Origin of the sequence: Streptomyces sp. NPDC088707, from assembly GCF_044752725.1 — a bacterium.
In the GTDB taxonomy this organism is placed as follows: Bacteria; Actinomycetota; Actinomycetes; order Streptomycetales; family Streptomycetaceae; genus Streptomyces.
In genome coordinates this window covers 113175-228517 of sequence record NZ_JBIVLV010000013.1, presented here as the reverse complement: position 1 = coordinate 228517, position 115343 = coordinate 113175, and the positions used below count along the sequence as shown (strand labels likewise).

Annotated in this window: 91 protein-coding genes and 1 pseudogene (2 of these 92 cut by a window edge); 55 read left to right on the top strand and 37 right to left on the bottom strand. The window is 73.0% G+C overall.

What is annotated here, in order from left to right:
- The 7 genes from ACIP84_RS32890 to ACIP84_RS32860 form a co-directional block, all read right to left on the bottom strand.
- Nucleotides 1-521 carry the 5' portion of a methyltransferase gene (locus ACIP84_RS32890; RefSeq protein WP_355965130.1) on the bottom strand. Its footprint begins 229 nt before the window's first position, so the window shows 521 of its 750 coding nt (coding positions 1-521); the start codon lies at nt 519-521; the stop codon falls past the left edge of the window.
- 87 nt (nt 522-608) lie between these two features.
- The gene (locus ACIP84_RS32885) at nt 609-1892 is read right to left on the bottom strand and encodes a Cmx/CmrA family chloramphenicol efflux MFS transporter (protein ID WP_401802919.1); all 1284 of its coding nucleotides are present in this window, start codon (nt 1890-1892) and stop codon (nt 609-611) included.
- A gap of 316 nt (nt 1893-2208) precedes the next feature.
- On the bottom strand, nt 2209-2727 hold the full coding sequence (locus ACIP84_RS32880) for a group II truncated hemoglobin (protein WP_401802917.1): 519 nt from the start codon (nt 2725-2727) through the stop codon (nt 2209-2211).
- Between the two features lie 115 nt (nt 2728-2842).
- Nucleotides 2843-3790 (bottom strand): BTAD domain-containing putative transcriptional regulator, encoded by a 948-nt coding sequence (locus ACIP84_RS32875; protein WP_401802915.1) that lies wholly within the window; start codon nt 3788-3790, stop codon nt 2843-2845.
- A gap of 355 nt (nt 3791-4145) precedes the next feature.
- Nucleotides 4146-5120 (bottom strand): class I SAM-dependent methyltransferase, encoded by a 975-nt coding sequence (locus tag ACIP84_RS32870; protein WP_401802912.1) that lies wholly within the window; start codon nt 5118-5120, stop codon nt 4146-4148.
- Entirely contained in the window at nt 5117-5974 is an 858-nt protein-coding gene (locus ACIP84_RS32865; RefSeq protein ID WP_401802909.1) for a thioesterase II family protein, read from the bottom strand. The genes ACIP84_RS32870 and ACIP84_RS32865 overlap by 4 nt, the downstream gene beginning before the upstream one ends.
- Nucleotides 5971-6594 (bottom strand): hypothetical protein, encoded by a 624-nt coding sequence (locus ACIP84_RS32860; RefSeq protein WP_401802906.1) that lies wholly within the window; start codon nt 6592-6594, stop codon nt 5971-5973. The genes ACIP84_RS32865 and ACIP84_RS32860 overlap by 4 nt, the downstream gene beginning before the upstream one ends.
- 469 nt (nt 6595-7063) lie before the next feature.
- Between ACIP84_RS32860 and ACIP84_RS32855 the strand changes: the two genes are divergently transcribed.
- Complete coding sequence (locus ACIP84_RS32855; RefSeq protein ID WP_401802903.1) at nt 7064-10210, top strand: BREX system ATP-binding domain-containing protein; 3147 nt, start codon at nt 7064-7066, stop codon at nt 10208-10210.
- Here the strand turns inward: ACIP84_RS32855 and ACIP84_RS32850 are convergent.
- Nucleotides 10203-10378: pseudogene (locus tag ACIP84_RS32850) on the bottom strand (helix-turn-helix domain-containing protein); the annotation flags it as partial. The gene ACIP84_RS32855 and the pseudogene ACIP84_RS32850 sit on opposite strands and share 8 nt — an antisense overlap.
- A gap of 190 nt (nt 10379-10568) precedes the next feature.
- On the opposite strand from ACIP84_RS32850, the gene ACIP84_RS32845 reads away from it, so the two are divergent.
- Complete coding sequence (locus ACIP84_RS32845) at nt 10569-11579, top strand: quinone oxidoreductase family protein (protein ID WP_401802902.1); 1011 nt, start codon at nt 10569-10571, stop codon at nt 11577-11579.
- Nucleotides 11580-11800: 221 nt separating this feature from the next.
- On the opposite strand, the gene ACIP84_RS32840 is transcribed toward ACIP84_RS32845, so the two are convergent.
- Nucleotides 11801-12487, bottom strand: a complete 687-nt coding sequence (locus tag ACIP84_RS32840) for a response regulator (protein WP_401802900.1) — start codon at nt 12485-12487, stop codon at nt 11801-11803.
- Nucleotides 12484-13434 carry a HAMP domain-containing sensor histidine kinase gene (locus tag ACIP84_RS32835; RefSeq protein ID WP_401802897.1) on the bottom strand — a complete coding sequence of 317 codons (951 nt, stop codon included), beginning with the start codon at nt 13432-13434 and terminating at the stop codon, nt 12484-12486. Before ACIP84_RS32835 ends, ACIP84_RS32840 begins: the two co-directional genes overlap by 4 nt.
- 213 nt (nt 13435-13647) lie before the next feature.
- Between ACIP84_RS32835 and ACIP84_RS32830 the strand changes: the two genes are divergently transcribed.
- Together ACIP84_RS32830 and ACIP84_RS32825 are read left to right on the top strand one after the other, a co-directional pair.
- Nucleotides 13648-14118, top strand: a complete 471-nt coding sequence (locus ACIP84_RS32830; RefSeq protein WP_355965151.1) for a TrkA C-terminal domain-containing protein — start codon at nt 13648-13650, stop codon at nt 14116-14118.
- Between the two features lie 7 nt (nt 14119-14125).
- Nucleotides 14126-15391, top strand: coding sequence for a cation:proton antiporter (locus ACIP84_RS32825; RefSeq protein WP_401802895.1), 1266 nt, complete (start codon nt 14126-14128; stop codon nt 15389-15391).
- Nucleotides 15392-15486: 95 nt separating this feature from the next.
- On the opposite strand, the gene ACIP84_RS32820 is transcribed toward ACIP84_RS32825, so the two are convergent.
- Nucleotides 15487-16917, bottom strand: coding sequence for a flotillin family protein (locus ACIP84_RS32820; protein ID WP_401802892.1), 1431 nt, complete (start codon nt 16915-16917; stop codon nt 15487-15489).
- A 138-nt stretch (nt 16918-17055) separates the two neighbouring features.
- Nucleotides 17056-17550 carry a hypothetical protein gene (locus ACIP84_RS32815; protein WP_401802890.1) on the bottom strand — a complete coding sequence of 165 codons (495 nt, stop codon included), beginning with the start codon at nt 17548-17550 and terminating at the stop codon, nt 17056-17058.
- A 198-nt stretch (nt 17551-17748) separates the two neighbouring features.
- Between ACIP84_RS32815 and ACIP84_RS32810 the strand changes: the two genes are divergently transcribed.
- Together ACIP84_RS32810 and ACIP84_RS32805 are read left to right on the top strand one after the other, a co-directional pair.
- Nucleotides 17749-18153, top strand: a complete 405-nt coding sequence (locus tag ACIP84_RS32810) for a BlaI/MecI/CopY family transcriptional regulator (protein WP_401802888.1) — start codon at nt 17749-17751, stop codon at nt 18151-18153.
- 5 nt (nt 18154-18158) lie between these two features.
- Nucleotides 18159-19190, top strand: a complete 1032-nt coding sequence (locus ACIP84_RS32805; protein WP_401802886.1) for a M48 family metalloprotease — start codon at nt 18159-18161, stop codon at nt 19188-19190.
- 15 nt (nt 19191-19205) lie between these two features.
- Here ACIP84_RS32805 and ACIP84_RS32800 read toward each other — a convergent pair whose 3' ends face one another.
- Nucleotides 19206-19661: a tellurite resistance TerB family protein gene (locus ACIP84_RS32800; RefSeq protein ID WP_030322780.1), complete on the bottom strand. Its 456-nt coding sequence runs from the start codon at nt 19659-19661 to the stop codon at nt 19206-19208.
- Nucleotides 19662-19734: 73 nt separating this feature from the next.
- Complete coding sequence (locus ACIP84_RS32795) at nt 19735-20982, bottom strand: SLC13 family permease (protein ID WP_401802883.1); 1248 nt, start codon at nt 20980-20982, stop codon at nt 19735-19737.
- A gap of 247 nt (nt 20983-21229) precedes the next feature.
- On the opposite strand from ACIP84_RS32795, the gene ACIP84_RS32790 reads away from it, so the two are divergent.
- Together ACIP84_RS32790 and ACIP84_RS32785 are read left to right on the top strand one after the other, a co-directional pair.
- Nucleotides 21230-21919: a GntR family transcriptional regulator gene (locus tag ACIP84_RS32790; protein ID WP_401802880.1), complete on the top strand. Its 690-nt coding sequence runs from the start codon at nt 21230-21232 to the stop codon at nt 21917-21919.
- Between the two features lie 106 nt (nt 21920-22025).
- Complete coding sequence (locus tag ACIP84_RS32785; RefSeq protein WP_401802877.1) at nt 22026-23270, top strand: PLP-dependent aminotransferase family protein; 1245 nt, start codon at nt 22026-22028, stop codon at nt 23268-23270.
- Between the two features lie 115 nt (nt 23271-23385).
- On the opposite strand, the gene ACIP84_RS32780 is transcribed toward ACIP84_RS32785, so the two are convergent.
- Nucleotides 23386-24048 (bottom strand): maleylpyruvate isomerase family mycothiol-dependent enzyme, encoded by a 663-nt coding sequence (locus ACIP84_RS32780; RefSeq protein WP_401802874.1) that lies wholly within the window; start codon nt 24046-24048, stop codon nt 23386-23388.
- A gap of 71 nt (nt 24049-24119) precedes the next feature.
- Between ACIP84_RS32780 and ACIP84_RS32775 the strand changes: the two genes are divergently transcribed.
- A complete protein-coding gene (locus ACIP84_RS32775; protein WP_401802872.1) occupies nt 24120-25058 on the top strand; it encodes a LysR family transcriptional regulator in 939 nt (312 codons plus the stop codon).
- 167 nt (nt 25059-25225) lie between these two features.
- Here the strand turns inward: ACIP84_RS32775 and ACIP84_RS32770 are convergent, their stop codons facing one another.
- The gene (locus ACIP84_RS32770) at nt 25226-25711 is read right to left on the bottom strand and encodes a VOC family protein (protein WP_401802870.1); all 486 of its coding nucleotides are present in this window, start codon (nt 25709-25711) and stop codon (nt 25226-25228) included.
- A gap of 175 nt (nt 25712-25886) precedes the next feature.
- Here ACIP84_RS32770 and ACIP84_RS32765 point away from each other — a divergent pair, with 175 nt between their 5' ends.
- From ACIP84_RS32765 to ACIP84_RS32750, 4 genes are all read left to right on the top strand, one after another.
- Complete coding sequence (locus ACIP84_RS32765) at nt 25887-26318, top strand: cell division protein SepF (RefSeq protein WP_030322791.1); 432 nt, start codon at nt 25887-25889, stop codon at nt 26316-26318.
- A 55-nt stretch (nt 26319-26373) separates the two neighbouring features.
- Nucleotides 26374-27789 (top strand): ATP-binding protein, encoded by a 1416-nt coding sequence (locus tag ACIP84_RS32760; protein ID WP_401802868.1) that lies wholly within the window; start codon nt 26374-26376, stop codon nt 27787-27789.
- 131 nt (nt 27790-27920) lie between these two features.
- Nucleotides 27921-28313: a nucleotide pyrophosphohydrolase gene (locus tag ACIP84_RS32755; RefSeq protein WP_401802865.1), complete on the top strand. Its 393-nt coding sequence runs from the start codon at nt 27921-27923 to the stop codon at nt 28311-28313.
- Nucleotides 28314-28440: 127 nt separating this feature from the next.
- Complete coding sequence (locus ACIP84_RS32750; RefSeq protein ID WP_355965177.1) at nt 28441-28923, top strand: DUF6099 family protein; 483 nt, start codon at nt 28441-28443, stop codon at nt 28921-28923.
- 194 nt (nt 28924-29117) lie between these two features.
- Here ACIP84_RS32750 and ACIP84_RS32745 read toward each other — a convergent pair whose 3' ends face one another.
- Entirely contained in the window at nt 29118-29384 is a 267-nt protein-coding gene (locus tag ACIP84_RS32745; RefSeq protein WP_401802863.1) for a hypothetical protein, read from the bottom strand.
- Nucleotides 29385-29633: 249 nt separating this feature from the next.
- Between ACIP84_RS32745 and ACIP84_RS32740 the strand changes: the two genes are divergently transcribed.
- The 17 genes from ACIP84_RS32740 to ACIP84_RS32660 all read left to right on the top strand — a co-directional run bounded on the left by ACIP84_RS32740 (nt 29634) and on the right by ACIP84_RS32660 (nt 60918).
- Complete coding sequence (locus tag ACIP84_RS32740; RefSeq protein WP_401802860.1) at nt 29634-30557, top strand: LLM class F420-dependent oxidoreductase; 924 nt, start codon at nt 29634-29636, stop codon at nt 30555-30557.
- Between the two features lie 13 nt (nt 30558-30570).
- Nucleotides 30571-31503, top strand: a complete 933-nt coding sequence (mmuM, locus tag ACIP84_RS32735; RefSeq protein ID WP_401802857.1) for a homocysteine S-methyltransferase — start codon at nt 30571-30573, stop codon at nt 31501-31503.
- Between the two features lie 112 nt (nt 31504-31615).
- On the top strand, nt 31616-33196 hold the full coding sequence (locus ACIP84_RS32730; RefSeq protein ID WP_401802855.1) for a 3' terminal RNA ribose 2'-O-methyltransferase Hen1: 1581 nt from the start codon (nt 31616-31618) through the stop codon (nt 33194-33196).
- Nucleotides 33193-35763 (top strand): polynucleotide kinase-phosphatase, encoded by a 2571-nt coding sequence (locus ACIP84_RS32725; protein ID WP_401802852.1) that lies wholly within the window; start codon nt 33193-33195, stop codon nt 35761-35763. The genes ACIP84_RS32730 and ACIP84_RS32725 overlap by 4 nt, the downstream gene beginning before the upstream one ends.
- A gap of 380 nt (nt 35764-36143) precedes the next feature.
- A complete protein-coding gene (locus ACIP84_RS32720) occupies nt 36144-36869 on the top strand; it encodes a Crp/Fnr family transcriptional regulator (protein ID WP_355965188.1) in 726 nt (241 codons plus the stop codon).
- Between the two features lie 92 nt (nt 36870-36961).
- Nucleotides 36962-37936, top strand: coding sequence for a hypothetical protein (locus ACIP84_RS32715; RefSeq protein WP_401802849.1), 975 nt, complete (start codon nt 36962-36964; stop codon nt 37934-37936).
- On the top strand, nt 37933-40407 hold the full coding sequence (locus ACIP84_RS32710; protein ID WP_401802848.1) for a hypothetical protein: 2475 nt from the start codon (nt 37933-37935) through the stop codon (nt 40405-40407). The genes ACIP84_RS32715 and ACIP84_RS32710 overlap by 4 nt, the downstream gene beginning before the upstream one ends.
- Nucleotides 40404-42167, top strand: coding sequence for a hypothetical protein (locus tag ACIP84_RS32705; protein WP_401802846.1), 1764 nt, complete (start codon nt 40404-40406; stop codon nt 42165-42167). Before ACIP84_RS32710 ends, ACIP84_RS32705 begins: the two co-directional genes overlap by 4 nt.
- A gap of 257 nt (nt 42168-42424) precedes the next feature.
- A complete protein-coding gene (locus ACIP84_RS32700) occupies nt 42425-42871 on the top strand; it encodes a Pycsar system effector family protein (RefSeq protein ID WP_355959782.1) in 447 nt (148 codons plus the stop codon).
- A gap of 6 nt (nt 42872-42877) precedes the next feature.
- Nucleotides 42878-45328 (top strand): VWA domain-containing protein, encoded by a 2451-nt coding sequence (locus ACIP84_RS32695; protein WP_401802843.1) that lies wholly within the window; start codon nt 42878-42880, stop codon nt 45326-45328.
- Nucleotides 45329-45349: 21 nt separating this feature from the next.
- Nucleotides 45350-49075, top strand: a complete 3726-nt coding sequence (locus tag ACIP84_RS32690) for a tubulin-like doman-containing protein (protein WP_401802841.1) — start codon at nt 45350-45352, stop codon at nt 49073-49075.
- Nucleotides 49072-51759, top strand: a complete 2688-nt coding sequence (locus tag ACIP84_RS32685; protein ID WP_401802838.1) for a hypothetical protein — start codon at nt 49072-49074, stop codon at nt 51757-51759. The genes ACIP84_RS32690 and ACIP84_RS32685 overlap by 4 nt, the downstream gene beginning before the upstream one ends.
- Nucleotides 51756-54089, top strand: coding sequence for a hypothetical protein (locus ACIP84_RS32680; protein WP_401802835.1), 2334 nt, complete (start codon nt 51756-51758; stop codon nt 54087-54089). Before ACIP84_RS32685 ends, ACIP84_RS32680 begins: the two co-directional genes overlap by 4 nt.
- Nucleotides 54086-56752, top strand: coding sequence for a hypothetical protein (locus tag ACIP84_RS32675; RefSeq protein ID WP_401802833.1), 2667 nt, complete (start codon nt 54086-54088; stop codon nt 56750-56752). Before ACIP84_RS32680 ends, ACIP84_RS32675 begins: the two co-directional genes overlap by 4 nt.
- 140 nt (nt 56753-56892) lie before the next feature.
- The gene (locus tag ACIP84_RS32670; RefSeq protein ID WP_355959794.1) at nt 56893-58125 is read left to right on the top strand and encodes an arginine deiminase; all 1233 of its coding nucleotides are present in this window, start codon (nt 56893-56895) and stop codon (nt 58123-58125) included.
- A 179-nt stretch (nt 58126-58304) separates the two neighbouring features.
- Nucleotides 58305-59360 (top strand): ornithine carbamoyltransferase, encoded by a 1056-nt coding sequence (argF, locus tag ACIP84_RS32665; protein ID WP_401802831.1) that lies wholly within the window; start codon nt 58305-58307, stop codon nt 59358-59360.
- Between the two features lie 118 nt (nt 59361-59478).
- Nucleotides 59479-60918: an amino acid permease gene (locus tag ACIP84_RS32660; RefSeq protein WP_401802830.1), complete on the top strand. Its 1440-nt coding sequence runs from the start codon at nt 59479-59481 to the stop codon at nt 60916-60918.
- Here ACIP84_RS32660 and ACIP84_RS32655 read toward each other — a convergent pair.
- Nucleotides 60872-61399 (bottom strand): ATP-binding protein, encoded by a 528-nt coding sequence (locus ACIP84_RS32655; RefSeq protein WP_401802828.1) that lies wholly within the window; start codon nt 61397-61399, stop codon nt 60872-60874. The two genes, ACIP84_RS32660 and ACIP84_RS32655, sit on opposite strands and share 47 nt — an antisense overlap.
- A 245-nt stretch (nt 61400-61644) precedes the next feature.
- On the opposite strand from ACIP84_RS32655, the gene ACIP84_RS32650 reads away from it, so the two are divergent.
- The 3 genes from ACIP84_RS32650 to ACIP84_RS32640 all read left to right on the top strand — a co-directional run bounded on the left by ACIP84_RS32650 (nt 61645) and on the right by ACIP84_RS32640 (nt 65470).
- Nucleotides 61645-62472 carry an enoyl-CoA hydratase family protein gene (locus tag ACIP84_RS32650; protein ID WP_266970163.1) on the top strand — a complete coding sequence of 276 codons (828 nt, stop codon included), beginning with the start codon at nt 61645-61647 and terminating at the stop codon, nt 62470-62472.
- The gene (locus ACIP84_RS32645; RefSeq protein ID WP_401802825.1) at nt 62457-64886 is read left to right on the top strand and encodes a bifunctional salicylyl-CoA 5-hydroxylase/oxidoreductase; all 2430 of its coding nucleotides are present in this window, start codon (nt 62457-62459) and stop codon (nt 64884-64886) included. Before ACIP84_RS32650 ends, ACIP84_RS32645 begins: the two co-directional genes overlap by 16 nt.
- A gap of 95 nt (nt 64887-64981) precedes the next feature.
- The gene (locus ACIP84_RS32640) at nt 64982-65470 is read left to right on the top strand and encodes a DUF1772 domain-containing protein (protein ID WP_401802823.1); all 489 of its coding nucleotides are present in this window, start codon (nt 64982-64984) and stop codon (nt 65468-65470) included.
- A gap of 51 nt (nt 65471-65521) precedes the next feature.
- On the opposite strand, the gene ACIP84_RS32635 is transcribed toward ACIP84_RS32640, so the two are convergent.
- Both ACIP84_RS32635 and ACIP84_RS32630 read right to left on the bottom strand, forming a co-directional pair.
- Nucleotides 65522-66397: a PaaX family transcriptional regulator C-terminal domain-containing protein gene (locus tag ACIP84_RS32635; protein WP_401802822.1), complete on the bottom strand. Its 876-nt coding sequence runs from the start codon at nt 66395-66397 to the stop codon at nt 65522-65524.
- 45 nt (nt 66398-66442) lie between these two features.
- Nucleotides 66443-68065, bottom strand: a complete 1623-nt coding sequence (locus ACIP84_RS32630) for an AMP-binding protein (protein WP_355959811.1) — start codon at nt 68063-68065, stop codon at nt 66443-66445.
- 222 nt (nt 68066-68287) lie between these two features.
- On the opposite strand from ACIP84_RS32630, the gene ACIP84_RS32625 reads away from it, so the two are divergent.
- From ACIP84_RS32625 to ACIP84_RS32615, 3 genes are all read left to right on the top strand, one after another.
- Nucleotides 68288-69442, top strand: coding sequence for an acyl-CoA dehydrogenase family protein (locus tag ACIP84_RS32625; protein WP_401802820.1), 1155 nt, complete (start codon nt 68288-68290; stop codon nt 69440-69442).
- The gene (locus ACIP84_RS32620; protein WP_355959815.1) at nt 69439-69852 is read left to right on the top strand and encodes a RidA family protein; all 414 of its coding nucleotides are present in this window, start codon (nt 69439-69441) and stop codon (nt 69850-69852) included. The genes ACIP84_RS32625 and ACIP84_RS32620 overlap by 4 nt, the downstream gene beginning before the upstream one ends.
- A 97-nt stretch (nt 69853-69949) precedes the next feature.
- A complete protein-coding gene (locus ACIP84_RS32615) occupies nt 69950-71503 on the top strand; it encodes an MFS transporter (protein WP_355959817.1) in 1554 nt (517 codons plus the stop codon).
- 70 nt (nt 71504-71573) lie between these two features.
- Here the strand turns inward: ACIP84_RS32615 and ACIP84_RS32610 are convergent, their stop codons facing one another.
- The 3 genes from ACIP84_RS32610 to ACIP84_RS32600 all read right to left on the bottom strand — a co-directional run bounded on the left by ACIP84_RS32610 (nt 71574) and on the right by ACIP84_RS32600 (nt 75461).
- Nucleotides 71574-73103: a UDP-N-acetylglucosamine 1-carboxyvinyltransferase gene (locus ACIP84_RS32610; RefSeq protein ID WP_355959819.1), complete on the bottom strand. Its 1530-nt coding sequence runs from the start codon at nt 73101-73103 to the stop codon at nt 71574-71576.
- Between the two features lie 51 nt (nt 73104-73154).
- Complete coding sequence (locus ACIP84_RS32605; protein WP_073906589.1) at nt 73155-73511, bottom strand: VOC family protein; 357 nt, start codon at nt 73509-73511, stop codon at nt 73155-73157.
- Nucleotides 73512-73583: 72 nt separating this feature from the next.
- Entirely contained in the window at nt 73584-75461 is a 1878-nt protein-coding gene (locus ACIP84_RS32600) for an amidohydrolase (protein WP_401802816.1), read from the bottom strand.
- Between the two features lie 93 nt (nt 75462-75554).
- On the opposite strand from ACIP84_RS32600, the gene ACIP84_RS32595 reads away from it, so the two are divergent.
- Nucleotides 75555-76553 (top strand): LacI family DNA-binding transcriptional regulator, encoded by a 999-nt coding sequence (locus ACIP84_RS32595; protein WP_401802813.1) that lies wholly within the window; start codon nt 75555-75557, stop codon nt 76551-76553.
- A 267-nt stretch (nt 76554-76820) separates the two neighbouring features.
- On the top strand, nt 76821-79538 hold the full coding sequence (gene acnA / locus ACIP84_RS32590; protein WP_355959829.1) for an aconitate hydratase AcnA: 2718 nt from the start codon (nt 76821-76823) through the stop codon (nt 79536-79538).
- 82 nt (nt 79539-79620) lie between these two features.
- Here acnA and ACIP84_RS32585 read toward each other — a convergent pair whose 3' ends face one another.
- Entirely contained in the window at nt 79621-80586 is a 966-nt protein-coding gene (locus ACIP84_RS32585) for a VCBS repeat-containing protein (RefSeq protein WP_355959832.1), read from the bottom strand.
- 528 nt (nt 80587-81114) lie between these two features.
- On the opposite strand from ACIP84_RS32585, the gene ngcE reads away from it, so the two are divergent.
- The 10 genes from ngcE (at nt 81115) to ACIP84_RS32535 (ending at nt 94540) form a co-directional block, all read left to right on the top strand.
- On the top strand, nt 81115-82560 hold the full coding sequence (gene ngcE / locus ACIP84_RS32580; protein ID WP_401802809.1) for an N-acetylglucosamine/diacetylchitobiose ABC transporter substrate-binding protein: 1446 nt from the start codon (nt 81115-81117) through the stop codon (nt 82558-82560).
- Between the two features lie 100 nt (nt 82561-82660).
- A complete protein-coding gene (locus ACIP84_RS32575; RefSeq protein ID WP_209497352.1) occupies nt 82661-83590 on the top strand; it encodes a carbohydrate ABC transporter permease in 930 nt (309 codons plus the stop codon).
- The gene (locus tag ACIP84_RS32570; protein WP_401802806.1) at nt 83590-84528 is read left to right on the top strand and encodes a carbohydrate ABC transporter permease; all 939 of its coding nucleotides are present in this window, start codon (nt 83590-83592) and stop codon (nt 84526-84528) included. Before ACIP84_RS32575 ends, ACIP84_RS32570 begins: the two co-directional genes overlap by 1 nt.
- A gap of 162 nt (nt 84529-84690) precedes the next feature.
- Nucleotides 84691-85902 carry an ROK family transcriptional regulator gene (locus ACIP84_RS32565; RefSeq protein ID WP_355959842.1) on the top strand — a complete coding sequence of 404 codons (1212 nt, stop codon included), beginning with the start codon at nt 84691-84693 and terminating at the stop codon, nt 85900-85902.
- 121 nt (nt 85903-86023) lie between these two features.
- Entirely contained in the window at nt 86024-87088 is a 1065-nt protein-coding gene (locus tag ACIP84_RS32560) for a substrate-binding domain-containing protein (RefSeq protein ID WP_355959844.1), read from the top strand.
- A gap of 325 nt (nt 87089-87413) precedes the next feature.
- Nucleotides 87414-88208 carry an ATP-binding cassette domain-containing protein gene (locus ACIP84_RS32555; RefSeq protein WP_030322939.1) on the top strand — a complete coding sequence of 265 codons (795 nt, stop codon included), beginning with the start codon at nt 87414-87416 and terminating at the stop codon, nt 88206-88208.
- A complete protein-coding gene (locus tag ACIP84_RS32550; protein WP_401802803.1) occupies nt 88205-89524 on the top strand; it encodes a sugar ABC transporter permease in 1320 nt (439 codons plus the stop codon). The genes ACIP84_RS32555 and ACIP84_RS32550 overlap by 4 nt, the downstream gene beginning before the upstream one ends.
- A 254-nt stretch (nt 89525-89778) precedes the next feature.
- Nucleotides 89779-91698 (top strand): 1-deoxy-D-xylulose-5-phosphate synthase, encoded by a 1920-nt coding sequence (dxs, locus tag ACIP84_RS32545; protein WP_355959850.1) that lies wholly within the window; start codon nt 89779-89781, stop codon nt 91696-91698.
- Between the two features lie 122 nt (nt 91699-91820).
- Nucleotides 91821-93335: an amino acid permease gene (locus ACIP84_RS32540; protein WP_355959852.1), complete on the top strand. Its 1515-nt coding sequence runs from the start codon at nt 91821-91823 to the stop codon at nt 93333-93335.
- Between the two features lie 110 nt (nt 93336-93445).
- Nucleotides 93446-94540 carry a hypothetical protein gene (locus ACIP84_RS32535; protein WP_355959854.1) on the top strand — a complete coding sequence of 365 codons (1095 nt, stop codon included), beginning with the start codon at nt 93446-93448 and terminating at the stop codon, nt 94538-94540.
- A gap of 140 nt (nt 94541-94680) precedes the next feature.
- Here ACIP84_RS32535 and ACIP84_RS32530 read toward each other — a convergent pair whose 3' ends face one another.
- From ACIP84_RS32530 to ACIP84_RS32510, 5 genes are all read right to left on the bottom strand, one after another.
- The gene (locus ACIP84_RS32530) at nt 94681-96819 is read right to left on the bottom strand and encodes a 3-hydroxyacyl-CoA dehydrogenase NAD-binding domain-containing protein (protein ID WP_401802799.1); all 2139 of its coding nucleotides are present in this window, start codon (nt 96817-96819) and stop codon (nt 94681-94683) included.
- Nucleotides 96816-98030: an acetyl-CoA C-acyltransferase gene (locus tag ACIP84_RS32525; protein ID WP_355959860.1), complete on the bottom strand. Its 1215-nt coding sequence runs from the start codon at nt 98028-98030 to the stop codon at nt 96816-96818. Before ACIP84_RS32525 ends, ACIP84_RS32530 begins: the two co-directional genes overlap by 4 nt.
- Nucleotides 98031-98237: 207 nt before the next feature.
- Nucleotides 98238-99521, bottom strand: coding sequence for a ribonuclease D (locus ACIP84_RS32520; protein ID WP_355959862.1), 1284 nt, complete (start codon nt 99519-99521; stop codon nt 98238-98240).
- Between the two features lie 82 nt (nt 99522-99603).
- On the bottom strand, nt 99604-100269 hold the full coding sequence (locus ACIP84_RS32515) for a response regulator transcription factor (RefSeq protein ID WP_015037008.1): 666 nt from the start codon (nt 100267-100269) through the stop codon (nt 99604-99606).
- Nucleotides 100270-100531: 262 nt separating this feature from the next.
- Nucleotides 100532-101233: a DUF3000 domain-containing protein gene (locus ACIP84_RS32510; RefSeq protein WP_355959865.1), complete on the bottom strand. Its 702-nt coding sequence runs from the start codon at nt 101231-101233 to the stop codon at nt 100532-100534.
- A 90-nt stretch (nt 101234-101323) separates the two neighbouring features.
- Here ACIP84_RS32510 and hemE point away from each other — a divergent pair, with 90 nt between their 5' ends.
- Nucleotides 101324-102400, top strand: coding sequence for a uroporphyrinogen decarboxylase (gene hemE, locus ACIP84_RS32505; protein WP_401802794.1), 1077 nt, complete (start codon nt 101324-101326; stop codon nt 102398-102400).
- 88 nt (nt 102401-102488) lie between these two features.
- On the opposite strand, the gene ACIP84_RS32500 is transcribed toward hemE, so the two are convergent.
- Nucleotides 102489-103862 (bottom strand): FAD-dependent oxidoreductase, encoded by a 1374-nt coding sequence (locus ACIP84_RS32500; RefSeq protein WP_401802792.1) that lies wholly within the window; start codon nt 103860-103862, stop codon nt 102489-102491.
- Nucleotides 103863-103885: 23 nt separating this feature from the next.
- Nucleotides 103886-104899, bottom strand: coding sequence for a DUF4349 domain-containing protein (locus tag ACIP84_RS32495; protein WP_401802789.1), 1014 nt, complete (start codon nt 104897-104899; stop codon nt 103886-103888).
- Nucleotides 104900-105066: 167 nt separating this feature from the next.
- Between ACIP84_RS32495 and hemG the strand changes: the two genes are divergently transcribed.
- Both hemG and hemQ read left to right on the top strand, forming a co-directional pair.
- Nucleotides 105067-106530: a protoporphyrinogen oxidase gene (hemG, locus tag ACIP84_RS32490; RefSeq protein WP_401802786.1), complete on the top strand. Its 1464-nt coding sequence runs from the start codon at nt 105067-105069 to the stop codon at nt 106528-106530.
- Between the two features lie 17 nt (nt 106531-106547).
- Nucleotides 106548-107261 (top strand): hydrogen peroxide-dependent heme synthase, encoded by a 714-nt coding sequence (gene hemQ, locus ACIP84_RS32485; RefSeq protein ID WP_229313113.1) that lies wholly within the window; start codon nt 106548-106550, stop codon nt 107259-107261.
- Nucleotides 107262-107439: 178 nt separating this feature from the next.
- Here the strand turns inward: hemQ and ACIP84_RS32480 are convergent, their stop codons facing one another.
- The 4 genes from ACIP84_RS32480 to ACIP84_RS32465 all read right to left on the bottom strand — a co-directional run bounded on the left by ACIP84_RS32480 (nt 107440) and on the right by ACIP84_RS32465 (nt 111588).
- Nucleotides 107440-108195 carry a TIGR04222 domain-containing membrane protein gene (locus tag ACIP84_RS32480; protein ID WP_355959878.1) on the bottom strand — a complete coding sequence of 252 codons (756 nt, stop codon included), beginning with the start codon at nt 108193-108195 and terminating at the stop codon, nt 107440-107442.
- A 48-nt stretch (nt 108196-108243) separates the two neighbouring features.
- Nucleotides 108244-109311: a TIGR04222 domain-containing membrane protein gene (locus ACIP84_RS32475; protein ID WP_401802782.1), complete on the bottom strand. Its 1068-nt coding sequence runs from the start codon at nt 109309-109311 to the stop codon at nt 108244-108246.
- Between the two features lies 1 nt (nt 109312).
- Nucleotides 109313-110743 carry a DUF692 domain-containing protein gene (locus ACIP84_RS32470; protein WP_401802781.1) on the bottom strand — a complete coding sequence of 477 codons (1431 nt, stop codon included), beginning with the start codon at nt 110741-110743 and terminating at the stop codon, nt 109313-109315.
- 137 nt (nt 110744-110880) lie between these two features.
- On the bottom strand, nt 110881-111588 hold the full coding sequence (locus tag ACIP84_RS32465) for a peptidyl-tRNA hydrolase (RefSeq protein WP_401802779.1): 708 nt from the start codon (nt 111586-111588) through the stop codon (nt 110881-110883).
- 71 nt (nt 111589-111659) lie between these two features.
- On the opposite strand from ACIP84_RS32465, the gene ACIP84_RS32460 reads away from it, so the two are divergent.
- From ACIP84_RS32460 to ACIP84_RS32445, 4 genes are read left to right on the top strand one after another with little or no spacing between them, the layout of a single operon-like run.
- Nucleotides 111660-112334 carry an AIM24 family protein gene (locus ACIP84_RS32460; protein WP_355959888.1) on the top strand — a complete coding sequence of 225 codons (675 nt, stop codon included), beginning with the start codon at nt 111660-111662 and terminating at the stop codon, nt 112332-112334.
- Nucleotides 112331-113254, top strand: coding sequence for an ATP-binding cassette domain-containing protein (locus ACIP84_RS32455; RefSeq protein WP_401802777.1), 924 nt, complete (start codon nt 112331-112333; stop codon nt 113252-113254). Before ACIP84_RS32460 ends, ACIP84_RS32455 begins: the two co-directional genes overlap by 4 nt.
- Nucleotides 113251-113901, top strand: a complete 651-nt coding sequence (locus ACIP84_RS32450; RefSeq protein WP_401802775.1) for an ABC transporter — start codon at nt 113251-113253, stop codon at nt 113899-113901. Before ACIP84_RS32455 ends, ACIP84_RS32450 begins: the two co-directional genes overlap by 4 nt.
- A 14-nt stretch (nt 113902-113915) precedes the next feature.
- Complete coding sequence (locus ACIP84_RS32445; RefSeq protein WP_355959895.1) at nt 113916-114116, top strand: hypothetical protein; 201 nt, start codon at nt 113916-113918, stop codon at nt 114114-114116.
- Here ACIP84_RS32445 and ACIP84_RS32440 read toward each other — a convergent pair.
- Nucleotides 114113-115009 carry a polysaccharide deacetylase family protein gene (locus ACIP84_RS32440; protein WP_401802773.1) on the bottom strand — a complete coding sequence of 299 codons (897 nt, stop codon included), beginning with the start codon at nt 115007-115009 and terminating at the stop codon, nt 114113-114115. The genes ACIP84_RS32445 and ACIP84_RS32440 overlap by 4 nt on opposite strands.
- A 130-nt stretch (nt 115010-115139) precedes the next feature.
- Nucleotides 115140-115343, bottom strand: the end of a protein-coding gene (locus tag ACIP84_RS32435) for a PPK2 family polyphosphate kinase (protein WP_401802771.1). Its footprint extends 705 nt past the window's final position; 204 of the gene's 909 nt are visible here — the last part of the coding sequence; the start codon falls outside the window, past its right edge — the gene reads right to left on this strand; its stop codon occupies nt 115140-115142.

Here is a 115343-nt window from a genome sequence, read left to right as displayed (position 1 = left end):
TGACGCACCACGTCGCGGAAGAAGCGGTTCACCAGGCCGTACCCGGGGTCGAACACCGCGCGCTCGATGTGCCCGGCGTACGGGCGGTCGGCGGGCGCCTCGATGAACGGGGTGTTCCAGAAGACCGTGTCGAGCTGTTCCTCGGGGTCGAGGGCGTCGAAGAGGTCGCTGGTCAGGGCGGTGAACCGGTCCGCGACTCCGTGCCGCTCGGCGTTGCGCCGGGCGTTCTGCACGGCGGCCGGGTTGATGTCGGTGGCGAGCACCCGCGCCGCCCCGTGCTGCGCGGCGAGCACGGCGGCGACACCGGCGCCGCAGCCCAGCTCAAGGAAGCGGTCGCCCCGCTCGTAGGGCACCCAGGAGGCGAACAGACCGGGTCCGGGATCGGTGTAGGGCGGGAACACCTCGGGCAGCAGGTCCCATTCCCTGCCGAGCAGCGAGAAGGTCGACTGCGTGGGGCGGTCGGGGCTCTGGATCTGTGACACGACCCAGGTGCCGAGTTCGTAGCCCAGCTCGTTGTCCATGAGGTCCTCCCTGCAGGGGGAGCCGGCGGAGAGTCCCGGGGGAGGAGCTCTCCGCGGCTACCGGTGATGGTGTGTCATGACGGTGGATCAGTTGTCCGCGACCGCCTGTGCGTTCGTGCCGGCGTTCGCGCTCGCGTCCGCCGTGGCGCTCGCGGACCCGGCGTCGCGGGCGGCCCGGTTGCGGGCCATCGCGCGCTCGACCAGGACGACCGGGATGGTGAGGACGGCGAGCCCCGCACCCAGCCACGGGATCGAGGTGAGACCGGCACCGGCGCCGAGTGCCACGCCCGCCAGGACGGGGACCACGCTGATGCCGAGCTGGAACATGGAGACGGCCGTGGCACCGGCGAGGGTCGGCGCTCCCGACGCCACGGTGAACACCCGCCCGTAGATCGCCGGGTTGAGGACGAAGCCGGCGACGCCCAGGAGCAGGACCAGGGGGACGACGGCCACGGCGTGGTCGGCGAGGAGCGCGAGCAGCACGGAGCAGACGAGGATCCCGCCGGCCCCGATGAGCAGGGCGTGGTGGGGGCGCCCGTCGGCGATCCGGCCGCCGATCGAGAGGCCGATGAAGGCCCCGATGCCGAAGAGGACGAGGATGCCGGGCACCCACACGGAGTCGACACCGGTGACGTCCGTGAGGAAGGCGGCGAGGTAGTTGTACGAGATCATGTAAGCGGCGGTGCTGAGCAGGGTCGCGGCGTACACCACCCACAGCTGCGGCTGCCGCATCGTCTGCAACTCGCGCTTCACGCTGGGCTCCTGCGCCGCCTTGGTGGCGGGCACGGCGACGATCGTGGCGACAGCGCTCAGCACGGTCAGCGCGACCACCGCCCAGAAGCCGCCCTGCCAGCCGGTGAAGTGGCTGAGGAAGGCGCCGGCCGGGCCGCCCGCGACCATCGCGATGCTGAGACCGCTGACCACCACACCGGAGGCCCGGGCGGTGCGGTCGGGGGTGACGAGGGAGATCGCGGTGACCGCGGCGACCGCCCAGAACCCGGCGTACGCCAGGCCGATCAGGAACCGGGTGACGAGCAGCACGGTGAAGTCGTCGGTCAGCAGACCGACGGCCACCCCGGCGGCGAACACGGCCTGCGAGATCACCAGGGTCGTACGGCGCGGCCAGCGCAGGGTCAGCACCGCCAGCGGCGGGCCGCCGATCACCACGCCGATGGCGAAGGCCGAGATGAGCGCACCGGCGGACGACAGCGAGATGTCGAGGTCGTCGGCGATGTCCGGGAGGACACCGGCGAGCAGGAACTCGGCGCTGCCCATCGCGAACAGGCTGAACGCGAGCAGGTAGACGGCGAGCGGCAGCCTGCCGTTGGCCTTCGGGGCGGCGGCTTCCTGCGGTTCGGTCTGGACGCTCATCGGTAACCACCTCCCGGCTGCGTGGCGGCGAGGCGCGGGGTCCGGGCGACGTGCGGGACGGTGGTGGGGCGCGGGGTGGCGGCGGGGCGCGGGGGGACGCGTCGCACAGCCCCGGGGATGGCCAAACGCATGAGCGGACTCCTCGTTCTGACGGTTCGGGCATACGGATCAGGGCGGGTGCGCGCCGGTCTGCCGGCCTCGGCGGTCCGCCGGATCGGGGTGATCACCAGTGACGCCCATGCTGGAACCGGGCTCCGCGGACGGACAACATTTGTTGCCGATACCGGGACGCGGAGGGGGCCCGTCGGCCGGTGGATCACTCCTCACCGGGTACGCCCTCGCCCCAGCCCCACTTCTTGATGGTGGTGCGACGGGTGGGGCCGACGTCCGGCTGGGAGTTGGCCATCGCGCGGCGCGAGCCGAACTCGATGTAGCCGACGAAGGCGGAGCGGAACTCGGCGTCCTCGGGCAGCCCGACCTCGTCCATCGCCGTCAGCATCAGCTCCACCCAGCGGGCCCGCTGCTCGGGCTTGATGGCCCGGCCCCGGTGGCGGGAGACCATGTGGGGGTAGCCGCCGTGCTGCTCGGTGTAGCGCGTCGGCCCGCCGAGCACCTCGCCGAGGAAGGTCGCGACGTGCTGGGGGTGGTCGTCGTCCATGTGCGCGAAGAGCGGGGCGAGGACCTCGTCCTTGCGGACGCGGGCGTAGAACGCCTCGGTGAGCCGCTCCAGCGCCTCGGTGCCGCCGATCCATTCGTAGAGGGTGGGTACCTGGTTCTGGTGCTGGGCCTCGTCCTGCGCCGGGGCCTGCGCCGGGTTGTGGTGCTGGTCCGTCACTGTGTCGCCTCTCTCGGGTGTCTCGTGCGGTGGGGGTCGAGGTGGGGCCGGGGGGTGGGGCGGGCTCGGGAACCGAGGTGGGCCCGGAAGCCGAGAAGGGGCCGGAGGCGGGGTGTCAGGCCGCGTAGAGGTCGAAGGTCGGTGTCGGCCGGCCGCCGTGGGCCGGGGTGTCCAGGCGCGGATCGACCGAGAGCATCGCCTGGTGCAGTCGCTGGAGTTGCGGGGCGGGTTCGAGACCCAGCTCCTCGACGAGCCGGCGTCGGAGGCCGCGGTAGAGCTGGAGGGCCTCGGACTGCCGGCCGGCGCGGTAGAACGCCACCATCGCCTGGGCGTGCAGTCGTTCGTTGGCGGGGTGGAGGCGGGTCAGCTCGACGAGTTCGGCGAGGAGTTCGCCGTGCAGACCGAGACGCAGTTCGGCGTCGAGCCGGCGTTCGGTCGCGAGCAGCCGGCTCTCCTCCAGGCGCGCCGCGTGGATCCGCAGCGTCGCCCCGGCCCGTACGTCCACCAGGGCCGGTCCCTTCCACAGGGCGAGGGCCTCACGGAGCAACCGGGCGGCACGGGCGCTGTCGCCGTCGGCGAAGGCGGTGTGTCCGGCCTGCGCGGCGCGCTGGAAGGCGAAGGCGTCGACGTTCTCGTCGGCGATCCGCAGGAGATAGCCGTCGTGACCGGTGGCCAGCAGATCCCGGGCCCGGGCAGGACCGGTGGCACCGGTCCCTTTGACCGCGGCCCCAGCCATCCCAGCCATCCCAGCCATCCCAGCCGTCCCGCTCACAGCAGCCGCTTCAGCCCCTTCAGCCACCTCAGCAGTCCCTCCCGACCCGTACGGACCGCCGAGGGCGGCCGCCAGTGCCCGGCGCAGCCGCAGGATGTAGGTCTGGAGGGTGCCGTGCGCACTGCACGGGGGCAGCGGGCCCCACAGCTCCTCCTTGAGGGTGGCCACCGGCACGGGCCGGCCGGGGTGGATCGCGAGGAGCGCGAGAACCTGCCGTGTCTTCGCCGCACTCGGGACGACCGGAACTCCGTCCGTCTCGGCGTGCAGCGGGCCGAGAATCCGTATCTTCACGCGTCCTCCTTCCATCGCCGAGCGCCGTCCGGATCGGTCCCTTTCCGAAGCGGCTGTTCTGGGAAGGAACGTAGGAGTGCGGGGGTGAGGGCCTCAATACGGTGGGACCGTAGGGCTGACCGAAGAATCTGCGGAGGGGGAGTCCCTACGGGGGACGGGGACGGATCACAGGTGCCTTGTAGCGGGTGACGGGCAGGGGTGCGGATTCAGCCGCATGCCGAAGCCCCCGAGGGCGACCTGGGGCGCGCTTCGGGGGCATTACGGAACCGCGGGACTGCTAATCTCCTTAGTTAATTCGTTCGTCTTTCCTTTCCGGGTCCGCTTTTCGCCAAGGTGACAAATTCACCGGCCGGATTCAGGCGGATTCGCGCGGCCGGCACAACCGCGCGGTATGCACGGTGACGGCGGTCAGATAGAAGGCGTCGGGGCGCCAGAGGACACCGGTGCAGGCGTCCCCGTCGAGGAGCTGCTCCAGGGTGAGCCGGTCCACCAGGTCGAGGCGCTCACCGACGTCGGCGAGCAGCCCGTGCAGCCGGGTGTGGAGGTGCCGGCGCACCGGCACGTCGAGCGGGGCCGGGAACTCGATGAGGAACGTACGGGTCCCGGCGGGCACGAGCCCCGCCGAGGCCAGCAGACAGGGCCAGTCCTCGACGACGGAGGTGGCGCCGGGGAGCCGGGACCGCCGGGCGGTGACCTGCTCCTCGACGGCGGCGTCCAGGCGCGCCTGGAGCCCGGGCCGGCCGATGCCGATGTCCCGGGGCAGGAAGCGTGGCGGCAGGCCCCGCTCGGCGACGGCGAGCAGCCCGCCGGGCCGCAGCGCGGAGGCCAGGCTCCGCAGGGCGGCCTGCTGGTCGCCGAGATGCCGGCAGACGTTGCCGGTCCAGATCAGGTCGACGGGGCCCGACCGGGCGAACTCCTCGGGGTGTTCGGCCCGTTGCGTGGTGATCCGGTCGGCCAGCCCGTGCTCGGCGGCGCGGGCCTCGGCCCGGGCGAGCAGGGCGGCCGACCGGTCCACAGCGAGGACCCGGGCCTCCGGGAAGGCGGCGGCGAGGGCGTGGGAGGCCACGCCCGGGCCGCTGCCGACGTCGAGGATGCGGCGGACGGCCGCCGTGCCCCGGTCCGCGGGCCCGAACAGTCCGTGCAGCCAGCCGGCCGCCTCGGCCAGGAAGCCGGCGTGCAGCTCGGCCTCCTGCTCGGCCGGGTGCCCGGTGGGCCCCTCCGCGTCGTACGCGACCCGGGGACCGCCCGCGGGTCCGCCTCTGCGTTCGCCTTCGTCCGCGGCGCCGACGGCGTCACCGGCGAGGCCTCCGGTGCCATGCGTGGGTGTCATACGGTCACCTCCGCCGGCCAGGATGGGGACGTCGGGAACACCGGACAACTCTTGTTGCCGGTTCCGGGACCGACCGCCGGATCGTACGGAGGGGAACCGGCCGGTACGCGGGGAAGGCCGCCGCCGGCGGCGCGCGACGCACGGACCCGGGGGCGCATCAGGTCCCGGCTGAAGGTGTCGAGCAGCTCCCAGCGGGCGGTGAGCGGGAAGTAGTGGTCGCCGGGGATCGTGTCCACCCGCAGGGACCGCCGGGTGCACCGGCGCCAGCCGGCCAGGTCGGCCCCGCCGACACTCCGGTCCTCGCTGCCGCCCATGGCGGTGACCGGGCAGTGCACGACATGGCGGGGGTCGCGCCGGTACGACTCCAGGACGGCGAGGTCGGCACGGAGCGCGGGCAGCACCCGGGGCGCCCGCGACGGGTCGAGCGCGCCCGGGGGGATCCGGCCCCGCCGTCCGAGCCGGCGCAGCAGCTCGGCGTCCGGCAGCTGGGAGACGGCGTGCTCCGGGGCCGGCCGGTACGGGACGCCCGCCCCGGAGACGTACAGCCGCTCGGCCACCGCGTCGTACTCCCACTCCAGGCGGGCGGCGATCTCGTACGCGAGGAGGGCGCCGAAACCGTGCCCGTAGAGCGCGAACGGGCGGTCGCGCATGCGGGCCACGTACGGGATGATCTCGGCGAGCAGCGGTTCGAGCCGGCCGCAGGGGCGGCCGCGCGGATGGCGGCCGCGGCCCGGCAGTTCGACGGGGGTGACGACCACCGAGGTCCCGAGGGCCTCGGCCCAGGGCAGGTAGACGCCCGCCGAGGCGCCCTCGAAGGGGAGGCAGAACAGCCGGACCGACGTGTCGCCGTTCATCGGGCCACCGGTCCCCGGGACCGTACGCCGGCGGCCGGGCCGCTCGGCGAAGCCGGGCCCGGTGAGGCCGCGCGCGATGGCGCCGCAGCCGGTGGCGCCGCAGCCGGTGGCGCCGTGACCGGCAGCCCCCTGCCCTGCGAGGCCGCGCCCGGCAGTGCCGCGACCGCCGTGCCCCGCGGGACGCCGCCGCGCAGCAGTACCGCGTACGCGTCCGCCGCCTCCTCGAGGATCCGGAGCCCCGCCCGCCGGTCCATCAGCTCGCGGGCGTACCGCCAGGCGAAGGTCCAGCAGCGGTCGGAGCGCCGGATGAGGGTGGCGCACATCAATGGGGCCCGGTCGAGGGGGAGTCCGGCGGCGGACTCCCCGGCCAGACGTTCGGCGAGCCGGGTGTCCTGCACCTCGGCCCGGGTGGCCCGCCAGTCCACGATCTGCAGCCGGAAGCGGGCCTCGGGCCGCAGTGTGCGGCGCAGCATGCCGTCCGGCCCGCGGTGGAGCGCGGTGCGGGACAGGGGAGTGCCGTCCAGGACGGACTGCCACGCCTGCTCGTACACGTACGGCACGACTCCGCGCAGGGACATGACGAACTGTTCGGTGCGGAGCTCCTCGCTGATCGCGGACACGCGGTACCGCTCCCTCCATCAGATTCACGCCAATTGGCCGGTGGTGAACTCACGGTTCGGGGCAACCGCTTTCCGGGCTGTTCACTGGTCACCGCCGCACATCGGTGCCGACCGTACCCGTGCGGTCCCCATTCACCTCAATACGGGGGCACCGAAGCAATGGCCGAAGGAATACGTTCGGAATCCGTGCGGCGAGCTCCGCTGTACAAATATCGCGGCCCCCGTGTTAGCGTCGGGATCCTCGGAGGTGTGGGCCGTTCACCGGTGTTCGGGGGATCGGCGTGGAGGACTTCGACCGGTCTCCACGTCGTCTGAAGAAGGCATTTCCAGCATGACGGCGACGGTTCGGGCCATGACCTGAAAAGGGCCTTGACGCCGCCGGCTCCACAGCTTTTCCGCAAGGCCTCCCCCTGCCGAAGTGGCGACCTCGTCCGAGTCATTCCACTGTTCGGCAGGGAGGTGTGGGGCGGTGCCCAAGGAGCTGTTCGGCAGGAGCGAGGAATCGAAGACCATCACCGAGATACTGGACGCCGCGAGAGCGGGTGCGGGCGCCGTCGCCCTCGTGGAGGGCATCATCGGCACCGGCAAGACCTCGCTGCTGCGCTGGGCCGAGGAGACGGCCCGCGACCGGGGCATGATCGTCCTCTCCGCCACCGCCTCCCCGGCCGAGCAGCGCTTCCCCCTCGGGGTCGTGCACCAGTTGCTCGGGACGCTGCCGGAGACCGCGGACGGCTGGGACCGCACCTTCGCCGCCTACGGCGCCCCGCACGGCGGCCCGACCGAGCCCGACTACCCGCTCCTCGCGGAGCTGTGCGCGAGCGTCGGCCGGGCCGCGCGGCGCACCCCGATCCTGCTGACCGTCGACAGCGTCCAGCACGTCGACTGCCCGTCGCTGCTGTGGCTGGGCTTTCTGAGCCGCCGTCTGGAGAACCTCCCGGTCGTCCTGCTGGCCACCAAGCGCTGCGGCGAACCGGCCAGCGACCAGCACCTTCTGGTCGAGTTCATGGAGGGGCTGCGCCCCGACCGCCACATCCATCTGAGCGACCTCAGCCCGAGCGCGGCGCTCGATCTGGCCACGTCGCTGTGCGGCCACGGTCACGAGGCCGTGGACGCCCTGGTCGCCGGGACCGGCGGGAACCCGTACCTGCTGACCGAGCAGATACGGACGGGCCCGACGGGCCGCTCAGGCCCCCTCGTCCCCGCCGGCACGGGCCACCTCGGGGGGCCGCCGGGGCTCCCCGGCCTGCCCGGCCTGCCCGGTCTTCCGGATCTTCCGGGGCGCTCCGGTCGGGACTCCGCCGAGGCGCGCGCCGGCCGGGCGCCGGGCGACCCGGCGGACGAGCGACTGGGGCTCCAGGCCGTCAAGGAGCGCATCCTGTGCATGCTCCGGCGGATCGACCCGTACGGCCTCGAGATCGCCCGCGCCGCGAGCATCCTCTGCGGTCCGGTGGACGCCGCCCTCCTCGCGGACCTCTGCGGCCTCCCCACCGAGGACGCGTGTCGATGTATCAGCAGACTCACGGAATCCGGACTGCTCTGTCCCCATGACATGAAGTTCCGCCACCCCCTCCTCGCGGGGCTGCTCTACCAGGACATCCCGTGCGCCGAGCGGGCCGAACTGCACCGGCTCGCCGCCCGCAGGATGCGGCACCGCGGCGACCCGAACGAGGACGTCGCCGCCCATCTGCTGCGCTCCCACCGCCTGGACGAACCCTGGATGGCGCAACTCCTCATGGAGGTCGCCCAGGGCGTGGTCGAGCACGACCCGGCGGGTGCCCGCCGGCTGGTCGAGAAGGCCGTCCTGCACGGGGTGCCCGAGGGCCACGAGGACCGGGCGGAAGCCCTCCGGATCCAGGCCCTCAGCGGCCTCGACCTGCCCGCCGCGGCACGCGCCCTGACCGCGCACACCTCCACCGTCACGGCACCCGCCGAAAGGTTCCGGCACGCGCTCCGGCTCTCCGATCTCCGGCTGCGCCTCGACGACACCGCGGGCGCGCTGGAGATTCTCGAGGAAGCCCGGCGGGAGACGGCGGGCACCCTCGACCCGGCCGCCGCGGCACGACTGCGCGAGGCGATGGCGCAGGTACGGTTCCACGGCGGAGGCCGCCCCGAGAGCGGCGGCCACGGGGCCGGGGGCCATGACGACCGAGACCACGGCTACGGACCCCATGGCGACGGCGGTCATGGAGACGGACTCCACGGCGACGACGGTCATGGAGACGGACCCCATGGCGACGGAGGTCATGGAGACGGACTCCACGGCGACGGCGGTCATGGCGAAGGCGGTCCCGACGCCGGTACGCGCGGCGACGCGGGTCACCCCCCACACCACGGGCGTCACCCCGGCGACGAGGACCGTCTGCTGCGGGTCCTGCTCCTGCGTACGGCCGCCGGCGACTCCGCGGCCGCGGCGCGGCGGATCGCCGACCGCCTGCTGTCCGTCCCGCGCGCCCCGTACGGCTCCGCCCGCTGGTACCAGGCGCTGCTCGCCCAACTGTGGTCCGGTGACGTGGAGGAGGCCCGGCGGCACATCGACACCGAGGTCGGCCTCGCCCGCACCGACGGCAGCACGACCCGGATCGCCGAGGCGCTGGCCGTACGCGGACTGGTGCAGCTGCACCGCGGGCAGCTGGTCCGGGCCGAGGACGACGCGAGCGAGGCGCTCGACCTGCTCACCCGGATCCGCGCCGGCCGCTTCCACGTGGGGCCGCTCGCCCGCAGCGTGCTCATCGACGTCGCCATGGAACGGGACGACATCGCCGCGGCCGGGGCCCTCCTCGACGACGCCCCGCCGCTGCCCGGCGACCGACCGGTCACCTGGTGGCGGCTGCACCTGCTGCACAGCGCAGGGCGGGCCCTCGGCCGGCTCGGCGAGGCGCGGCGCGGTCTGGTGCTGCTCGCCCACTGCGAGGAGGAACTGGCCCGGCGAGGAATCGTCAACCCGGCGATCCTGCCCTGGCGTTCCACCCGCGCCGGGCTCCAGCTGGCCCGGCGCAACGTGGCCGCGGCCCGCCGTGCCGCCCAGGAGGAGACCGCGCTCGCCCTGCGCTGGGGCGCCCCCTTCGCACTGGGCCGGGCCCTGGTCGCCGAGTCGGCGGCGACCTCGGGCCGGGAGGCCCTGCGGCTCGCGGACCGGGCCGTGGAGCTCCTCGAACCCACTCCGGCGCCCCTGCTGTTCGCCCACGCCCTGTACGCGGCGGGGCGCGCCCACCGGCAGAGCGGCACGCCCCGCCGGTCCCGCGAACTGCTCCACCGTGCCAACGAGGTCGGCATCTCCCTGGGCGCCGACGGCCTGGTGGAGGCGGTGCAGCGGGAGCTGCGGGACGCGGGCGGCCGCCCCGACCCGCGCAAGGACTCGACGGAGTCGCTGCTCACCCCCACGGAGCGGCAGGTCTCCGAACTCGCCGCGCGCGGCCTGAGCAACCGTGACATCGCGCGGCTGCTCCAGGTGAGCCTGCGGAACGTCGAGTCCCATCTCACCCACTCGTACCGGAAGCTGCGCATCAGCGGCCGGCACGAGCTGGCCCGCTTCTTCCCCGCCGACGAACCCCCGGAGCCGGCACAGGTCCTCCTCTACCAGCACCGCGCCGCCCTCACCCCGACCGCCAATCCCTAGCCGCCGCTTCGCCCAGGGCGCGGTAGCGGTCGACCCATCGCCGGGCGGTGGTCGGTGAGACCTGGAAGCGTGCGGCGGCCCGGCGCAGGGGCCGGCCGTCCTGGACACACAGCGGGCCAGACGCAGTCGACCGGTCTCCGTCGGGGGGGGTGCATGACGGTGCCGCACGAGGGCCCCTCGGCCAGGTGGAGACGTCGTATCCCAGACCCGGGTGCACAGCAGGCGTCTCAGCTCTCGGCGGGGGCGGCGGGCTGGTCCGCCGGCCGGGAATCGGATCGCCGTCCACGGGGTTGGTGGCGGATGAGCCGTTGATCGCCATCAACGGTGTGGGTGGGGAACGAGCCGTTATCGGAGGGTCATGCGAGCGATTCAGGTGTACGAAGTGGGCGGTCCCGAGGTGCTGCGGGAGGCCGAGGTGGACCAGCCGCGGCCGGGTCCGGGCGAGGCGGTCGTGGAGGTCGCCGCATCGGGCGTCAACTTCCTCGACGTCTACCACCGCGAAGGCCGGTACAGTCTCCCGCTGCCCTTCACCCCGGGCGCTGAGGGCGCCGGCACGGTCGTCGAGGTCGGACCCGGCGTCGCTGACGTCGCCGTCGGGGACCGGGTCGGTTGGGTGGAGATTCCCGGCACGTATGCCGAGCGGGCCGTCGTGGACTCCTCCCGGCTGGTGCCGCTGCCCGACGACATCGGCTTCGAGACAGCCGCCGCCGTGCTCCTCCAGGGCATGACCGCGCACTATCTCGTCAAGGACGCCTACCCGGTTCAGGGGGGCGACACGGTGCTCGTGCATGCGGCTGCCGGCGGCATGGGGCTGCTTCTGACCCAGCTCATCACCCATCTCGGCGGCAGGGTGATCGGCACGACGTCGACCACGGCGAAGGCCGAGCTGGCGAAGCGTGCCGGGGCCGCCGAGGTGATCCTCTCCTCCGCGGTCGACGATCTCGCCGCCGAGGTGAGGCGGCTCAACGGCGGTCAGGGACTGCCGGCCGTCTTCGACGGCGTCGGCGCGGCCACCTTCGACGCGAGCCTCGCCAGCCTGCGAACCCGCGGCCATCTCGTGCTCTTCGGCGCGGCAAGTGGTGCCGTGCCGCCGTTTGATCCGATTCGGCTCGCCCACGGTGGTTCGCTGACCCTGATCCGGCCCAGCCTCGGGGACTTCATCGCCGATCGGTCCGAACTGCTCCGACGGGCCGCCGAGGTGTTCGAGTGGGTGCGCTCCAAGGCGCTCGAGGTCACCGTGACGGGCCGCTACGCGTTGTCCGAGGCCGCCCAGGCCCACAGCGATCTGGAGGCTCGGCGTACCACCGGCAAGCTGCTCGTCGTACCCGATGCGGCCGCTGTCGGACGCCGCGAGGAGACGCAGAGCTGATCGCGGGTGACGAGGTGGGGGATCTGGAGCCCGAGAGCTCAAGGGCGATGACGATCGGCCTCGCCCTTGAGATCTCGGGCTCCCCGATCCCCGACGCCGTCAGGCACCCGGCAGGCCAAGATCAAGTTCTGGCGGGGTGCCGGCGTATCCGGGTCACACCCGTCCAAGATCCCTGAGCCGAAACCCGGCTCACCCGTCCACGACCTCCCGGGACAGAGCACCTAGGGCTCGATCAGGCCCACCCGGATCGCGTACCGGGTCAGCTCCAGGCGGTCCCGCATGCCGAGCTTCTGGAGGAGGTTGGCGCGGTGGCGTTCCACCGTCTTCGGGCTGATGACGAGGAGGTCGCCGATCTCCTTGGAGCTGTGGCCCTCCGCGACCAGCTTCAGGATCTCCTCCTCGCGCTCCGTGACGGCCTTGTCCGGCAGGGGCCTGCCCTGTTCGGCGCGGTCGAGGTAGGTGCGGATCAGGGCCGTCTCCGCGCCGGGGTAGATGAAGGGCTCGTCGCGGACCGCCGCCCGGCAGGCCTCCACCAGGTCGCGGTCCGCCACCGACTTCAGGACGTAGCCGCTCGCGCCGGCCTTCAGGGCCTCGAAGAAGTACTGCTCGTTGTCGTACATCGTGAGGATCAGGATCCTCAGCTCCGGCTGGAGGCGGCTGAGTTCGCGGGCCGCCTGAAGACCGGTCATGCGGGGCATCGAGATGTCCAGGACGGCCAGGTCGACGGCCTCGGAGCGGGCCAGGGCCACCGCCTCCGCGCCGTCCGCCGCCTCCGCGACGACCGTCAGATCCGGCTCCGCGTCCAGGATCAGGCGCACTCCGCCGCGGACCAGCGCGTGGTCGTCCGCGAGGAGGATCCGGGTGGGGGACGGGGGTGCCGGGGCCGGGGGAGGTGTGGGGGCCGTCATGGCGTCGCCTTACCGCTCGGAGTGCTCAAGTGGACTTCCGTACCGCCGTCTCCGCCTTCGCGGATCGTCAGCTCCGCGCCGATCAGCAGGGCCCGCTCCCGCATGCCGCTGAGGCCCGCGCCGTCCGGTGCCCGGCCGATTCCCCGGCCGTCGTCCTTGACCAGGAGGCCGACCCCGCCGTGGGGGAGCCGGCGCAGACGCAGATCCACCCGGGCCGCGCCCGCGTGCCGCGCCGTGTTGGTGAGGCCCTCCTGCGCCACGCGGTAGAGCACCAGCTCCGTCGCGTGGTCGAGCTTCGGGAGGCCGGACTCGATGTGGGCCCGTACCGTCAGGCCCGGCGTCGAGAACTCCGAGGCCAGCGATCTCAGCGCGCTGTGCAGCCCCAGCTCCTCCAGCACCCCGGGGCGCAGCCGGCGCGCGATGCGGCGGATCTCGTCCAGGCTCGTCCGGGTCGTCTCCTGCGCCTGGTGGAGTTCGGTGCGCAGCTCCACCGGAGCGTGGTTCGCGGCGTGCTTCAGCTGGAGCAACACCGCCGTGAGGGTCTGCCCCACCTCGTCGTGCAGCTCCTGCGCGATCCGCCGCCGCTCCTCCTCCTGCGCCGAGAGGACCCGGGCGGTGCTCACGGCCCGCTCCGCCTCGAGCCGGTCGAGCATCGTGTTGAACGTACGCGTCAGGTCGGCGAGCTCACCGCGCCCCGCCACCGCCGCCCGCCGCCCCGGCCTCAGCAGGTCCGCGGTCCGCATCGCACGGGTCAGACGCTGGAGCGGCGCCAGGCCGAGCCGCAGCAGGAACGCGTTCGCGAGGAGCATCACGACGAGGCCCGCCACGAGCACGACCGCCTCACCCAGGAGGACGGGTGTGGAGACGGTGACCGGGCCCAGCAGCAGCAGTACGGCGACGACCAGCACCGAGGCGTCGAGAAGGAAGATGCGCCAGTACAGCGACACTTTCGCCACTCTCTCCCTTGGCCTGCTCCGAGCCTCTGACCTGCGGCGGGATCCATGTCCCCGCCTCATCCTGACCAGTTTCCCGTGCCTTGTCCATCCGTGCCGACACCCATGTTCCGGGCCTCCCGGCGGGTGGCACGATGGCTCCCGACCACCGACCTGATCACCCTTTGACATGACAATGGAAGGGACGGGCCCTTGCCTGCTCCGCGGATGAGAACGACACCCCTGCCCGGCATAGGCGTGCAGTACGACCTCACCACCCGGGAGCACCGCCAGCTGTCGGTCATCGCGCACCGCGACGGAACCCGGACCGTGAACGTCTACCGGGGCGACGACCCCGACGCCTGCGCGCAGTCGCTCCACCTCACCGAGGCCGAGACCGCCTCGCTGATCGACGCGCTGCTTCCCGCGCACCACAACCCCAACGTCCTGCACACCACCGACCTGGGGCTCGTCGCCGAACGCATCGAGCTGTCCGCCCACTCGTACTGGAACGGGCGCCTGCTCGGCGAGACGCGGATGCGCACCGACGCCGGCGCCTCCATCGTCGCCGTACTGCGCCGCTCCGGGGCCGTACCGTCCCCGACGCCCGCCTTCCGGTTCGCCGGCGGCGACACCCTCATCGTCATCGGCACCCGCGAGGGCGTCGACGCGGCCGCCGCGATCCTCGGTCGGGAGTGAGGGCGGCGTGCACTCCGCGGTCTTCCTGATCGAATTCGGCGCCATCATCCTCGGTCTCGGCCTGCTCGGGCGGCTCGCCGGCCGGTTCAGCTTCTCCCCGATACCCCTCTACCTCCTCGCCGGGCTCGCCTTCGGCAAGGGCGGCCTGCTGCCGCTCGGCACCAGTGAGGAGTTCGTCGCCATCGGCGCCGAGATCGGGGTGATCCTCCTGCTCCTGATGCTCGGCCTGGAGTACACGGCGAGCGACCTCGTCTCCAACCTCAAGACCCAGTACCCGGCCGGGCTCGTCGACTTCGCCCTCAACGCCCTGCCCGGCGCCGCCGCCGCGCTGCTCCTCGGCTGGGGACCGGTCGCCGCCGTCGTCCTGGCGGGCGTCACCTGGATCTCGTCGTCCGGCGTCATCGCGAAGGTCCTCGGGGACCTCGGACGCCTCGGCAACCGCGAGACACCGGTCATCCTCAGCATCCTGGTCCTCGAAGACCTCGCGATGGCCGTCTACCTGCCCATCATCACGGCCCTGCTCGCCGGGGTGGGGCTTGCGGCGGGCAGCGCCACGCTCGCCATCGCGCTGGGGGTGGCCGGCGCCGTGCTGTTCGTCGCCGTCCGCTACGGACGGCTGATCTCGCGGTTCGTGTCCAGCGACGACCCGGAGAAACTGCTGCTCGTCGTCCTCGGCCTGACGCTGCTCGTCGCCGGCGTCGCCCAGCAGCTCCAGGTCTCCGCGGCCGTCGGCGCGTTCCTCGTCGGCATCGCCCTCTCCGGGGAGGTCGCCGACGGAGCCCACGCCCTGCTGAGCCCCCTGCGCGATCTCTTCGCCGCGGTCTTCTTCGTGTTCTTCGGGCTGCACACCGACCCCGCCAGCATCCCGCCGGTGCTCCTCCCGGCGTTCGCCCTGGCCGTCGTCACCGCGCTGACCAAGATCGCCACCGGTCACTGGGCCGCGCGCCGCGCCGGCATCGGGGTCAAGGGGCGCTGGCGGGCGGGCGGCACGCTGGTGGCGCGCGGGGAGTTCTCCATCGTCATCGCGGGCCTCGCCGTCACCGCCGGGGTGCAGCCCCAGCTCGGGCCCTTCGCCACGGCGTATGTGCTGATCCTCGTGGTGATCGGGCCGCTGACCGCCCGTTACACGGAGCCGATCGCCGCGTACCTCCTCCGAGGGAGGCGACGGAAGCCGTCGGCCTCGGAGGGTGTGCCCGTACGGGAGCCGGAGACGGGACCCGAGCCCGAGCGCGTGCGTGTACCCGAGCCCGGGTCCGCCTCCGACCGGGTGTGAACGCGGGAGGCCCGACTCGGCCGGAGGCCGGACCATTCGGCTGCGACCGCTGCGACCGCTGCGACCGCTGCGGCGGCTGAGTCCGCCCGGACCGCTCAGCCCGCGATCTCGATCGATTCGCCCTGGGGCGCGGTCCGCTCCACCGGCTGGTTCCCCGGCCGCTTCCGGGTGATGCCCTGGAGCAGCTGCGCGAGGTCCACCCCGGTCGTGGAGGACAGGAGCTCCATGCCCTGGGCGACGTTGTCCGCGACCGTACGGGACAACTGGCCCGCCCCGTCCGTGGAGATGACCGTCATCTTCTCGACGGCCGACAGCGGCTCGGACGCCTTGGCCACGACCTGGGGCAACACCTCGACGAGCATCTGGAGGACGGCCGCGTCCCCGTACCGGGCGTAGGCGTCGGCCTTCTTCTGCATGGCCTCGGCCTCGGCGGAGCCCTTCGCGGCGATCGCCGCGGCCTGGGCCTCGCCCTCGATGCGTACGGCGTCGGCGAGGGCCGCCCGGTGGGCCTTCTCGCCCTCACCGGTGAGCCTGGCGCGCTGGGCGTCCGCCTCGGCCTCCTTGACCAGGGCGATACGGCGGGCCTCGGCCTCCTGCTCGGCCTGGTAGCGGGCGGCGTCGGCGGGCTTGCGGACCTGGGTGTCGAGCTGGCGGTCCGTCAGCTCGGCCTGGCGCGCGGCGACCTTCTCCTGCTCGGTCAGGATGTCCTGCTGGCGGGCGGCCTCCGCGAGCGGGCCGGCGGCGTTCGCCTGGGCGGCGGCCTCGTCCGTCTGGGCCTTGATCTCGGCCTGCTTCAGGTAGAGGGTCCGCTGCGCGACGGCGATCTCCTCCTCCGCCTTCAGCCTCGCCTGCTCGGCGGCGCGCCGCGCGACCGCCTCGGCGATGTCCGCCTCCTGCTTGGCGCGGGCGGCCTCGGGGCGGCCGAGGTCCTCCAGGTACGAGCCCTCCGTGGTGATGTCCTGGATCTGGAAGGCGTCGAGGACCAGGCCCTGGCCGGAGAGGCTGGCCTCCGCCTCCTCGGCGACCTGACCGGCGAAGGCGGCCCGGTCGCGGATGATGTCCTCGACCGACATCCGGCCCACGATGGATCGCAGGGCGCCCGACAGCACCTCCTGGGTGAATCCGACGATGCCGTCCTGCTGCATCAGGAACCGCTGCGCGGCCGCGCGGATCGAGTCCTCGGTGCCGCCGACCTTGACGATCGCGACGCCTTCGAGGTTGGCCTTCACACCGCGCAGGGTGACCGCGCCGCGCACCGCGACCGGGATGTGCCGGCTGGACAGGTCGAGCGTGAACTTCTGCTGGACGAACGGGACGACGAACACACCGCCACCGACCACGACCTTCTGGCCGCTGTTGTCGGTGAACACCCGCCCCGTGGCCGGGTCGGTGGCCTTCTTGCCGCGCCGGCCGGTGATGATGAACGCCTCGCTGGGGCCCGCCACCTTGTAGCGCGTGACGACGACGAGGCCGAGCAGGACGACGAGGACGACTATTCCCACGACAGCGGTCAGGACAGGGCTCATGCGGAAATCCTTCGAATGAGGTGAGCGAAACCGAGCGGATCGGTCGAAGTGAATGAGAGGAACGGGATGAACGGGATGAACGAGGGGGAGAACTCAAGGAAAGGAGCAGCGGATCCGGTGGCGGCGCAGCGGCCGAGGTCAGCGCTCCACTGCGCGGACCGTGACCGACGTCGCCGACGACACCGACTCCACCCACACCTCGGCGCCCCGCTCGACCGGCGCGGCCGCCTTCGCCGCGTACTTCACGGGCTGGCCCGCCAGATACAGCAGCACCTCGCCGTAGCCCCCGGCCGGAATCGCCGTGACGACCGCCCCCGACGTGCCCGTCAGGTCCTCGCCCCGCGGCGCCGGAGCGTCGCCGTCCCGGAGCAGCGCCCGGCTGAACCACCAGGTCGCCCAGCCCACCAGGGCGCCCGCGGCGATGCCCGTGAGGGTCGCGACGACCGCTCCGGCACCGGCCGCGCTGATCGCGATCGCGCCGGTGAATCCGAGCGCCGACACGAATCCGGCGATCACGGGGAGCGAGAGGAATCCGTCGAGGCCGCCGCCGATGCTTTCCAGGACGCCGTCGAGGACGAGGGAGAGCACCAGGACGATCAGCCCCGCGATACCGAATCCCAGAAACCATTCCACGCGCCGATCCCCCTTTGACTCCCCGCGATGATTCCGCGCGGTGATTCCCCGCGATCCTCCGCTATTCCTGAATTGTTCCATGTAAGGAGCGCGTAGGACATGGGTGCCGGCACCCATTGATTCCCGGGAGCGGCCCGGCCGTTCAGTACGATGGGCTGCTGTTCTTCGGTGGAGGAGTCCTAGGTGGAGGAGGGTGTCGTGGCGGACCGGAGCGAGGGCGGCGCGGAGCCCTCCGCGCGCAGGCGCGGGCAGGGCGAACTGGAGTCCCAGGTGCTCGCCGCGCTGCGCGAGGCGTCCGAGCCCGTGCCCGTGGCATGGGTACGGGAGCGGCTCGGCGGCGGTCTCGCCTACACCACCGTCATCACCATCCTCACCCGCCTCCGGACGAAGGGCGCCGTCGAGCGCGAGCGCGCCGGCCGCTCCTTCCGGTGGACGGCGGTCGCAGACGAGGCCGGGCTCGCCGCCCTGCGGATGCGGAAGGTGCTGGACGCGGAGGCGGACCGGCAGGCGGTCCTCGCCAGTTTCGTCACCGGCCTCTCACCGAACGAAGAGCGACTCCTTCGTGAACTGCTCTCCAAGGCCGCAGAGGAGGAGGAAGGCTAGCTGTCATGGGAGTCTTCGTCTTCCTTCCCCTGGTCCTTCCGCTCACCGCCTGGCCGGTCGCCCGCCTCGCCGAGCAGCGGCTCCACCCCCGCACCGCGACGCGACTGCTGGCCGTCGTCGCCGGTGTCTCCGCGGTGTGCAGCACCCTCTGCCTCGGCCTGCTCATGATCGTGGGCACCGCCCAACTCCCCGGCAACCCCCTCCCCGACAGCTGGTCGGACCCCGACGTGCGCGCCGCCCTCCCGTACGACGAGATCGCCGGCCGCGCGGCCATCCCGGCGCTGCTCGCCGTGCTCGTCTCGTGCGGTGCGGCGGCCTGGCGTCAGGTGCGGGTACGGCGCCGGGTCGAGGCGGCACTGGCCGGGCTGCCACCGACGCCCGTCGCGGTGCTGCCGGACCGCACGCCGTACGCGTACGCCGTGCCCGGCGGCCCGGTACGGGGCGGGGCCCGGGGGCCCGGCCGCCACAAGGTGCGGGGCAGGGGCAGGGGCAGGAGCAGGGACCGGGGCGGGGGCAGCGGCACGGGCGGCCGTGTCGTGGTGAGCACCGGGATGCTCGCGGGCCTCGCCCCCGCCGAACGGCGGGCGCTCTTCGCCCACGAGCGGGCCCATCTGGCCGGGCGGCACCACCGCCACCTCCTGACGGTCCATCTCGCGGCGCGTGCCAACCCCTTCCTGCTGCCACTGCGTACCGCCGTCTCCTACACCGCCGAGCGCTGGGCCGACGAGGAGGCGGCCGCCGAGGTCGGCAGCCGCCGCTCCGTCGCCCGCGCGATCGGCAAGGCGGCCCTCCTCGCGCCCCGTGCTCCCGCCGCAGCCCTCCCCGCCCTGACGGGCGGGGACGCCGGCCCGGTGCCCCGACGGGTCGCGGCCCTGATGCGCCCGGCTCCGGCGGGCCGCGCGTGGCCGCCGGTCGGCACGGCCGTGGGTCTCGCCGCCTGGTGCGCCGCCTTCGGCGCGACCGTGTCCGCCCTGTCCTCGGCGAACTCGGCGGTCACGCTCTACCTGGTGCTGCGCGGGGCCGCCTCGCCGATGTAGCCGCGGGAGCCCCCGTCAGAGGTCGAACTCGTGCGGCGGCAGGTCCAAGGTGAAGCAGGCCTCGCGGACCACCGCCTGCTCCGTCTTGTCGAAGTCGCCGTCGGCGCCGCCGATGACGATGCCGATCTGGATGACGGCGCGCGCCTCGGCCGGCTTCTTCTTCGCCTTGGCGATCTCCTGGAGCACGCTCACCTTGCCGAAGTCGAAGTCGGCCGTCAGCTTGTTCAGGTTGTCGTCGAAGCGGCGCTGAAGGTCGAGCGCGTCGAAGTTCTGCAGCACCTCGTTGGTCGAGATCAGCTGCGCGACCCGGCGGCGCTCGGCGGGGTCGATCGTCCCGTCGGCGGCGGCGACCAGCGCGCACATGGCCATGCTCGCGTCCCGGAACGCGCCGCTCTTCAGGTCGTTCTTCTTCGCCACCAGCTGGGTCTGCATCGTCGATGCGGATTCCTTGATGCGGTCCCACAGGGCCATGAGCACTCCAGACGTCGATTGCTTCTACGGACTTGTAGAACGCAGCGGTGGGACGTGGAGTTCCCGCGGACCGTCAGACGCCGAGGAGCTGGAGCGAGGCCCACAGCGCCACCGTCGAGGCGGAGAGGGTGGCCGGGACCGTCAGGAGGCCGAGGCGGGTGAACTCGCCGAGGGCGACGGGGTGGTCGTGCTCGTGGGCGATGCGGCGCCAGAGCAGGGTGGCGAGGGAGCCGGCGTACGTGAGGTTGGGGCCGATGTTCACCCCCAGCAGGACGGCGAGCACCGCGCCGGGTCCCGAGGACGCCGCGAGCGGGACCAGGGCGAGCGTCGCCGGGAGGTTGTTGATGAGATTGGCCAGGATCGCGGCCACGGCGGCGAAGCCGAGCAGGGCCGGCAGCGAGGAGCCGTCGGGGAGGACATGGGCGAGGGCGGTGCCGAGCCCGTTCTCGACGACGGCCCGCACGACGATCCCCAGCGCCAGGACGAACGCCAGGAACGGCAGCGCCGCCGAGCCCACGAGTGCGCGTGGAGTGGTGCTGCGGCGGGCCAGCGCCCGTATCCCGAGCACGGTGGCGCCCGCCGCGGCCGCCCACGCCGGGTCCACGCCGGTCGCCGAGGCGAGGGCGAAACCGCCCAGGGTTCCGGCCACGGTCAGCAGGGCGAAGAGGGGGACGGCCACCCGGCCCGGCGGGTCGGTGGGGGTGGCCGCGGCGGCCAGGTCGCGCGCGAAGAAGCGGCGGAAGACGCCGTACTCGACGGCGATCGCGGTGAGCCAGGGGAGCAGCATCAGCAGCGCGAACCGGGTGAAGCCGAGCCCGGTGGCCGTGAACGCGAGCAGGTTCGTGAGGTTCGAGACCGGCAGGAGCAGCGAGGCCGTGTTGGACAGATGGGCGCTCGCGTAGGAGTGGGGCCCGGGCCGGACTCCCATCCGGCCGGCTGTCGCGAAGACCACCGGGGTGAGCAGGACGACCGTCGCGTCGAGGCTCAGGACCGCGGTGATCAGCGAGGCGAGGGCGAAGACGGCGCCGAGCAGCCGCTGCGGACGCCGGCGGGACCAGCGGGCCATCCAGGTTCCGCAGGCCTGGAAGAGTCCCTCGTCGTCGCAGAGCTTGGCCAGGACGAGGACGGCCGCCAGGAAGCCGATCACGGGACCGAGACGCTCCGCCTCCTCGCGTACGGCCTCGGGGGTGACCGCGCCCACGGCGAGCACGGCGCCGGCGGCGGGTACGGCGAAGACCGCCTCGGGCAGGCGGAACGGGCGGACGACGGCACAGACCAGCACCACGGCGAGGGCGAGCACGGAAACGGACGGAGCGAGCATGCGTTCGATCATCCGGGTCGGCCGGAGCGGATCTTCAGGGGGGTGCTCGGCGGGGCTCTCCGCCGCGCTTCCGCGACGTACTCCCGCCCCGTGCTTCCGCCTCCTGCTTCCGCGACGCCCGTCCTCGACGTACTTCCGCGACGCCCGTCCCCGACGCCCCTCCTCGACGTACTTCTTCGGCCGGTCCTGACCCCGGAGAAACGTGACATTGTACGATGCACCCCCCTGACTTCTCGGAGGACGCGCGATGGGTGACCTGAAACAGTACGGCCTCGTCAGGGCCCAGGAGCGGCTCCGCGACCAGGTCGGGCACGCCCTCCGCGCGGCCCTCATCGCCGGCGAGCTGCGCCCCGGTCAGGTCTACTCGGCCCCCGGACTCGCGAGCGACCTCGGTGTCTCCGCGACACCGGTCCGCGAGGCCATGCTCGACCTGGCCCGGGAAGGCCTGGTCGAACCCGTCCGCAACAAGGGTTTCCGTATCACCGAGGTCAGCGAGCGGGACCTCGACCAGTACACCGAACTGCGCACCCTCATCGAGGTGCCCACCATCGGGCGCATCACGAGGAAGGCCGACCGGGAGCAGCTGGAGGCGCTGCGTCCGGTCGCCGAGGAGATCGTCTCCTGTGCCCGGGAGCACGACCTCATCGGCTATCTGGAGGCGGACCGCCGCTTCCACCTCGCGCTGCTCGCGCTCTCCGGCAACGACCGGCTGGTCGAGACGGTGGGGGACCTGCGCAAGCGCTCCCGGCTCTACGGTCTGACCGGTCTGGACGAGGCGGGCAAGCTCGTCTCCTCCGCCGAGGAGCACATCGAACTCCTCGACCTGATGATCGCCGGAGACGCGCGCGGAGCCGAGGCCTGCATGCGACGTCACCTCGGGCACGTACGGTCGCTGTGGGCCGAGGGCCGCGACGAACCGGTCGGGCGACGGGGATAGCCGGCGGCGGGTCCTCCTCTCCGGTCCTCAACTGGTCATGTGGTGACCGGAGTTCGTACGGTCCAGACGACCTGGACAGTCCGGGCGGCCTCTCTATGCTGACAGCATGCTCTCCGCCGCCGAGTCCGCACCCGCCGTCGCTTCCGCCGCCGCCCCCGAAGCCGCCTCCGTCGCTCCCCCGCCGCCCACCGCCTCCCGGCTGGCCGGCGTCGGCGCCTCGCCGGTACGGGAGATCCTGGCGCTGACCGCACGGCCCGAGGTGATCTCCTTCGCCGGCGGCCTGCCCGCCCCCGAGCTGTTCGACGTCGCGGGCATACGGGCGGCGTACGACCGCGTCCTCGCGGAGAACCCGCAGCACGCGCTCCAGTACTCGACGACCGAGGGCGACCCGGAGCTGCGGACCGCCGTCGCGGCCCGGCTGGCCGCGCGCGGACTCCCCACCGGCCCCGACGACCTGCTCGTCACGACGGGCTCGCAGCAGGCACTCACGCTCCTCACCACCGCGCTCGTCGAGCCGGGCGCCGTCGTGCTCGTCGAGGACCCCTGCTACCTCGCCGCCCTCCAGACCTTCGGCTTCGCCGGTGCGCGGGTGGTTCCCGTACCCACCGACGACGACGGCATCATCCCGGAGGCCCTGGAGGAGATCGCGGTCCGCGAGAAGCCGACCCTCCTCTATCTCGTGCCCACCTTCCAGAACCCCACGGGCCGCACCCTCCCCGCCGAGCGCCGTACCGCCGTCGCCGGGGCCGCCGCGCGGATCGGATTCTGGATCGTCGAGGACGATCCGTACGGCGAGCTGAGGTACGAGGGCGAGCGCGTCCCCTGGATCGCCGCCGACCCCGCGGCCGCCGACCGTACCGTGCTGCTCGGCTCCTTCTCCAAGGTGATGGCCCCCGGCCTCCGGCTCGGTTACCTGCGCGCCCCCGCCGGTCTCCGGCGCTCCTGTGTGATCGCCAAGCAGGCCGCCGACCTGCACACCTCGACCATCGACCAGGCCGCCGCCGCGCGTTATCTGCGCGACAGCGATCTCGACGCGCACGTCGCGGTGATACGGGCCGCGTACCACGAGCGCAGGGACGCCATGCTCGAAGGCCTGCCGGCCGCGCTCCCCGAGGGCAGCCGGTGGAACCGGCCGGAGGGCGGCATGTTCATCTGGGTGCGCCTGCCCGCAGGTCACGACGCGACGGGGCTTCTGAAGACGGCCGTCGGCCACGAGGTGGCGTACGTACCGGGGGCACCTTTCTTCTGCGGTGAGCCGGACCCGGGCGCGATGCGACTCTCGTTCACCACGCACTCGGCCGACGAGATCAGAGAGGGCCTGCACAGGCTGGCCAAGAGCTTCGGCATGTAGCGCGGCCGCCCGGATGGCGCTCCCGACCCGATCGCACTCACGACCTCGTCGCGTTCCCGACCCCCTCGCGCTCCCGCTCCGATCGCCGCCCTCGCTCGGATCGCGCCTCGCCGACTCATGCCTCGTCGGCGGACCGGGTGAAGCGGCCGCTCGGCTCCCCTCGGAGCCGGCCGGCCGGAAGCCTGCGGCCGTAGGCCACGAGCAGGAGGTCCTGGGCGCTGCCGAAGACGGGGCTGCCGGAGCCGTACGACCAGTCGAGGTCCTCGGCGCACAACCGCACCGCGTCGAGATCGGCGCCGAAGAACCTCAGACCGCTGGGCCGAATCCCGTCCAGCAGGATGCGCAGCCGGTCCTCGGGGACGCGTCGGTCGAGACCGAGAGCGACGGTGACGTCCAGACCGTGCACCACGTCGTGGCCGAGTGCCGCCGCGAACCCGCCGACGGGTGGCGTCCACGGGTGATCGGCGTTCTCCCGCAGGAACGCGGCGAGCGCGGTGGTGGAATGGGCGGCCGCGTCCCTGCGGGCGACCCGGTCGGTCATGCGGTGGAGGTTCCCGCGCGCCCTGACCAACGCGCCGAGCGTCGCGGGCAGGGAGAGCCGGAACCCCGTCGACATGTGCGCCGCGACCTCACGGACCCGCCAACCCGCGCACAGGCTCGGCTCGTTCCACCGCTCGGTCGACAGGCCGTCGAACAGGTCCGCCAGCTCCCGGCGTTCGGCCGCGATCGCGGCCCTGACCTCGGTGCTGTTCCCCTTGCGGGCTGTGTCTCTCTCCATGTGACCAACCCTGCGGCCCGCCGGGCGATAACGCCAATAGATGGTTCTGCTGCGACCTAGAATCAACACTTATGGAGCTTCGTCAGCTGCGCTACTTCGTCTCCGTCGTCGAGGAGGGCGGTTTCACCCGGGCCGCGGCCCGGCTGCATCTGGCCCAGCCCGGTCTCAGCGCCCAGATCCGGCAGCTGGAGAAGGAGTTGGGGCAGCCGCTGCTCGACCGCTCCGGCCGTTCGGTGACACCGACCGAGGTCGGCCGGGCCGTCCTGCCCTACGCCCGCGCCGCGCTGGCCGCCGCGGACGCCGTGCGGCAGACGGTGGACGCGTACACGGGACTGCTGCGCGGCCGGGTCACACTGGGCCTGGTGTCCGGCGCCTCCGGACACGCCTTCGACATCGCCGGCTTCCTCGCGGACTTCCACGCGGACCATCCGTCGGTGGAGGTGGCACTCACCGAGGACACCACGGAGCGCATGCAGGCCGCGCTCCTCGCCGGCGAGCTCGACATCGCCTTCCTCGGGACGGCGGTGGAGGAGCCGCCGCCGGGAGCGGCCTTCCAGATGGTGATCGACGTCCCTCTGGTCGCCGTCGTCGCGCCCGGCGATCCGCTGCTCGGACGCGTCGACGGCACGACCGTCCCGCTCGCCGAACTGCGTGACCGGCCGCTGATCTGCCTGCCACGCGGCACCGGGGTGCGCGCGGCGCTCGAACGGGGATGTGCGCAGGCGGGATTCCGGCCCCGGGTCACCTTCGAGGCGGCGGCACCGGACGTCCCGGCGCGGCTCGCCGCGCGGGGCCTCGGCGTCGCCGTACTGCCCGCCGGAGAGGACGGCGCATCCCTCGCCGGGCGGCTTCGCACCCTGCGGATCGTCGAGCCCGAGATGCGCGGCCGCCTCGCGCTCGCCTGGCAGGCCACCGGCCCTTCGAGCCCCGCGGCCCGGGTGCTCCTCGACCGCCTGCGGGAAGCCCTCCCGAAGCCGCGTCACAGCGAGGGAGCGCCTCGTCGGCCCTGACCCGCGGAACCGGCGCGAGCCGGGCTCCGCCTGCAGCGGGAGCGGCGGCCTGCGCGGCGACGCTTCGGGCGGTCAGTCCCGGCCCGGGAGGAAACGTCGGTCCGGGCCCGGTAAGAAGTGTCAGTCCCGGCCCGGGAGGAACGTCAGTCCGGCCCCGGGAAGAAGTGTCAGTCCCGGCCGGGGAAGAAGTCGGCGCTCTGGACGTACTCCATGGCCTTGGTGAACTCCGGGTCGCCGAGGCGGCGTTCCATCTCCTCCGGGCTCACGTCCTCCACACGGGTCTGGATCCAGTACAGGTTGCCCAGCGGGTCGCGCACGCGTCCGACCCGGTCGCCGAAGAACAGATGGGTGACCTCGGTGACCGAGGTGCCGCCGGCCGCGACGGCCTGGCGGTGCACGGCGTCGGCGTCGTCCACGTACAGGCGGAGGAAGCCGGGGGTCGCCGGCCACTCCGGTCGCGCGTCGAACATCATCACCACCGAGTCGCCGATCCGGACCTCGGCGTGCTGGACGCTCCCGTCCTCGCCGGTCAGGCACGAGAGCTCCTCCGCGCCGAACGCCCGCCTCAGGAACTCGATGAGCCGCACGGTGTCGCGCGAGATGATCCACGGCGTCACCGTGTGGTAGCCCTGGGGGACGGAGTTGACGGACATCTGGCTGCCTCCTGGGATGCGAGTACCTCCGTGTGGTGACGACGCTAGACCCGATATAGGCCGCATCATGACCTAGAAGACCCCGCTCGCCGGGTGACGGGGCCCGGCACCCCCGCGTGGCCATCACCTCGTGTCGTTGTTGGGCCGAACGGGTGAGGAGCGGGAGGATGTGCCCATGAGTAGGTACGAGAGGTACGACGTCACCGACGAGCAGTGGGAGGGCCTTGCCCAGGTCGTGCCCCTGCGCGGCCGTGACGAATGGCCGTCCAGGGTCGACCACCGCACGATCCCCGAGCAGTACGAATCCGCCGAGCAGCGCCGTATGGTCGTGCTCCGCGTGCAGGTGTTCGCCGACGCCCGTGAGGTCGCCGAGTACCTCATCGCCCAGATCCCGGTGCTCCTCGACCTGACGAGCGCCGACACCGAGGTCGCCAAGCGCATCCTCGACTTCAGCAGTGGTGTGGTCTTCGGTCTCGGCAGCGGGATGCACCGCGTCGACCGGAACGTGTTTCTCCTCGCCCCGGCCGGTACGGAGGTCGAGGGCGCGGAAGGCGAGGACGAGGAGGGTGTCGTGGGCGGCCGGACCGCCGGCGTCCCCCGATCGTAGGAAGGTCATCTAGCCGTAACGGTTCGTCAGGGAATGGACTGCGTACGGTCCGGGCATGGACCTCACCGGTGGCTTCACGCTCGACCACTCCTCCTCCACGGCTGCCCCTTCCCGCCGTGCTCCTTCCCAGGGCGCACCGTCCACCGGCGCTTCCCCCGTCGGCGCTTTCCCCGTCGGATCTCCATCCACCGGCGCTTTCGCCGTCGGACCACCGTCCACCGGCGCTCCCTCGACCGGCGCCACGTCCGTCGGCGCTTCCTCCGCGGGGGCCGCGCCGCGGCTGCCGCCGCAGGGCGGGGCCGGGCGGAGGGCCGAGAAGGGGGCCGCCGGTGGGGGAGGCGGCGGGGGACTCCGGGCGCGGCCCGCCGTCACCGAGCTGCGGTTGTCCGCGTTCGCAGGCCACCGCTCCGCCGTGCACGCCCTGGGACCCGTCACCCTTTTCACCGGGCCCAGCGGCAGCGGGAAGTCCACCACCCTGCGGGCGTACGAGGCCCTGGCCCGGCTCAGCGCGGGTGACACCCTCGACGAGGTGTTCCCCGACGCCGCCGACTGCGTCCCCGAGCGGGCCCGGCCGGACGCCCAGGGCCGCCGCGGCTTCCGCGTCGGGTGCACCGTCGACGGGCCCGAGGGCCCGGTCCACCTGGACCTCGCCGTCCAGGCCGAACCCCGGCTCCGTATCGTCGGCGAGCGGCTCACCGGCCGCGGCCGCACCCTCCTCGCCACCGCGCTGCGCGACCCGGGCCGGCCCACCGTCCAGGCCGAGTGGCACACGGCCGGCGCCACCCCCGTCACCCGGGCACCCTTCCCCGACGACCTCCTCGGTACGGCCCTGCTGCCGCTGCGGGTCGCGGGCAAGACCCCCGGGCAGCTGGAGGTCCTGGCCGCGGCCGAGCAGGTGGTGGTCGGGCTGCGGTCCGCGTTCGCCTGCGACCCCAGGCCCGAGCGGATGCGTGCTCCCGTACCGCCGGGCGAGGGGCGGCTGCGGCGCGGCTGCGGCAACCTCGCCGAGGTCCTGCACCGCACCCACACGGACTGCCCGCGCCGGCACCACCGCCTCGCGGCCGTGGCGGCGGCGGGCTGCGCGGGACCCGTCACCGGGCTCGGGGTGCAGGAGCTCCCGGAGGGCACCGTCCGGGCCGTACTCGAACGGGGCGGCCGGCCCGCGACCCCGCTCGCCCGGCTCGGCGACGGGGAACTGCGCTACCTCGCGCTCGCGCTGACCCTGCTCACGGGCCCCGGCGTCCTGGCGATGGACCGGATCGCCGAGGTGCCCGAGGCCATGCAGTCCCTGACGCTGCTCGCCGACGGCCTCGACCGCGGGCTCGACGAGCGCCAGGTCGGCGAACTGCTCGGTCTCGCCACGGGCATCGCCGCCGACGGACACATCCGGGTCGCCGGCACGGTGGGGGCGCGGGCCGCGGCACAGGCGCGCCGGACGCCCGGGGTGACGGTGGTGGAACTCGGCGGGTGACGGGCACGGTGGCAGACCCGGGGTGACGGGCCTGGTGGCAGACCTGGGGTGACGGGCCTGGTGGCAGGCCTCGTGGGGACGGGACGGGTGGCAGGCCCCGTGGGGACGGGCCTGGTGGTAGACCTGGGCGGGTGACGGACAACGACGTAGCGGGACTGCAGCGCAGGCTGGCCGAGTTCGCGGCCGCCCGGGACTGGCAGCCCTACCACACGCCCAAGAACCTGGCGGCGGCGCTCAGCGTGGAGGCGGCCGAACTCCTGGAGATCTTCCAGTGGTCGACCCCCGAGCAGGCGGAGCGGGTGATGGAGGATCCGGAGGCGGCGCACCGGGTCGCCGACGAGGTGGCGGACGTGCTCGCCTACCTCCTCCAGTTCTGTGAGGTGCTCGGGGTCGATCCGCTGGCCGCGCTCGCGGCCAAGATCGATCGGAACGAGGTCCGATTTCCCGCGCGGAGGCGGGGCGGAGGGCGGGGGCAAGAGGGTGCGGAAGGGGATGCGAGCGGAGATCGTCACTCTTCGGAGTGATCGACTTTTCCCCGTCGAGCCTCCTGTCCACAGATTTCCGAATTCCCCTGGTGTTGGGGCTCAGGCCGCCTCACTCTGGGTAATGGAGTGAGTGGGCAGATAAGTCGTACGAACGGGGGCGGCGTTGATGGAAGCGGAACGACTCGTCGCGCTTGGCCGGCACGCGCTGGCGGAGAGCGGGTCGGCACAGGACATCGTGGCGGAGGCCTGGCAGGCGCAGGCGCTCGCCCAGGCGATAGGGAACCAACTCGCGCTCTGCGGACCGCAGGAACTGCGCGGCGAAGCAAGGGGGTTGGGCGAGATCGGGGAGTACCCGGCGTGGGGTGCCGGTGGGCCGCGCGCGGCCCGGTTGGCGGAGGTGGCGGATCCTCGCGGGGCGTTGACCGCGCTCGGTGAGCTGCTCGGCGAGGTGGGCATCGCGCTGGTCGGCGTGGCCTGCGCCACCGACGACGAAGGGCTCTACTGGCAGTGCATCGAGGCCATCGACGCGGCCGACGAGTCGAGCGACCGGGTCCGCGGGATGCTGCGGCGCCTCGCCGTGCGGGACGGGGAGCGGGCCCGCCCGCCCGACGCCGCCCGGGGCCGCGCGGGCCCCGGACGGGGCCGGTGATGAACGGCGTGCGGCGCGGTCCGCTCGGACCCGGGTGTCCGGGGCTCGGAACGCTGGGTCCGCTGGGTCTGCTGGGTCTGTTCGGGGCGGGGCCGGTGGGGCTCGTCCTGCTCGGGTCCGTGATCCTGGTGCTCGGCCTGTTCGAGGCGGGGCCGGTGGGAGTGGGGTCCCGGCTGCTGGGGCTGATGCCGGTGCTAGCTCTGGGGCTGGTGGTGATCGGGCTGGTCCTGGGCGGCCCGGCCCGGGGCGGGGCGGTCGGACGCGGACTGCTCCGGGGTGAGGCGGTCGGACGTGGACTGGAGGTCGGCGTCCAGCTGGTTGAGGTCGGCCGAGAGCGCCGCCATCAGTTCCTCCATCTGCTGCAGCAGGCCCTTGGGGGCGCCGCCGCCCTTCTGCTCGGGCACGGACCGCGGCGCCGGGTGTTCGGGCACGGCCTGCTCCGGCGCGGCTTCCTGGGACATGGGGGCCTCCTCGGCCCGGACCCCGCCGCCGAGGACGGGGCCACGAGAGAGAGCGGCGCACCGGCAGCGGCCGCCGGCACGCGGGCCGGGCGGTCCGGCTCCGCCCGAGCCAACGACGGGTGCCGGGCCCCGGTCACTGGCCGGAGCGGACGCGGCCCGCCGGAGGGCCGGATATTCACCCGACCGAGCCGGGGCGCGCATGGAGCTGACGGAGAGGTTGACACGCACCCGACGGTGCAGGATGGAGGCATGGATCTCCGTATCTTCACCGAACCCCAGCAGGGGGCCGACTACGACACCCTCCTCACGGTGGCACGGGCCACCGAGGAGCTCGGATTCGACGCCTTCTTCCGTTCCGACCACTACCTCAGCATGGGCTCCGCCGACGGGCTGCCCGGACCGACCGACGCCTGGATCACGCTGGCCGGGCTCGCCCGGGAGACCAAGCGGATCCGCCTCGGCACCCTGATGACGGCCGGGACCTTCCGGCTCCCCGGCGTCCTCGCCATCCAGGTCGCCCAGGTGGACCGGATGTCCGGCGGACGGGTCGAACTCGGCCTCGGCGCGGGCTGGTTCGAGGAGGAGCACAAGGCCTACGGCATTCCGTTCCCGAAGGAGAAGTTCGGCCGGCTCGAGGAGCAGCTGGCGATCGTCACCGGTCTGTGGGAGACCGAGATCGGCAAGACCTTCAGCTACGAGGGGGAGTTCTACCGGCTCAGCGACTCCCCGGCGCTGCCCAAGCCCGCGCAGGACAGGATCCCGGTCCTGATCGGCGGCCACGGCGCGAGCCGCACGCCGCGGCTGGCCGCGCGGTACGCGGACGAGTTCAACATCCCGTTCGCGTCGATCGGGGACAGCGAGCGGCAGTTCGGCCGGGTCAGGGCCGCGGCCGAGGACGCCGGGCGGGCACCCGACGACCTGTTGTACTCCAACGCCCTGGTCGTCTGTGTCGGCAAGGACGACGCCGAGGTGGCCCGTCGGGCCGCCGCCATCGGGCGGGACGTGGACGAGCTGAAGGCGAACGGTCTGGCGGGCTCGCCCGCCGAGGTCGTCGACAAGATCGGGCGGTACGCGGCGATCGGATCCTCCCGGATCTACCTCCAGGTCCTGGACCTGGACGACCTTGACCACCTGGAGCTGATCTCGGCGCGGGTCCAGTCGCAGCTGGGATGAGTGGGGTGATTCGATGAAGCCGGTCCGTACGCTCGCCGAAGCCCTCGGGGCCGAAGCCCTCGGGGCGGGAGCCCTCGTCCTCGACGGCGGGCTGTCCAACCAGCTGGAGGCGCAGGGCTGCGACCTCTCGGACGCGCTCTGGTCCGCGCGGCTCCTGGCCGACGGGCCCGAGCAGATCGAGGCGGCCCACGCGGCGTACGTACGGGCCGGTGCGCGGGTGCTCATCACCTCCAGCTACCAGGCCACCTTCGAGGGCTTCGCCCGGTGGGGCGTGGACCGGGAGGAGGCGGCGCGGCTGCTCGCGCGCAGCGTGGAGCTCGCCCGTGCCGCGGGGGCCGGAGTGGCGGAGGAGGTGTGGGTCGCCGGGTCCGTGGGGCCGTACGGCGCGATGCTGGCGGACGGCAGCGAGTACCGGGGACGGTACGGGCTGTCCGTACGGGAACTGGAGGCGTTCCACCGGCCCCGGATCGAGGCGTTGGCGGCGGCGGGGCCGGACGTGCTGGCGCTGGAGACGGTTCCGGACATGACCGAGGCGGAGGCGCTGCTGCGGGCGGTCGAGGGGTGCGGGGTGCCGGTGTGGCTCTCGTACACGGTCGAGGGCGGGCGGACCCGGGCCGGGCAGGACCTGGCGGAGGCCTTCGCGGTCGCCGCGGGGAACGACCGGGTCGTCGCCGTCGGGGTCAACTGCTGCGACCCGGCGGAGGCCGGACCCGCCGTGGAGCTCGCCGTCGCCGTGACCGGGAAGCCGGCCGTGGTCTACCCCAACAGCGGGGAGCGGTGGGACGCCCACGCGCGGGGCTGGCGCGGCGGCGTCGCCTTCGACCCGGACCGGGCCACCGACTGGGCCGCGGTCGGCGCCCGGCTCATCGGCGGCTGCTGCCGGGTCGGCCCGGCGACGATCTCCGCCCTGGGCTCGTCCCTGGTCGCCGACGGGGGCGCGGGCTGAGGCCGCCCCGCGCGTCGCCGTCGGCCCGGTCCCCGGCACCGGCGGCCCCCGCAGGGTCCGGCCGCGGGAAAATGCCTGGTCGGGAGGGGAGCGGCGAACCATACTCGGAAGTGTGTTCCTGACGATCAGTACGACCGGCAACCCGGAGCGTCCCGCGACCGATCTCGGCTTTCTGCTGCACAAGCATCCCGAGCGGGCGCAGACGTTCTCGACTTCGCACGGCACGGCGCACGTCCTCTACCCCGAGGCGAGCGCCGAGCGGTGCACGGCGGCACTTCTCCTGGAGGTGGACCCCGTGGCGCTGGTGCGCCGCGGCAAGGGCAAGGGCCGGGGCGGCGCCCCGGACTCCGCGCTCGCCCAGTACGTGAACGACCGGCCCTACGCGGCGTCCTCGCTGCTCGCCGTCGCGCTCGCGAAGGTCTTCAAGACGGCGCTGCACGGCGTCTGCCAGGCGATGCCCGAGCGGGCGGCCGCGGCGTTGCCGCTGCGTGTCGAGGTGCCCGCGCTGCCCGCGAAGGGCGGCGCCGAGCTGGTGCGCAAGCTGTTCGGGCCGCTGGGCTGGGACACCGTGGACGCCGAGCCGGTGGCTCTGGACGGGCAGTTCCCCGAGTGGGGCGCCTCCCGCTATGTGCGCCTGGTGCTGGAGGGCGAGCTGCGGCTCGCGGACGCCCTCAACCACCTCTACGTCCTGCTGCCCGTGCTCGACGACGCCAAGCACTACTGGGTCGCGCCCGACGAGGTCGACAAGCTGCTGCGCGCCGGTGACGGCTGGCTCGCAGGTCACCCCGAGCGGACGCTGATCACGGCACGCTATCTGTCCCGCCGCCGGGGCCTGACGCGTGAGGCGGACGAGCGGCTCGAACTCGTGCGGCTCGCCGAGGCCGACGGCCTGGACGTCGACGACGTCGACAACGCGGTCGACGAGTCGACCGACACCGAGGAGCGGCCCGTGCCGCTCGCCGAGCAGCGCCGGGCGGCGATCGTCGCCGCCCTGGAGCGGGCCGAGGCGAGCCGGGTGCTCGATCTCGGTTGCGGACAGGGCCAGTTGGTGCAGGCCCTGCTCAAGGACACCCGTTTCACGGAGGTCGTCGGTGTCGACGTGTCCGTCCGTGCCCTGACCGTCGCCGCGCGGCGGCTGCGGCTGGAGCGGATGGGGGAGCGGCAGGCGGCCCGCGTGAAGCTGATGCAGGGCTCGCTCGCGTACACCGACAAGCGGCTGACCGGCTACGACGCGGCGGTGCTCAGCGAGGTCATCGAGCACCTGGACCTGCCGAGGCTGCCGGCCCTGGAGTACGCGGTGTTCGGCTCGGCACGGCCGCGCACGGTCCTCGTGACCACGCCGAACGTCGAGTACAACGTGCGCTGGGAGTCGCTGCCGGCCGGACACGTCCGGCACAGTGACCACCGCTTCGAATGGACCCGGGAGGAGTTCCGGAGCTGGGCGTCCTCGGTCGCCGAGCGGTACGGGTACGGCGTCGGGTTCACCCCCGTCGGCCCGGACGACCCCGAGGTCGGACCGCCCACCCAGATGGCCGTCTTCACCCGGCACCAGGACCAGGACCAGACCCGGAAGCAGACCCGGAACCAGGACCAGGACCAGACCCGGAAGCAGGATCAGAAGAAGCCCCCGGCCCCGACCGCCGGGAAGACCCGCAATCCCGGCCCGACCGCCGCGAAGGAGGAACAGGCATGACCACCGAGACCGTGAACCCGGCCGACACCACCCCGGCCCGCACCCTGCCCGTCACCGACCTGTCCCTCGTGGTCCTCGTCGGTGCCACCGGCTCCGGCAAGTCCACCTTCGCCCGGCGCCACTTCAAGCCGACCGAGATCGTGTCCTCCGACTTCTGCCGGGGCCTCGTCGCCGACGACGAGAACGACCAGTCCGCGAGCAAGGACGCCTTCGACCTCCTGCACTACATCGTGGGCAAACGCCTCGCGGCCGGGCGGCTCGCCGTCGTCGACGCGACCAACGTGCAGCAGGAGGCGCGGCGTCAGCTCGTCCAGCTGGCCCGCTCGTACGACGTGCTGCCCATCGCGATCGTCCTCGATCTGCCCGAGGAGGTGTGCCGCGGCCGGAACGCCGCGCGTCCCGACCGCGCGGACATGCCGGCACACGTCATCCAGCGCCACCGCCGCGAGCTGCGCCGCTCGCTGCGCGGTCTGGAGCGCGAGGGCTTCCGCAAGGTGCACGTGCTGAAGTCCGTCGAGGAGGTCGACGCGGCCCAGGTCGTCCTGGAGCGCCGCTTCAACGACCTGCGTCACCTCACCGGCCCCTTCGACATCATCGGTGACATCCACGGCTGCCGTTCCGAGCTGGAGACCCTGCTCGCCAAGCTCGGTTACGTCGACGGGCACCACCCCGAGGGCCGCACGGCGGTGTTCGTCGGAGACCTCGTCGACCGGGGCCCCGACTCGCCGGGCGTCCTGCGCCGGGTGATGGCGATGGTCGCCGCGGGCGACGCCCTGTGCGTCCCCGGAAACCACGAGAACAAGCTGGGCCGCTGGCTGAAGGGCCGGAAGGTCCAGGAGACCCACGGACTCGCCGAGACCATCGAGCAGCTGGGGCACGAGAGCGAGGAGTTCCGGGCCGAGGTCGGGCGGTTCATCGAGGGGCTCGTCAGCCACTACGTCCTCGACGGCGGCAACCTCGTCGTCTGCCACGCGGGTCTGCCGGAGAAGTACCACGGCCGGACCTCGGGGCGGGTGCGCTCGCACGCGCTGTACGGGGACACCACCGGCGAGACCGACGAGTTCGGGCTGCCGGTGCGCTACCCGTGGGCCGAGGAGTACCGGGGGCGGGCCACCGTCGTGTACGGCCACACCCCCGTGCCGAACACCTCCTGGATCAACAACACCCTCTGCCTCGACACCGGGGCGGTCTTCGGCGGAAAGATGACCGCGCTGCGCTGGCCCGAGCGCGAGCTCGTCGACGTACCGGCGGAGCGCGTCTGGTACGAGCCGGCCAAGCCGCTCGCGGCCGAGGCGCCCGGCGGGCACCAGGGGCGCCCCCTGGACCTGGCGGACGTGCACGGCCGGCGGATCGTGGAGACCCGGCACCTGGGCAACGTCGCCGTCCGCGAGGAGAACGCGGCGGCCGCCCTGGAGGTGATGAGCCGGTTCGCGGTCGACCCCCGGCTGCTCACCTATCTGCCGCCGACGATGGCGCCCACGGCCACGTCGAGGGAGGAGGGCTACCTGGAGCACCCGGCCGAGGCCTTCGCCCAGTACCGGGCGGACGGCGTCGAGCGGGTCGTGTGCGAGGAGAAGCACATGGGCTCCCGGGCGGTGGCCCTGGTCTGCCGGGACGCCGGCGCGGCCCGCGAGCGCTTCGGCGTGGACGCCGAAGGGGTCACCGGCGCGCTGCACACCCGTACCGGACGACCGTTCTTCGACGATCCCGCCGTCACCGAGCAGGTGCTCGACCGGCTGCGGACGGCGATCGGCGCCGCCGGGCTCTGGGACGAGCTCGACACGGACTGGCTGCTGCTCGACGGCGAACTGATGCCGTGGTCGCTGAAGTCGGCCGGGCTGCTCCGCGCGCAGTACGCGGCGGTCGGCGCGGCTTCGGGCGCGGTGTTCCCCGGTGCGATCTCGGCGCTCGAACAGGCGGTGGCGCGCGGGGTCGAGGGAATCGACGTGCTGCTCGCGAAGCAGCGGGAGCGGGCGGTGGACGCGGAGGCGTTCACCGAGGCGTACCGCAGGTACTGCTGGCCGACGGAGGGCCTTGAGGGGGTGCGGTTCGCGCCCTTCCAGCTCCTGGGGGCGCGGGGGCGCTCGCTCGCGGCCGTCCCGCACGACGAGCAGCTCGCCTGGCTCGACCGGCTCGTGGAGCACGACCCGATGGGGCTGCTCCAGATCACCCGGCGGCTCGTCGTCGACACGGGCGACGAGGCCTCGGTCCGGGCCGGGGTCGGCTGGTGGCTGGAGATGACGGGAGCCGGTGGCGAGGGCATGGTCGTCAAGCCGCTGGCCGCGCTCGTCCGCGACGGCAAGGGGCGGCTCGGCCAGCCGGGCGTCAAGGTGCGCGGTCGGGAGTACCTGCGGATCATCTACGGCCCCGAGTACACCCGCCCGGAGAACCTGGAGCGGCTGCGGCAGCGCTTCCTCGGCCACAAGCGGTCGCTGGCCCTGCGCGAGTACGCGCTCGGCCTGGAAGCCCTCGACCGCCTCGCCGAGGGGGAGCCGCTGTGGCGGGTCCACGAGGCCGTGTTCGCGGTCCTGGCCCTGGAATCGGAGCCGGTGGACCCGAGGCTGTGAGGCCCTGACGGATCGGCCCCCTGAGTCCCGGAAGCCCTCGTGGAGATCGCCCACCCCTCGGACGGGTGGGGCTCCGCGAGGGCTTCGGTGTGTGTTCGTCCCGCCTCCGCAGGGCCTTCGCACGGTCTTCGCCAGGTCTTCGCCCGACTCCGAAGGGGGGCGCAGGGGTGCCGGGTGCGGCGCTCCCCTGCGCCCCCCGTGCCCGTTGACGCATTTCTTCCGCACCCTCTAGCGTTCTTCACCCCATGACGTGACACAGCGTCAACAGTGTGACGAGACACGTCACTTGAGGTGGGAACACGCACACGAATGCGCCGGTCGACCATCGGCGGATCGGTCTTCCCCGGAGGGCCCGAGGACGGTACGGGGGTGAGCGCGCGGTGAGTCTCTTCGGCCAGGACCGCTCCTTCCTCCACGCCCTCCCGGCGGCCGACCGGCGGTCCCTGATCGCCGAGGGCGCCCGGCGCGTCTACGAACCCGGGGAGGTGATGATCCGCGAACGCGACACCACCGCCTTCGTCCTCGCGCTCCTCTCCGGCTGGTCCGTCGTCTCCGTGGGCACCGAGCGCGGCTCGCGGCTGATCCTCGCCCTCCGGGGTGCCGGCGAGGTGGTGGGCGACCTCGCCGCCGTCGACCGGCGCCCGCGCAGCGCCAGCGTCACCGCGCTCGGCAGGGTCGAGGCGGTGGCGATCTCCGGCGACCGGTTCCGGCGCTTCCTCGCCGCCCGGCCGCACGCCACCTCGCTGATCATGCGCCAGCTCGCGACCCGGCTGCGGAGCGCCGACGTCGAGCGCCGCGCGCTCGCCTCCGAGACGGTCCTCCAGCGCCTCGCGGCCCGCCTCGTGGAGCTGGCCGAGCGCGCCGGGCGGCGGGCCGAGGCCGGGACCGTACTCGAACTTCCGCTGCCGCAGCACGACCTGGCGGCGGCCATCGGAGCGACCCGGGAGGCGGTGGCCAAGGCCCTGCGCCTGCTGCGGGAGCAGGACGTGGTCCGCACCGCGAACCGCACCGTCATCGTCCTCGACATGCGGGTCCTGGTGCTGCTCGCGGAGGGGCGCGCGCGCCCCGGCGGAGAACCGGCGGACGAATCTCCGCCGGGTGTGTAAACGGCTACATCGCCGGTCGCGGAACGCGGCCAGTCTGGACACGCACCACCACGGCACCAACGGCACCGGGGCAGCACACAGGGAGTCCGAGAGTGAGCAGTGCGGGAGTGAACGGGGAAGTGGGCGGAGACGTGGGCGGAGAAGCGTGCGGCATCCACCGGTTCGTCGTCTTCGGCGACATCTGTGGCTCCGGGACGCTCGACCTGGCCGAGAAGAAACACCAGCGGGCGGCGATGTACGCGGCCTTCGACGACGCCTACAGCTCCGTCGGCGTCGAGCCCGGGACCTTCCACCAGGAGGACCGGGGGGACGGCATCCTGGTCGCCCTGCGCCCCGACGTGCCGCCGACCCTCATGGTCGGCCGGTGGATCGACACGCTGTACGAGAGTCTGCGCGCCCACAACCAGGGCCGCGTCCGGCCGCTGCGGCTGCGGATCGGGATGAACGCGGGGCTCGTGACCCGGGACCGGCACGGGCTCGTCGGACGGGCGGTGGACCTCGCCGCAAGGCTGTGCGACAGCCCACCGGCCAAGCGGATCATGAACGAGACCCCGGAGATCGACCTCGTGGTCGTCGTCTCCGACTGGCTGTACGGGAACGTGGTCGCCGACGGCGGGCGGTACGTCGAGCCGGACCACTACCGGTCGGCCCGCATCCGGTCCAAGGAGACCGACGAGGCCGCCTGGTTCCACGTACCGCGCAGGCCCGCGCCGCCGCTGATCGGGCGGGACGGGGAGCTGCCACCGGAGGGGGAGGCGGCGCCCGAGGGGGAGCCGGCGGCCGCGGGGGAGCGGCCGCCGGCGGGGGCGGCACGGACCGGCGTTGGGCCGTCGCGGGGGGACGGCCCAACGCCCCGGCCCGTGGGCGGGAACCGTGAGTACCACGTCGGGGGCGACCTCCTCGACATCCACGGCAACACGATCCACGGCGGGTTCACCGGAATCCGCAAGGACGGGGGCAGGGACGCGGACCAGGCCCCGGGCCCCCGGTCCGGCTCCGGTTCGCGCTCCGGTTCGGGTGCCGGCGCGGGTTCCGGTACGGCCTCCGGGGCGGGTGACCAGGAGTGAGCGACGAGGACGACGCGCCGCAGGGCGACTCCGCGGACGCCGGGCACGGCCACGGCGACCGGGCCGACGGGCCGGACCGGGGCGGCGATCGCGGCGGCGACCGGAGCTCGGACCGCGGCGGTGGCCGGGGTTCCGACCGGGGCTCGGACCGCGGTGGTGCCCGGGGTTCCGACCGGGGCTCGGACCGCGGCGGGGACCGGGGGGACCGCGACCGGGACCGCGATGGCGGGGCCGAGCGGGGCGACGGTACCGAACAGCCCCGAGAGCCGAGCGTCTTCGCCGCCGCCGACCGGGGCCCCCTCGGCGGCGAGAGCGAGACCGGCGGGGCCGCCACGGCACGCCGGGCCGTCCGCACCTGGGCGGGCGGCGCCGCCGACCGCCTCACCACCATCCACGGCGACGGCACCGTCTTCGAGGGCAACCAGATCTTCGCCCTGTACGGTTCCGAACGCACCGCCCACTTCGTCCAGGGGCCCGTCCCGCCCGAGACGCTCGACCACCTGGGCCGGGTCTACTGCGCCACCTCCGGCTACCGGCGGATGCGGGACCGGCTCCGCGACCACCGGGTCCTCGTCCTCTGCGGCGAACCCGGCAGCGGCCGCAAAGCCACCGCGCTCGCCCTCCTCGACGAACTGACCGGCGGCAAGGTCTTCCGGCTCGACCCGCGCCACGGCGTCGACGAGATCACCGAGGAGGTCCTCCAGGAGAGCGGGGGCCACCTCCTGGAACTGCTCACCGAGGACGTGCGCGAGGCCGAGGGCGAACCGCGCGCCGCGCGATCCGTCCGGGGCGAACACACCGCCGTCGCCCGCCGCCCCGTCACCCGGCTCTCCGAACTCCACCTGGACCGCTTCGGCGACCTGCTGCGCGGCCGGGACGCGTACGGGGTCGTCCTCGTCGAGAACGGGGAGCTCGCCGACCGGCTGCTGCGCGGCCGGTACGGCATGTACTGCGCGCCGCCGCCGGCCGACGAGGTCCTCCACCGCCACCTCTGGAACCAGCTGCGCGCCGAGTCCGACCAGGCCCTCGGTGCCGCCCGGGCGCGCGGCGCCCGCCGGGACGTCGTCGAGGCCCTCGGCCTGGAGGAGCTGCGGCCCCGCGAGGCGGCGCGGCTCGCCGACCACCTCGCCCGGCACTGGCGCGGCGAGGTGACGGACGAGGAACTCCTGGCCGAATGCGCCTCCTTCGTACGCTCCCAGGCGCGCGAGTGGTTCGCGGGCGCCGACCGCCCGGGCGCCGTCCCCGAGGCCCTCCCGGCCCTGAACGCCGGGGCGTTCCGTATCGCCGTCGCCGTCTTCAACGGCTCCGCGTACAGCCTCGCCGCCGAGGCCGCCGAACTCCTCGCCTGGGAACTCGCGGTCACCCTCGACCCCGAACACCCCCCGGGCCGCCGTCTCTTCGGCACGCACGCCGAGCACCGGCCGGTACAGGCGCGGGCCGTCCTGGAGGACGGCGAACTGGACCTCGGCCCGGCCAAGGTGCCCGTGCGGGCCGTCCGCTTCCAGGGCGAGGCGCTCGCCGGAGCCGTGCTCGGCGAGATCTGGCACGGCTACCACAACGTCCGCGGCCCGGTGGCCCGCTGGCTGCGCTCGCTGTGCGACGACCCGCGCCCCGAGGTGTGGGTACGGGCCTCCATCGCGGCCGGGGTCCTCTGCTCCTGGGACTGGATCCACGGCTTCCGCGAGCTGGTGGTGCCGCTCGCCGTGACCGACGATCCGGTCGCCCGCATGGCGGCCGCGACCGCGCTCGCCGAGTCCGCGCGCGACCCGCGCGTCCGGCCCGCCGTCGCCGACGTCCTCAAGAACTGGGCCGCGTCCGACGACGAGATGCTCGTCTGGACCGCGCTGCTCGCCCACGGCTACGTACTGGCCGCCGGTGGCGTCTCCGGTTCGCTCGACGCGATCGCCCGGGTCGTCAGGGCCCGCGAGGCCTCCGACATCGAGATCCTCGTGCCCGCCGCGTTCAGCGTGGCACGGCTGCTCGCCTGCGGCGAGCCCGCGCCCGTGCTCCGACGGCTCCGGCAGTGGCTCGAGGACGGCCGGCTCAACCTCGCCAACCTCGTCCACCTCGCCGTCATCCGCGCCCTGAGCACCCGGACCACCCATCTGTGGGGGCTGCGGGAGGTCCCGGAGCTGGACGGGCACGCGGCCCGCCCGCTGATGGTGGCGCTGCTCGCGACCCGGCCCGAGCTCGCCCCCGAACTGGCCGCGCTGCTGCGGTCCACGCTCACCACCGCCCGCTCGGGGGAGTCGGCGCTCGAAGCGCTCGGCGGGATGCTCCGGCGGGCGGCGAAGGACCCCGAGTCGCTCGGGCTCGTCTGCGCCTTCCTGCCGCGCCTCGCGGTGGACCGGCGCGACCGGGACCGGCTGAGGGGCCTGCTGAACGAGCTGGTCCGGGACCGTGACCGGCCCCTGGACAGAGGCGCGGCGCGCCGGATGTGGGACGCCGTGACGGAAGGAGCGAACCGATGACCGGGCCCGAGCAGGACAGGAACCCCCGGCCCGACGAGCGGACGCGCTGGGTCGACCGGGACCGCGACGGCCGCGGCCGCGAGGGCGGGGGACGGGACGAGCGGGCGCGCGACGACCGGGGCAGGGCCGGGGAGGCCCGTGACGAGCGGGCACGGGACGGCCGCGACCGGGACGACCGGGAGCGGCAGGGTCACGCGGGGCAGTCCGGCGACGGGCAGCGGGACGGTGGGCGGCAGTACGGCGGACGGCGGTACGACGGGCAGCGGTACGAGGGACAGAACGGCGGCGGCCGGCACGCCGGTGGCCGGGACGAGGACGAGGACCTGGACATGGACCCGGACGAGGAGCTGGACCGAGAGCAGCGGCAGGGCGGGGGGCGCGTCCGGGGCCGTGGCGGGCGCCGGAGCGGGGACGACGGCGGCGGGTCCGGCACGGGGTCCCACTCCGGCGAGCGGCCGCGCGGGCCGCTGATCGCCGAGTACGCACCCCCGTACCGCCGCCGGAGCGGCAAGGTCGCGGCGGTGCTCCTCTACCGCAACGGCGGCCACCGGGTGGTCTGGCCGGACCGCGTGGAGGACGTCAACAAGCCGATGCTCGGCTCCGCGTACACCGTCTTCGAGGTGCGGCTCGGGCGCAATGTGACCGAGTTCAGACTCCAGTTGCCGGCCGCCGGGGACGGCGTCTTCTTCGAGGCCGTCGCCAGGGTCCAGTGGGTGGTGACCGACCCCCACCTCGTCGTCCGCGAACAGGTCGAGGACGTGGCCGAGCTGCTGCACGACGAGCTGCTCGACGGGCTGCGCAGGATCTCCCGGCGGTTCCGCATCACCGAGGCGCAGCGCGCCGACGAGGCCGTACGCGAGGAACTGAGCACCGGCCGCCTCAGGTTCGGCGCGGACATCGGGCTGCGGACCCGCGTCCATGTCTTCGTCGACCTCGACGACTCCGTCAAGGCCGAGGTCTCGCGCCGGGACCGGGTCGGCGTCACCATGGAGGCCGACGAGCGCGTCGCCGAGGCCGAGCGGCGCAGGGAGGCCGCCGACCGGGCCCTCGTCGCCGACCGCGCCCGCGAGATCGAGGCCCTCTTCCGGCGCGGCGACCTCGCCCAGATCGCCCACCACATGGCGATGCACCCCGACAAGCAGTGGGAGATCCGCAGCCAGCTCCAGCGCGAGCGGCGCGAGGGCCAGGAGGACTACCTGGCCGTCTTCAACCGGCTCCTCGACACCGGCGTCCTGGAACGGCACGACATCGGCGAGCAGATGTACCAGGTGCTCATGTACCTGCGGACGCAGACCGGCACCGTCCTCGACGGCATCACCAACCGGGTGCTCAACCCCTCGGGCCACCCCCCGCCGCACCGCCTCGCCCTGGAGGACGCGGCGCCGGAGCCGAACCGCCCCGACTGGTACGAGGAGCAGGACCGCGGTGACGCCCCGGCCCCCGGCGGGCCGCGCGTCTACGAGCCGACCCGCGTCGAGTCCGGCTCCGAGCGGGAACGGGAGCGGGGCAGGGCGCGGGAGAGGGGTGGCGACGGCGACGACCGCGAGCGCGCCCGCTCGCGGGACCGGCACGACGACGGCTACGACGACGGACACGACCGGTACGAGGACGGTGACCCGTACCGGCGGAGCGACGCCTACGAGCGGAACGACCGCTACGACCGCGACGACCCCTACGACAGGGAGGGGCGCGACCGCACCCGGCGGCCGGCCCGTCCGGCCCGGCCCAGCGCGGAGTTCAACGACTGGGACGACGAATGACCACCGCCCCGGGGCGCGGGCAGGACCCGACAGGGGCGGCGCCCACAACGCCGGACCCTGCGCCGGACCCCGTGCGGGCCTCCGCGCCGGACCCCGGGCAGGTCTCCGCGCCGGACCCCGTGCAGGTCTCCGGGCAGGCCCCCGTGCGGGACCGGGCCCAGGGCCCGGCGCGGAGCGCGGTGCCAGGGCCCGCGACGGGGCCCGCTCCCGCTCCCGTACCCGCGCCCGTCCCCGTACCCGCCGAGGAGCTCAGGTTCATGGCCGAACGGCTGCTCGCCACCGTCCGGGAGGACATCGGCCGGGCCGACACCAAGGCCGCGATCCTGCTCTCCGGCGCTCTCGCCTTCCTCGCGGTCGTCTTCTCCGGGGACCGCGCCCTCCTGCCCGAATCCGGACCCGGGATCGTCCTCCTGCTCCTCGCGGGCGCGCTCTGGACGGCCGGTGTCCTGATGCTCGTCTCGGTGGTGCTGCCCCGCACCCGGATCGGGGCCGACCGCACGTTCCTGCGCGAGCTGACGGGCGGACCGTCGGTGACCGCCCTGCGCGAGCGGCTCGCCGCGCCCGGCGCGGACGCCACCGGCTGGCTCCTCGAACAGGCCAGCGTGCACGGCCTCGTGCTCGCGGCGAAGTACCGGTGGCTGCGCCTGGGCGTGTCCGCGCTCGCGCTCGGTGCCCTTCTGGCCCTCTTCAGCGAACTGTGGTGAGAGAACATGCAGTGGACCCACAAGGGGAGCGCCCTGCTCCTCGCCGGAGCGCTCCTCGCGCTCGGCGGCCCGCTCGCGGCGACCACCGCCGCGGGCGCGCCCGGCGTCTCCGGGGCGCGGGCGGTCCCCCGTACCGCTCCCGCAGCCCCCGCCGCGCCCGCCGACCCTTCGGAGGGGCCCGATCCCCTCGACTTCGCCGTCGTCGTCGACCAGTCGGCGAGCCTCGCCGACGAGGATCTGGCACGCGAGACCGAGGCGGCGGCGCTGCTCGTCCAGGGCGAGATATCGGAGCAGTCCCGGGCGGCCGTCATCGGCTTCGGCAGCTCGGAGAAGCGCGGCCAGTCGCCCGTACGCGATCTGTGCCAGCTCACCGTCGCCGACGCGGCGGGCCGCGAGCGGCTCAGCGACTGCGTCCAGGAGCTGGGGCGCCGCGACACCGCCCGGATGGGCCCCGGCACCGACTTCCCGGCAGCCGTCCGGCAGGCCGTCACCCGCCTCACGCAGGCCGGAACCGGAACCGGCGCCAACACCGGCACCGGCACCGGTGGAGCCAAGAAGCCCGGCCCCCCGAAGGTCGTCTTCCTGCTCACCGACGGCAAGCTCGACGTCGCCGACAGCCCCGAGTACGGCACCGACCGGGAGAGCCGCCAGTCCAACGGCGCGAAGCGGCTCGTCGAGGAACTCGCCCGCGCCCGGGCGGCCGGCGTCCAGATCTGGCCCCTCGGCTTCGGCGGCGAGCTCGACCGCGCCAGCCTCACCGCGATGGCCGAGGGCGGCTACCGCGGTGCCTGCTCCGAGATCCCCGGCTCCACCCCGCGCATGCGGGTCGTCGACACCTCCGCCGAGATCGACAAGGCACTCCAGGAGACCTTCGCCGCCGCCCGCTGCGCCCGGATCGCCCACGGCACCGTCGGCAAGCCGCCCGCCGATCTGACCGTCACCATCCCGCCGATCGCCACCGACGGCTCCCTCACGGTCGCCAAGCACGACCCCAAGGTGCAGGTCACCTACTTCGACCCGGCCGGCCGCAAGGTCCCCGTCCGGGGCGAGTTCGACGGCTCCTCCTTCGAGGTCAGCGGACAGAACGGCCCGGTCGAGGCACTGCGGGTGAAGAACCCGCTGCCCGGCTCCTGGCGGGTGCACATCGAGGCGCCGCCCGGCCACGGCGACCGCGAGGTCGCCGTCCGGGCCATCTGGCAGGGCCGGCTGCGCTCCGCCGTCGTCCTCGACCCGGCCTCTCCGCGCGCCGGCGAGCGGGTCAAGGTCGAGGTGCAGATGCAGACCCGGCGCGGGGTCGTCATCACCGACCCGCGCCAGCTGGCCGACCTCTCGGTCGCGGCCGACCTGAGCGGCGAGGGCTTCGCCCCCGTCACCTTCCGGCTCGCCGACGACGGCAAGGCCCCCGACGCCAAGGCCGGCGACGTCCGGTTCACCGGCACGCTCACCGTCCCCGCGGGCGCCACCGGCGCCCTGGAGCTCGTCACCCGCATGGAGGCGCCCGGGATCACCTCCGACCGGCGCCCGCTGCACGCGGTCGTCGCCAAGGGCGCGCCGCTCGTGACCGCCGCCCTCACCGTCGACGGTGACACCGTGCACCCCGGCGCCATCGTCCGCGGCACCCTCGACGTCACCAACAACGACTCCGCGCCCCACACCCTGCGACTGGGACTCGCGGACCAGACCCCGGGCGCCGAACTCACCGTCGCCCCGGCGACCGTCACGGCCCCGCCGAACGCCGGCACCCGGATCCCCTTCACCGTCACCGTCGGCAAGAACACGCCCTACGGCACGCTCGGCGGCCAGGTCACCGTGGTGGACACCGCGGACGACGACCGCACCCTGCGCGGCGCCCTCCTCGACGTCCGGGTGGTGGAGCCGCCGACCTGGTGGGAACTCTGGTGGAAGGCCGTGGTCGGCGGGTCCGTCCTCGTCCTCCTCGCGGGCACCTTCGTCGGCATCCGGCTCCTCTTCCGGCGCCGCCGCCGCGACCTCACCGGCGTCACGCTCGAACTCTGCCAGGAAGGGCGGTCGCTCGACTCGCTGACCGTCCGCCGCGGGCAGAGCCCCGGCGGCGTCTTCGCCTTCACCGTCGACGAACCGTACGGGGCGCCGGCCACCCTCCGCCGCGTTCCCGGCGGCGGCTCCTCCGCCCACGTGCTGCGCCGCACCGGCGCGGGCGAACTTCTGCTGCGGCCCCGGGGCGGCGCCCAGGTCCCCGTGCGGACCGGCGAGCCGGCCGGGCTCGGCGACCACGAGCTGCTCGTACGGGGCGGCCGCCCGGCGCCCACCGGCGGCCGGGGCACACCGTGGTTCCGTCCCCCTCGCCGTACCGGAGGCGGATCCGGAGGCCGATCCGGAGGCGGCGGCGCCGGCGATACCGGGGCCGGTTCCGGCCGCCTCACCGGTACGGGCTCGGACGGCTCCCCGGACGCGAGCGCATACGACGGCAACTTCTGAACGGGTCCCGAGGAGAACGACATGAAGATCTATCAGCCCATGCTCTTCGTCGGGCTCGGCGGCACGGGCGGACGCATCGGCAGCGAACTCGAACGCAGCCTGCGCCGGGAGCTGTGCGGCCCCGACGGCACCGACCTGGTCGACGGCGGCCGCCGCCTGCCCTTCCAGCTGCCCGACTGCCTCCAGTTCGTCTACGCCGACTTCAGCGAGGCCGAGCTGCTCGGCTACCCGCAGTTCAAGGCGAAGGGCGCCGAGGGCGCCGCCTTCGCCCGTACCTCCCGGATCGTCCGCGACCTGCTGCCCACCGACTTCGACTCCTCGCCCGAGGTGACGCGGATGCTGCGCGTCTCCGTCCCCGAGGAGACCCGGCTCTGGCTGCCGCCGAAGGCCCGTGAGCCGCGCGTCGCCCCGCTGAACAGCGGGGCGGGACAGCTGCCGACCGTCGGGCGCTCCGCGCTCTTCGCGACCCTCCGCTCCGGCCTCGAACCCGTCCTCCGCCAGCTCCGCGAGGCGATCGGGTCCATCGGGCAGGCCGCGGGCGACCTGCGGCGGGTCGGTGGCGGCAAGATCCGGGGCTGCGACGTGTTCGTCGCCTTCTCGGTCGCCGGCGGCACCGGGGCCGGCATCTTCTACGACTTCATCCACCTCATCGGGCACGAGTTCCGCAACGCCCGGGTGCCCGGGGTGAAGATCTACCCGCTCGTCGTCATGCCCTCCGCCTTCCCGCCCGAGGCCGGCGGCGGACGCGAGGCGGAACTCAACTCCGCCCGCGCCCTCGTGGACCTCTCGCGGCTCGTCGACGACCAGAACGTGCCCGACGCCGTCGACCAAGTCGGCGACGTCGAGGACCGCGGGCGGCTCAGCGTCACGTACCCCGGCGACGGCGTCGTCGCGCTGCGTCCCGCCACCATGCAGACCGCCTTCCTCTTCTCCAAGCCCTCCGTCATCAACAGCGAGGACCTGCGGCGCTCCATCGCCGCCATGGTGATGTCGCTGATCGGCACCGACCTCGGCCAGGACAACGGCTCGGCGACCCGCGCCGAGGAGGACTACCAGTCCTTCGCCGCCAGCTTCATCAACAAGGCCGTGGAACGCTCCACCCCGGCCCGTACCGGCATCGGCTACCGGGGCATGTCCACCAGCCTCGCCGCCGCCCTCACCGTGCCCGTCGACGACCTCGCCGAGATCGTCGCCGCCCGGCTGCTCGCCCAGGCCGTACGCGGCATGACCGAGCGGGCCCGGCGCCCCGACCGGGAGGGACAGAACCACGTCAGGGAGCTGTTCAACCGCTCCGGCATCGGCCGCCTCTGGACCCGGGACGCCCCGGACGTCCCGCTGCCCGAGCAGCTCCCCCGGGGGAAGACGAAGATCACCCAGGAGCTGCGGAACCGGCTCGGCGACATGGAGGAGTCCCTGCGCCGCCTCGACAGCGGTCTCGCCCGCGAGATCCCGCGCCTCACCGAGGACTTCAGACCGAGCGCGGGGGTCCGCGAACTCCTCGGCGCCATGGACCCGTTCCAGATCAAGGTCATCCTGACGGGCCTGCCGGGCCACCCCGACCGGGTGGCGAGGGAAGGCTTCACCGGCATGATCGACAACCGGCGGAACGAACCCGAACGGCCCCCGAACGTCCACACCGCCGCCCCTGGCATCCCTCCGGTCAAGGGCCCCGTCGGCGGGGTCGTACCGGCCCGCTGGAGCGACCCCGACGTCCAGGACGCGCTCGCCGCCCAGCAGGCCTGGTACCAGTGGCGGGCCCGCACCCTCTGGCACCACGGCTGGCAGAACGGCGAGGCCCAGTGGCGACCCTCCCTGAACAAGGCGAGCTCCGAGGTGGCCGAACTCGTCAAGGCGCTCCGCGACCACGAGCAGGACGAGGGCAAGTCCTTCGCCGACAGCCGCCGCGACCTCTACCGCGACGACCGCGCGGGCATCGCCTACCTGCTGCCCCCGCAGAACACCCTGCGCGCCTTCTACGACGACGTCGTCGACCGGCTCGCCCAGAGCGAGGGCCTGCCCGAGGGCGCCGACGCCGCGGGGCTGCTCGGCCGGATCGTCGGCCCCGAGGACTGGCGGCGGGCCCTCGACTCGGTCCGCCGATCGTCCGGCGCGGCGGTGAAGGAGATCAAGCAGGTCGTCGAGCGGCGGGTCAAGCGGCTCTTCGGCGAGGCCAACGAGGACGCCTTCGCCCGCCCCCTGCTGCCCTCCATGGAACTGCTGCTCCGGGCCGCCGCAGGCGACGAGACCGCCGAGGCGAAGGTCGACCCGCGCTGGCTCGACCAGTTCCGCTCCCGGCTCGCCGGGCTCATCCCGGTGGGCTTCGTACCGGACGGCAGCGGACCGCTCAAGATCCTCATCGTGCATCCGGCGAGCGAGTCCGACGGACGCGCCCGCGAGTACCTGGAACAGGCACTCAACCTGCCCTCCCGGGTGACCCCGGAGAGCCGGGCCGGCGACACCGACTCCATCACCGTCGTCTTCTTCCGCAGCGGCATGAACCTCACCGACATCTCCGAGGTCCGCAACGTCCTCAGCCTCTGGTCCGAGGCCCGCGACTCGGCCGGCGAGGACGACTTCCTGCACTGGCGCCAGCGCCTCGGCTACGAGGACGACTGGCTGGTCTCCACCGAGCACGACCGGCAGCGCATCCTGCACCGGCTGCTCTGCGCCATGTGGAACGGGCACATCGACACCGAGGGCCCGGCCGGCTCGCCCCACCGCGTCCGCATCCGGCTGCAGGACGGCGAGTCCGCGACCATGTCCCTGCGTCTCGAGGACTTCGACGGCTCGCTCACCAGCTGGGCGGGGCTGCTGCGCGCGTACGAGCGGTGGGCGCTGCTCGACGAGGGGCAGATCATCGAGCAGTTCTGCGAACGCCTCATGCAGGCCCTGCCCAAGGGCCTCGCGCAGGTCCCCGCGCCGCCGTCGTCGCTCTTCACCCACTTCGTGGAGCGGGTCGCACCGCGACAGCTCGCCCTGATCGACGAACTCGTCGCGGAATACGGGGAGTACGGCGAGGCGGAGGTCGAATGGCTCGCCCCGCTGCGCCACTTCTGGGAGGTCACCTTCCCCGGCGCCCTCGACATGCGCTTCCCGAGGTCGGCCCGGCCGACCCGGCCGAGCCTGCGGGCGCTGTACGAACGCCACGCGCCACGGGCCGGCATGGTGCCGGGCCAGAGCCAGGGACAGGGCGCGGGGCGGGGCCAGGACGGCGGCCCGCAGGAGGTGCGGCGGGACCGGTCGTACGAGAACGGATCCCGTCCCGCGTACGAGAACAGCCCCACGGGGTACGGGAACCGCCCCCGGCCCGGCTACGAGAGCGAGCCCCGGCGCGGGTACGAGAGCGAGCCCCGGGCCGGGGACGAGAGGGAGCCCCGTCCCGGCTACGAGAGCGAGCCCCGGCGCGGGTACGAGAGCGAGCCCCGGGCCGGGGGCGAGAGGGAGCACCGGCGCGGGTACGGGAACGAGCCCCGGCCCCGGTACGGGACCGGCGCCGTGCCCGATCCCCGTACCGCCTACGGGAACGGAGAAACCCCCGGCCCGGGCGCCGCGGCGCAGCCGCCCCGGCGGAACTCCGCCTTCGAGGAGGACTGGGAGAGGGAACCCGAGCCTGACTTCGGACCTGACTTCGGACCTGACTTCGGACCCGACTTCGGTCCTGACTTCGGTCCTGACTTCGGTCCTGACTTCGGTCCTGACTTCGACGACGAGCCCTACCACCGCGACCGGGCCGGGGAGGCGGAGTGAGCGCGCGCGTCCTCCCCGAACGGCCGCTGCCCGGCCACGCCGTCTGCCTCGACCTGCGGACGGCGGGGGCGTACGACCCCGACGCCGTCGTACGCGCAGCCCTCGACGCCCCGCAGCCCGGCGGCGAGCGCCGCTTCCTCGTCCTCGACGAGGCCGACCGGCTCGTCTCCCACCAGCTGCTGTACGAACGGCTCTCCTCCTACGGGCCCGCCCGCATCGTCTGCCTGGCCGTCGGGGTCCGGGGCGAGCGGACCGTACGCCGCACCCTCACCCTCCGTCCGCCCGCCGCCGGCGTCCTCTGGGTGTTCGACTCGACGGAGGAAGGCGTCCCGGCCGACGCCGTGCTGCGTCCGCTCGTCGACGTCCTGTCCACTCCCGAGGTCTTCGACGCGGTGCTGCGCTCGCTCGGCGAGGTGGTGCACGGCGTCGCCGTGCCCGCCGTGCGGGTCCTGGAGCACGACCTCACCGACGAGGCGCGGGCGCGCGCCTGGCGGCAGGCGGTGGAGGGGCTCACCGGCCCGGAGGTCCCGGCCGGCGCCGCCTCGGCCGAGCAGGTGCCGCCCGCGCTCGCGCTGCTGCTCGACGAGGGCCTGCCGCGCTCGCTCGCCGACCACCGCTGGCTGCCCGCCCAGGGCCGGGCCGGGCTCCGGCTCGCCACCTGCGACGAGGCCGTCCAGGACGCCGTCGACGGCTACCACCGGGTGCGCGGCGCGGCCGGCCTCCTCACCGGCGCCGGCCGTACGGTCGACCTGCCGGGGGACATCGAGCGGGTGGCGGGGGAGCTGGAGCGGTTCCGGATCGCCGTCGCGGACGCCTTCGCCGCCGCGGGCGGCAGCAGGCTCACCGTCGAGCACCGGGGGGTGCTGCGGGACCGGGGCATCGAACTGCCCGAGATGCCACGGGAGATCTCACGCGCCGGGATCGTCCCCGCCCTGCGCGACCACACCCACGAACTGATCGGCAAAGGACTGCCGTTGCGCTCCGTGGCGGCCCGGCTCGGCGCGCTCTCCGCGCGCACCGCGCCCGTCGGCAGCGCCGCCCGGCTCGCGAGGCTGGACGCGATCTGCGGGCCTGAGCGGCTGCGGCGGCTCGGTGGACGCCATCCGTTCACGGCCGGCGGTTCGCGGCCGGTCGCCTTCGCCGTGACCGGCCTCCTGGCCCTGCTCGCGGGGGCCTGGCCGGTGCTCGGCTGGGTCCTCGGTCCGGCCGTCGGGGTGCTCGCCGCCGGGCTGGCCCATCTGATGCTGCGCCGCAGGCCGAACCGTTCACCGGACGGGCGGATCGACGGAGGCGGTGCCACGGGGGCGGCGCCCCGGCTCTTCGGCGGAGTGCTCGGCGGTCTCGTCGGGGCGGGCCTCGGCCGGCTCCTCGACCTGCCGCCCTGGGCGGGGGCGGTGGCCCTCGCGGTCTCCCTGACGGCGGTCTTCCTCCTCGCGCTGCGCGACTGGAGCCGGGCCGTGGACGACTGGTGGGCCCGCGCCGACCCGGAGGACGCCTGGCGGATCCTGCGCGAGGTCCAGAGCCTGGTGGTCACGACCGCCGTGCACGACTGGCTCTTCGCCGAGGTGCGGCACCACTGCTCGGCGGGCGCGGGCGCGGTGGCCCGACTGCTGCGCGGCCTCGCCGACACGGCCGACGCGCACGGCCGGGGGCCGTCCCACGCGAAGGGGCCGGGGTACGCGTACGTGCCGTCGGCCGACTCCGCCGACCCGGCGGAGCGGGGACCCCGGAGGGGGCCCGCCGGGTCGCCGGAGCCGGACGGCCGTACCTCGTCGTGGAGTTGGGAGGACTGGGGGGACGGCGGCGCGGACGACGTCTGGTCGGACATGGACGAGGAACCCCCGCCGCCGGTACGGGCACCCGCCCCGACGGCGAACGGGGCTCCGTACGCCTCCGACCCGTTCGGGCCCTCCGAGGCGTTCGGCGCCGACGACCCGTTCGGGCCCTCCGGCCCGGTCGACCCCTCGGGGCCGTCCAGGTCGTCCGCCGCCCCCGACCGGGACCCCGCCACCGCCGGCGGAGGTGCGGCATGGGGCGGACCGCGTGGTGGCCATGAGCCCGACCCCGCGCCCGCCTGGCTGGAGCGGCGGTACGGAGACGGCGGCCCCCTGCTCGTCGACACGCTCGTCGGTGACCTGGTCGCCGGAACCCTCCTGATCCTCGACCGGTGCTGGGCGGGCATCGAGCGTGACCCGGGAGCCGTGGTGCCCGCGGTCCACGAGGAGCGCATCGCGGAGCTCCTCGACGACACGCGGGTGCGTCTGGAGCGCGACGTCGCGGCTTCGCCGCCGCCCCGGTACGACGGCCTCCGGGACCAGGACGCGCTCGCCGGTCTCGCCGCCTTCACCGACCGTTCCGACCGGCCCGACGCCGCCCGGCTCACCGGCGTCGCCCCGGACGCGGTGGCCCGGCTGCTCCTGGCCGAGGACGACCCCGCCCGCACGGTCGCGCTCTGCGGGCCGGAGCACCTGCGACTGCTCTCCCACGACCCGCTCGCCGCCCGGCAGGTCCGGTTCGTGCCGGAGGCGATGCGGCGCGGGGCCGCGGGCGACGACATCTGGCGGGGCATCGCCGAGGACGTCGTCTGGACCGGTGCGGGACGCCACGCCGGAATCCTCCGTCTCGTACCCCTGCGCGCGGACGTCGTGCACACCGTCCGCGCCGAGGAGGCGGGAGAACCGTGACCGACCCGAACCATCCGAACGCCCAGCCCGACCCGGACCGTCCCGAGGACCGGGACCACCCCGCGGGCCCGGGCGACCGCGGCCATGGCGCCGGCCCGAGCCGGCCCCTCGGCCCGGACCACCCCGACCATCTGAGCGAACCGAGCCCGCCGCCCCATCCGTACTACCAGGAACTGGAGTTCCTCACCCCCAGGGAGGCGCAGAGCCGCTTCGTCGTGCGGTACGGGGAGGACCACAGGCCCCCCGGACGCCCCGGCTTCCTCGCGCGCCGGGCGGTCCTGGGGGCCGGCGGCGTGCCCGTCGTGCAGTACCGGCTCGCCTCGTCGGCGCAGGGCGGCCCCCAGGCGTACGGCCTCCTGGAGCGGGAGGTGGCGGCCTCCGTCGCCCTCGAACGGCGCTACGGCGCCGACAGGTTCGTCGGCATCCTCACCCGGATCGTCGGCTTCGACCTGACCGCCGCCGAACCCTTCGTGCTCTACCGGCCGCCGAGCGGGCGTCCGCTCTCCGACTGGGCGGGGCGGCTCGGCGCCGAGGACCAGGAGCGGATCACCGGCCAACTCGCTATGGCCGTACGCCTCCTGGGGGACCTGGGCCTGGTCCACCGGGCGATCACGCCCGAGAACGTCCGGTGGGACGGCGCCCGCGTGCGGCTCTGCGAGCCCTACGCGGCGCTGCGCGCCGGAGAGGCGCGCGAACCCTTCGGGGCGGCCCCCTGGGCCTCACCCGAACAGCGCGCCGGGCGCGGCACCGTCGACCCGCGCGACGACCTGTGGTCCGTCGCCGAACTCGCCTACTACCTGCTCTCCGGCCGCCCCGACCGCGGGGAGGGGCCGCCCGCGGACCTCACCGACTACCGCCGCCTCGCCGCCCTCCAGCACAGCGGTCTCTTCTCGCCGCACGCGAAGGAACGCCCCCATCCGGCCGAGCTGTTGAGACTCCTGTACGTGCCCGACCCGCTCGCGGCCGGGGCCGACACGGTCGACGTGCTCGAACCGTTCCGCGCCCAGTACGACGCCCAGCTCGCCAGGAAGCACGCGCTGACCGGGGGCAGCCGGCCGGGCGCGGGTCCGGCCGGCGAGGCCCCGGAGGTTTCCGCGCGGGACCCGCGCCCGTCGCGCCCCTCCCTCATCAGCAAGATCTTCGGCGGCGGCGAACCGCCCCGCGCCGTCCCACCCCGTCACGCCGCCCCGCGCGCCGCCGAACCGCCCCGTCCGCCCGCCTCGCCCTCCGAACTGCTCCAGGCGCCGCCGTCGCGCAGCCGGATGTGCCCGCACTGCCTGCTCCCCGTCGAGTACGACGAACGCCTGCTCGTCACCATCGACGCCAAGGGCAACCGCATCCCGCTGGACCTCAGGGCCGACCGCCGGCCCGCCCACATCGCGGACGCCCTGCGCAAGGCGTACCACCTGTGCCCGCACACGGTGGACGGTGACGAGAGCCACGAACTGCCCCTGCCCTACCTCGTCAACGGCGAGCCGCTCTCCATCGCCCTCGTCGGCAGCTCCTCCGTCGGCAAGACCCACCTGCTCGCCGCCATGCTGGGCGAGGTCGAACTCGGCGGCCTCGAACCGTACGGACTGAAGTGCCTGCCGCTCAACCCCGAGGCGCACCGCGCCTATCTGCGCGAGCGCGTCCAGAGCCTGCAGCAGGGACGGCAGTTGGGCCGCACAGGACAGCAGACGTTCGCCCGGTTCGCCGACGGCCTGCTCGTCTCGGCGGGCGGCGCCACTCCCCGGCCCGTCGTCTTCTTCGACCTCGCGGGCGAGGACCTCGCCCAGGACAGTGAGGTCGGCCGCTTCCTCATGGGCGTCGACGCCTTCATCTTCGTCCTCGACCCGCTGCGCGCGCTCCGGCTGCCCTCCCTCGAACCGGTACGGGAACAGAGCGGACTGCGGCTGCGCGAGCTCGGCGACGAGGCCTTCGCCACCGTGCTCAACCGGATCCCCCGGCAGCGCGGCGGACTCGTCGCCGCCCCCGCCGCGCTCGCCGTCAACAAGAGCGACCTGGTGCGCTTCGAACCGGTCGTCGACCGCTGGCTCGGCCGCGCCCTGCCCGGCCGCCACGACCCCGCCGCGGTACGGGCCGAGAGCCGGGACGCGTACGCCTTCCTGGCCCAAGGAGCGAGCCCCGCCTGGCTCAAGCCGTTCGACGACTGCGCCGACTGCACCCTGCACTTCGTCGCCGCCACCGGAGGACAGGCGCGCGGCGACCGATTTCCGCACGGGGCCCGGCCGCGCCGGGTCCTCGCGCCACTGCTGTCGCTCTTCGCCCTGTGCGGGCTGCTGCCCGGGGCGGAACCCGCGGGACCTATGGAGGGGATCGACCGATGACACGGTCGGAGAACGAGGTCGACCAGATCGTGTTCCGGTGGGACAGCGAGAACCTCACCGGCAGCACCGGCTTCGGACCGGTGGCCTGGTCCGGGCCCAGGGAAGAGGCCGAGAACCTCTTCCGGATGTCCGGGCCCGTCCTGCGCGCCAGCGGCGAGGAGACCCGGCCCGCGCTGATCCGGCTCCAGCGGCGCTCGGACGTGATGCTGATCCACCGCAGGCCGTTCACGGACGCCGACGGCGGGACGTCCGTGCTCTGCCACGCGCTCATCGGCTCACCCGGACTCCTCGAACCCGCCACCTGCCTCGGGCTCCACGCCTGGAACTGGGAGGGCGCGGCCATGGACGGAGCCCGGGTGCGCGGCCAGCTGCCGGTGATCCCGGAACGGGTCCTCGTCCCCGCGACCGGCCACGGGCAGGGGGAACTCGACAGCGCCCTGGAGCGCGCGGCCGGGGAACTCACCGGAATGGTCGCCGAGTTGCTGCGCCATCAGGACGAACGCTTCACCGCCCTGGACGAACGCGGCGACACCGCGGGCCCCGTGCTCTGGGGCCTGCACAGCATGTTCGGCGCGCTCACCGGCCGCCGTTGGACCTTCGCCACCCATGACACCGTCGAACTCACCGCGCTCCGCTTCGTGTTCGTCGGACGGTGGTCGGGCGCGGCGAGCCGCAACACCGACCGGCGCCGCGTCGACCCGCGCGAACGCGTCGGCGACCGGGCGGAGGAGATCGCGGCCCGGCTCGTCCGACACCACCTCAGGGGCGTCGCCGAGGGGGAGGGCCGGGAGTACGCGGTCGGCAGCGCCCTGCACGGCGCATCCTCCGCCCGCGGCACCTCGCTCCTGGAGACGGCCGTGCGGGCGCTCGACGTCCTCGACCGCCGCGATCCCGGCGGGCACGCGGCCGCCCCCGAGGCCTCGGGCCGGGCCTCGTGGCCCCCGGCCGAAGTGGAACCCCGCGCCGAGACGCCGTCGCCGTCCGCACCCGAGACCCGGAGGACGTCGGGCCGGAGACGGGGGTGGGGCCTCGGGGGCAGGACCGGCGACGACGCCCGTACGCCGGCGGGCGACACCACGGCCGACCGACCGGGGGCCGGTGACGCGGCACCCGCCGGGGGAGACCCCCGAGGAGTGGGCCGCCCCGGTCCGTACGAGAGCCCCGACGAGTGGTTCCGCCCTGACCCGCCGGAGCGGAAGCCGGCGACGCCGACCGGTACCGGGGCCCGGACGGCGCCCCAGGACGGCCCGACGACACCGGCCCGCCAACCGGACCCGCCCCGCCCGAAACCCGACCCCGCCCCGCACCGCCCCGCCCCGCCGACGCCTGAGCAGGACTCGTACCGCCCACCGCGCTCGACGCCTGAGCAGGACTCGTACCGCCCATCGCGCTCGACGCCTGAGCAGGACTCGTACCGCCCACCGCGCTCGACGCCTGAGCAGGACTCGTACCGCCCACCGCGCTCGACGCCTGAGCAGGACTCGTACCGCCGCCCGCCCCAGCCCGAATCCGAGCAGGACCAGTACCGCTCGCCTCGACCGGCGCCCCGACCGGCAGCTGAGCCGGCGCAGTATCGTCCGCCCCACCCGACCCCGGAGCCCGAGTCGTACCGCCGGCCCCGCCCGACTCCTGAGCCCGAGTCGTACCAGGGCTCACCCCGACCGGACGCTGACCCCGCCCCGTACCACCCGACCCCGGACCCGCCCCGGACCGCCGACCTTCCCCCGCCGCGCCCCGCCCCCGCTGTCCGACCCGACCGTCCCGACCGGCCCGTCGCGCCGCCGACCCCGGACCCGCCCCGGACCGCCGACATCCCCCCGCCGCGCCCCGATCTCTCCAAGAGGCCCGCTGAGTCCGGGGCCCGTCCGTCCCGGGCGGCGGGTGCCGACCCGTACCCCCGCCCCGATCTCCCCCTTGTCGCGCCCGCGTGGACCGGACCCGGGGCGGCCGCGGGGCGCGCCTGGGCCGCCGTTCGGGGCCGTGGGCGGGAGCGGGAGACCGAGACCGGCCTCCTGCACAAGCTGCCCGCCGCGCGCACCGTGGACGAGGCGCGCGAGCTCGTCGAGCGCGGCGGGAACCGCGAGCTGCTGGACTCGCTGCGCCGCCCGCAGGCGTACGCCGTCCTCACCCTCCTCCTCGGCGAGGCCGCCCGGCGCCTGCCGTCCTGGGAGCATGCGCTGTGCCGGGAGCTGTGCGAGGTGGCCATCGGGCAGGAGTTCTGGGCCGTCGCACCGGCGGGTGCCTCCGCCGACCCGTCCGACCCGCCGGAGGAGCAGCGCGCGGCCAACGCCGCCGAGCTGCACCGCTGGGCGGTCCGCCCGCTCCTCGCCGGCGGCGACGCCCCGGTCGGCACCGTGGGGGAGCTGCTCGCCCGGCTCCGTACGAGCCCGGTGCCGTCGGCCCGTGAGACCTTCTGGCTGATAGTCGACGACGAGAGCCCCGGCCTGCCGGAAGCGGTCTGGCTGACCCTCCTCAAGGACGCGTACGGCATGCCCCGTACGGCGCGGCGCCCCGGACCGCCCGCATCCGGGACGGTCACCGGGCACGCGGACGATCCCGGCAACGGCTACACCCGTCGCTTCCTGCGCCGCGCCGGGCTGCTGATCGGCGGCATGGTGGCTGCGATCCTCCTGCTCGTCGCCGTACGGGCGTGGTTCGGCTGACCGGGAGCGGTACCGGGGCCGGGAGCGGGACCGAGGCCGCCGCCGCGGTGCGCGGGGACGACGCCGGCCCCGCGACGCGTCCCGGCGCCGCCTGTCCCGAAACACAGGCCACGGGCGGCCCGCTCCGTCAGGATGGGCGCATGGGATTCCACGTCGATTCCGAGACCGGGCGGCTGCGCCGCGTCATCCTGCACCGGCCCGATCTGGAGCTGAAGCGGCTCACCCCGTCCAACAAGGACGCCCTGCTCTTCGACGACGTGCTCTGGGTGCGCAGGGCGCGGCAGGAGCACGACGGCTTCGCGGACGTACTGCGCGACCGGGGCGTGGAGGTGCACCTCTTCGGGGATCTCCTGAGCGAGTCCCTCGACGTGCCCACCGCACGCGCGCTGGTGCTCGACCGGGTCTTCGACGAGAAGGAGTACGGGCCGCTCGCGGCCGACCACCTGCGGGCCGCGTTCGACTCGCTGGACGCGGCGGCGCTGGCGGAGGCGCTCGTCGGCGGGATGACGAAGCGGGAGTTCCTGGCGGCGCACCGGGAGCCGACCTCGGTCCGCTTCCACGCCATGGACCTGGACGACTTCCTCCTCGGCCCGCTGCCGAACCACATCTTCACCCGGGACACCTCCGCCTGGATCTACGACGGCGTCTCGATCAACGCGATGCGCTGGCCGGCCCGGCAGCGCGAGACCGTGCACTTCGAGGCGATCTACAAGCACCATCCCCTGTTCACGGGAGCCGATGCGGGCGCCTTCCACCACTGGTCGGAGGGGCAGACCGACTACCCGTCGACGATCGAGGGCGGGGACGTGCTCGTCATCGGCAACGGCGCCGTGCTCATCGGGATGAGCGAGCGGACGACGCCGCAGGCGGTGGAGATGCTTGCCCGGGGCATGTTCGCGGCGGGTTCGGCGCGCACGATCGTCGCGCTCGACATGCCGAAGCGGCGCGCGTTCATGCACCTGGACACGGTGATGACGATGGTCGACCAGGACACGTTCACGCAGTACGCGGGGCTCGGGATGCTCCGCTCGTACACGATCGAACCGGGGGACGCCGGCCAGTCGCTGCGGGTGACGGACCATCCGCCGGAGCAGATGCACAGCGCCATCGCCGCGGCGCTCGGCCTCCAGGACATCCGGGTCCTGACGGCCACGCAGGACGTGCACGCGGCCGAGCGCGAGCAGTGGGACGACGGCTGCAACGTGCTCGCGGTGGAGCCGGGGGTGGTGGTCGCGTACGAGCGGAACGTCACGACCAACACCCATCTGCGGAAGCAGGGCATCGAGGTGATCGAGATCCCCGGCAGCGAGCTGGGCCGGGGGCGGGGCGGCCCGCGCTGTATGAGCTGTCCGGTGGAGCGGGACGCCGCCTGACGTCTCCCGTCGGCGTCCGACGCCTCCCGTCGACGCTGGACGTCTCCCGTCGAGGCCGGGGCCGGAGGTCGGCCAACCCTGGGCTGTATATAAATGTTGAACTGCGTATACACTTCCAGGGTCCCTGATCGTCGTCCCCCGATCGCCGACCCTCGACCGTACCCACAGGAGCGCGTCCCATGGCCACTGACCTCATCGGCCGCCACTTCCTCAAGGAGCTGGACTTCACCGCCGAGGAGTTCCGCGGCCTGATCGCGCTCTCCGCCGAACTCAAGGCCGCCAAGAAGGCCGGCGCCGAGGTCCAGCGACTGCGCGGCCGGAACATCGCGCTGATCTTCGAGAAGACCTCGACCCGCACCCGCTGCGCCTTCGAGGTCGCCGCCGCCGACCAGGGGGCCAGCACCACCTACCTGGACCCGTCCGGCTCCCAGATGGGCCACAAGGAGTCGGTCAAGGACACCGCCCGCGTCCTCGGCCGGATGTTCGACGGCATCGAGTACCGGGGCGACGGTCAGGACATCGTCGAGGAACTCGCCGCCTTCGCCGGCGTCCCCGTGTTCAACGGACTCACCGACGACTGGCACCCCACCCAGATGCTCGCCGACGTGCTCACCATGACCGAGCACACGGACAAGCCGCTGGACGCGATCTCCTTCGCCTACCTCGGCGACGCCCGCTTCAACATGGGCAACTCCTACCTGGTCACCGGCGCCCTGCTCGGCATGGACGTCCGGATCGTCGCCCCGCGCGCGTACTGGCCGTCCGAGGGGATCGTCGCCGCCGCCCGCGAGCTCGCCGAGACCAGTGGAGCCACGGTCACCCTCACCGAGGACGTCGCCGAGGGGGTCAGGGGCGCCGACTTCGTGGCCACCGACGTCTGGGTCTCCATGGGTGAGCCCAAGGAGGTCTGGGACGAGCGGATCGCCTCCCTCGCCCCGTACTCCGTGACGATGGACGTGCTGCGCGCCACCGGGAACCCCGACGTCAGGTTCCTGCACTGCCTGCCGGCCTTCCACGATCTGGGGACCGACGTCGGGCGGGACATCCACGCCCGGCACGGCCTCACCGAGCTGGAGGTCTCCGACGAGGTCTTCGAGTCGGCGCACTCGGTCGTGTTCGACGAGGCGGAGAACCGGATGCACACGATCAAGGCGGTCCTGGTCGCGACGATGGCCGGCGGTCCGCTGCCGACGGCGATCCCCGCGGTGATCCCGACGGTGCTTCCGGCGGCATAGCTTTACGCCCGATTGGGTGAATATGCGTGGTGCGGTTTACGATCGCACCCTTACAGGGGGTTCGGGCAGTCATGCCCGAACCCCCTGACGCGTGCCCATGAGAGATGAGAACCACCGCATGACCCCGTCCGCCTCGCGGATCAAGACCCCGCAGCAGCTCCTCGCCGAATCCGGCGCCGACCTCGAAGGCCACGGCCTCAAGCGCACCATGGGCCTCTTTCAGCTCGTGTGCTTCGGTGTCGGCGCGATCGTCGGCACCGGCATCTTCGTCGGCCTCTCCGACAGCGTCGCCGAGGCGGGCCCCGCGGTGGTGATCTCCTTCGTCCTCGCCGCGATCACCTGCGTCTTCACCGCCTTCTCCTTCGCGGAGCTGGGCGGCGCGATCCCGGTCTCGGGCTCCTCGTACTCCTTCGCGTACGCGAGCCTCGGCGAGCGGGCCGCCTTCCTCGTCGGCTGGTGCCTGCTCCTGGAGTACGGCGTCTCGGTCTCCGCGGTCGCCGTCGGCTGGAGCCAGTACCTCAACGAACTCCTCGAAAGCCTCACCGGCTGGCAGCTCCCGGCCGTGCTCTCCGCCGGACCCGGCGAGGGCGGGGTCGTCAACGTGCCCGCCGTGGTCGTGATCGCGCTCGCCGCCACCCTCCTGGTGCGCGGGGTCCGGGAGAGCGCGCGGGCGACCGCGGCCATGGCGATCCTCAAGATCGGGATCCTGGTCGTCTTCTGCGCCGTCGGCTTCTCGGCCTTCCAGGCCGGCCACCTCTCCCCGTTCGCCGACCACGGCATGGCCGGGATCACCGCGGGCGCCTCGGTGGCCTTCTTCTCGTACATCGGCTTCGACGCGATCACCACGGCCGGCGAGGAGGTCGAGAACCCCCGCCGGAACATTCCGATCGCCATCCTCATCTGCATCGGGCTCGTCACGCTGCTCTACTGCGCCGTCGCGCTCTCCGCGATCGGGGCCCTCGGCGCCGACGCCGTGGCCGACCGGCCGGCCGCGCTCTCGCTGGTCGTCGACCAGGTGACCGGATCGTCGGTCGGCGGCGGGATCATCGCGTTCGGCGCGGTCGTCGCCATCGCGTCCGTCGTCCTCGCGGTGATGTACGGGCAGACCCGGATCCTGATGTCGATGTCCCGCGACGGTCTCGTGCCCCGGGTCTTCGAGCGGGTCTCGCCGAAGTCCGCCACTCCGGTGGCCAACACCTGGATCGTGGCCGCGGTCTTCGCCGTCCCGGCGGCGTTCGCCTCGCTGGACGTGGTCGTCAACCTGACCACCATCGGCACGCTCGCCGTCATGGCGGTCGTCAATCTCGCGGTGATGGTGCTGCGGCGCCGGAACCCCGAGCTGCCGCGCTCGTTCCGGGTGCCGCTCTTCCCCCTGAGCCCGATCCTCGGCATCGGGTTCTGCCTCTACCTCATGTGGGGTACGGGCTGGACGACCTGGCTGCAGTTCGCCGGGTTCCTGGTCGTCGGGACGCTGGTGTACGCCGGCTACGGGCGCCGCCGCTCGCGTCTCGTCACTGCTCCGAGCGGGGGCGCTGCGCCGGTATCCCCGGCAGAGTGAACCAGACCGCCTTGCCGTGTTCGGTGGGGCGGTGGCCGCAGTCGCTGCTGAGCGCCCGGATGAGGAGCAGGCCCCGGCCGTGCTCCTGCCACGGGTCCACCTCTCCCGGCGCGGGGCAGACGAGCTCGCCCGCACGGGCGGGCTCGGCGTCGTGGACCTCGATCTGACACCCGCCGGGCGTGGCGAGCAGCTCGACGACCAGCTCGATGGGGCCGAGGCCGGCGGTGTGCTCGACGGCGTTGGCGACGAGCTCGGCGGTGAGCAGCTCCGCGGTGTCGCGGTCGGGGCGGCCGCCGGTCCCGGGGTCGAGGTCGGTGAGGGCGGTACGGATCAGGGCGCGGGCGATCGGCACGGCGGCCGTGGTGTGCGGCAGCCGGACGCGCCACGAGGCGGCGGGCCCGTGTGCGGGGGGTCCGGTGGCTGCGGCGGGCCCGGTCGGTCCGGCGGACGGGCCGGCTGCGGGTCCGGTGGCTTCGGGCATGGGGCAGGCTCCCTTCACCGAGTGGGGGTGGGCGAGTGGGGTGGAGGCATCCCGAGACGTCCTGGTTTCAACCTTACGAGGTGCAATCTATTCCTCCAGAGGCACCCCTCCCTGAGGGGTGGGGACCTCCGTCACCGGCTGCCGAGGACCTTCTGCGGGCACCCTCACCCCTCCCTTATCGCGTACTCGTGACGATGGTCACAGGAGAGTGATACCCTCCGAACGGAGGAAGGAGGCCGTTCCGGATGAGCCCCTTTATCGGCTCCACGCCCCGCACGGCACGCTGGCACCATCTGCGCGTCGACATCGACCGGGGTGTCGCCACCGTCACGCTGGCCCGACCCGCGAAACTCAACGCCCTCACCTTCGGCGCCTACGCCGATCTGCGCGACCTCCTCGCCGAGCTCTCCCGCGAGCGGTCCGTCCGTGCGCTCGTCCTCGACGGCGAGGGCCGCGGGTTCTGCTCCGGCGGCGACGTGGACGAGATCATCGGCGCCACGCTCGCGCTCGACACCGCCCAGCTCCTCGACTTCAACCGGATGACCGGCCAGGTCGTCCGGGCCCTCCGCGAATGCCCCTTCCCGGTCGTCGCCGCCCTCCACGGCGTCGCGGCGGGCGCCGGGGCCGTCCTCGCGCTCGCCGCCGACTTCCGGATCGCCGACCCCACGACCCGCTTCGCGTTCCTCTTCACCCGGGTCGGTCTCTCCGGCGGCGACATGGGCGCGGCGTATCTGCTGCCCCGGGTCGTCGGCCTCGGCCACGCCACCCGGCTCCTCATGCTCGGCGAGCCCGTCCTGGCCCCGGAGGCCGAGCGCATCGGCCTGCTCTCCGAGCTCACCGAGGAGGGCGGAGCGGGCGAGCGGGCCGCCGAACTCGCCCGCCGCCTGGCCGACGGCCCGGCACTCGCCCTCGCCCAGACGAAGGCGCTGCTCACCTCGGAACTCGACATGCCGCTGGCCGCCTCGATCGAACTGGACGCGGCCACCCAGGCCCTCCTGATGAACGGCGAGGACTACGCCGAGTTCCACGCCGCCTTCACGGAGAAGCGCCCTCCGAAATGGCGGGGGTGCTGACGATGCGAGGCCCCGGGCGGGATCCGGCTCCCGCGCGGGATCCGGGCGCCGGGCGGGACTCGGCTCCCGGGCGGGACCTGACTCCCGGGCAGGACCCGGGCCCCGGGCAGGACCCGGGCCCCGCCGCGAGCCCGGCCCACGCCCCCCGCCGTGCCCGTGGCGGCCCCGCCCTCTCCCGTATCGCCGTCGTCGGTGGCGGCCCCGGCGGGCTCTACGCCGCCGCGCTCCTCAAGCGCCTCGACCCCGCCCGGGAGATCACCGTCTGGGAGCGGAACGCCCCCTCCGACACCTTCGGTTTCGGCGTCGTCCTCTCCGACGAGACCCTCGGCGGCATCCGGGAGGCCGACCCCGTCGTCTACGAGGCGCTCGGCCGCGACATGGTCCGCTGGGACGACATCGACGTCGTCCACCGGGGCCACCGCAGCACCTCCACCGGCCACGGCTTCGCCGCCCTCGGCCGCCGCCGGCTCCTGGAGATCCTGCACGCCCGCTGCACCGACCTGGGGGTACGGCTGCGCTTCCGCACGGAGGCCCCGCCCGCCGAGCTCCTCGCCGCCGACCACGACCTGGTGGTCGCCGCCGACGGCGTCCACAGCCGCACCCGCGAGGCCCACGCCGCCCACTTCCGCCCCCGGATCACCACCCACCGCTGCCGCTACATCTGGCTCGCCGCGGACTTCGCCTTCGACGCCTTCCGCTTCGAGACCGCCGAGACCGAGTACGGCGTGATGCAGCTGCACGCCTACCCCTACGAGGCCGGCGCCTCCACCGCCATCGTCGAGATGCGCGAGGAGGTCTGGCGGGCCGCCGGCTTCGACGAACTCGACGAGGCGGAGTCCACCGTCCGCTGCGCGAAGATCTTCACCGAGGCGCTCGGCGGCCGGGAGCTGCGCTCCCACCGCTCCGCCTGGACCGCCTTCCGCACCGTCGTCAACGAGCGCTGGTCGTACGGCACCACCGTGCTCATCGGCGACGCCGCCCACACCGCGCACTTCTCCATCGGCTCCGGCACCAAACTGGCCGTCGAGGACGCCCTGGCCCTGGCCCACAGCCTCCGCGACCACCCCACCCCCGCCGAGGCCCTCGCCGCCTACGAGGCCGAGCGGCGGCCCGTCGTCGAGTCCACCCAGCGCGCGGCCACCGCCAGCCTCCAGTGGTTCGAGGAGCTCGCGGGCCACGCCGACCGGCCGCCCCGGCGCTTCGCCTTCGACCTGCTCACCCGCAGCCGCCGCGTCACCCACGCCAACCTGCGGCTCCGTGACCCGGCCTTCACCGCCACCGTCGAGCGCGACTTCGGCTGCCCGCCCGGCACCCCGCCGATGTTCACGCCCTTCCGGCTCCGAGGGTTGACCCTGCGCAACCGGATCGTCGTCTCCCCGATGGACATGTACGTCGCCGAGGACGGCCTCCCCGGCGACTTCCACCTCGTCCACCTGGGCTCCAGGGCCCTCGGCGGCCCCGGACTCGTCATGACCGAGATGGTCTGCGTGAGTCCGGAGGGCCGGATCACCCCGGGCTGCACGGGCCTGTGGACCGACGAACAGGCCGCCGCCTGGAGCCGGATCACGGCCTTCGTCCACGCGCAGGCGCCCGGCTCCGCGATCGGCGTCCAGCTCGGCCACTCCGGCCGCAAGGGCTCCACCCGCCGCATGTGGGAGGGCATCGACCGGCCCCTGCCCGAGGGCAACTGGCCGCTCGTCGCCGCCTCGCCCCTCCCGTACCGCCCGGGCGTCAACCAGACCCCGCGCGCCCTCGACCGCGCCGGACTCACCGCCGTACGCGAGGAGTTCGCGGCCGCCGCCCGCCGGGCCGCGCACGCCGGCTTCGACCTCCTCGAACTGCACTGCGCCCACGGCTACCTGCTCTCCGGCTTCCTCTCCCCGCTCACCAACCACCGCACGGACGGCTACGGCGGCGATCTGGCCGGCCGGCTCCGCTTCCCGCTCGAAGTCTTCGACGCCGTACGGGAGGTGTGGCCGGAGGACCGCCCCATGACCGTCCGCGTCTCGGCCACCGACTGGGCCGAGGGCGGGACCAGCGACGAGGACGCGGTCGCCGTCGCCCGCGCCTTCAGCGAGCACGGCGCCGACGCGATCGACGTCTCCACCGGCCAGGTCGTCCCCGATGAGACCCCGGCCTACGGCCGCTCGTACCAGACCCCGTACGCCGACCGGATACGCAACGCGACCGGCGTCCCCGTGATCGCGGTCGGCGCTATCTCCTCCTGGGACGACGTCAACTCCCTGCTCCTGGCCGGCCGTGCCGACCTCTGCGCCCTCGCCCGCCCGCACCTCTACGACCCGCACTGGACCCTGCACGCCGCCGCCGAACAGGGCTACGAGGGGCCGGCGGCCCCCTGGCCCGCCCCGTACCGCGCGGGCAACCGCCCGCCCCCGACCGGCCGCCGGGGCTGAGGGGCGCCCCCGGGGCGGTGTCCGTGGACGCCCGCGTATGCGGGGGCGACGCGCTCGCATGGTCCCCGCACCGCCCGCTGCCCTTGAATGGGGACATGACAGAGCAGCGGGGTGGGAAGGGTGCCGGGGCGGTCCTCGGCGCGGCGACGGTGGCGACCGGACTGGTCGCGGGGGTGTGGTTCGCGTACGTGTGCTCGGTGATGCCGGCGCTGGCACGCAGCGACGACCGGGTCTATGTGGAAGTGATGCGGAACATCAACGAGGTGATCCAGAACCCGCTCTTCTTCACCCCGTTCTTCGGCGCGACGGTCCTCGCGGCGGTGGCCGCCTGGCAGCACCGCGCCACCCGGGCGCGGATCTGGACGCTCGCCGCGCTCGTGCTCTCGGTGGCGGTCTTCCTGGTCACCTCGGCGGCGAACGTCCCCCTCAACGACGCGCTCGCCGCTGCCACGGACCCCACGGCCGCCCGCGCGGCCTTCGAGGGGCCCTGGGTGGCGTGGAACCTGGTCCGGGCGATCCTGACCACGGTGGGCTTCGCCTGCCTGCTCCGGGCCCTGGCGGTACGCTCCCGGCCCCGGGGCTAGTCCCCAAACCCGGACCCGGACCCGGACCCGGTCGTCACGTCACGGACCCGGTCACGTCACGGACCCGTTCGCGGCCCCGGACACGTACGGGCGGACGAACTCCGCGCCACGGTCCCGCAGCCGCTCGTGCAGGGCCGTGAAGACCTCGGCCGAGCGCCGGCCCGGCCAGTCGTCGGGCAGGAGCTCCGCCGGGAGCACCGGGTCCGCGTACGGCAGCCGGCGCCAGGAGTCCAGGGCGAGCAGATAGTCCCGGTAGGCCGCCTCCGCGCCTCCCGGGGCGGCCGTGCCTCCCGGGGCCTCCGGAGCCCCCGAGGGCGCACGCCAGGCCCGCAGCACCGGTTCGTGGGCCGCCAGGAACTCCTCGTGGAGCCGGGCGATGGCCGGCAGGTCCCACCAGCGGGCGACCGCCCCGGCCGTCGCCGCGTACCCCAGGTGGTCGCCCCGGAAGAGGTCCACGTACGGGGAGAGCTCCAGGCGCTCCAGGGTGTTCCGGGTCTCCTCGTACAGCCGCGCGGGTGCGATCCAGACGCCGGGCGCGGCCGTGCCGAAGCCCAGGCGGGCGAGCCGGGAGCGCAGCAGGTGCCGCTTGTGCCGCTCGGCCTCGGGCACCGAGAAGACGGCCAGGACCCAGCCCTCGGAGAGCTTGGGCTCGGTATGGGCGTAGATCCGGCGGTCGCCGTCGTCCAGGAGCCTGCGGGCGTCGTCCGAGAGGGCGTATCCGGCGGCCCCGTCGGCCGTCCGGCCCGGCAGCAGCAGTCCGCGCCGCTTCAGCCGCGACACCGAGGAACGCACCGAGGGCGCGTCCACCCCGAGGACGGCGAGCAGCCGGATGAGCGCGGCCACCGGCATCGGCGACCCGTCGGGCGCACGGCCGTACGCGCCGTAGAGGGAGACGATCAGGGATCGGGGGGTGTGCTGCTCGGCCACGTGATCACTTTAGAGGGTGGCGCGCCGGCCGGGCCGGGGCGGGCGTCACGCCGGGTCGCGCAGCCGGAAGCGCTGGAGCTTTCCCGTGGGGGTGCGCGGCAGCGCGTCCAGGAAGACGACCTCGCGGGGCGACTTGTACGGGGCGAGCCGGGCGCGGACGAAGGCGCGCAGCGCGGCGGCGGTGCCCGCGTCGCGCGGCACCCCGTCGCGTACCACCGTGTAGGCGACGACGACCTGCCCGCGCAGTTCGTCGGGGCGGCCCACGACCGCCGTCTCCACCACGTCCGGGTGGTCGAGGAGCACCTCCTCGACCTGGGGTCCCGCGATGTTGTACCCGGCCGAGATGATCATGTCGTCGGCGCGTGAGACGTAGCGGAAGTAGCCGTCGGGCTCGCGGACGTACGTGTCGCCCGTGACGTTCCAGCCCTCCCGTACGTACTCCGTCTGGCGGGGATCGGCCAGATAGCGGCAGCCGACCGGGCCGCGCACCGCGAGCAGCCCCTCCTCGCCGTCCGGGACGTCCCTGCCCGCGTGGTCGACGACCCTGGCCTGCCAGCCGGGCACGGGGCGGCCCGTGGCGCCGGGGCGGATGTCGCCGTCGGCGGCGGAGATGAAGATGTGCAGGAGTTCCGTGGCGCCGATGCCGTTGATCAGGCGCAGACCGGTGCGCGCGTACCAGGCCTTCCAGGTGGTCTCCGGCAGGTTCTCCCCGGCCGAGACGCAGCGCCGCAGGGAGCCCAGGTCGGGGGCCGTGCCCTGGGTGAGCTCGTCGAGCATGACCCGGTAGGCCGTCGGGGCGGTGAAGAGCACCGAGACCCGGTGCCGCTCGATCGCGGCGAGCAGCTGCTTGGGTCCGGCCTGTTCGAGGAGGACCGCGCTCGCCCCGGCCCGCAGGGGGAAGACGACGAGCGCGCCGAGGCCGAACGTGAAGGCGAGCGGCGGCGAACCGGCGAAGACGTCGTCGGGCAGCGGGCGCAGGACGTGCGCGGAGAAGGTGTCGGCGATGGCCAGGACGTCCCGGTGGAAGTGGACGCAGCCCTTGGGCCGCCCGGTCGTGCCGGAGGTGAAGGCGATGAGGGCCACGTCGTCGGCTGCCGTCTCCACCGCCGGGTACGGGCCGGGGCGGCGGGCCGCGAGGGTGAGCAGGTCGTCCGGGCCCTCCCCGCCGAAGGGGGTGACGCGGAGCCCGGGTATCCGGGCTGCGAGGAGCTCGTCGAGGCTGTGGACGTCGCAGAGGGCGTGGGTGCAGTGGGCCGCGTCGGCCATCGTGGCCAGCTCGGGGGCGCGCTGCTGGGCGAGGACCGTGACGGCGACCGCGCCGGCCTTCATCACGGCGAGCCAGCAGGCGGCGAGCCAGGGGGTGGTGGGGCCGCGCAGGAGGACCCGGTTGCCGGGCCGGACCCGCAGGTCGGAGGTGAGGGCATGGGCGATGCGGTCGACCCGGTCCTGGAGCTCTCCGTAGGTCCAGACGCCGCCTTCGCCGTCGTGGAAGGCGGGCCGGTCCGCGCCGAATCGTTCCGCCGTACGGTCGAGGAGCTCGGCGCCGCAGTTGAGCCGTTCGGGGTACACCAGCTCGGGGAGGTCGAAGAGGAGACGCGGCCACCGGTCCGGCGGAGGCAGCCGGTCACGGGCGAAGGTGTCGAGGTGGGCCGAGGGTGTCAGCTCCATGAGTCCGTCCCCCTGTCGTGGTGGGGTCGACCGTCGCCCCACGAGCGTATCGTGTTGGTGACGGCAGTCAACGGTTCGCGACAAGGGTGCTTGTGAGCGCCCTGACGAAGGCACCGGACGGCGCGCGGACGCCGTACGGCGCAGGGACGCACGCACCGGACGGCACAGGCACACCGCCCGGTGCGGGGACGAAGACGCCCGAGGGCGTCAGAGAGGGCCCACATGCCCGCATTCTCGCTCGATCCGGCACAGACCACCTGGTGTGCGGAGCTCCGCACCCTCGCCGCCGACCACCTGAAGCCCCTCGCCGGCAAGGGCGAACCGGGCCGGGTCAACCGCCCCCTCGTGGCCGCCCTCGGCGAGCTCGGCCTCCTCGCCCGGCTCTTCGAGGCGGGCGCCCTCGAACTCTGCCTCCTGCGCGAATCCCTCGCCAGGACCTGCACCGAGGCCGAGACCGCCCTGGCCCTCCAGGGCCTCGGCACCCACCCCGTCGCCGCCTTCGGCACCCCCGCGCAGCGCGCCCGCTGGCTCCCCGAGGCCACCGCGGGACGCGCCGTCGCCGCCTTCGCGCTCTCCGAGCCCGACGCCGGCTCCGACGCCGCCGCGCTGGCCCTGGAGGCCCGCCCCGACGGAGCCGGCGGCTGGCGCCTGTACGGCGAGAAGCGCTGGATCTCCAACGCCCCCGAGGCCGACTTCGCCACCGTCTTCGCCCGCACCACCCCGGACGCCGGAGCCCGCGGGGTCACCGCGTTCCTCGTCCCCGCCGACCGGCCGGGACTCGGCGGCGAGGCCCTCGACATGCTCGCCCCGCACGCCCTCGGCACCCTCACCTTCGACGGCGTCCCCGTCGGCCCCGACGACCTGCTCGGCGAACCCGACCGGGGCTTCCGGGTCGCCATGACCACCCTCAACCTCTTCCGGCCCAGCGTCGGGGCCTTCGCCGTCGGCATGGCCCAGGCCGCCCTCGACGCCGCCCTCGCCCACACCGCCGACCGCCCCGCCTTCGGCGGACACCTCGCCGACCTCCAGTCCGTGGCGCACCGGATCGCCGAGATGGCCACCCGCACCGAGGCCGCCCGCCTCCTGGTCTACGCGGCGGCCACGGCGTACGACGACGGCGACCCGGACGTGCCCCGGCGCTCCGCCATGGCCAAACTCCTCGCCACCGAGACCGCGCAGTACGTCGTCGACTCCGCCGTCCAACTCCACGGCGCCCGCGCCCTCCAGCGCGGCCACCTCCTCGAACACCTCTACCGCGAGGTCAGGGCACCCCGCATCTACGAGGGGGCGACCGAGGTCCAGCGCACGATCATCGCCAAGGAGCTGTACGCGACCCACCGACGGTCCCACCCCCGCCAGGAGGAGCCGACCCCATGAGCCTGCACCGGCACAACCCCGCCGAACTCGCCCCGCCCACCGGTTTCTCCCACGCCGTCACCGCCACCGGCACCCGGCTGGTCTTCCTCGCCGGACAGACCGCCCTCGACAGCGACGGCGCGGTCGTGGGGGACACCCTGACCGAGCAGTTCACCACCGCGCTCGCCAACCTCCTCACCGCCCTGCGCCACGCCGGCGGCACTCCGGCCGACCTCGCCCGCGTCACCGTCTACACCACCGACGTCGACGACTACCGCGCCCACGCGCCCGAACTCGGCCGGATCTGGCGGCGGTTGGCGGGCCGCGACTACCCGGCGATGGCCGTGATCGGAGTCGTACGGCTCTGGGACGAGCAGGCACGGGTGGAGCTGGACGGCTTCGCGGTCCTGGAGGAACCGTCCCCCCATTGATCAACTGGTCACCCGCGTGGGCCGGGCTTAGTGTCGAAAGGTGGACCGACCGGCCCACGGCTGCCACAGGTGAGGGCGTTGCGCGCCATGAACAGCCATGACTAGCACACCGAAGCCGAGCCCCACGGCGACCGCACCCCGCAAGAGCGGGGGAGACGGCAAGGGCATCGCACTCTTCGTGATCGCGTCGTGTCAGCTGATGGTGGTGCTCGACATCACCATCGTGAACATCGCGCTCCCGCACATCCAGACCGCGCTGGACTTCTCCACCACCAGCCTGGCCTGGGTCGTCAACGCCTACACGCTGACCTTCGGCGGTCTGCTGCTCCTCGGCGGCCGCGCGGGCGACATCCTCGGCCGCCGCCGCGTCTTCATCTTCGGCGTGCTGCTCTTCGGACTCGCCTCGCTGCTCTGCGGACTGGCCCAGAGCGAGTGGCAACTCCTCGCCGCCCGTGCCCTCCAGGGCGTCGGCGGTGCCATCGCCTCGCCGACCTCCCTCTCGCTGATCACCACGACCTTCGACGAAGGCCCGGAACGCAACCGGGCGTTCGGCGTCTTCGCGGGAGTCTCGGCCGGCGGCGGCGCGATCGGCCTGGTGGCCGGCGGCATGCTCGTCCAATGGCTCGACTGGCGCTGGATCTTCTTCGTCAACGTCCCCATCGCCGTGGTCATCGCCATCCTCACCCCCCGTCACGTCAAGGAGTCCGAGCGGCGCCCCGGCCACTTCGACCTCGCCGGCGCGCTCACCTCGACCCTCGGCATGGTGGCCCTCGTGTACGGGTTCATCCGGGCGGCCCAGGAAGGCTGGCGCGACCCTCTCACGATCGGCTCGTTCATCGCGGCGGTCGTGCTCCTGGGCGTCTTCCTCCTGATCGAACGGCGTTCCCAGCAGCCCATCACACCGCTGCGCATGTTCGCCGACCGCAACCGCTCGGGCACCTACGCCATCATGCTGTGCCTGGCCGCGGCGATCTTCGGGATGTTCTTCTTCCTCACCCTGTTCGTCCAACAGGTGCTCGGCTTCAGCCCGCTGGCGACGGGTCTCGCGTTCCTGCCGGTCAGCGCCATCATCGGAGTGGGCGCCGGCCTCACCTCCAACCTGCTGCCCCGGTACGGGCCGAAACCCTTCATGGTGACCGGTTCGGTGCTCGCGGCGGCAGGACTCGCCTGGCTGACCCTCACGGACGTGGACTCCACGTACCTGGGAAGCATCCTCGGCCCGATCCTCGTCTTCGGCCTCGGCATGGGCTTCATGTTCGTCTCGCTGACCATCATGGCGCTGTCGAACGTCGAACAACGGGACACGGGCGCCGCGTCCGGCCTGCTCAACGCCATGCAGCAGGTGGGCGGTTCGCTGGGCCTCTCGATCCTGGTGACGGTCTTCGGCACGGCCAGCCGCAACGAGGCGGAGACCGCGGTACCGGCTTTCCTCGCCCAGGCGAGCCCGCTGCAGAAGGCCGAGTTCGCCAGAACGGGCGTGCTCCCGCCGCCCTGGGGCGACGAGGTACTGACCTCCGGCGTCTCCGCGGGCTTCGTCACGGCAGCGGTGTTCGCCGTGGTCGGCCTCCTGATCTCCCTCTTCGTCATCAAGGTCCGCCAGTCGGACATCGACCGCCTCAAGGGCGGGGTCGGACCGGGCGTGGGCGCCTGAGCCGCCGTGCCCGGGCTACGGACAAGGCCCCCTCGCCCGGAAGAGCGAGGGGGCCTCGGGGGTCCGGTGCCTAGATGTCCCGGAAGATCTCGATCTGCGCGCCGATCGAGTTCAGGCGCTCCGCCAGGTCCTCGTAGCCGCGGTTGATGACGTACACGTTCCGGAGGACCGACGTGCCCTCGGCCGCCATCATCGCCAGGAGGACGACCACCGCCGGGCGCAGGGCCGGCGGGCACATCATCTCGGCGGCGCGCCAGCGGGTGGGGCCCTCCACCAGGACGCGGTGGGGGTCGAGGAGCTGGAGGCGGCCGCCGAGACGGTTGAGGTCCGTGAGGTAGATGGCCCGGTTGTCGTAGACCCAGTCGTGGATCAGCGTCTTGCCCTGCGCCGTGGCCGCGATCGCCGCGAAGAAGGGGACGTTGTCGATGTTCAGGCCGGGGAACGGCATCGGGTGGATCTTGTCGATCGGCGCCTCCAGCTTGGAGGGGCGGACCGTCAGGTCGACCAGGCGCGTCCGGCCGTTGTCCGCCGGGTACTCGGCGGAGCGGTCGTGGTCGAGGCCCATCTCCTCCAGGACCGCGAGTTCGATCTCCATGAACTCGATCGGGACCCGGCGGATGGTCAGTTCGGATTCCGTGACGACCGCCGCGGCCAGCAGGCTCATCGCCTCGACCGGGTCCTCGGAGGGGGAGTAGTCGACGTCCACGTCGATCTGCGGCACGCCGTGCACGGTGAGGGTGGTGGTGCCGATGCCGTCCACCCGTACGCCCAGGGCCTCAAGGAAGAAGCACAGGTCCTGGACCATGTAGTTGGAGGAGGCGTTGCGGATGACGGTCACGCCGTCGTGGCGGGCGGCCGCGAGCAGGGCGTTCTCGGTCACGGTGTCGCCGCGCTCGGTCAGCACGATCGGGCGGTCGGGGGAGACGGAGCGCTCGACCTGGGCGTGGTAGATGCCCTCGGTGGCGGTGATGTCGAGGCCGAAGCGGCGCAGCGCGATCATGTGGGGCTCGATCGTGCGCGTACCGAGGTCGCAGCCGCCGGCGTACGGCAGCTTGAAGCGGTCCATGCGGTGCAGCAGCGGGCCGAGGAACATGATGATCGAGCGGGTGCGGATCGCGGCCTCGGCGTCGATCGAGTCCATGTCCAGCTCGGCCGGCGGCACGATCTCCAGGTCGACGCCGTCGTTCACCCAGCGGGTGCGCACCCCGATGGAGTTCAGCACCTCCAGGAGCCGGAAGACCTCCTCGATGCGGGCGACCCGGCGCAGGACCGTGCGGCCCTTGTTGAGGAGGGAGGCGCAGAGCAGTGCGACGCAGGCGTTCTTGCTCGTCTTGACGTCGATGGCGCCCGAGAGCCGGCGGCGGCCGACGACCCTGAGGTGCATGGGTCCCGCGTAACCCAGGGACACGATCTCGCTGTCGAGGGCTTCGCCGATCCGGGCGATCATCTCAAGGCTGATGTTCTGGTTGCCGCGCTCGATCCGGTTGACGGCGCTCTGGCTTGTGGCCAGTGCGTCGGCGAGCTGCGTCTGCGTCCAGCCGCGGTGCTGCCGGGCGTCACGGATGAGCTTGCCGATGCGTACGAGGTAGTCGTCTGCCATGGCGTCACGTTATCTCAGATATGAGATGGTGCTTGCTGTTGGGGTAGGCCATCAGGGTGACAGGCTGTGCGCGGTCGGGTGGCGCGGCTCGTACAGCGGGAGTTCGGTCCCGCTCGGCAGCCGTACGGCGGCGAGCAGGCCCCAGCCCTGGTCGGTGATGGCGCGTGAGATCTCCGCGCCCCGGTCCTCAAGGTCCTTCAGGGTCGCGGTGAGGTCGTCGCACATGAGATAGAGCTCGTGCTTCGGCTCCTCCGACGTGGGGTGGACGGCGACCTCGGCGGGCGGCAGCTTGAAGATGAGCCAGCCGCGCCCGGCGTCCACGTGCGGGAAGCCCGCGACGTCCTTGAGGAAGGCCCGGTCGGCCTCCGCGTCCCGCGTGTAGAGAATCACATGCGCGCCACTGAACATGTCCCGATCGTCGGCCGCCCGCACGGCCGCGGCAATTCGTCCGCGGCCGTACGGGCGCCTTCCGGGGCGGGTTCAGTGCGCCGCGCAGCCGCACGCCCGGTGCCGGCCGCCGTGCACCGCCGCGTACGTCGAGGGCCGCGGCGCGGACGCCGCGCGGGCCAGCCCCGCGGAGGCCGAACGTCCCGAGGCCGACTCCGCGTCATGGACCACGCGGCCCCCGACCAGAGTGAGCCGCACCGCGGTGTCACTGATGTCCGCGACCGGACAACTCATTACATTCCGGTCGAGAACCAGGAGGTCGGCCGCCCGTCCCTCCCGGATCGTCCCGGTCTCCCCGTCCATCCGCAGCTGCCAGGCCGTGCCGTACGTGTGCATCCGCAGCGTCGAGGCGCGGCTCAGGCTCTCGAGGTCGCGGTGGAGCGGCCCCTGGCCGTACGCCCCCTGCCGGTCGATCGCGGTCCGGATCTGGTTCCACACCTGGAGCGCGTCCACCGGCCAGTCCGAGCCGCCGGAGAGCACGGCGCCGTGGCGTTCGAGGGAGCGCGCCGGGTACATCCACCGGTGCCGCTCGGGCCCGATGTACGGCAGCAGCGCCTCCATCGTCCAGGTGTCCGCCGACGCCCACTGCAGCTGCATGCAGGCCGCCACGCCCAGTTGGGCGAAGCGCCGCAGATCGGCCGGGTTCACCAGCTGGAGATGGGCGACGGCGTTGCGCGGGTCGCGCAGTCCGGTGACGCGGCGGGCGTACGCGTATCCGTCGAGCGCCGTCCGTACGGCCCGGTCGCCCAGGCCGTGGGCGTGCATCTGCCAGCCGGCCCGGTTGAAGACGGCCGACAGACGCCCGTAGTCCTGGGCCGATACATACAGTTCGCCCCGGTTGGTGGTGGGGTGACCCGCTCCGTCCAGATACGGTTCGAGGAGCGCCGCCGTCTGCGCCGGGTACTCGATCACCCCGTCGAGGAACACCTTGATCATCCCGAAGCGCAGCCCCCGCACGTCGCCGAACTCCCGGCGCAGCCCCCGGGCGTACGCGAGCGCCGCCGCCGGGTCCTTCGCCTGGTCCGGGTCGAGCCGGATCGCCGGAACGATCCGCTGCGGCAGCTTCCCGGCCGCCGCGAGCGCCCGGTACGTGGCCAGCTCCCCGCGTCCGACCAGGGCGTCCATCATCGTGGTGACCCCCGAGGCCGCCGCCTGGGCGAGCACCCGCGCGCAGGCCGCGACCAGCTCGGCCTCGCTCGGCTCCGGGATGTGCCGGGTGACCAGCGGCTGGGCGTCGTCCTTGAGGACGCCGGTCGGCCGGCCGTCCGCGCCCTTCACGATCTTCCCGCCCACCGGGTCCGGCGTGGCGGCCGTGATGCCGGCGATCTCCAGCGCGCGGCCGTTGACCCAGATGTTGTGGCCGTCGCCGCCGACCAGGGCGACCGGACGGCGGGTGGGCAGGGCGTCGAGCAGCGAGTGGTGGGGGAGCGAGCCCTGCGGCAGCAGGCCGATCGGGTTCCAGTCCTCCACCACGAGCCAGCCGTCCGGCTCCTGCCCCGGGCTGTCCTTCAGGAAGCCGGTCAGGATCGCGAGCAGCTCCTCCCGCGTCGTCTCCGCCCCTTCGAGGGAGGGCCGCAGCGAGCGGCTGCCCGCGCCCAGGGGGTGGACGTGGCCGTCGTGGATGCCGCTCATCACGGTCGCGCCGCGCGCGTCGACGACCTCGGTGTCCCGGCCGACGAGGCGGCGCAGTTCGCCGCCCCGCCCGGTCGCCAGGATGCGGCCGTCGCGGCCGACGGCCACGGCCTCGACGGGACGGCCGCCGGACCTCCCGGTGAACACCCGGGCGTTGTGCACGACCAGCGCGGCCGACCGGCGGCGCGAGCCCGCCGCCGCGGGGCTCCCGGCGACCCCGACGAGACCCGCCGCGCCGGCGGCGGCGAGAACGGTGCGCCGGCTCAGGGAAGAAGTCATGACCACTCCAAACATTGGCTGTGGCCGGACGTTCGCTGATTAACGTCGTAACCAGTACCCTCCCCGGACCGCGAAATCCGTACGATGGCGCGCATGTCAGGGCCCACCCTCACCGACATCGCCCGCGCCGCGGAGGTGTCCACCGCCACCGTGTCCCACGCCCTCAACGGCACGGGCCGGCTCGGTGAGTCCACCCGGCGGCGGGTCCGCGAGGTGGCGGCGGCCCTCGGCTACGGCTCGCGCCGGACGCCCCTCACCCGGACCGGGACGCTCGGCCTCGCCGTCACCACCTACGCGGGCGCGCCCTGGAACTACCTGGAGGTCCCCTACTTCTCCCGGCTGCTGACCGCCGCCGCGGCCACCGCGCACTCCCTCGGCTACGCGCTGACGGTCCTGCCCGCGGCGCGCGGCGGCGAGACCCTGTGGCACACCCTGACCGTCGACGGCATGCTCCTGCTCGACAGCCCCGAGGACGACCGGGTGCTGCGCGCCCTGCGGGCCCGGGACATCCCGGTGGTCTTCGACGGCCGGCCCACCGACCCGCACCCCGGCGACGTCTGGGTCGACAACGACCACGCCGCGACCACCCGCGAGGTCCTCGACCACCTGGCGGCCGCCGGTGCGCGCCGGATCGCCCTGCACGCCGGGTACGGCCGCGAGTACTACACCGGCGCCGTGACCCGGGCGTACGAGGAATGGTGCCGGGAGCGCGGCCGGGAGCCGTCGGTGATCACCTTCGACCCGGCGGACGCGCCCGGCCACGCCTTCGACCGGGCGTTCTCCGACCGGTCCTGCGACGCGGTCCACTCCCTGTACGACCCCGGCGGCCGGCAGGTCCTGGCCGCGGCGGCCCGCCACGGTCTGCGGATCCCCGACGACCTCCTCCTCGTCTGCGCCAGCGAGGATCCGGCGTACGCCGAGACCGGCCCGCCGGTGACCACGGTGACGCTGCGGCCCGAGACCATCGCGGAGACGGCGATCACGACGCTGGTGGCCCGGCTCGACCCGGCCCTGCCGGCCCCCGCGCCGGGCGGTCTCACGGTCCCGGCCCGGCTGTGTCCGCGTGGGTCGAGCCGCCGGGGGAGCCGGTGAGGGCCGCGCCGCCTGCGGGGGCGCCCGCCGCGCTCCGGGGTCGCCCGTGGGGCGGTCGTCAGGATGACGGCCGTCACAGGCATGCCGGGCATGACCGGGCAGCGGGGATGCACTAGAGTTATCTCGACATCGAGATAACTGCTTACGGCGCACCGCGGCCGCCCACCCGGTAAGGCTTGCCTAACTAAGCCTTACCTTAGCGGATCGGCGAGGGAGTCGTGGCGGCAGCATGGCGGTAATACGCGCACATTGATGAAGGAGACTGTCGTGTCGGCGAACAGCTTCGACGCCCGCAGCACGCTGCGCGTGGGCGACGAGTCGTACGAGATCTTCAAGCTGGACAAGGTCGAGGGCTCCGCGCGCCTCCCTTACAGCCTGAAGGTCCTCCTGGAGAACCTGCTCCGCACCGAGGACGGCGCGAACATCACCGCCGACCACATCCGGGCCCTCGGCAACTGGGACTCGCAGGCCCAGCCGAGCCAGGAGATCCAGTTCACGCCGGCCCGCGTGATCATGCAGGACTTCACCGGCGTCCCCTGCGTCGTCGACCTCGCCACCATGCGTGAGGCCGTCGCGGCGCTCGGCGGCGACCCGGCGAAGATCAACCCGCTCTCCCCGGCCGAGATGGTCATCGACCACTCCGTCATCGCCGACAAGTTCGGCACGAACTCCGCCTTCGCGGAGAACGTCGAGCTGGAGTACGGCCGCAACAAGGAGCGCTACCAGTTCCTGCGCTGGGGCCAGACCGCCTTCGACGACTTCAAGGTCGTCCCCCCGGGCACCGGCATCGTGCACCAGGTGAACATCGAGCACCTGGCCCGTACGGTCATGGTCCGCAACGGCCAGGCGTACCCCGACACCCTCGTCGGCACCGACTCCCACACCACCATGGTCAACGGCCTCGGTGTGCTCGGCTGGGGCGTCGGCGGCATCGAGGCCGAGGCCGCGATGCTCGGCCAGCCGGTCTCCATGCTCATCCCGCGCGTCGTCGGCTTCAAGCTGACCGGCGAGCTCCCGGCCGGCACCACCGCCACCGACCTGGTCCTCACGATCACCGAGATGCTGCGCAAGCACGGCGTCGTCGGCAAGTTCGTCGAGTTCTACGGTGAGGGCGTCGCCGCCACCTCCCTCGCGAACCGCGCCACCATCGGCAACATGTCGCCGGAGTTCGGCTCCACCGCCGCCGTCTTCCCGATCGACGGCGAGACCCTGAACTACCTCAAGCTGACCGGCCGCTCCGCGCAGCAGGTCGCCCTCGTCGAGGCGTACGCCAAGGAGCAGGGCCTCTGGCTCGACCCGGCCGCCGAGCCCGACTTCTCCGAGAAGCTGGAGCTCGACCTCTCCACGGTCGTCCCCTCCATCGCCGGCCCGAAGCGCCCGCAGGACCGCATCGTCCTCGCGAACGCCGCCGCGCAGTTCGCCCAGGACGTGCGCAACTACGTCGACGAGGTGGACGAGGCGGGCAAGGAGTCCTTCCCGGCCTCCGACGCCCCGGCGAACCACCCCAACGGCGCCCCGTCGAAGCCGGTCCAGGTGACCGCCCCCGACGGCTCGACCTACGAGATCGACCACGGCGCCGTCACCGTCGCCGCGATCACCTCCTGCACCAACACGTCGAACCCCTACGTGATGGTCGCCGCCGCGCTCGTCGCGAAGAAGGCCGTCGAGAAGGGCCTGACCCGCAAGCCGTGGGTCAAGACCACCCTCGCCCCGGGCTCGAAGGTCGTCACCGACTACTTCGACAAGGCGGGTCTCACCCCGTACCTCGACAAGGTCGGATTCAACCTCGTCGGCTACGGCTGCACCACCTGCATCGGCAACTCCGGCCCGCTGCCGGAGGAGGTCTCCAAGGCCGTCAACGAGCACGACCTGGCCGTGACCTCGGTGCTCTCGGGCAACCGCAACTTCGAGGGTCGCATCAACCCCGACGTCAAGATGAACTACCTGGCCTCCCCGCCGCTGGTCGTCGCGTACGCCCTCGCGGGTTCCATGAAGGTGGACATCACCAAGGACGCCCTTGGCGTCGACCAGGACGGCAAGCCCGTCTACCTGGCCGACATCTGGCCGACGGAGGCCGAGGTCAACGACGTCGTCGCCAACGCCATCGGCGAGGACATGTTCAACAAGTCCTACCAGGACGTCTTCGCGGGCGACGCCCAGTGGCAGGCGCTGTCGATCCCGACCGGCAACACCTTCGAGTGGGACACCGAGTCCACCTACGTCCGGAAGCCCCCGTACTTCGAGGGCATGACGATGGAGACCACCCCGGTCACCGACATCGTCGGCGCCCGCGTGCTGGCCAAGCTGGGCGACTCGGTCACCACCGACCACATCTCCCCGGCCGGCGCCATCAAGGCCGACACCCCGGCCGGCAAGTACCTCACCGAGCACGGTGTGGAGCGTCGTGACTTCAACTCCTACGGCTCGCGCCGTGGCAACCACGAGGTCATGATCCGCGGCACCTTCGCCAACATCCGCCTGCGCAACCAGATCGCGCCGGGCACCGAGGGCGGCTTCACCCGCGACTTCACCCAGGCGGACGCGCCGGTGTCGTTCATCTACGACGCCTCGCAGAACTACCAGGCCGCCGGCATCCCGCTGGTCATCCTGGGCGGCAAGGAGTACGGCTCCGGCTCGTCCCGCGACTGGGCCGCCAAGGGCACCGCGCTCCTCGGCGTCAAGGCCGTCATCACCGAGTCGTACGAGCGCATCCACCGCTCGAACCTCATCGGCATGGGCGTCCTGCCGCTCCAGTTCCCGGCCGGCCAGTCGGCCGACTCGCTCGGTCTGACCGGCGAGGAGACCTTCTCCATCGCGGGCGTCACGGAGCTGAACGAGGGCACCACGCCGAGCACGGTCAAGGTCACCACCGACACCGGTGTCGAGTTCGACGCGGTCGTCCGCATCGACACCCCCGGTGAGGCGGACTACTACCGCAACGGCGGCATCATGCAGTACGTGCTCCGCAACCTGATCCGCGGCTGACACCAGCGCCGGATCCGGTAGTACGGGAAAGGGCCCCGCTCCTCGGAAGAGGAGCGGGGCCCTTGCGCTGTGCCCGGGTCGATCAGAACAGGGCGCCGAAGCCGTTCCAGCCCGACGTGCCGATCTTCATGCGGGACGGGAACGGGTTGGACGAGTTGCCCGCGCCCTTGTACAGCCACAGCGCGCCGGCGCTGTCGCGGGCCACGAGGTCTGCACGGCGGTCACCGGTGAGGTCACCGGGGGAGAAGATGTGGTTGTACATGTTCCAGCCGCTGCCGATACGGGTCCGGCTGGTGAAGGGGGAGCGGTAGTTGCCGGTGCCCTTGTAGAGCCACAGGGCACCGCTGCGGTCGCGCGCGACCACGTCGGCGCGGCCGTCGCCGGTCACGTCGCCCTTGCCCGCGATCTGGGTGTACGCGTCCCAGCCGGAGCCGACGCGGTAGCGCTGCGTCAGGGACGCGTTGCCGTTGCCCAGGTAGTGCCAGAGCACACCGGCGCCGTCGCGGGCCAGGATGTCGTCCGGGGCGCCGCCACCGGTGTTGCCGGCCGAGATGACCCGGTTGTAGGCGTTCCAGCCGCCACCGAGGTCGCGGACCGGACCGTCGCTGGCGAAGTGCAGTCGGCCCGAGCGGTTGACGGCGTACCAGCCGTCGGCGTGGTACCAGCCGTCGGCGTCGGGGCGGGCGTCGGTGTCCGCCTGGGTGAAGTTCTTGTATCCCACCCAGTTCCAGCCCTGGCGCCCGGCGATGCGCTGGATGGCGCCGCCGCCGACGGGGGTGTAACCGATGATGTCGCCGTTGGTGTGCCAGCCGTAGAGGTTGTTGAGCGCGGCACCGGAGGCGGCGGTCGCGGAGGCCGCGGAGGCCGACGCGCGGTCCGACTGCGCGGCGGACAGGCGGTCCGCCTTCGGCGCGGTGGGAGCCTTGGTCGCCGGGCCCGGCTCCGCCGCGACCGCGGCGGTCGAGGTGCCGACGAGGGCGGCGGCTATCGCGGCGACCGCGACACGGGACAGGAGGCCCGAGCGGTTCAGGCCAGAAGAGTTGGCCACGTAGTACTCCATAGGGGAGAGGGACAAGTAAATTCCGCCGGGCGCTCGAACGTACGCACGAGGTCGGCGGTCCCCCTATGATCCCTGGTCGCCCTCACAGGATCCTTACTTTTCCGGGGGTCTGTGACACAACTGTTTCGATCCCGACCGTATGTCCGCTTTGCCTGCCGGTGTCCTCGCCACGCCCTCGACCGCCCCCTCAAGGTGCCCCACTACGGGGAGGTCTGAGCCACTGTCAAGGGGATTGGTGGACGAGTGGTTGGACGAAACGCCGCAGATCCAGCGTGCTTATCCCGGAGGTCTCAACTCGGGAAAGATGGCCGTAGAAACCTGCTTTCGATCTTGCTCAGGCGAAGGGAAGTGGACTATACCTGTCGGCGTCCAGCCAGTCGTTTCCATCACACGACGGCCCGACGCCTGCACGACCCGGCTGCAAATGACCGCGGTGGCGGGGCCCTTCGCCTGTGGCGAGTGAGTACGGGCGACCGGTACACCGCCTGAGTCCTGAATGAAGGCGAGGACTTGAGCATGGGATCCACCTCCGCTCAGACCAATGAGGGCCTTGGCCGTCGCGATCTGATCAAGCGTTCTGCCGCGATCGGCCTGATCTCGGTGCCGACCATGGGCTTCCTCTCCGCCTGCGCGAGCAGCAGCGGCGACGGAAACGCAAAGGTCGAGAAGGGGACGAAGTCCGACAAGAACCCGCTCGGGGTGAACGAGTCGGCACCGCTTGATTTCGTCCTCTTCGACGGCGGATTCGGACAGCAGTACGCCAAGGACGCGATCAAGGTCTACGAGACGAATTACCCCAAGGCCAAGGTCAAGTTCACGCCGACCCAGAAGATCACCACGGAGCTCCAGCCGCGCTTCAACGGCGGCAACCCGCCGGACCTCATCGACAACTCCGGCGCCGAGCAGATGGACATGGGCGTCCTCGTCGGCCAGAAGCAGCTGGCCGACCTCACCGCCCTCCTGGACTCGGCCTCCGTCGACGACCCGAACAAGAAGGTCCGCGACACCCTGCGGCCCGGCATCATCGAGATGGGCCAGTTCGACGGCGCCCCCGTCTGGGTCCTCTACTACGCGTACACCGTCTACGGCGTCTGGTACTCGCAGAAGCTGCTCGACTCGCTCGACGCGAAGTACCCGGAGACCTGGGACGAGATGCTGGCCGTCTGCGAGAAGGCCAAGAAGAAGGGCATCGCGGGCTGGACGTACGCGGGCAAGCACCCGTACTACCTCCCCTTCTCGCTCTACCCGATGATCGGCAAGGTCGGCGGCCGCGAGGTCCTGGACGCCATCGACAACCTGGAGCCGAAGGCCTGGGAGCACCCCGCGGTCAAGGCCTGTTTCGAGGCCTACTACGAGCTCGTCCAGAAGGGCTACATCCTCAAGGGCACCCCCGGCCTCGACCACATCCAGTCGCAGACCGCCTGGACCGAGGGCAAGGCGCTGTTCATCCCGAACGGCTCCTGGGTCGAGAACGAGGCGGCGAAGACCATGCCGGCCGACTTCGACCTGGCCGTCTCCGCCCCGAGCGGCATCGACGCCTCCGACAAGATGCCCTTCGGCACCATGTGGGCGTCCGGCGGCGAGCCGTTCATCGTCCCGGCCAAGGCGGCCAACCCCGAGGGCGGCATGGAGCAGCTGCGCATCATGCTCAGCGAGGCCTCGTCCAAGAACTTCACGCAGTCCGTGAAGTCCCTCTCCGCGTTCAACGGCGGCACCGACGGCATCGAGCTGACGCCGGGCCTGAAGTCCGGTGTCGCGGCTCTGGAGAAGGCCGGCCAGAACGTCGTCAACCCGCGCCTCCAGGACTGGTACGTCGCCCTCCAGAAGGAGAAGATCGGTGTCGCGGGCATCGGCGAGATGATGGCCGGCCGCGCCACCCCTGCAGAGACGATCAAGAAGATCCAGAAGTTCGCCGACGAAGCGGCCAAGGACTCCTCGATCAAGCACTACAAGCACCAGTGAGCAGTGCCGGGGCCCCTTCCCGCCGACCGGGAGCGGGCCCCGGCCCCTTCGCGCGCGGCACCCGCGGCGCGCCTCCGCGGGAAGATCGGGGTCGGTAGGAATGCAGCACGGCAAGTACCGTTTCATCGTGGGGTTCCTGGCGGCACCCCTCGCGCTCTACGCGCTCTTCGTCATCTGGCCGTTCATCCAGTCCATCTACTACTCGCTCACGGACTGGAGCGGGCTGAGCCCTGAATTCGGGTTCGTCGGATTCGACAACTACAGCAGAATGCTGGACGACGAGATCTTCTGGAAATCGCTCCAGCACAGTCTGACCCTCGCGGTGGTGCTGCCGCTCGTGACCGTCGGACTCGCGCTGTTCTTCGCTTTCATGCTCAATGTCGGCGGTCGGCGCCGTCGCGGAGCGGCCATCGCCGGTGTGCGCGGATCAGCCTTCTACAAGATCGTGTACTTCTTCCCGCAGGTGCTGTCGATCGCCATCGTCGCGCTGCTCTTCCAGTTCGCCTACAACCCGAATAGCGGAGCGATCAATTCCGCTCTGAAGCTCGTGGGCCTCGGCAGTATTCAGCCGGACTGGCTGGGAGATCCGAAACTCGCCCTCATCTGCGTGATGGCCGTTCTCGTCTGGTCCACGGTCGGCTTCTTCGTCGTCCTCTTCTCGGCCGGCATGGCGTCCATTCCGAGGGACTTCTACGAGGCGGCGCTGCTCGACGGCGCCAACCGCTTCACGACCTTCTTCAAGATCACCCTGCCGCTGCTCTGGGACACCGTGCAGTCCGGCTGGATCTACATGGGCATCCTCGCGCTCGGCGCGGAGTCCTTCGCCGTCGTCCAGATCATGACCGTCGGCCCCAACGGCGGCGGGCCCGACTACTCCACCGTCGTCCTTCCGCTGTACGTGTACCAGAAGGCGTTCCGGGACGGTCAGGCCGCCTATGCAACGACCATCGGTGTCGCGCTCCTTCTCGTCACCCTGGCCTTCGCGGCCGTCGTGATGAAGCTGGGCCGGCGCGAGCGGCTGGAGTTCTGATGAAGACGACCGACACTGCCACCCCCGGCGTCGAGACCCCGGGCCCCTCGGGGGGCTCGGGACCGGTGGTCACCAAGACGGTGGCGCACACGCCCCGCAAGGAGTCCAAGAGCGAGGGCGCGGTCCTCAACGTCTTCTCGCACGGCGTCCTGATCATCTGGGCGATCATGGTCGTCACGCCGCTGCTCTGGGCGGTCATGACCTCCTTCAAGACCGACCGGGCGATCTTCACCTCACCGTGGTCGCTGCCCGACACCCTGCACTTCGAGAACTGGTCGCGCGCCTGGTCCCAGGCACACATGAGCGACTACTTCATGAACACGATCGTGGTCGTCGGCGGTTCGCTCATCGGCACGCTGCTCCTCGGCTCGATGGCGGCCTACGTGCTGGCCCGCTTCGACTTCCCCGGGAACCGCTTCATCTACTTCCTCTTCATCGGAGGGATGAGCTTCCCGATCATCCTGGCGCTGGTGCCGCTCTTCTACGTGATGCAGAACATGGCCCTGCTCAACACCCCGCACGGCCTGATCCTCGTCTACATCGCGTACTCGCTGCCCTTCACCGTCTTCTTCCTCACGGCCTTCTTCCGGACGCTGCCGACCTCGGTGGCGGAAGCGGCCTTCGTGGACGGCGCGTCGCACACCAGGACCTTCTTCCAGGTGATGCTGCCGATGGCGAAGCCGGGCCTGATCAGCGTCGGCATCTTCAACTTCCTCGGCCAGTGGAACCAGTACCTGCTGCCCACGGTGCTCAACACCGAGCAGGACCAGAAGGTGCTCTCCCAGGGCCTGGTCCAGCTCGCCACGAGCCAGGGCTACAAGGGCGACTGGTCAGGCCTTTTCGCCGGTCTGGTGATGGCGATGCTGCCGGTGCTCGCCGCGTACATCATCTTCCAGCGGCAGGTGGTGGCCGGCCTGACCGCCGGCGCCGTGAAGTAACCCCGATCCCGCGGTCCCCAGGGCCCCCGGCGCACCCGCGCCGGGGGCCCTGGACGTCGTGTGACACAGACCCTCCGCCACTCAAGGTCTTGACGGGGAGCAAGCCGAAAGCGTCCCCTTAGAGTTCACATGTTGGAGAAAACGGTGGGAGTGAGTGAGTCGATGGAGACTCCGGGGTCGCAGACGTCTCTGCACAGGGCCAATCTCGAACGGGTCGTCCGGGCGGTGCGCATGGCCGGCTCGCTCACCCAGGCGGAGATCGCCCGGGCGACGGGACTGTCCGCCGCGACGGTCTCCAACATCGTCCGGGAGCTGAAGGACGGCGGCACCGTCGACGTCACGCCGACCTCGGCGGGCGGCCGCCGGGCCCGCAGCGTCTCGCTCTCCGGCGACGCCGGCATCGTGATCGGCGTGGACTTCGGCCACACCCACCTCCGGGTCGCCGTCGGCAACCTCGCCCACCAGGTGCTCGCCGAGGAGGCGGAGCCGCTCGACGTGGACGCCTCCGCGGCCGAGGGCTTCGACCGGGCGGAGCAGCTGGTCAACCGGCTGATCGAGGCCACCGGGATCGGCCGGGACAAGGTCATCGGCGTCGGGCTCGGCGTACCCGGCCCCATAGACGTCTCCTCCGGGACCCTCGGGTCGACCTCGATCCTGCCGGGCTGGAGCGGGATCAACCCCGCGGAGGAGCTCTCCGGTCGCCTCGGCGTCCCCGTGCACGTCGACAACGACGCCAACCTCGGCGCGCTCGGCGAGCTGGTCTGGGGCAGCGGGCGGGGCGTCAAGGACCTGGCGTACATCAAGGTGGCGAGCGGCGTCGGCGCCGGCCTCGTCATCGACGGGCGGGTCTACCGGGGCCCCGGCGGCACCGCGGGCGAGATCGGGCACATCACGCTCGACGAGTCGGGCCCTGTCTGCCGCTGCGGCAACCGCGGCTGCCTGGAGACCTTCACGGCCGCCCGGTACGTGCTGCCGCTGCTCCAGCCCGGCCACGGCCCCGACCTGACCATGGAACGGGTCGTCCAGCTGGCCCGCGAGGGCGACCCCGGCTGCCGCCGTGTGATCGCCGACGTGGGGCGGCACATCGGCAGCGGCATCGCCAACCTCTGCAATCTCCTGAACCCGAGCCGGGTGGTGCTCGGCGGCGACCTGGCGGAGGCCGGGGAGCTGGTCCTGGCGCCCATCAGGGACTCCGTGTCCCGGTACGCGATCCCCAGCGCCGCCCGGCAGCTCTCGCTGGCTCAGGGGGCCCTGGGAGGCCGCGCGGAGGTGCTCGGCGCACTGGCCCTCGTGCTGAGCGAAATGGGCGATTCGACCCTGTTGGAGAGTGCCCTGCCGGCGGCCGCTCCGGCCTCACGCCTTGCGTTCACTTAGATAACGAACACCACCGTTGTCATCTCGTTAAGAATTTACTTCTTGACGGCACCCGTGCGGCCGAGTTGACTTCGGGACACCTCGGCCGCAACGTCGCGGCCTCGTCAGGGAGGCAACCCCAATGAACGCAGTGACGCGTCGCGCCGTCATAGCCACGGCCGCGGTGTCGATGGCCCTCTCGCTCGCCGCCTGTGGCCAGGCCGGCGGCGACGACAGCGGTGACAAGGGCAGCTCGACCAAGATCGGCCTGCTCCTTCCCGAGAACAAGACCTCGCGCTACGAGGCCCTCGACAAGCCCCAGTTCGAGAAGGCCGTCAAGGCCGCGTGCGGCGACTGCGAGGTCGTGTACAACAACGCGGTCTCCGACGTCGTCAAGCAGAAGCAGCAGTTCGACCAGCTGATCGCCGACGGCATCAAGGTCATCGCGCTCGACCCGGTCGACGCCACCAAGGCCGAGGGCTGGGTCACCGAGGCCAAGGCCAAGGGCGTCAAGGTCGTCGCGTACGACCGCGCCGTCAAGGGTGCCGACGCCTACGTCAGCCACGACAACAACAAGGTCGGCGAGCTCCAGGGCCAGGCGCTCCTCGCCGCCCTCGGCGCGAAGGCCGCCTCCGCCAACGTCGTGATGATCAACGGCGACGAGAAGGACCCGAACGCCGGTCTCTTCAAGAAGGGCGCCCACACCGCCCTCGACGGCAAGGTCGGCAAGATCGCCTACGAGGCCTCCGGCGAGTGGGACCCGAAGGTCGCCGGCGAGAAGATGTCCGCCGCGATCTCCTCGGTCGGCAAGGACAAGATCGGCGCGGTCTACTCGGCCAACGACGGCATGGCCGGCGGCATCGTCACCTCCCTCGAGAACGCCGGCATCAAGGGCATTCCGGTGGGCGGCCAGGACGCCGAGGTCGCGGGCATCCAGCGCATCATCGCCGGTTCGCAGACCTTCACCATCTACAAGTCGCCGCTCCAGCTGGCCCCCGAGGCCGCCAAGTTCGCGGTGAACCTGCTCCAGGGCAAGGAGCTCGGCGCCCAGGGTGCGACCGACGGCGTGCCGTCGACGCTGTTCCCGCCGGTCGTCGTCGACAAGACCAACATCCAGACCACGGTGATCAAGGACGGCATCTACAAGGCCGCCGACCTCTGCACCTCGGACCTGGCCGCCAAGTGCACGGAGCTGGGCATCAAGTAAGCCCTGAGCCGAGCCCGCCGAGCCCCCCAGAGGGCTCGGCGACACGGATCCCGACACCGGCCCGCGTACAGAGGCTGAAGCCCCGGACACGGGGTGAGGAGCCCGCCGAGGGTGAAACCCCCGCCAGGGGGTGGATCCCCGGCCGGAGGGCGACTCCCCCGCCGTCCGACCGGAGCCCGTCGACCCGATCCGTCCCCCTGCCCGTCCGGCCCCCGGCCGACCCAGACCCCGCTGTCGGTCCGGGGGCCGGACGAGCTCAGCCCCCCTCGAACTTTGGCGCTGCACCGGCGGCGCGACATGCCGCCGCCCGCGGGCGGCGAAGGAGTTGGTTCACGTGTCCCAGACGCAGGCGCCCGTGCTGGCGTTGCGCGGGATCTTCAAGCGGTTCGGAGCGGTTCAGGTCCTCTCCGGTGTCGATCTCGAAGTCCACGCAGGAGAGGTCGTCGCGCTCGTCGGCGACAACGGAGCGGGCAAGTCCACGCTGGTCAAGACGATCGCCGGTGTCCACCCGATCGACGAGGGCGTCATCGAGTGGGAGGGCGAGCAGGTCGAGATCCAGCGCCCGCACGACTCCCAGAACCTCGGTGTCGCGACCGTCTACCAGGACCTCGCGCTCTGCGACAACCTCGACGTCGTCGCCAACCTGTTCCTCGGCCGCGAGATCAAGAAGGGCGGCGTCCTCGACGAGGTCGCCATGGAGAAGCGGGCCAAGGACCTGCTCTCCACGCTCTCGATCCGCATCCCCAGCGTCCGCATCCCCGTCGCCGCGCTCTCCGGCGGTCAGCGCCAGGTCGTCGCCATCGCGCGCGCCCTGGTCGGCGACCCCAAGATCGTGATCCTCGACGAGCCGACCGCCGCCCTCGGCGTCGAGCAGACCGCCCAGGTCCTCGACCTGGTCGAGCGGCTGCGCGAGCAGGGCCTCGGCGTCATCCTCATCAGCCACAACATGGCCGACGTGAAGGCCGTCGCCGACACCGTCGCCGTACTGCGCCTGGGCCGCAACAACGGCACCTTCCCGGTCGCCACCACCACGCACGAAGAGATCATCGCCGCGATCACCGGTGCCACGGACAACGCCGTGACCCGCCGTCAGGCCCGCAACGCGGAGGTAGCGAAGTGAGCAACACCCCTCCCACCGCGAGCGAAGAGGCAGCGGTGCCCGAGCCCCGTACCACCGACGAGACGGCCCCGGTGACCGAGGCCCCCGCCGCCGCCGCGATCCCCGCCGTCGACCCCCGCCTGCTCGTGCGCGAGCAGGGCTTCAAGGGGTACGTCGAGGAGTTCAAGCGCAAGATCCGCTCCGGTGAGATCGGCTCGCTGCCCGTCGTCGTCGGCCTGATCGTCATCGGCATCGTCTTCCAGGCGCTCACCGGCAACTTCATCACCTCGTACAACCTCGACCAGATCACGCTGTACGCGGTCGGCCCCGGCATCATGGCCGTCGGCATCGTCTTCGTGCTGCTGCTCGGCGAGATCGACCTCGCCGTCGGCTCCGTGGCGGGTCTGGCCGGCTCGGTCTGGGGCGTCCTCGGCACGGACATGCCGGACGGCCTCGCGATCCTCCTCGGCATCCTCTCCGGCACCCTGCTCGGCGCCTTCCACGGTCTGGTCTTCGCCAAGATCGGCGTGCCCGCCTTCGTCGTCACCCTCGCGGGCTTCCTCGGCTGGGCCGGTCTCCAGACCTGGGTGATGGGCGACAAGTCCACCATCCCCACCCCGATCGGCAGCTTCGTCGCCGACCTCACCAAGTACTACTTCTCCGACGTCGCCGCCGCCTACGGCCTCGCCGTGGCCGTCGTCGCCGCCTTCTACCTCGCCCAGCTGCGCGACTCCCGCCGCCGCAAGGCCGCCGAGCTCCCGCACCGCCCGCAGAGCGAGATCATCCTGCGCACCGCCGTCCTCGCGGTCCTGGTCCTCGTCGCCGCGTACGGCTTCAACCAGGAGCAGGGCCTGCCGCTCTCCCTGGTGATCTTCCTGGTCATCCTGCTCGTCACCGACTTCGTGCTGCGCCGCACCACGTACGGCCGCCAGGTCTTCGCCGTCGGCGGTGGCATCGAGGCCGCCCGCCGCGCCGGTATCAACGTCTCCTGGATCCGGATCTCGGTGTTCATGATCTCCGGCACCATGGGCGCGATCGGCGGTCTGTTCCTCGCCTCCGCCACCGGCGGCGCCGACCGCTCCCTCGGCGGCGGCAACCAGCTGATGATGTGCATCGCCGCCGCGGTCATCGGCGGTACGTCCCTGTTCGGCGGACGCGGCAAGGTCTGGTCGGCGCTCCTCGGCATCCTGGTGATCCAGTCGATCGTCCAGGGCCTCAACCAGATGAACCTGTCCTCGAACGCGATCCAGTACATGATCACCGGAGCGGTCCTGCTCATCGCCGTGATCATCGACTCGGTCTCCCGCAAGACGCAGAAGACGGCGGGACGCGCCTAGGGACCCCGCCCCGCGCGCGTAACGCTCGCCACACCGCCCGGCGCCGTGAAACCGGCGCCGGGCACTGCTGCGTCCGGAGCAGTACCCCGACCCGCGGGGAGCCCTACGGATCAGCGTCCAAAGCCGTACAGATCAGCGACATGTAGGCCGTGAGGGTGACGCGTCACCCCCCGGCCCGATGCCCACGATCCAAGACGGAACATTAGACTCGACAAATCGGCAAGCTCGACCAGCTCAAACGCAAGGAGGCACGGGTGGCTCTGCTGACCCGTATCAGGGGACCGCGAGATCTGGACCGGCTCTCCCCGGAACAGCTGGATCAGCTGGCCGACGAGATCAGGACGTTCCTCGTGGACGCCGTCTCCAAGACCGGCGGGCACCTCGGGCCCAACCTCGGCGTGGTCGAGCTGACCATCGCCCTGCACCGCGTGTTCGACTCCCCGAAGGACAAGGTCCTCTGGGACACCGGCCACCAGAGCTACGTCCACAAGCTGCTCACGGGCCGCCAGGACTTCTCGAAGCTCAAGATGAAGGGCGGCCTCTCCGGCTACCCCTCGCAGGCCGAGTCCGAGCACGACGTCATCGAGAACTCGCACGCCTCCACGGTCCTCGGCTGGGCCGACGGCCTCGCCAAGGCCAACGAGGTCCTCAAGAAGGACGACCACGTCGTCGCCGTCATCGGCGACGGGGCCCTCACGGGCGGCATGGCCTGGGAGGCGCTGAACAACATCGCCGCCGCCAAGGACCGCCCGCTCGTCATCGTCGTCAACGACAACGAGCGCTCCTACGCGCCCACCATCGGCGGCCTCGCCAACCACCTGGCGACCCTGCGCACCACCGACGGCTACGAGCGCTTCCTCGCCCGCGGCAAGGACATCCTGGAGCGCACCCCCGTCGTCGGGAAGCCGCTCTACGAGACCCTGCACGGCGCCAAGAAGGGCCTCAAGGACTTCATCGCCCCGCAGGGCATGTTCGAGGACCTCGGCCTCAAGTACGTCGGCCCCATCGACGGCCACGACATCGAGGCCCTGGAGTCCGCCCTGACGCGCGCCAAGCGCTTCGGCGGCCCCGTGATCGTCCACTGCCTCACCGAGAAGGGCCGCGGCTACCAGCCGGCCCTCCAGGACGAGGCCGACCGCTTCCACGCCGTCGGCAAGATCCACCCCGACACCGGCCTGCCCATCTCCTCGTCCGGCGCCGACTGGACCGGTGTCTTCGCCGAGGAGATGGTCGCGCTCGGCAAGGAGCGCGCGGACATCGTCGCCATCACCGCGGCCATGCTCCAGCCCGTCGGTCTCGACAAGTTCGCGAAGGCCTTCCCCGAGCGGGTCTTCGACGTCGGCATCGCCGAGCAGCACGCCGCGGTCTCCGCCGCGGGCCTCGCCACCGGCGGTCTGCACCCGGTCTTCGCGGTCTACGCGACCTTCCTCAACCGCGCCTTCGACCAGGTCCTGATGGACGTGGCCCTGCACAGGTGCGGCGTCACCTTCGTCCTGGACCGGGCCGGCGTCACCGGCACCGACGGCGCCTCCCACAACGGCATGTGGGACATGTCGATCCTCCAGGTCGTCCCCGGCCTGCGGCTCGCCGCCCCGCGCGACGCCGACCAGGTCCGCGCCCAGCTGCGCGAGGCCGTCGAGGTCACCGACGCCCCCACCGTGGTCCGCTTCTCCAAGGGCGCCGTCGGCCCCGCCGTACCCGCCCTGCGCCGCGTCGGCGGCATGGACGTGCTCCGCGAGCCCGGCTCGGACCGGCCGGACGTCCTCCTGGTCTCCGTCGGGGCGCTCGCCCCGATGTGCCTGGAGATCGCCGACCTGCTCGACCGGCAGGGCATCTCCACCACGGTTGTCGACCCCCGTTGGGTCAAGCCCGTCGACGAGGCCCTCGCCCCGCTCGCCGAGCGTCACCGGGTCGTCGTCACGGTCGAGGACAACAGCCGCGTCGGCGGTGTCGGTTCGGCCGTCGCCCAGGCGCTCCGCGACGCCGGGGTGGACGTCCCGCTGCGGGACTTCGGCATCCCGCCGCGCTTCCTGGACCACGCCTCCCGCGGCGAGGTGATGGCCGAGATCGGTCTGACCGCCCCGGACATCGCCCGGCAGGTCACCGGTCTGGTCTCGCGTCTCGACGGCAGGTTCGAGAGCAGCGCGCAGGCCGTGGAGCCCGCCCGCGACTGACGGTCACCGTCACCCCGCGTCATCCAGGGGGCCGATCGGCTCACTCTTCGGAGTGCCGATCGGCCCTTTCGCGTGCATTCTGACCACAGGGCGGGCAGCCCCATGGCAGGGAGGTACGAGGAGTGAGTACGGACCAGCGGCCACGCGCCAACAACGGCATCTTCCGGACCAAGACGGTCGAGCAGTCGATCCGCGACACGGAGGAACCGGAGCACGCACTCAAGAAATCCCTGTCCGCATGGGATCTGATGGTGTTCGGCGTCGGTGTCATCATCGGCACCGGCATCTTCGTCCTGACCGGCAAGGTCGCCAAGGAGAACGCGGGCCCGGCCACCGCCCTCGCCTTCGTCGCGGCGGGCATCGTCTGCGCCCTCGCCGCCCTGTGCTACGCCGAGTTCGCCTCGACGGTGCCGGTGGCGGGATCGGCGTACACCTTCGCGTACGCCTCCATCGGCGAGCTGCCCGCCTGGATCATCGGCTGGGACCTCGTCCTGGAGTTCGCCCTGGGCACGGCGGTGGTCGCCGTCGGCTGGTCGGGCTACGTCCGCTCGCTCATGGACAACATCGACTGGCATCTACCTGCGGCGCTCGAAGGGCCTGACGTGCCGGGCGGCACCTTCGACATCCTGGCCTTCCTCCTCGTCCTGGTGCTGACCGTCGTCCTCGTCCTCGGCATGAAGCTCTCGGCCCGGATCACCGCGCTCGTCGTGGCGATCAAGGTGACCGTGGTGATGATCGTGATCGTCGCCGGACTGTTCTTCATCGTCGGCGACAACTACGACCCCTTCATCCCGCCGGCCGTCACCCCCGAGGGCGGCGGTTCCAACTGGGACGCCCCGCTCGTCCAGCTCCTCTTCGGGTACGAGCCGACCAACTTCGGCGTCATGGGCATCTTCACCGCCGCCTCGGTCGTCTTCTTCGCCTTCATCGGCTTCGACGTGGTGGCCACCGCCGCCGAGGAGACCAAGCTGCCCCAGCGGGACATGCCCCGCGGCATCCTCGGCTCGCTCTTCATCTGCACCGTGCTCTACGTGGCCGTCGCGCTGGTCGTCACCGGGATGCAGCACTACTCGGAGCTGTCCGTGAGCGCCCCGCTCGCCGACGCCTTCAAGGCCGCAGGGCATCCCTTCTACGCGGGCGTCATCAGCTTCGGCGCCGCCGTCGGCCTCACCACGGTCTGTCTGATCCTGCTGCTCGGCCAGACCCGGGTGTTCTTCGCGATGAGCCGCGACGGCCTCCTGCCGCGCTTCTTCTCCAAGACGCACCCGCGCTTCAAGACCCCGTACCGGCCGACCATCCTGCTCGGTGTGATCATCGCCATCGTCGCCGGCTTCACCAGCATCAACGAACTCGCGACCCTGGTGAACATCGGCACCCTCTTCGCCTTCGTCGTCGTCGCGTTCGGCGTCATCGTGCTCCGCCGCACCCGCCCCGACCTGCCGCGCGCCTTCCGCACCCCCTGGGTGCCCGTGCTGCCGATCCTCTCCATCGCCGCCTCGCTCTGGCTGATGCTCAACCTGCCCGGCGAGACCTGGTTCCGGTTCGCGGTCTGGATGGTGATCGGCATCGTCGTGTACTTCCTGTACGGGCGCAGTCACAGCCGGCTCGGGCAGGCGGGCCCGGACGCGAAGTACTGAGCGGGCCGCCGGGCGGTGATACCGAAGGCGCGGAAGGGACCGTCCGGAAGGGCGACTACAGTCGGTTCGTACCCGAACTCCTTCCGACGACCGGAGTGCTGGATCCCCCCATGGCTAATCGTTCCCAGGCCCCCACCGCCGCCTCCCACGGCTCCTCCTCCGCCCCCCTGCTCCAGGGGGCCTGGCTGACCAGAGGGGCGGAGGGCCGGTTCAGCGCCTACCTGCCCAGGGACGGCGAGGTGGTGCGCTGGACCGAGCAGCCCGACGGGAGGTGGAGCGGACCCGACTCGCTGGGCGGCCCCGGCCCCTCCGGCGGACTCACCCCCTTCCTCGCCGTCGGCCAGGGCGCCGACCGCTACGTCCACCTCGTCGGCCTGCGGCCCACGGACAGCGGCGACGACCACGTGGAGCTGGTGCACTGCGTCCAGTTCCAGACCGGCCGCCCCGCGGTGGCCTGGCGCTCGATCGGGCACTCCAACGGCAAGGGGCCGTGGACCGGCAACCCCGCCGTCGCGGTGGACGGCCAGGGCCGCGTGTACGCCTTCATGCGCAACGGCGGCGGCGGACTGAGCGTGCGGGCCCAGAAGGACGCCGGCGGCTGGCACCCCTGGTGGGACCTGATGGGGTCGAAGACCGACCCGTCGCCGGTCGCGGTCACCAACGGCTCCGGCTTCGTCGAGCTGTACAGCTCGCACGCCAAGGGCCTCGTCCGCTACGTACAGCGCGAGTCCGGCGCCCGACCGATCCGCGAGGAGCTGCTCCCGGCGTCGGTGACCATGGGCACCCTGGCGGCCACGACCGGCCCCTCCGGGCACGTCACGCTCTTCTACCTCGACCTGGACGGCCAGGTCCGCGCCTGGTCGCCGGAGCGCTCCCTGGAGCCGACGGTGCTCGGCAAGGCCGTCGGCACCGGACGGCTCGCCGCCACCCGCTGTCTCATCGACGGCTTCGACTGCACGGTCCTCGCCCAGCACTCCGCCGACGGCCGGCTCGCCCTCGCCGCCTACCCGAGCGAGCAGGAGACCGAGGGCATCGAGTGGTCGGAGACCGGGGAGCGGCACGGCGAGCTCGCCGCCGTCCTCACCCGCGGGCTCGACGGGCGCCTGGTCGCGATGGCCCGGGTCGGCGCGGGCGCCCCGATCACCACCCGCCAGAAGGCGTCGGCGGAGGGTCTGCTCCTGGAGGGCTGGCGCTCCATAGGGTGACGCCCCGAGGAGTTCCCGGCGCCCGCCCCGGGAACTCCCGCGGAGCGCGCCCCACGCTCCGGGCAGGTACGCGAACGGCCCCGGCACCTGGAGAAGGTGCCGGGGCCGTTCACGTACGCCCTGGGGCGCGAGGCCGGGTGTTACGCCGGGACGCTCGCCACGCCCTGCGCGAGGAAACGCTTGCCGTTGACGCGCTCGGAGACGCCCTCACGGTCCAGGTACGGCGTGATGCCGCCCAGGTGGAAGGGCCAGCCCGCGCCGGTGATCAGGCAGAGGTCGATGTCCTGCGCCTCGGCGACGACACCCTCCTCCAGCATCAGGCCGATCTCCTGCGCCACCGCGTCCAGGACGCGGTCGCGGACCTGCTCCCCGGTCAGGACGGACTCGCCCTGGACGAGGAGGGCGGCGACCTCCGGGTCGAGCTCCGGCTTGAAGCCGTTCTCGGCGTTGTAGACGTAGAAGCCGCGCTTGCCGGCCTCGACGACGCGCTTGAGGTTCGGCGAGACGGTGAAGCGCTCCGGGAAGGCGCGGTTCAGGGTCTCGGAGACGTGCAGACCGATGGCCGGGCCGACGAGCTCCAGGAGGACCAGCGGCGACATCGGCAGGCCGAGGGGCTCGATCGCCTTCTCGGCGGTCTCGACCGAGGTGCCCTCGTCGATGACGTTCTGGATCTCGCCCATGAAGCGGGTCAGGATGCGGTTCACGACGAACGCCGGGGCGTCCTTGGTGAGGACCGCGGTCTTCTTCAGCTTCTTGGCCACACCGAACGCGGTGGCCAGCGAGGCGTCGTCCGTCTGCTCGCCGCGGACGATCTCCAGGAGCGGGAGGATCGCGACCGGGTTGAAGAAGTGGAAGCCGACCACGCGCTCCGGGTGCTGGAGCTTGGAGGCCATCTCCGACACCGAGAGCGAGGAGGTGTTGGTGGCGAGGATCGCGTGCGCCGGGGCGACCGCCTCGACCTCCGCGAACACCTTCTGCTTGACGGACATCTCCTCGAACACGGCCTCGATGATGAAGTCCGCGTCCGCGAAGCCCTCGGCCTTGTCCAGGACACCGGAGACCAGGCCCTTGAGACGGTTGGCCTTGTCCTGGTTGATGCGGCCCTTGCCGAGCAGCTTCTCGATCTCGGCGTGGACGTAGCCCACACCCTTGTCGACGCGCTCCTGGTCGATGTCGGTCAGGACGACCGGCACCTCGAGGCGGCGCAGGAAGAGCAGGGCGAGCTGGGAGGCCATCAGACCGGCGCCGACGACACCGACCTTGGTGACCGGGCGGGCCAGCGACTTGTCCGGGGCGCCGGCGGGGCGCTTGCCGCGCTTCTGCACCAGGTTGAAGGCGTAGATGCCGGAGCGGAGCTCGCCGCCCATGATCAGGTCCGCGAGGGCCTGGTCCTCGGCGTCGAAGCCCTTCTGCAGGTCGCCGTCCTTGGCGGCCTCGATGATGTCGAGGGCGCGGTAGGCGGCCGGCGCGGCGCCGTGCACCTTGGAGTCGGCGATGGCGCGGCCCTTGGCGACGGCCTGGTCCCAGCCCTCGCCGCGGTCGACCTCGGGGCGCTCGACGGTCACGGAGCCGTTCAGGACACCGGCGGTCCAGATCAGCGACTGCTCCAGGAAGTCGGCGCCCTCGAACAGCGCGTCGGCGATGCCGAGCTCGAAGACCTGCTTGCCCTTGAGCTGACGGTTCTGGTTCAGCGAGTTCTCGATGATGACCGAGACGGCCTTCTCGGCACCGATCAGGTTCGGCAGGATGGCGCAGCCGCCCCAGCCGGGCACCAGACCGAGGAAGACCTCGGGCAGCGAGAAGGCCGGCAGGGCCTTCGACACGGTGCGGTAGGTGCAGTGCAGACCGACCTCGACGCCGCCGCCCATGGCCGCGCCGTTGTAGTACGCGAAGGTCGGGACGGCGAGCGCGGACAGCCGCTTGAAGACGTCGTGGCCGCCCTTGCCGATGGCGAGCGCCTCGTCGTGCTTCTTCAGCAGCTCGACGCCCTTGAGGTCGGCGCCGACGGCGAAGATGAACGGCTTGCCGGTGATGCCGACGCCGGTGATCTCACCGTTCGCGGCCTCGGCCTCGACCTGGTCGATCGCCGTGTTCAGGTTGGCGAGCGACTGCGGGCCGAAGGTGGTCGGCTTGGTGTGGTCGAAGCCGTTGTCCAGCGTGATCAGGGCGAACCGGCCCGCACCCGCGGGCAGTTCGAAGTGCCGTACGTGGGCGCTCGTGACGACCTCGTCGGGGAAGAGCTCCGCGGCGCCCTTCAGAAGCTCGGCGGTGGTGCTCACTTGCCCTCCCAGTGGGGGTTTTCCCAGATGACCGTGGCGCCCATGCCGAAGCCGACGCACATCGTGTTGAGGCCGTAGCGGACCTGCGGGTTCTCCTCGAACTGGCGTGCCAGCTGCGTCATCAGGCGGACGCCGGAGGAGGCGAGCGGGTGACCGTAGGCGATGGCGCCGCCGTACTGGTTGACGCGGGCGTCGTCGTCGGCGATGCCGTAGTGCTCCAGGAAGGCGAGGACCTGGACCGCGAAGGCCTCGTTGATCTCGAAGAGGTCGATGTCCTCGATGGACAGACCGGCCTTCGCGAGGGCCTTCTCGGTCGCCGGGATCGGGCCGTAGCCCATGACCTCGGGCTCGACGCCGGCGAAGGCGTACGAGACGAGGCGCATCTTCACCGGGAGGTCGTGCTCGCGGGCGAAGTCCTCGGAGGCGATGATCGAGGCGGTGGCGCCGTCGTTGAGACCGGCCGCGTTGCCCGCGGTGACGTTGCCGTGGACGCGGAACGGCGTCTTCAGGTTGGCCAGCGACTCCAGGGTGGTGCCCGGGCGCATCGGCTCGTCGGCGGTGACGAGGCCCCAGCCGGTCTCACCGGTGGAGGCGTCGGTACGGCGGACCGAGATCGGCACCAGGTCCTGCTGGATCTTGCCGTCGGCGTACGCCTTGGCGGCCTTCTCCTGCGAGCGCACGGCGTACTCGTCGGCGCGCTGCTTGGTGATGCTCGGGTAGCGGTCGTGCAGGTTCTCGGCGGTCATGCCCATGAAGAGGGCGGACTCGTCGACGAGCTTCTCCGACACGAAGCGCGGGTTCGGGTCGACGCCCTCACCCATGGGGTGGCGGCCCATGTGCTCGACGCCACCGGCGATGACGGCGTCGTACGCGCCGAAGGCGATCGAACCGGCGACACTCGTGACGGCCGTGAGCGCACCGGCGCACATGCGGTCGATGGAGTAGCCCGGCACCGACTGCGGCAGCCCGGCGAGGATGCCCGCCGTGCGGCCGAGGGTCAGACCCTGGTCACCGATCTGCGTGGTCGCGGCGATGGCGACCTCGTCGATCTGCGCGGGGTCGAGGCCGGGGTTGCGGCGCAGCAGCTCCCGGATGGCCTTGACGACGAGATCGTCGGCGCGGGTCTCGTGGTAGATGCCCTTCGGGCCCGCCTTGCCGAACGGGGTGCGGACGCCGTCGACGAAGACGACGTCCCTGACGGTACGAGGCACGATGGCTCTCCTCCAGGGTGCGGGATGGCACTGCTGCGGCACACGCCTAAGCGTGCGCTTGCTTCCCCCATGCTACTTGTGGGTAACCAGGCTGCCCAGCCCCTGGGGCCCAAGCGGCGAAGGTCACACCCCGAAGCCTGCCGGACATGACGGAGCCCCCGGCGCATTTCGGCATGCCGGGGGCTCTCGGATCGGACGGCGCACGGGTCACGCGGTGGCCGTCAGAGCCTTCACCAGGAGCGGGGTCACCAGTTCGACCTGCCAGGGGCGGGCCCCGTGGCCCGCCAGGGCGGCGGCGACGCCGTCCGCGTCGGCCGGGGCCGGCGGCTCCCAGCAGACGCGGCGGACCGTGTCCGGGGTGATCAGGTTCTCCTGCGGCAGGTTCAGTTCCTCCGCGAGGGCCGAGACCGCCGCGCGCGCCGCCGACAGGCGGGCCGCCGCGGCCGGGTCCTTGTCCGCCCAGGCGCGCGGCGGAGGCGGGCCGGCCACCTGCTGGCCCGGCTGGGGCAGCTCGCTCTCGGGCAGGGCGCGGGCGCGGTCGACGGCCGCCTGCCACTGCTCCAGCTGACGGCGGCCCATCCGGTGGCCGTAGCCGGGCAGTGCCATGAGCGCGGTCACGTTCACCGGCACCGCGAGCGCCGCCTCCACGATCGCCGCGTCGCTCAGCACCTTGCCGGGGGAGACGTCCCGCCGCTGGGCGACCTTGTCACGGGCCGTCCACAGCTCCCGTACGACCGCCATCTGGCGACGGCGCCGCACCTTGTGCATGCCGGAGGTGCGCCGCCACGGGTCCTTGCGCGGCGGCGCGGGCGGGGCCGAGGCGATCGCGTCGAACTCCTGGTGCGCCCATTCGAGCTTGCCCTGCCGGTCGAGCTCCTTCTCCAGGGCGTCCCGCAGATCGACGAGGAGCTCCACGTCGAGGGCCGCGTACCGCAGCCAGGGCTCGGGCAGCGGCCTGGTGGACCAGTCCACGGCGGAGTGGCCCTTCTCCAGGGCGTAGCCGAGGACGGACTCGACCATCGCGCCGAGGCCGACGCGCGGGAAGCCCGCGAGCCGCCCGGCGAGCTCGGTGTCGAAGAGCGAGGTGGGCAGCATGCCTATGTCGCGCAGGCACGGCAGGTCCTGGGTCGCGGCGTGCAGGATCCACTCGGTCCCGGCGAGCGCTTCGCCGAGTCCGGAGAGGTCGGGACAGCCCACCGGGTCGACGAGCGCGGTCCCCGCGCCCTCGCGGCGGAGCTGCACGAGATAGGCGCGCTGGCCGTACCGGTAGCCGGAGGCGCGCTCGGCGTCCACGGCGACGGGGCCGCGGCCGGCCGCGAAGGCGGCGATCACCTCGGCGAGGGCGTCCTCGGTCTCGACGACGGGCGGAATCCCCTCGCGGGGCTCCAGCAACGGGATCGGAAGCCCATTCGCAGGGACATCGTCGTCCGGGGGGCCGCCCCCGGTGGTGCGCAGTGCTGTGTCTGCTGCGGTCTCTTGGGCGTCGGTCACCTGTCAAGGGTATCGGTGAACGGCAAGCGCCTGTCGACGGAACGTTCCGTCGACAGGCGCCGGCTTCTTGTCGAGCGCTCCGTCAGTGGATGATCCCCGTCCGCAGGGCCACCGCGACCATGCCGGCGCGGTCGCCGGTGCCCAGCTTGCGGGCGATCCGGGCGAGGTGGCTCTTCACGGTGAGGGCCGAGAGGCCCATGGAGACGCCGATCGCCTTGTTCGACTGGCCCTCCGCGACGAGCCGGAGCACCTCGACCTCACGGCCGGAGAGCTCGCGGTAGCCGCCCGGGTGGCTCGGGGCACCCGGGGGGCGGCGGTGGCCGAGCCGCGCGGCCGCGGCGCCGATGGGGGCGGCGCCGGGTCGGGTCGGGTGGCCGATGTTCGTACGGGTGCCGGTGACGACATAGCCCTTCACGCCGCCCGCCAGGGCGTTGCGCACGGCGCCGATGTCGTCCGCCGCCGAGAGGGCGAGGCCGTTGGGCCAGCCCGCGGCGCGGGTCTCGGACAGCAGGGTCAGGCCGCTGCCGTCGGGCAGGTGGACGTCGGCAACGCAGATGTCGCGCGGGTTGCCGACGCGGGGACGTGCCTCCGCGATGGAAGAAGCCTCGATCACGTCGCGTACTCCGAGGGCCCACAGGTGGCGGGTCACGGTGGAGCGGACGCGCGGGTCGGCCACGACGACCATGGCCGTCGGCTTGTTCGGGCGGTAGGCGACCAGGCTTGCGGGCTGCTCGAGGAGAACGGACACCAGGCCTCCTGGGGGGAAGGGTGCGGGACGGAGCCGGCTCGGGGAAGAAGCCGGGGGCGAACCCGTGCTGTGAAGGGGTCACTGGTTCCTTCGGCAGCTGGGCCGCCCGCCTTTAGGGAAAGATCACGATTTGGTGAGTAACAATTAGGGCAATTCGGACGCGTGATCGATCATCCTACGAGCGGGCCCCCTTCCGTCACCCCTGAGAGGGAGTGCCGGGGCCGTCGTTCGGACACTCCGAAGGTTGGCTTGAACCCACCCCTCAGACCTGCTGCGGCCCCCGCCGCTGGGGCAGCGAGACGATCCCCGCACCCGACACCGTCCCCGCCGCACCCGTCGCCTGATCGGCCGGCGCCGGCGGCAGTCCCGCGATCTGGCAGAGCAGATCGCACCAGGCGGCCAGATGCGCGCCGGTGTCCGGCACCCCGGCCAGACCCTCGCGCGGCGTCCAGGACGCCCGGATCTCGATCTGAGTCGCCGGCCTGCGGTCCGCGAGACCGCCGAAGTAGTGCGAGCCCGCCATCGTGACCGTGCCGCTCGCCTCCCCGTACGCGAGGCCCCGGGCCTCCATGGCCCCGGTCAGCCAGGACCAGCACACCTCGGGCAGCAGCGGATCCGCGGCCATCTCCGGCTCCAGCTCCGCCCGGACGAGCGTCACCAGGCGGAACGTGCCCTTCCAGGCCTCGTGGCCGTCCGGATCGTGCAGCAGCACGAGCCGCCCGTCCGCGAGGTCCTCCTCGCCGTCCACGACGGCCGCCTCCACCGCGTACGCGTACGGGGCGAGGCGCTGCGGGGGCCTCGTCGGGTCGATCTCGATCTCGGGCCGCAACCGCGCCGAGCGCAGCGCCTCCACCGCCCGGCGGAACGCGGGGGGTACCGGGTTCGCCTCCGTACTGTCCGCCGTTTCGTCCGTCCCTCGATCGCCGTCGGAATGATCGGAAAAATGTCCCTGAGCCGCAGCCATGCGGGGAAGAGTAGGCGGAACGGGGCCTCTGTGCAGGGAGGACACCCGGCCCGGACGAGCGGCTTCCCGCCACATGCGAAGATTCTGGGCGTGAGTGCCAACGACAGCCCGCAGGGCCAGCAGACGAAGCAGCAGTCGCGGACGCACGACTCCGCGTTCCTCAAGGCATGCCGGCGCGAGCCCGTGCCGCACACCCCCGTCTGGTTCATGCGGCAGGCCGGGCGCTCGCTCCCCGAGTACCTGAAGGTGCGCGAGGGCATCCCCATGCTCGAGTCCTGCATGCGGCCCGAGCTGGTCACCGAGATCACCCTCCAGCCGGTCCGCCGCCACAAGGTCGACGCCGCGATCTACTTCAGCGACATCGTCGTCCCCCTCAAGGCCATCGGCCTCGACCTCGACATCAAGCCCGGCGTCGGCCCGGTCGTCGCCGACCCGATCCGCACCCGCGCCGACCTGGACCGGCTGCGCGACCTGACCCCCGAGGACGTCCACTACGTCACCGAGGCCATCGGGATGCTCACCGAGGAGCTGGGCGACACCCCGCTCATCGGCTTCGCCGGCGCGCCGTTCACCCTCGCGAGCTACCTCGTCGAGGGCGGTCCCTCGCGCAGCCACGAGCGCACCAAGGCGATGATGTACGGCGACCCGCAGCTGTGGGCCGACCTGCTCGACCGTCTCGCCGAGATCACCTCGGCCTTCCTCAAGGTCCAGATCGAGGCCGGCGCCTCCGCCGTCCAGCTCTTCGACTCCTGGGTCGGCGCCCTCGCCCCGGCCGACTACCGGCGTTCGGTGATGCCGGCCTCCGTGAAGGTGTTCGACGCGGTCGCCGGGTACGGCGTCCCGCGCATCCACTTCGGCGTCGGTACGGGCGAGCTGCTCGGCCTCATGGGCGAGGCCGGCGCGGACGTCGTCGGCGTCGACTGGCGCGTCCCGCTCGACGAGGCCGCCCGCCGCGTCGGCCCCGGCAAGGCCCTCCAGGGCAACCTGGACCCGGCCGTGCTGTTCGCCGGACGCGAGGTGGTCGAGGCCAAGACGGACGAGGTCCTGGCCGCCGCGAAGAACATCGAGGGACACGTCTTCAACCTGGGCCACGGCGTCATGCCGTCGATGGACCCCGACGCCCTGTCCCGGCTCGTCGAGTACGTGCACACCAGGACGGCCGTCTGACGTACCCGCGACACCCGTCCGACGGCCGCCGGGGGAGACCCCGGCGGCCGTCGGACGTCCGGCGTGCCGTCCGTCGTCCGGACCGTCGTCAGCCCGCCGCGCGGACCGCCGCCGTCGCCTTGCGGGCCGCGATCAGGACCGGGTCCCACACCGGCGAGAACGGCGGCGCGTACCCCAGGTCAAGGGCCGTCATCCGCTCCACCGTCATCCCCGCCGTCAGCGCCACGGCCGCGACGTCCACCCGCTTCGCCGCGCCCTCCCGGCCCACGATCTGCACCCCGAGCAGCCGGCCGGTACGCCGCTCGGCCATCATCTTCACCGTCATCGCCGCGGCCCCCGGGTAGTACCCGGCCCGGCTCGTCGACTCCACGGTCACCGTCACGTACCGCAGTCCCACCTCCCGCGCGTCCTTCTCCCGCAGACCGGTCCGGGCGAGCTCCAGGTCGCAGACCTTGGACACCGCCGTGCCCACCACCCCAGGGAAGGTCGCGTAGTCGCCGCCGACGTTGGACCCGATGACCTGACCGTGCTTGTTCGCGTGCGTCCCCAGCGGCACGTACCGCTCGCGGCCCGAGACCAGGTCGAGGACCTCCACGCAGTCACCGCCCGCCCAGATGTCCTCGTGGCCGCGGACCCGCATCGCGAGATCGGTGAGCAGCCCGCCGCGCGCGCCCAGGGGCAGGCCCGCCGCGCGGGCGAGCGAGGTCTCCGGCACCACACCCATCCCCAGGACGACCACGTCCGCCGGATACTCGGCCTCGTCCGTCGCCACCGCCCTGACCCGGCCGTCCTCGCCGGTGAGGATCTTCGTGACCTCCGCCGACGCGACCGTCGTGATCCCCAGACCGTCCATCGCCCGGTGCACCAGACGGCCCATGTCCGGGTCCAGGGTCGCCATCGGCTGCTCGCCCCGGTGCAGGACCGTCACCTCGTAGCCCCGGTTGAGGAGCGCCTCGGCCATCTCCACGCCGATGTAGCCCGCGCCGACCACGATCGCCCGCCGCCCCGGCGTCGCGTCGAGCGAGTCGAGCAGCGCCTGCCCGTCGTCCAGGGTCTGCACCCCGTGTACCCCGGGAGCGTCGATCCCCGGCAGCGCCGGCCGCTTGGGGCGGGCGCCCGTCGCGACCACCAGCTTGTCGAAGCCCGTCCAGGTCTCCGTACCGGCCTCCAGGTCCCGTGCCAGGACCCGGCGGCCGGGCACGTCGATCGCCGTCACCTCCGTCCGCATCCGCAGGTCGATGGCGCGCGCCCGGTGTTCCTCCGGGGAGCGCGCGATCAGCTCGTCGCGCGTGCCGACGTCGCCGCCGACCCAGTACGGGATGCCGCAGGCCGAGTACGAGGAGAAGTGACCCCGTTCGAACGCGACGATCTCCAGCTCCTCCGGCCCTTTGAGCCTGCGCGCCTGCGACGCGGCGGACATGCCCGCCGCGTCGCCCCCGATGACCACCAGTCGTTCACTCATGGGGACAGCGTATTTTTTCGCGCTCACTCGTCGGGCGTCTCCGGCGGTACGGGGGCTCCCGCGGCGTTGCGGCGGGCGGCGGGGACGGCGGGCGGGGTCTCCGGCAGGGCCGCCGGGTGGGCGTCCGAGCGCCTGGCGCGGCGGGGGCGGACGACGTGGCGCCACACGAGGTAGCCGATCAGGGCCACGGCCAGCCACGGCGCCAGGGCCGCGAGCACGACGACGGTCCAGGAGACCGCGCCGACCAGCGCGTTCCAGCCGCCGCTCAGGGCGTCACCGAAACCGGGGCGGCCGTCCTCCTCGGCCTCCGCCCGCGGCTTCTCCTTCTGCGACAGCTCCAGGGTGATCGTCGCCAGCGACGTCCTGTCCCTCAGGGAGGACTGCTGGGCCAGCAGCGACTCCAGGTCCGCCTGGCGGCGGCTGAGTTCGCCCTCCAGGGTCACCACGTCGGTCAGCTTCTCGGCCCGCTCCATCAGGGCCCGCACCCGCGCCACGCTCGCGCGCTGGGTGGCGATCCGGCTCTCCACGTCCACCACCTGCTCGGTGACGTCCTTGGCGTCGGCCTTGCGGGCCAGCAGCCTCCCCGTGCCGGCGAGTTCGGTGAGGACGGAGTCGTACCGCTCCTGCGGCACCCGCAGCACGATGCGGGAGGTGACGTACCCGTCGTCGAGCCGCTCCGTCGACTCGGTCTCGACGCGCCCGCCCGCGCCCGCCGTCACGTCGCGGGCCGTGACCAGGGCCTTGGTCACGTCGCCGACCTCCACCGAGAGCGAGGCCGTTCGGATGACGTGCTGCCGCGCGGGGGCCTTCGAGGGCGGGGACGGGGCCTTCTCGGCGTCCGGTCCCGCGTAGCCGTCGGCGGCTCCGCGCTCCGCCGCGCCCTTGGCGTCCGCGGGCGCCGCCGCGCTCAGGTCCCGCTTGGAGTCCCCGGCCATGTCGTTGCCGCCCGCTCCGCAGCCCGTCAGCACCAGTGCCGTGGTGAGCAGGACGGCGCCCGCAGCCGCCCGTGTTCTCGCCGTCGTACGTGAGCTCCGCATCGAAGTCCCCCCAGGGGTGGTAGGTGTCGCCGGTTCGACGTACCGGGGCGTCGATCGGGTTGCCCTCCGGCGGTAGCGATGCGGTCACGGTCCGGCCTCGGAACGGGAGCGGGCGGGAGGGGGAGCCTCGGAACCGGAGCCGATGGGCGATTTGAGAGAGTGGTCCCATGAACGCGGACACCACGGGACACCACGCCGGGCCTCATGTCGTCGTCGCCGGAGGCGGTATCGCCGGACTCGCCGCCGCCCACCGGCTGGCCCTCGCCGGCCACCGGGTGACCCTCCTCGAAGCGGGCCCGCGGCTCGGCGGCAAGCTCCTCGCGGGGGAGATCGCGGGCGCCCCCGTGGACCTCGGCGCCGAGTCGCTCCTCGCCCGCCGCCCCGAGGCGGTCGCCCTCGCGCGGGCCGTCGGCCTCGGCGACCGGCTCCAGGCCCCCGGCACGACCACCGCGTCCGTCTGGTCCCGGGGTGAGCTCGTCCCCATGCCCAAGGGCCACGTCATGGGCGTCCCCGGTGACGCCCGCGCCGTCGAGGGCCTGCTCTCCGCGGAGGGCGTGCGCCGAATCGGCCTCGACGCCGAACTGCCCCCGACCGAGATCGGCGACGACATCGCCATCGGCGCGTACGTCGCCGCCCGGATGGGCCACGAGGTCGTCGACCGGCTCGTGGAACCCCTCCTCGGCGGGGTCTACGCCGGTGACGCCTACCGCATCTCGATGAAGGCCGCCGTCCCCGCCCTCTTCGAGGCCGCCCGCGCCCGGCCCACGCTCACCGCCGCCGTCCGCGCCGTCCAGCAGGCCGGGGCGGCCGTCCCCGCCGACGCGGCGGGCGCCGCCACCGGGCTCGGCGGCTCCGTCTTCCTCGGCGTCGACGGCGGTGTCGGCACCCTCCCCGGCGCGGTCGCCGACGCGATCCGCGCCGCCGGCGGCGAGATCCTCACCGACGCCCCCGTGACCGCGCTCCGCCGCACCGGGGCCACCGGCTGGCAGGTCGTCAGCGGGGACCGGGTCCTCACCGCCGACGCCGTCGTCCTCGCCACCCCCGCCGGACCCGCCGCCGCGCTCCTCGCCCCGCACGCGCCCACCGCCTCCGCCGAGCTCGGCGCGATCGCCTACGCCTCCATGGCCCTGGTCACGCTGGCCTTCCGCCGCACCGACATGCCCGCCCTGCCGGGCTCGGGGTTCCTCGTGCCGCCCGTCGACGGACACACGATCAAGGCCTCCACCTTCTCCTCGCAGAAGTGGCGGTGGGTCGCCGACCGCGCCCCCGACCTGTTCGTGCTGCGGACCTCCGTCGGCCGCCACGGCGAGGAGGACCAGGTCCACCGCGAGGACGCCGACCTCGTCGCCGCCTCCCTCAAGGACCTCGCCGCCGCGACCGGGCTCACCGCCCGGCCCGTCGGCACCGCGGTCACCCGCTGGACGGGCGGCCTGCCCCAGTACCCGGTCGGCCACCTCGCCCGGGTCGCCCGGGTCCGCGAGGCCGTCGCGGCCCTCCCCGGACTGCGCGTCGCGGGCGCCGCGTACGACGGTGTCGGCATCCCCGCCTGCATCGCCTCGGCCCATCGGGCGGCCGACGAGATCATCGCCACGTCGAAAAGGGCCGACCCCGGTGCGGGGCACTCCCTGTGACGGGCGAGAATAGGCGTATGAGTGCGCCCGAAAAGATCCCGAACGCCGGTAAGAAGGCGAAGGACCTCAACGAGGTCATCCGCTACACCCTGTGGTCTGTCTTCAAGCTGCGCGACGTTCTCCCCGAGGACCGCGGCGGCTACGCCGACGAGGTCCAGGAGCTGTTCGACCAGCTCGCGGCCAAGGACATCACCGTCCGCGGCACGTACGACCTCTCCGGTCTGCGCGCCGACGCCGACGTGATGATCTGGTGGCACGCCGAGACGAGCGACGAGCTCCAGGAGGCGTACAACCTCTTCCGCCGCACCCGCCTGGGCCGCGCCCTGGAGCCGGTCTGGTCGAACATGGCGCTGCACCGCCCCGCCGAGTTCAACAAGTCGCACATCCCGGCCTTCCTGGCCGACGAGAACCCGCGCGACTACGTCTCGGTCTACCCCTTCGTGCGCTCCTACGACTGGTACCTGCTGCCGGACGAGGACCGCCGCCGGATGCTCGCCGACCACGGCAAGATGGCCCGTGGCTACCCGGACGTCCGTGCCAACACGGTCGCCTCCTTCTCCCTCGGCGACTACGAGTGGCTCCTCGCCTTCGAGGCCGACGAGCTGCACCGCATCGTGGACCTCATGCGTCACCTGCGCGCCTCCGAGGCGCGGATGCACGTCCGCGAGGAGGTCCCGTTCTACACCGGTCGCCGCAAGAGCGTCGCCGACCTGGTGGCGGGCCTGGCCTGACGGCCGTACGAAGACCTGGTGGTGGCCCGGCTCCTGGCCGGGCGTGCCACCCCTCGACCCGGAAGATCAGACGGCAGGCGTGACCATGGCCTGCCGCTCCAGCGACACCGGGTCCGGCTCCGGGTGCGGCGCGCATGACGCGCGCCGCACCGGCGTCATTTCCGGGACCTTTCGTCTCTCAGCCCCGGCCGCGCAGCGCCGCACGGAGCTCCGGCTCCAGGACCGCGGGTCCGCGCGTCGCGAGGGCCGTCAGCGGATCGGTGGCCGAGAGCGCGGCCAGCAGCCGCTGCCCGGCCGGCGAGGCCCAGCGGGTGTGCGGGTAGACCTCGATCCGCCCGATCAGCAGACAGAGCCCCGACGCGAGCAGCGGCAGCGCGAACCCGGCGAGGACCGGGGCCCGGTCTGCGGCCGGCACGAGCAGCGCGGACAGCGTCCCGAGGGCCAGGCTGAGCAGGAGACCGGCCCGCACCCCCCGGAGCCCGGCGGCGACCTCCCGCCGGCCCGCGGCGGACACGGCGAGCCCCCGTGCCACGAGCCGCTCCGCGAGCAGGTGTACGGAGTCGGCGGCGGCGACCACCGGACGTACGGCGGGGATCGGCGCCTGCCCCTGAGGGCCCAGGGCACCGATCACGGCCCGCTCCAGCGGGTCCGCCGCGCAGGCCTCGGCGTCCACGACCGTCGCCCAGCCGGTGCGGGCGAGCAGCAGCCGCCGTTCCCGGTGCATGGACACGAGGGTGAGATCGGTGACCCGCAGCGGCCCGCCGGCGAGGTAGGCCGCCTCGCCGACGGTCAGTTGGGGCGCGGCCACGGCGGCCGTGTCCTCGTGCGCGTCACCCCGCGCGGGCGCGGCCGCCGCGAGCGTCGCCCGGCAGAGCCGAGCGCAGCCGACACCGGCCACCACACACGCCACGAGCAGCAACGGAACCCAGACCATGACCGAGTTGTACGGGAGGCGGGGCGGGCCCGCCACTCGAACGGGTGATCAGCTGCTGGAGCTCGAACACGAACTCCCGCTGGAACTGGAGCTGGAGCACGAACTCCCGCTGGAACTGGAGCAGGAGCTTCCGCCCCCGCCGCAGCTGGAGCCGCCCCCGGAACAGGACCCGGACGAACACGACGAACCGGAGCCGCCGCCCGCACAGGAGCTTCCGCCCCCGCCACCCCCGCCGCCGCACGCACTGGTCCCCGCACACCACACGGTGGCCGCCGCGAAGTCGTCGTCCGCGCCCGAACCGCCGTAGTGGTGCCGCGCCACGGGTCGCGGGCCGCCGCGCCCGCGCCGCCGGGGCGGCCCGTCGATCCGGGCGGCGGCCGCCAGCTGCTCCCGCAGCACCGGATCGGGCAGCGCCCGGAGCCCGTACAGGGCCACCAGCAGGCCGGCGTCCGGGAGATGGGCGTGGCCCCGCCCGTACGCCTGGACCGCGCGCCGCCCGGCCGGGGTGATCTGCCGGGCGGTGTGCGACCCGCAGACGATGGCGGTGACCATGGTGGCGAGCAGGATCGGCACCACCTTGAAGACGAACGGGACCGGCATCCCCGAGTCGGTGTCCAGACTGGTCGTCGCGAAGTCCACGACCGTGAGGACGATCGACACCGGGAAGAGCGCGAAGGTCGTGACGGCGGCCACGCCGCACCACCGCGCGGTGGCGCGCCGGGTCGCCGGATCGACGACGAGCCCGCGCGCCGCGAGCCCGTCACCGATCTCCTGGACCGCCGGGTGCCGCATGACGGCCGTCCGCAGGTGGTGCAGGGCCCCGTGCGGGGCGGCGGCGTGCGCCTCGAGCACGGCCCGCTCCACGGGGTCGTGCGCGACGGGGCGGACGACGGCCACGATGCCGGGGCCGCCGACCGCCAGCCTGCCGTCCGCCTGCAGGGCGCTCAGGGCGGTGTCGGCGACCCTGGCGGGGCCGCCGTTGAGGAAGGCGGCCTCGTACCGGTCGTGGACCGGTCCGCCGGGTCCTCCACGGGTCCGGACGACCCGGGTGACGAGCACCGTGATGACGGCGACGCCGGCGAGGTAGAAGAGCGCGACCAGGACGTTCACGAGCACCTCACTTCCGTACCAGTGCGTGGCGGGCGGCCCGTACGAACCGGGTGGCGCGGCCCGGCGGGCGGCTGCCCGAACGGTCCTGCCACCACTCCGTCAGCCGCCGCCGTGCCGCCGGATCCTCCGGCCGCCCCGCGACCAGCAGATGCTCGGCGAAGTCGAGCGCGTCACGGCGGTAGCCGCCGGTCATGGGCCGGGATCTGGCGTACGCGAGGAACGCCGGCCGGTAGGCCTCGCCCAGGATCTCGGGGAGCTCCGGTGCCACCTTCGCGACGACCCCGGCCCGCTTGGCCGCGAGCGCCCGGCTCTGCACCCCGAGCCGCCGGCTGTCGAACCCCTCGGGCACCGGAGTCCCGGCGACGAGCGCGGACAGCAGAGCGGCCTGAGCGACGGCGACACGCTGCCGGGCGCCCGGTGCGGTCGCGGCACCCGGTGCGGGCGCGGTCTCCGGTGCGGGGGCCGCGGGTGCCACCGGGGTGACGCCGGGCATCGGCCCACCGGAGACCCGGGCCCCGGCGCCGATGAGCAGCGTCGCCCGGGACGCGGTCCTCGACGAGAGGGCGCCGTGCTGGTGGGCCGCGCCCCCTCCTTCCGCCCCCGGGGAGCGGGTGCCCGCAGCGGTGATCGTGCCGCGGATCGCCCGCAGCTCGCCGGCCAGCTCCTCCGCCGGCGGAAAGTCGTCGTCCCGCTCCAGCAGCACGCCCGGCGGCGCGACCCGCGCGGCGAGGTCCGCCAGGACGTCGAGCACCGCGCCCGGCACGGGATGCGCGTGGGTGTCGTGCCAGACCCCGTCCCGCTCGACACCCCCCGCCACGTGCACGTACGCGATCGCCTCCACCGGCAGTTCCGACAGGGCCCGCGCCGGGTCCTCGCCCCGGTTGACGTGGTTGGTGTGCAGATTGGCGACGTCGATGAGGAGCCGTACCCCCGTACGCTCCACCAGCTCCGCCAGGAAGCGTCCCTCCGACATCTCCTCGCCCGGCCACGAGACGAGCGCCGCGATGTTCTCCAGGGCGAGCGGTACGGGCAGCGCGTCCTGCGCGATCCGTACGTTCTCGCAGAGCACGTCGAGCGCGTCCCACGTCCTGGGAACGGGAAGCAGATGGCCCGCTTCGAGCTGCGGGGTCGCGGTGAGCGGGCCCCCGGCCCGGACGAACGCGATGTGTTCCGTGACCAGCGGCGCCCCGAGCGCCACCGCCTTCTCGCCGAGCGCGGCGAGCCGCGCCGGGTCGGGACGGTCCGCGCCCCCGAGCCCCAGCGAGACGCCGTGCGGCACGACGGTGACGCCGCGCTCGCGCAGCCGCGTCAGGGAGTCGGGCAGATGGTCGGCGCAGATGTTCTCCGCGACGACCTCCACCCAGTCGATGCCGGACAGTCCCTCCACCGCGTCAGCGATCTCGGGACGCCAGCCGATGCCGATGCCGAGTTCCGTCATGTCCCCCTCCTTCGGTCCTCAGTCACCCACGTGATGGCCCCGGCGGAAGCGTTCGAACCCCGGGAGGGTCACGTTCAGAGGTTGATTTGAGGTTCCGTCCGGTCACGGCGGACGGAGGGGGTGCCAGGCGCTGACGGCTACGGCCGCGGCAGCCGCAGCGCCGGGGCGAAACGGTCGCTGCCCTCGGCCACCACGGTGGGGCCGGGGGCGATCTCCGTGAAGCCCGCGTCCCGGACCAGCGGGAGACCGCTCGCCGTCAGGGCGGGCCACTCCTCGGCCGTCGCGGTGCGGACCGCGAGCGGGAAGCCCGCCTCGTGCCAGGCCTTCCGGTCGTCGTCCCCCATCGCCCACCACAGCAGCTGCGCCCCGTGCCCGGCCTGGGCCATCGTCTTGCCCGCCGACATGTCGAGCTCCGGGTTGATCCACAGCACCACCGCGCCCTCCGGTACGGGGCCGGGCGCGGCCGGGTCGTCGAGGTCGGTGCCCGAGACCTGGAGCTTGGCCAGCTCCTTGGGCCAGCCGTCCAGGGGGACCGGCGGGAAGACCCGTACCTCCGACTCCAGACCGTCGACCGTGATCCCCGGGAGCGCGCCCGCACGCCGCCACTCCGCGCCGCGCGCCCGGCGCACCACCTTGCGGATCCTGGCGTCCTGCCAGTCGGTCATGGCCTGCGCCCACTCGCCCTCGCCGAGCGAGCGGTCGTCGGTGAGGATCTCCAGGACGGCGCGCGCGGCGGTCTCCAGGGCGTCGGTACGGGACGGCGGCGCGTCCCGTTCGATCCGCACGACCAACGGCAGGACGAACTGGGGCTTCTCATCGCGAAGATCGGTCTCATTGCTGCTCACCGGGCAAGTCTGCCACTGCCGTCACGAGCGTTTCTTGTAGGAATGAGCAGTTCCGGGCCAGGATGCCCCTCATGAAGAGTGATCTTTTCGCCGGCGAACACCTCGCCGAGACCGCAGACTTTCCGGGGATGACCCTCCAGAACGCCAAATCTGTCAAATACACCGTCAACGGTGAGATGCACGCCCGCCAGGGATCGATGATCGCCTTCCGCGGCAACCTCCAGTTCGAGCGCAAGGGCCAGGGCATCGGCGGCCTGCTCAAGCGGGCCGTCACCGGCGAGGGCCTGGCCCTGATGGCCGTGCGCGGCCAGGGCGAGGCGTGGTTCGCGCACGAGGCGCAGAACTGCTTCATCGTCGAGATCGAGCAGGGCGACGCGTTCTCGGTCAACGGCCGCAACGTGCTCTGCTTCGACTCCACCCTCCACTACGAGATCAAGACCGTGAAGGGGGCCGGCATGACCAGCGGCGGCCTCTTCAACTCCGTCTTCTCCGGCTACGGCAAGGTCGCCCTCATGTGCGAGGGCAACCCGATCGTCATCCCCGTCACGCCGCAGGCCCCGGTCTTCGTCGACACCGACGCCGTGGTCGGCTGGAGCGAGCAGCTGCACACCTCGCTGCACCGCTCGCAGTCCGTCGGCTCGATGATCCGCGGCGGCTCGGGCGAGGCCGTCCAGCTGAAGCTGGAGGGCCAGGGCTTCGTGGTCGTCCGGCCCAGCGAGCTGACCCCGCAGAAGACCTCGAATTGAGGCTGGAGCGGGTCGGGCGCCGCCACGGCCTCCGGGGGGCGTGGATCCTCCGCGAGGTCGACCTCGACCTGCCCGCCGGTGCCCTCGTCCGGGTCGTCGGCACGAACGGCACCGGGAAGTCGACCCTGCTCCGGCTCGTCGCCGGCGTCGACGCGCCCACCGCTGGGCGCGTCACGGGCCGCCCGCCCCGCACGGCGTACGTCCCCGAACGCTTCCCGGCCGCGCTGCCCTTCACGGCCACCGACTACCTGGTCCACCTGGGGCGGATCCAGGGTCTCGGCACGGCGGCGGCGCGGGCGCGGGCGGGGGAGTGGCTGGAGCGCTTCGGGGCGGGCGAGCACGGCCGCACGGCCATGGCGGAGCTCTCCAAGGGCACGAGCCAGAAGGTCGCCGTGGCCCAGGCCTTCCTCGCCGACCCGTCCCTCCTGGTCCTCGACGAGGCCTGGACCGGCCTCGACACGGGCGCGCGTGCGGAACTGGACGCGGCGGTCCGCTCACGCCGGGCGGCCGGTGGAACGGTCGTCTTCGTCGACCACGACCCGCGCCGGCTGGAGGGGGAGCCGTCCGCGGTGTACGAGGTGCGCGAGGGACGGGTCAGGCAGGTGGGGGACCAGGTCGGCGCGGCCTCGGGCCTGAGCGGCGAGACCTCGGGTCCGGTCGCCCCGGTCGGCCAGGCCTCGGGCCCGGTCCGCGCGGGCGGTGGGCCGCGGTCGCGTGTGCGGATCACCGTCTCCGGCGGCCCGCACGCCCTCCCGTCCCCCGAGCGGCTTCCCGGTGGCCCCGACGTCGCACCCGGGCCCGACGGCGACGGCACCACCGTCCTCACCGTCGACGCCGGCCACTCCGACGCCCTGCTGAGCGCGCTCCTCGCCGCCTCCTGGCACATCCACCAACTCGGCCCCGAAGGCGTACGCGTATGACCGCGCTCCTGCGCTACCAGACCGGCCTGCTGCTCCGCTCGCAGCGGTGGCTCGCCCCGCTCCTCCTGTACGCGGCCCTCCTCGCCGTCGGCGTCAACGCGGGCGAACCCGTCCTCGGCGGGCTCGGCCTCGCGGCCGCCGGGCTGCTCCCCGTCACCGCCTGGTCCGTACGGATCTGCGTCACGCAGGAGCCGTCGGCCGCCCGGAACGTCGTCGCGGCCGGCGCCGGCCGGGGCCGCGCGCATCTCGCGGCGCTCGTCACCGGGACCGGCCTGACCGCCCTCGTCGGCGCGGTCGCGGTCCTCGCGGTGACGGCGACCGGCGACCGGCGCGGTGTGACCGCGCCCGCCGCCGTGACCACGGGGCTCCTGGCGGTGCTGGCCTGCGCCCTGACGGGCGCCGCCGTCGGCGCGCTGGCGTCGCGCCCGTTCGTCCGGGCCCCCGGCTGGTCCGTCGCGGCCCTGGTCCTGGGCTCGCTGTTCGCCCTGGTGACCACCGGCTCTCCGGCGAAGCACGCGATGACGGCCCTGATCACCGGTGCCCGCACGGCGACCGCCGATCCGCCGTGGCTCGCCTGCGGGGGCGCCGTGCTCCTCGCGGCGGCGTGCGCGGCGCTCGCCTGCGGGGCCACGGCACGCCTGGAGTGAGTACGCTCGAAGACATGAACGACACGACCGGGTCCACGTCGTACTGCGCCACTCCGGAGCCCGGCGGCCCGCAGCCCGAACCCGCCGCCGAGGGCCCCTTCGCGTCCTGTGTGCTGTGCCAGGAGCCGACCGAGTACCCGGAGTCCACGAAGGGCATCACCCTGTGCCCGGTCTGCGAGTGGCGGGAGGCGGAGCGCACGGCCTGCTCGGGCTAGCCGGCCGGTCGTCCGCGCATCAGCTCCGAGACCTTCACGAAGCGGTAGCCGCGGGCCCGGAGTTCCGGGACGATGCGCCGGATCGCCTGCTCCGTGACCGGGGCGGCGCTGCGTGTGCAGTGCATGACCACCAGGGAGCCCGGCTTCACGCCGTCGAGGACCTGCTCCGCCACAGCGTCGCCGTCCTGCGCGAAGGCGTCGCCGCTGACCACGTCCCACTGGACCGCGGTCACCCCGGCCGGGGCGAGCGCGCGGAGGGCCGCGTCGTCGTAGCAGCCGCCGGGGAAGCGGAAGTACGGGACGACGTTCACCGCCCCGGCGTCGCGGAACGCGTCGAAGGCCCGCCGGACGTCGTCCGCCATGTCGGGGGTGGAGACGGTCGGGAGGCCGTAGCAGGGGGACGCGAAGGCGTAGTGGCTGTAGGAGTGGTTCGCGATCTCGAAGCGCGGGTCGCGGCCGATGGACTTCGCCTGGTCCGGGTACTCCTCCGCCCAGCGGCCCGTCATGAACACGGTCGCGTCCACCTTGAGCCGGCGCAGGGTCTCGATGAGCTGCGGGTTGTCGAAACGCTCGCCCTGCGCGGCCCGTGGGCCCTGATCGGCCGTCATGTCGGCGTCGAAGGTGAGCGCGACGACCTTCTCCGCGCCCTTCGTCCGGCGCGTGTACACGGGGGTGAGGCCGCCGGGTCCCGGAGCCATGGTGGGCGGTGCGGCGGGGGCACGCGCGGGCTTGGGACCGGCCGCCGCGGCGCTCGCCCGGGGCGACGGGCCGGCGGTGGTGACCGGTTTCTTCGCCGGCGGGGCCGTGGGCGTTTCGACCGCTTCCCGGCCACAGCCGACGAGGACGGCGCCCAGAAGACCGAGCGCCGCCAGGTTTCGTACAGAAGTGTTCACGATCGGAAGTTAACCGATCAAAGTGTTCTCACGCTCGCGACTCGACAGCGCCGGCACCCGAGTCCACGCACCGAGCTGTCGCACCATCGCGTCGGCCGCCGAGGGGGACGCCGTCCCGTGCCGGCTCCGCTCACGTGGCCAGGAGCCGCCGCCGGCTCTCGGCCACGTCGAAGTCCCCCGGCGGGTACTTCGGGTCCAGCGCCTCCAGGTGTTCGAGCAGCAGCCGGCTGATCGCCCAGTTCCGGTACCACTTGCGGTCCGCCGGGACCAGGTACCAGGGGGCCTCGTCCGTCGTGCAGCGCTCCATGGCGATCTGGTACGCCTCCTGGTACGC

Bases quoted from the DNA above. Each gene is read 5' to 3' on its own strand.
- ACIP84_RS32885 (WP_401802919.1), bottom strand. From the start codon at position 1,892: ATGAGCGTCCAGACCGAACCGCAGGAAGCCGCCGCCCCGAAGGCCAAC.
- ACIP84_RS32870 (WP_401802912.1), bottom strand. From the start codon at position 5,120: ATGACACCCACGCATGGCACCGGAGGCCTCGCCGGTGACGCCGTCGGC.
- ACIP84_RS32865 (WP_401802909.1), bottom strand. From the start codon at position 5,974: ATGAACGGCGACACGTCGGTCCGGCTGTTCTGCCTCCCCTTCGAGGGC.
- ACIP84_RS32845 (WP_401802902.1), top strand. From the start codon at position 10,569: ATGCGAGCGATTCAGGTGTACGAAGTGGGCGGTCCCGAGGTGCTGCGG.
- ACIP84_RS32840 (WP_401802900.1), bottom strand. From the start codon at position 12,487: ATGACGGCCCCCACACCTCCCCCGGCCCCGGCACCCCCGTCCCCCACC.
- ACIP84_RS32830 (WP_355965151.1), top strand. From the start codon at position 13,648: ATGAGAACGACACCCCTGCCCGGCATAGGCGTGCAGTACGACCTCACC.
- ACIP84_RS32820 (WP_401802892.1), bottom strand. From the start codon at position 16,917: ATGAGCCCTGTCCTGACCGCTGTCGTGGGAATAGTCGTCCTCGTCGTC.
- ACIP84_RS32805 (WP_401802886.1), top strand. From the start codon at position 18,159: ATGGGAGTCTTCGTCTTCCTTCCCCTGGTCCTTCCGCTCACCGCCTGG.
- ACIP84_RS32800 (WP_030322780.1), bottom strand. From the start codon at position 19,661: ATGGCCCTGTGGGACCGCATCAAGGAATCCGCATCGACGATGCAGACC.
- ACIP84_RS32795 (WP_401802883.1), bottom strand. From the start codon at position 20,982: ATGCTCGCTCCGTCCGTTTCCGTGCTCGCCCTCGCCGTGGTGCTGGTC.
- ACIP84_RS32790 (WP_401802880.1), top strand. From the start codon at position 21,230: ATGGGTGACCTGAAACAGTACGGCCTCGTCAGGGCCCAGGAGCGGCTC.
- ACIP84_RS32785 (WP_401802877.1), top strand. From the start codon at position 22,026: ATGCTCTCCGCCGCCGAGTCCGCACCCGCCGTCGCTTCCGCCGCCGCC.
- ACIP84_RS32780 (WP_401802874.1), bottom strand. From the start codon at position 24,048: ATGGAGAGAGACACAGCCCGCAAGGGGAACAGCACCGAGGTCAGGGCC.
- ACIP84_RS32775 (WP_401802872.1), top strand. From the start codon at position 24,120: ATGGAGCTTCGTCAGCTGCGCTACTTCGTCTCCGTCGTCGAGGAGGGC.
- ACIP84_RS32770 (WP_401802870.1), bottom strand. From the start codon at position 25,711: ATGTCCGTCAACTCCGTCCCCCAGGGCTACCACACGGTGACGCCGTGG.
- ACIP84_RS32765 (WP_030322791.1), top strand. From the start codon at position 25,887: ATGAGTAGGTACGAGAGGTACGACGTCACCGACGAGCAGTGGGAGGGC.
- ACIP84_RS32760 (WP_401802868.1), top strand. From the start codon at position 26,374: ATGGACCTCACCGGTGGCTTCACGCTCGACCACTCCTCCTCCACGGCT.
- ACIP84_RS32750 (WP_355965177.1), top strand. From the start codon at position 28,441: ATGGAAGCGGAACGACTCGTCGCGCTTGGCCGGCACGCGCTGGCGGAG.
- ACIP84_RS32745 (WP_401802863.1), bottom strand. From the start codon at position 29,384: ATGTCCCAGGAAGCCGCGCCGGAGCAGGCCGTGCCCGAACACCCGGCG.
- ACIP84_RS32740 (WP_401802860.1), top strand. From the start codon at position 29,634: ATGGATCTCCGTATCTTCACCGAACCCCAGCAGGGGGCCGACTACGAC.
- mmuM (WP_401802857.1), top strand. From the start codon at position 30,571: ATGAAGCCGGTCCGTACGCTCGCCGAAGCCCTCGGGGCCGAAGCCCTC.
- ACIP84_RS32725 (WP_401802852.1), top strand. From the start codon at position 33,193: ATGACCACCGAGACCGTGAACCCGGCCGACACCACCCCGGCCCGCACC.
- ACIP84_RS32705 (WP_401802846.1), top strand. From the start codon at position 40,404: ATGACCGGGCCCGAGCAGGACAGGAACCCCCGGCCCGACGAGCGGACG.
- ACIP84_RS32700 (WP_355959782.1), top strand. From the start codon at position 42,425: ATGGCCGAACGGCTGCTCGCCACCGTCCGGGAGGACATCGGCCGGGCC.
- ACIP84_RS32695 (WP_401802843.1), top strand. From the start codon at position 42,878: ATGCAGTGGACCCACAAGGGGAGCGCCCTGCTCCTCGCCGGAGCGCTC.
- ACIP84_RS32690 (WP_401802841.1), top strand. From the start codon at position 45,350: ATGAAGATCTATCAGCCCATGCTCTTCGTCGGGCTCGGCGGCACGGGC.
- ACIP84_RS32675 (WP_401802833.1), top strand. From the start codon at position 54,086: ATGACACGGTCGGAGAACGAGGTCGACCAGATCGTGTTCCGGTGGGAC.
- ACIP84_RS32670 (WP_355959794.1), top strand. From the start codon at position 56,893: ATGGGATTCCACGTCGATTCCGAGACCGGGCGGCTGCGCCGCGTCATC.
- argF (WP_401802831.1), top strand. From the start codon at position 58,305: ATGGCCACTGACCTCATCGGCCGCCACTTCCTCAAGGAGCTGGACTTC.
- ACIP84_RS32660 (WP_401802830.1), top strand. From the start codon at position 59,479: ATGACCCCGTCCGCCTCGCGGATCAAGACCCCGCAGCAGCTCCTCGCC.
- ACIP84_RS32655 (WP_401802828.1), bottom strand. From the start codon at position 61,399: ATGCCCGAAGCCACCGGACCCGCAGCCGGCCCGTCCGCCGGACCGACC.
- ACIP84_RS32650 (WP_266970163.1), top strand. From the start codon at position 61,645: ATGAGCCCCTTTATCGGCTCCACGCCCCGCACGGCACGCTGGCACCAT.
- ACIP84_RS32645 (WP_401802825.1), top strand. From the start codon at position 62,457: ATGGCGGGGGTGCTGACGATGCGAGGCCCCGGGCGGGATCCGGCTCCC.
- ACIP84_RS32640 (WP_401802823.1), top strand. From the start codon at position 64,982: ATGACAGAGCAGCGGGGTGGGAAGGGTGCCGGGGCGGTCCTCGGCGCG.
- ACIP84_RS32630 (WP_355959811.1), bottom strand. From the start codon at position 68,065: ATGGAGCTGACACCCTCGGCCCACCTCGACACCTTCGCCCGTGACCGG.
- ACIP84_RS32625 (WP_401802820.1), top strand. From the start codon at position 68,288: ATGCCCGCATTCTCGCTCGATCCGGCACAGACCACCTGGTGTGCGGAG.
- ACIP84_RS32620 (WP_355959815.1), top strand. From the start codon at position 69,439: ATGAGCCTGCACCGGCACAACCCCGCCGAACTCGCCCCGCCCACCGGT.
- ACIP84_RS32615 (WP_355959817.1), top strand. From the start codon at position 69,950: ATGACTAGCACACCGAAGCCGAGCCCCACGGCGACCGCACCCCGCAAG.
- ACIP84_RS32610 (WP_355959819.1), bottom strand. From the start codon at position 73,103: ATGGCAGACGACTACCTCGTACGCATCGGCAAGCTCATCCGTGACGCC.
- ACIP84_RS32605 (WP_073906589.1), bottom strand. From the start codon at position 73,511: ATGTTCAGTGGCGCGCATGTGATTCTCTACACGCGGGACGCGGAGGCC.
- ACIP84_RS32600 (WP_401802816.1), bottom strand. From the start codon at position 75,461: ATGACTTCTTCCCTGAGCCGGCGCACCGTTCTCGCCGCCGCCGGCGCG.
- ACIP84_RS32595 (WP_401802813.1), top strand. From the start codon at position 75,555: ATGTCAGGGCCCACCCTCACCGACATCGCCCGCGCCGCGGAGGTGTCC.
- ngcE (WP_401802809.1), top strand. From the start codon at position 81,115: ATGGGATCCACCTCCGCTCAGACCAATGAGGGCCTTGGCCGTCGCGAT.
- ACIP84_RS32575 (WP_209497352.1), top strand. From the start codon at position 82,661: ATGCAGCACGGCAAGTACCGTTTCATCGTGGGGTTCCTGGCGGCACCC.
- ACIP84_RS32570 (WP_401802806.1), top strand. From the start codon at position 83,590: ATGAAGACGACCGACACTGCCACCCCCGGCGTCGAGACCCCGGGCCCC.
- ACIP84_RS32565 (WP_355959842.1), top strand. From the start codon at position 84,691: ATGGAGACTCCGGGGTCGCAGACGTCTCTGCACAGGGCCAATCTCGAA.
- ACIP84_RS32560 (WP_355959844.1), top strand. From the start codon at position 86,024: ATGAACGCAGTGACGCGTCGCGCCGTCATAGCCACGGCCGCGGTGTCG.
- ACIP84_RS32535 (WP_355959854.1), top strand. From the start codon at position 93,446: ATGGCTAATCGTTCCCAGGCCCCCACCGCCGCCTCCCACGGCTCCTCC.
- ACIP84_RS32510 (WP_355959865.1), bottom strand. From the start codon at position 101,233: ATGGCTGCGGCTCAGGGACATTTTTCCGATCATTCCGACGGCGATCGA.
- ACIP84_RS32500 (WP_401802792.1), bottom strand. From the start codon at position 103,862: ATGAGTGAACGACTGGTGGTCATCGGGGGCGACGCGGCGGGCATGTCC.
- ACIP84_RS32495 (WP_401802789.1), bottom strand. From the start codon at position 104,899: ATGCGGAGCTCACGTACGACGGCGAGAACACGGGCGGCTGCGGGCGCC.
- hemG (WP_401802786.1), top strand. From the start codon at position 105,067: ATGAACGCGGACACCACGGGACACCACGCCGGGCCTCATGTCGTCGTC.
- hemQ (WP_229313113.1), top strand. From the start codon at position 106,548: ATGAGTGCGCCCGAAAAGATCCCGAACGCCGGTAAGAAGGCGAAGGAC.
- ACIP84_RS32480 (WP_355959878.1), bottom strand. From the start codon at position 108,195: ATGGTCTGGGTTCCGTTGCTGCTCGTGGCGTGTGTGGTGGCCGGTGTC.
- ACIP84_RS32470 (WP_401802781.1), bottom strand. From the start codon at position 110,743: ATGACGGAACTCGGCATCGGCATCGGCTGGCGTCCCGAGATCGCTGAC.
- ACIP84_RS32460 (WP_355959888.1), top strand. From the start codon at position 111,660: ATGAAGAGTGATCTTTTCGCCGGCGAACACCTCGCCGAGACCGCAGAC.
- ACIP84_RS32450 (WP_401802775.1), top strand. From the start codon at position 113,251: ATGACCGCGCTCCTGCGCTACCAGACCGGCCTGCTGCTCCGCTCGCAG.
- ACIP84_RS32445 (WP_355959895.1), top strand. From the start codon at position 113,916: ATGAACGACACGACCGGGTCCACGTCGTACTGCGCCACTCCGGAGCCC.